This is a genomic window from Rarobacter incanus (genome assembly GCF_006715765.1).
In the GTDB taxonomy this organism is placed as follows: Bacteria; Actinomycetota; Actinomycetes; order Actinomycetales; family Cellulomonadaceae; genus Rarobacter; species Rarobacter incanus.
Window position 1 is genome coordinate 1614176 of sequence record NZ_VFNV01000001.1, and the last position, 115343, is coordinate 1729518.

General features: G+C 65.8%; 85 protein-coding genes and 1 tRNA gene (1 of these 86 cut by a window edge). 47 read left to right on the forward strand and 39 right to left on the reverse strand.

Features of this window, described 5'->3' with window-relative positions:
* From FB389_RS06745 to rplI, 5 genes are all read left to right on the forward strand, one after another.
* Positions 1-1139 carry the 3' portion of a penicillin-binding protein gene (locus FB389_RS06745; protein WP_211344971.1) on the forward strand. 1567 nt of this gene lie to the left of the window's left edge, so 1139 of the gene's 2706 nt are visible here — the last part of the coding sequence; the start codon falls outside the window, past its left edge; it ends in the stop codon at positions 1137-1139.
* 226 nt (positions 1140-1365) lie between these two features.
* Positions 1366-1659 (forward strand): 30S ribosomal protein S6, encoded by a 294-nt coding sequence (gene rpsF / locus FB389_RS06750; RefSeq protein WP_142112153.1) that lies wholly within the window; start codon positions 1366-1368, stop codon positions 1657-1659.
* Positions 1660-1717: 58 nt separating this feature from the next.
* Complete coding sequence (locus tag FB389_RS06755; RefSeq protein ID WP_142112155.1) at positions 1718-2236, forward strand: single-stranded DNA-binding protein; 519 nt, start codon at positions 1718-1720, stop codon at positions 2234-2236.
* Positions 2237-2327: 91 nt separating this feature from the next.
* Positions 2328-2564: a 30S ribosomal protein S18 gene (gene rpsR / locus FB389_RS06760; RefSeq protein WP_142112157.1), complete on the forward strand. Its 237-nt coding sequence runs from the start codon at positions 2328-2330 to the stop codon at positions 2562-2564.
* Positions 2565-2588: 24 nt separating this feature from the next.
* Positions 2589-3038: a 50S ribosomal protein L9 gene (gene rplI, locus FB389_RS06765; RefSeq protein ID WP_142112159.1), complete on the forward strand. Its 450-nt coding sequence runs from the start codon at positions 2589-2591 to the stop codon at positions 3036-3038.
* 190 nt (positions 3039-3228) lie between these two features.
* Here the strand turns inward: rplI and FB389_RS06770 are convergent, their stop codons facing one another.
* Together FB389_RS06770 and FB389_RS06775 are read right to left on the reverse strand one after the other, a co-directional pair.
* Positions 3229-3561: a YnfA family protein gene (locus tag FB389_RS06770; RefSeq protein WP_142112161.1), complete on the reverse strand. Its 333-nt coding sequence runs from the start codon at positions 3559-3561 to the stop codon at positions 3229-3231.
* Positions 3562-3759: 198 nt separating this feature from the next.
* Positions 3760-5112: an MATE family efflux transporter gene (locus tag FB389_RS06775; RefSeq protein WP_142112163.1), complete on the reverse strand. Its 1353-nt coding sequence runs from the start codon at positions 5110-5112 to the stop codon at positions 3760-3762.
* 399 nt (positions 5113-5511) lie between these two features.
* Here FB389_RS06775 and dnaB point away from each other — a divergent pair, with 399 nt between their 5' ends.
* From dnaB to FB389_RS06790, 3 genes are read left to right on the forward strand one after another with little or no spacing between them, the layout of a single operon-like run.
* A complete protein-coding gene (gene dnaB, locus FB389_RS06780) occupies positions 5512-6897 on the forward strand; it encodes a replicative DNA helicase (protein ID WP_142112165.1) in 1386 nt (461 codons plus the stop codon).
* A 47-nt stretch (positions 6898-6944) separates the two neighbouring features.
* A complete protein-coding gene (locus FB389_RS06785) occupies positions 6945-7607 on the forward strand; it encodes a DsbA family oxidoreductase (protein ID WP_142112167.1) in 663 nt (220 codons plus the stop codon).
* 32 nt (positions 7608-7639) lie between these two features.
* Positions 7640-8671, forward strand: a complete 1032-nt coding sequence (locus tag FB389_RS06790) for a Gfo/Idh/MocA family protein (RefSeq protein WP_142112169.1) — start codon at positions 7640-7642, stop codon at positions 8669-8671.
* 99 nt (positions 8672-8770) lie between these two features.
* On the opposite strand, the gene FB389_RS06795 is transcribed toward FB389_RS06790, so the two are convergent.
* Complete coding sequence (locus tag FB389_RS06795; protein ID WP_142112171.1) at positions 8771-9706, reverse strand: LysR family transcriptional regulator; 936 nt, start codon at positions 9704-9706, stop codon at positions 8771-8773.
* Between the two features lie 108 nt (positions 9707-9814).
* Here FB389_RS06795 and FB389_RS06800 point away from each other — a divergent pair, with 108 nt between their 5' ends.
* Complete coding sequence (locus FB389_RS06800) at positions 9815-10750, forward strand: EamA family transporter (protein WP_142112173.1); 936 nt, start codon at positions 9815-9817, stop codon at positions 10748-10750.
* A gap of 171 nt (positions 10751-10921) precedes the next feature.
* Here the strand turns inward: FB389_RS06800 and FB389_RS06805 are convergent, their stop codons facing one another.
* Entirely contained in the window at positions 10922-12598 is a 1677-nt protein-coding gene (locus FB389_RS06805; RefSeq protein WP_142112175.1) for a phosphoenolpyruvate--protein phosphotransferase, read from the reverse strand.
* Between the two features lie 204 nt (positions 12599-12802).
* Between FB389_RS06805 and FB389_RS06810 the strand changes: the two genes are divergently transcribed.
* The 7 genes from FB389_RS06810 (at position 12803) to cycA (ending at position 21964) form a co-directional block, all read left to right on the forward strand.
* On the forward strand, positions 12803-13564 hold the full coding sequence (locus tag FB389_RS06810; protein WP_142112177.1) for a DeoR/GlpR family DNA-binding transcription regulator: 762 nt from the start codon (positions 12803-12805) through the stop codon (positions 13562-13564).
* Positions 13561-14538, forward strand: a complete 978-nt coding sequence (locus FB389_RS06815; RefSeq protein ID WP_142112179.1) for a 1-phosphofructokinase family hexose kinase — start codon at positions 13561-13563, stop codon at positions 14536-14538. Before FB389_RS06810 ends, FB389_RS06815 begins: the two co-directional genes overlap by 4 nt.
* Before the next feature lie 53 nt (positions 14539-14591).
* Complete coding sequence (locus FB389_RS06820) at positions 14592-16736, forward strand: PTS fructose transporter subunit IIABC (protein WP_142112181.1); 2145 nt, start codon at positions 14592-14594, stop codon at positions 16734-16736.
* Positions 16737-16850: 114 nt separating this feature from the next.
* Positions 16851-17111 (forward strand): HPr family phosphocarrier protein, encoded by a 261-nt coding sequence (locus FB389_RS06825; protein WP_142112183.1) that lies wholly within the window; start codon positions 16851-16853, stop codon positions 17109-17111.
* Between the two features lie 390 nt (positions 17112-17501).
* On the forward strand, positions 17502-19535 hold the full coding sequence (locus FB389_RS06830) for an anthranilate synthase family protein (protein WP_142112185.1): 2034 nt from the start codon (positions 17502-17504) through the stop codon (positions 19533-19535).
* A 2-nt stretch (positions 19536-19537) separates the two neighbouring features.
* Entirely contained in the window at positions 19538-20506 is a 969-nt protein-coding gene (locus FB389_RS06835; RefSeq protein WP_170207911.1) for a glycoside hydrolase family 6 protein, read from the forward strand.
* A 72-nt stretch (positions 20507-20578) separates the two neighbouring features.
* Positions 20579-21964: a D-serine/D-alanine/glycine transporter gene (gene cycA / locus FB389_RS06840; protein ID WP_142112188.1), complete on the forward strand. Its 1386-nt coding sequence runs from the start codon at positions 20579-20581 to the stop codon at positions 21962-21964.
* 126 nt (positions 21965-22090) lie between these two features.
* On the opposite strand, the gene FB389_RS06845 is transcribed toward cycA, so the two are convergent.
* Complete coding sequence (locus FB389_RS06845; RefSeq protein ID WP_142112190.1) at positions 22091-23536, reverse strand: amino acid permease; 1446 nt, start codon at positions 23534-23536, stop codon at positions 22091-22093.
* Between the two features lie 77 nt (positions 23537-23613).
* On the opposite strand from FB389_RS06845, the gene FB389_RS06850 reads away from it, so the two are divergent.
* On the forward strand, positions 23614-24930 hold the full coding sequence (locus FB389_RS06850; RefSeq protein ID WP_142112192.1) for a hemolysin family protein: 1317 nt from the start codon (positions 23614-23616) through the stop codon (positions 24928-24930).
* Positions 24931-24985: 55 nt separating this feature from the next.
* On the opposite strand, the gene FB389_RS06855 is transcribed toward FB389_RS06850, so the two are convergent.
* The 4 genes from FB389_RS06855 to FB389_RS06870 form a co-directional block, all read right to left on the reverse strand.
* Positions 24986-25501, reverse strand: a complete 516-nt coding sequence (locus FB389_RS06855; protein ID WP_142112194.1) for an SNARE-associated domain-containing protein — start codon at positions 25499-25501, stop codon at positions 24986-24988.
* Positions 25502-25589: 88 nt separating this feature from the next.
* Positions 25590-30371, reverse strand: a complete 4782-nt coding sequence (locus FB389_RS06860) for a GH92 family glycosyl hydrolase (RefSeq protein ID WP_142112196.1) — start codon at positions 30369-30371, stop codon at positions 25590-25592.
* Position 30372: 1 nt separating this feature from the next.
* Positions 30373-32379, reverse strand: a complete 2007-nt coding sequence (locus FB389_RS06865) for a hypothetical protein (RefSeq protein ID WP_142112198.1) — start codon at positions 32377-32379, stop codon at positions 30373-30375.
* A 298-nt stretch (positions 32380-32677) separates the two neighbouring features.
* A complete protein-coding gene (locus tag FB389_RS06870) occupies positions 32678-37150 on the reverse strand; it encodes a GH92 family glycosyl hydrolase (RefSeq protein ID WP_142112200.1) in 4473 nt (1490 codons plus the stop codon).
* A gap of 421 nt (positions 37151-37571) precedes the next feature.
* On the opposite strand from FB389_RS06870, the gene FB389_RS06875 reads away from it, so the two are divergent.
* The 9 genes from FB389_RS06875 (at position 37572) to FB389_RS06915 (ending at position 58479) form a co-directional block, all read left to right on the forward strand.
* The gene (locus FB389_RS06875; RefSeq protein WP_142112202.1) at positions 37572-43586 is read left to right on the forward strand and encodes a GH92 family glycosyl hydrolase; all 6015 of its coding nucleotides are present in this window, start codon (positions 37572-37574) and stop codon (positions 43584-43586) included.
* Positions 43587-43817: 231 nt separating this feature from the next.
* Positions 43818-49871 carry a GH92 family glycosyl hydrolase gene (locus FB389_RS06880; protein ID WP_142112204.1) on the forward strand — a complete coding sequence of 2018 codons (6054 nt, stop codon included), beginning with the start codon at positions 43818-43820 and terminating at the stop codon, positions 49869-49871.
* A gap of 162 nt (positions 49872-50033) precedes the next feature.
* Positions 50034-51089 (forward strand): LacI family DNA-binding transcriptional regulator, encoded by a 1056-nt coding sequence (locus FB389_RS06885; RefSeq protein ID WP_142112206.1) that lies wholly within the window; start codon positions 50034-50036, stop codon positions 51087-51089.
* Positions 51090-51136: 47 nt separating this feature from the next.
* Positions 51137-52246: a magnesium transporter CorA family protein gene (locus FB389_RS06890; RefSeq protein ID WP_211344972.1), complete on the forward strand. Its 1110-nt coding sequence runs from the start codon at positions 51137-51139 to the stop codon at positions 52244-52246.
* Between the two features lie 185 nt (positions 52247-52431).
* A complete protein-coding gene (locus tag FB389_RS06895; protein WP_425467248.1) occupies positions 52432-55131 on the forward strand; it encodes a phosphoenolpyruvate carboxylase in 2700 nt (899 codons plus the stop codon).
* Between the two features lie 3 nt (positions 55132-55134).
* Positions 55135-56253 (forward strand): MalY/PatB family protein, encoded by a 1119-nt coding sequence (locus tag FB389_RS06900; RefSeq protein WP_142112212.1) that lies wholly within the window; start codon positions 55135-55137, stop codon positions 56251-56253.
* A gap of 67 nt (positions 56254-56320) precedes the next feature.
* The gene (locus FB389_RS06905; RefSeq protein WP_142112214.1) at positions 56321-56824 is read left to right on the forward strand and encodes a nucleoside/nucleotide kinase family protein; all 504 of its coding nucleotides are present in this window, start codon (positions 56321-56323) and stop codon (positions 56822-56824) included.
* Positions 56825-56855: 31 nt separating this feature from the next.
* Positions 56856-57470: a TetR/AcrR family transcriptional regulator gene (locus tag FB389_RS06910; RefSeq protein WP_170207912.1), complete on the forward strand. Its 615-nt coding sequence runs from the start codon at positions 56856-56858 to the stop codon at positions 57468-57470.
* Positions 57463-58479, forward strand: coding sequence for a hypothetical protein (locus FB389_RS06915; RefSeq protein WP_142112218.1), 1017 nt, complete (start codon positions 57463-57465; stop codon positions 58477-58479). The genes FB389_RS06910 and FB389_RS06915 overlap by 8 nt, the downstream gene beginning before the upstream one ends.
* Positions 58480-58530: 51 nt before the next feature.
* Here FB389_RS06915 and FB389_RS06920 read toward each other — a convergent pair whose 3' ends face one another.
* Together FB389_RS06920 and FB389_RS06925 are read right to left on the reverse strand one after the other, a co-directional pair.
* Positions 58531-59346: an HAD-IIB family hydrolase gene (locus FB389_RS06920; protein WP_142112220.1), complete on the reverse strand. Its 816-nt coding sequence runs from the start codon at positions 59344-59346 to the stop codon at positions 58531-58533.
* Positions 59347-59355: 9 nt separating this feature from the next.
* On the reverse strand, positions 59356-60732 hold the full coding sequence (locus FB389_RS06925; RefSeq protein ID WP_170207913.1) for a class I SAM-dependent methyltransferase: 1377 nt from the start codon (positions 60730-60732) through the stop codon (positions 59356-59358).
* 197 nt (positions 60733-60929) lie between these two features.
* Here FB389_RS06925 and FB389_RS06930 point away from each other — a divergent pair, with 197 nt between their 5' ends.
* The gene (locus FB389_RS06930; protein ID WP_142112224.1) at positions 60930-61211 is read left to right on the forward strand and encodes an HU family DNA-binding protein; all 282 of its coding nucleotides are present in this window, start codon (positions 60930-60932) and stop codon (positions 61209-61211) included.
* A 119-nt stretch (positions 61212-61330) separates the two neighbouring features.
* Here the strand turns inward: FB389_RS06930 and FB389_RS06935 are convergent, their stop codons facing one another.
* Positions 61331-63871, reverse strand: a complete 2541-nt coding sequence (locus FB389_RS06935) for a lysylphosphatidylglycerol synthase transmembrane domain-containing protein (protein WP_142112226.1) — start codon at positions 63869-63871, stop codon at positions 61331-61333.
* Positions 63872-63919: 48 nt separating this feature from the next.
* The gene (locus FB389_RS06940; RefSeq protein WP_142112228.1) at positions 63920-64693 is read right to left on the reverse strand and encodes a CPBP family intramembrane glutamic endopeptidase; all 774 of its coding nucleotides are present in this window, start codon (positions 64691-64693) and stop codon (positions 63920-63922) included.
* Between the two features lie 106 nt (positions 64694-64799).
* On the opposite strand from FB389_RS06940, the gene FB389_RS06945 reads away from it, so the two are divergent.
* Positions 64800-65168 (forward strand): SseB family protein, encoded by a 369-nt coding sequence (locus FB389_RS06945; RefSeq protein ID WP_170207914.1) that lies wholly within the window; start codon positions 64800-64802, stop codon positions 65166-65168.
* 62 nt (positions 65169-65230) lie between these two features.
* On the opposite strand, the gene FB389_RS06950 is transcribed toward FB389_RS06945, so the two are convergent.
* Both FB389_RS06950 and purB read right to left on the reverse strand, forming a co-directional pair.
* Positions 65231-65548, reverse strand: coding sequence for a heavy-metal-associated domain-containing protein (locus FB389_RS06950; protein ID WP_142112231.1), 318 nt, complete (start codon positions 65546-65548; stop codon positions 65231-65233).
* A 35-nt stretch (positions 65549-65583) separates the two neighbouring features.
* Positions 65584-67059, reverse strand: coding sequence for an adenylosuccinate lyase (gene purB, locus FB389_RS06955; protein WP_142112233.1), 1476 nt, complete (start codon positions 67057-67059; stop codon positions 65584-65586).
* Positions 67060-67259: 200 nt separating this feature from the next.
* Between purB and FB389_RS06960 the strand changes: the two genes are divergently transcribed.
* From FB389_RS06960 to FB389_RS06990, 7 genes are all read left to right on the forward strand, one after another.
* A complete protein-coding gene (locus FB389_RS06960) occupies positions 67260-67922 on the forward strand; it encodes an FMN-binding protein (protein ID WP_170207915.1) in 663 nt (220 codons plus the stop codon).
* Positions 67915-68787: an FAD:protein FMN transferase gene (locus FB389_RS06965; RefSeq protein ID WP_142112237.1), complete on the forward strand. Its 873-nt coding sequence runs from the start codon at positions 67915-67917 to the stop codon at positions 68785-68787. Before FB389_RS06960 ends, FB389_RS06965 begins: the two co-directional genes overlap by 8 nt.
* Positions 68784-70265: an FAD-dependent oxidoreductase gene (locus FB389_RS06970; RefSeq protein WP_142112239.1), complete on the forward strand. Its 1482-nt coding sequence runs from the start codon at positions 68784-68786 to the stop codon at positions 70263-70265. Before FB389_RS06965 ends, FB389_RS06970 begins: the two co-directional genes overlap by 4 nt.
* A 79-nt stretch (positions 70266-70344) precedes the next feature.
* Positions 70345-71049 (forward strand): VTT domain-containing protein, encoded by a 705-nt coding sequence (locus tag FB389_RS06975; RefSeq protein WP_211344973.1) that lies wholly within the window; start codon positions 70345-70347, stop codon positions 71047-71049.
* 66 nt (positions 71050-71115) lie between these two features.
* A complete protein-coding gene (locus FB389_RS06980; RefSeq protein ID WP_142112240.1) occupies positions 71116-73404 on the forward strand; it encodes a heavy metal translocating P-type ATPase in 2289 nt (762 codons plus the stop codon).
* 25 nt (positions 73405-73429) lie between these two features.
* Positions 73430-75613: a heavy metal translocating P-type ATPase gene (locus FB389_RS06985; protein WP_425467250.1), complete on the forward strand. Its 2184-nt coding sequence runs from the start codon at positions 73430-73432 to the stop codon at positions 75611-75613.
* Positions 75613-75957: a metal-sensitive transcriptional regulator gene (locus FB389_RS06990; protein WP_142112242.1), complete on the forward strand. Its 345-nt coding sequence runs from the start codon at positions 75613-75615 to the stop codon at positions 75955-75957. The genes FB389_RS06985 and FB389_RS06990 overlap by 1 nt, the downstream gene beginning before the upstream one ends.
* Positions 75958-75982: 25 nt before the next feature.
* Here FB389_RS06990 and FB389_RS06995 read toward each other — a convergent pair whose 3' ends face one another.
* On the reverse strand, positions 75983-76573 hold the full coding sequence (locus tag FB389_RS06995) for a winged helix-turn-helix domain-containing protein (protein ID WP_142112244.1): 591 nt from the start codon (positions 76571-76573) through the stop codon (positions 75983-75985).
* 153 nt (positions 76574-76726) lie between these two features.
* Between FB389_RS06995 and FB389_RS07000 the strand changes: the two genes are divergently transcribed.
* The 5 genes from FB389_RS07000 to FB389_RS07015 all read left to right on the forward strand — a co-directional run bounded on the left by FB389_RS07000 (position 76727) and on the right by FB389_RS07015 (position 81050).
* Positions 76727-78208: an MFS transporter gene (locus FB389_RS07000; RefSeq protein WP_170207916.1), complete on the forward strand. Its 1482-nt coding sequence runs from the start codon at positions 76727-76729 to the stop codon at positions 78206-78208.
* Positions 78148-79071: a cation diffusion facilitator family transporter gene (locus tag FB389_RS07005; RefSeq protein ID WP_142112248.1), complete on the forward strand. Its 924-nt coding sequence runs from the start codon at positions 78148-78150 to the stop codon at positions 79069-79071. Before FB389_RS07000 ends, FB389_RS07005 begins: the two co-directional genes overlap by 61 nt.
* Before the next feature lie 312 nt (positions 79072-79383).
* Positions 79384-79527 (forward strand): hypothetical protein, encoded by a 144-nt coding sequence (locus FB389_RS10495; protein WP_170207917.1) that lies wholly within the window; start codon positions 79384-79386, stop codon positions 79525-79527.
* Between the two features lie 30 nt (positions 79528-79557).
* Entirely contained in the window at positions 79558-80589 is a 1032-nt protein-coding gene (locus FB389_RS07010; RefSeq protein ID WP_142112250.1) for a hypothetical protein, read from the forward strand.
* A gap of 152 nt (positions 80590-80741) precedes the next feature.
* Positions 80742-81050, forward strand: a complete 309-nt coding sequence (locus FB389_RS07015; protein ID WP_246043570.1) for a DUF4342 domain-containing protein — start codon at positions 80742-80744, stop codon at positions 81048-81050.
* Here the strand turns inward: FB389_RS07015 and nhaA are convergent.
* The 3 genes from nhaA to FB389_RS07030 all read right to left on the reverse strand — a co-directional run bounded on the left by nhaA (position 81047) and on the right by FB389_RS07030 (position 85052).
* Positions 81047-82324 (reverse strand): Na+/H+ antiporter NhaA, encoded by a 1278-nt coding sequence (nhaA, locus tag FB389_RS07020; protein ID WP_246043571.1) that lies wholly within the window; start codon positions 82322-82324, stop codon positions 81047-81049. The genes FB389_RS07015 and nhaA overlap by 4 nt on opposite strands.
* A 101-nt stretch (positions 82325-82425) precedes the next feature.
* Positions 82426-83076 carry a DUF4125 family protein gene (locus FB389_RS07025; RefSeq protein ID WP_142112253.1) on the reverse strand — a complete coding sequence of 217 codons (651 nt, stop codon included), beginning with the start codon at positions 83074-83076 and terminating at the stop codon, positions 82426-82428.
* 8 nt (positions 83077-83084) lie between these two features.
* On the reverse strand, positions 83085-85052 hold the full coding sequence (locus FB389_RS07030; RefSeq protein WP_211344975.1) for a DUF4037 domain-containing protein: 1968 nt from the start codon (positions 85050-85052) through the stop codon (positions 83085-83087).
* 135 nt (positions 85053-85187) lie between these two features.
* Between FB389_RS07030 and FB389_RS07035 the strand changes: the two genes are divergently transcribed.
* Positions 85188-86582 (forward strand): MFS transporter, encoded by a 1395-nt coding sequence (locus FB389_RS07035; protein ID WP_246043572.1) that lies wholly within the window; start codon positions 85188-85190, stop codon positions 86580-86582.
* Between the two features lie 32 nt (positions 86583-86614).
* Positions 86615-87472 (forward strand): alpha/beta fold hydrolase, encoded by an 858-nt coding sequence (locus FB389_RS07040; RefSeq protein WP_170207918.1) that lies wholly within the window; start codon positions 86615-86617, stop codon positions 87470-87472.
* 31 nt (positions 87473-87503) lie between these two features.
* On the opposite strand, the gene FB389_RS07045 is transcribed toward FB389_RS07040, so the two are convergent.
* From FB389_RS07045 to FB389_RS07060, 4 genes are all read right to left on the reverse strand, one after another.
* The gene (locus FB389_RS07045; RefSeq protein WP_142112257.1) at positions 87504-88439 is read right to left on the reverse strand and encodes an aldo/keto reductase; all 936 of its coding nucleotides are present in this window, start codon (positions 88437-88439) and stop codon (positions 87504-87506) included.
* A gap of 80 nt (positions 88440-88519) precedes the next feature.
* The gene (locus FB389_RS07050; protein ID WP_142112259.1) at positions 88520-88924 is read right to left on the reverse strand and encodes a DUF202 domain-containing protein; all 405 of its coding nucleotides are present in this window, start codon (positions 88922-88924) and stop codon (positions 88520-88522) included.
* Complete coding sequence (locus tag FB389_RS07055) at positions 88921-89283, reverse strand: YidH family protein (RefSeq protein WP_142112261.1); 363 nt, start codon at positions 89281-89283, stop codon at positions 88921-88923. Before FB389_RS07055 ends, FB389_RS07050 begins: the two co-directional genes overlap by 4 nt.
* Before the next feature lie 74 nt (positions 89284-89357).
* Positions 89358-89915, reverse strand: a complete 558-nt coding sequence (locus tag FB389_RS07060) for a GNAT family N-acetyltransferase (RefSeq protein ID WP_246043573.1) — start codon at positions 89913-89915, stop codon at positions 89358-89360.
* Between the two features lie 103 nt (positions 89916-90018).
* Here FB389_RS07060 and FB389_RS07065 point away from each other — a divergent pair, with 103 nt between their 5' ends.
* Entirely contained in the window at positions 90019-90285 is a 267-nt protein-coding gene (locus tag FB389_RS07065) for a hypothetical protein (protein ID WP_142112264.1), read from the forward strand.
* Between the two features lie 69 nt (positions 90286-90354).
* On the forward strand, positions 90355-92055 hold the full coding sequence (locus tag FB389_RS07070) for an HNH endonuclease signature motif containing protein (protein WP_142112266.1): 1701 nt from the start codon (positions 90355-90357) through the stop codon (positions 92053-92055).
* A 362-nt stretch (positions 92056-92417) separates the two neighbouring features.
* Here FB389_RS07070 and FB389_RS07075 read toward each other — a convergent pair whose 3' ends face one another.
* Positions 92418-92825 carry a phage holin family protein gene (locus tag FB389_RS07075; RefSeq protein WP_142112268.1) on the reverse strand — a complete coding sequence of 136 codons (408 nt, stop codon included), beginning with the start codon at positions 92823-92825 and terminating at the stop codon, positions 92418-92420.
* A gap of 176 nt (positions 92826-93001) precedes the next feature.
* Between FB389_RS07075 and hisC the strand changes: the two genes are divergently transcribed.
* Positions 93002-94177, forward strand: a complete 1176-nt coding sequence (gene hisC / locus FB389_RS07080; protein ID WP_342776028.1) for a histidinol-phosphate transaminase — start codon at positions 93002-93004, stop codon at positions 94175-94177.
* Between the two features lie 133 nt (positions 94178-94310).
* Here the strand turns inward: hisC and FB389_RS07085 are convergent, their stop codons facing one another.
* The 5 genes from FB389_RS07085 to pdhA all read right to left on the reverse strand — a co-directional run bounded on the left by FB389_RS07085 (position 94311) and on the right by pdhA (position 100003).
* Positions 94311-95183, reverse strand: coding sequence for an NAD-dependent deacylase (locus tag FB389_RS07085; protein WP_142112270.1), 873 nt, complete (start codon positions 95181-95183; stop codon positions 94311-94313).
* The gene (locus tag FB389_RS07090; protein WP_142112272.1) at positions 95176-96207 is read right to left on the reverse strand and encodes an alpha/beta fold hydrolase; all 1032 of its coding nucleotides are present in this window, start codon (positions 96205-96207) and stop codon (positions 95176-95178) included. The genes FB389_RS07085 and FB389_RS07090 overlap by 8 nt, the downstream gene beginning before the upstream one ends.
* Positions 96208-96365: 158 nt before the next feature.
* Positions 96366-97811, reverse strand: a complete 1446-nt coding sequence (locus tag FB389_RS07095) for a dihydrolipoamide acetyltransferase family protein (protein WP_142112274.1) — start codon at positions 97809-97811, stop codon at positions 96366-96368.
* An 18-nt stretch (positions 97812-97829) separates the two neighbouring features.
* Complete coding sequence (locus FB389_RS07100) at positions 97830-98858, reverse strand: alpha-ketoacid dehydrogenase subunit beta (RefSeq protein WP_142112276.1); 1029 nt, start codon at positions 98856-98858, stop codon at positions 97830-97832.
* Entirely contained in the window at positions 98855-100003 is a 1149-nt protein-coding gene (pdhA, locus tag FB389_RS07105) for a pyruvate dehydrogenase (acetyl-transferring) E1 component subunit alpha (RefSeq protein WP_142112278.1), read from the reverse strand. Before pdhA ends, FB389_RS07100 begins: the two co-directional genes overlap by 4 nt.
* Before the next feature lie 227 nt (positions 100004-100230).
* Between pdhA and FB389_RS07110 the strand changes: the two genes are divergently transcribed.
* On the forward strand, positions 100231-101190 hold the full coding sequence (locus FB389_RS07110) for a hypothetical protein (RefSeq protein WP_142112279.1): 960 nt from the start codon (positions 100231-100233) through the stop codon (positions 101188-101190).
* A gap of 124 nt (positions 101191-101314) precedes the next feature.
* Here the strand turns inward: FB389_RS07110 and FB389_RS07115 are convergent, their stop codons facing one another.
* From FB389_RS07115 to FB389_RS07145, 7 genes are all read right to left on the reverse strand, one after another.
* Positions 101315-102316: a hypothetical protein gene (locus FB389_RS07115; protein ID WP_142112281.1), complete on the reverse strand. Its 1002-nt coding sequence runs from the start codon at positions 102314-102316 to the stop codon at positions 101315-101317.
* Positions 102309-103364: a VWA domain-containing protein gene (locus tag FB389_RS07120; protein ID WP_170207919.1), complete on the reverse strand. Its 1056-nt coding sequence runs from the start codon at positions 103362-103364 to the stop codon at positions 102309-102311. The genes FB389_RS07115 and FB389_RS07120 overlap by 8 nt, the downstream gene beginning before the upstream one ends.
* Positions 103361-104563 (reverse strand): vWA domain-containing protein, encoded by a 1203-nt coding sequence (locus tag FB389_RS07125; RefSeq protein WP_142112285.1) that lies wholly within the window; start codon positions 104561-104563, stop codon positions 103361-103363. Before FB389_RS07125 ends, FB389_RS07120 begins: the two co-directional genes overlap by 4 nt.
* Positions 104560-105036: a hypothetical protein gene (locus tag FB389_RS07130; RefSeq protein WP_142112286.1), complete on the reverse strand. Its 477-nt coding sequence runs from the start codon at positions 105034-105036 to the stop codon at positions 104560-104562. Before FB389_RS07130 ends, FB389_RS07125 begins: the two co-directional genes overlap by 4 nt.
* Positions 105026-105925 (reverse strand): DUF58 domain-containing protein, encoded by a 900-nt coding sequence (locus FB389_RS07135; protein ID WP_142112288.1) that lies wholly within the window; start codon positions 105923-105925, stop codon positions 105026-105028. Before FB389_RS07135 ends, FB389_RS07130 begins: the two co-directional genes overlap by 11 nt.
* Positions 105926-105934: 9 nt before the next feature.
* On the reverse strand, positions 105935-106897 hold the full coding sequence (locus FB389_RS07140; RefSeq protein WP_211345016.1) for an AAA family ATPase: 963 nt from the start codon (positions 106895-106897) through the stop codon (positions 105935-105937).
* Positions 106898-107154: 257 nt separating this feature from the next.
* Positions 107155-110823 (reverse strand): hypothetical protein, encoded by a 3669-nt coding sequence (locus FB389_RS07145; RefSeq protein WP_142112292.1) that lies wholly within the window; start codon positions 110821-110823, stop codon positions 107155-107157.
* Between the two features lie 287 nt (positions 110824-111110).
* On the opposite strand from FB389_RS07145, the gene FB389_RS07150 reads away from it, so the two are divergent.
* On the forward strand, positions 111111-113096 hold the full coding sequence (locus FB389_RS07150) for a bifunctional copper resistance protein CopD/cytochrome c oxidase assembly protein (protein WP_246043574.1): 1986 nt from the start codon (positions 111111-111113) through the stop codon (positions 113094-113096).
* A gap of 20 nt (positions 113097-113116) precedes the next feature.
* Here the strand turns inward: FB389_RS07150 and FB389_RS07155 are convergent, their stop codons facing one another.
* From FB389_RS07155 to FB389_RS07165, 3 genes are all read right to left on the reverse strand, one after another.
* The gene (locus tag FB389_RS07155) at positions 113117-113773 is read right to left on the reverse strand and encodes a biliverdin-producing heme oxygenase (protein WP_246043575.1); all 657 of its coding nucleotides are present in this window, start codon (positions 113771-113773) and stop codon (positions 113117-113119) included.
* 104 nt (positions 113774-113877) lie between these two features.
* A complete protein-coding gene (locus FB389_RS07160; RefSeq protein WP_142112294.1) occupies positions 113878-114468 on the reverse strand; it encodes a TetR/AcrR family transcriptional regulator in 591 nt (196 codons plus the stop codon).
* A gap of 756 nt (positions 114469-115224) precedes the next feature.
* Positions 115225-115298: transfer RNA gene (locus FB389_RS07165), tRNA-Gly, on the reverse strand.
* Positions 115299-115343: the final 45 nt, after the last annotated feature.

Sequence of the window (115343 nt, forward strand, 5' to 3'; positions counted from 1 at the left end):
TCGAAATCGGTCCGGAAAAAACGATGCAGGCCGCCATCGACGCGGGGATACCGAAGGCGACGACCGGACTCAACGATCTGCCCAGCAACGTCCTAGGTACCGCCTCGGTACACCCGGTTGACCTGGCCAACGCCTACGCCACGATTGCAGCCGGTGGCATCTACCGCAAGGCGCACATCGTTGCGAGCGTGAAGCAAAACTCCACCGATGAAGTCGAATACAAGGTCGCGACCAAGGGTAAGCGAGTCTTTGACGAGGACGTCACCTCAACCGTTGCGAACGCCATGGCCGGCGTCGTCGAATGGGGAAGCGGGAAGACCGCTAGCGAGGTTGGGAGGCCGATCGCGGGGAAGACGGGGACCTCGTCCGATAATAAGTCCGCCTGGTTTGCGGGGTTTGCGCCCAACCTCGCCACCGTCGTTGGGCTCTATCAGGTCGGCAAGGACGGCAGCGAAGTCTCGATCGACCCGTTCGGCGGGTATTCCGAGATCACCGGTGGATCGGTGCCGGTCGATATGTGGACGGCGTACATGAAGGAAGCGCTTGCGGACCTGCCCGTGGTCGACCTTCCGGAAATGCCGACCAGCGCCGGTCACAAAGCGGATGACGATTCGCAGGAGCAAGACACTGAGACGGATACCAAGGTCGAGGTGCCGTCCGTTGCTGGGGACAGCGCGTCGGCGGCCAAATCCGCGCTGCGCAAGGCCGGCTTCGCCGTGTCGGTTTCCCATGCGTATTCGGATTCGGTACCCAAGGGAAGCGTCATTTCCACGAGCCCGGGCGGCGGCAAGGCCCTCGCACCGGGCGCGACGGTGAGCATCGTCGTGTCCAAGGGACCGAAAAAGTCGAGTTCGGATTCCGGAGGCGGCAACGATGGTTCCGCCGGTAACGACAATGCCGGTGGGTCCAATGACGGCGGCTCCGATGCAGGCACCGGAAAGGGATCCGATGGCGGCGAAGGCGCGGGCGATGGCGGTCAGGGATCCGGCGCGGGACAGGATGGCGGAAGCGGTGCGGGTGACGCGGGATCCGGATCCGGCACGGGCGGCAACTCCGGTTCCGGGAACGGCGCCGGTGGCTCGGCCGGATCCGGCGCCGGCGCCGGTGGTTCGGATAGCGGTGCGGGTGCCAATCCCTAAAGGCGCGGCTACTCCAAACCGGTCGAGGCGGTCACCGGCCTCGCGGTGCGGGTGCCAACCCCTCCAGACGCGATTGCGTGGAGCGAAAGCGCCGTGGTGATGATAAAATGAACGACTGTCGTGTGTCTGTTTCGCGCCAAAAGGGCTCGAGGCAGACCACGGCGACGCGTCAATACCCTCCTGTCACGGAAATACCGTGGCCGTAGAGTCCATAGGAGGTGGGTTAGTGAGCCTGCGTCAATACGAAATCATGCTGATCCTCGACCCCAGTGTCGAGGAGCGCACCGTTGCTCCATCGCTCGACAAGTACCTGTCAGTGGTTCCGAAGGAAGGTGGCACCGTCGACGCGATCGACATCTGGGGCCGCCGTCGTTTGGCATTCGACATCAAGAAGAAGTCCGAGGGCATCTACGCCGTCATCGACTTCACCGCAACCCCCGCAACGGCCAAGGAGTTGGACCGCCAGCTCGGACTCAACGAGTCCGTTCTGCGCACAAAGATCCTTCGCCGCGAGGCCTGATTCCGCTAGTTCCCCCGAGTAGCGCGATCGAGCGCTGCCGCATCCTCAAGGAGGATTCATGGCCGGTGACACGATCATCACGGTCGTTGGCAACCTGACCGCCGACCCGGAGTTGCGTTTTACGCCATCCGGCGCGGCCGTTGCCAATTTCACCATCGCGTCGACCCCGCGAGTTTTCGACCGTCAAAACAACGAATGGCGTGATGGGGAAACCCTGTTTCTACGCTGCTCGCTGTGGCGCGAGGCTGCCGAAAATGCAGCCGAATCGCTGAGCAAGGGAGCCCGGGTCATCGCTCAGGGCCGCCTGACGCAGCGGAGCTTCGAGACCCGGGAGGGTGAGAAGCGCACGGTTGTGGAATTGCAGGTGGATGAGATCGGGCCGTCGCTGCGCAATGCGACGGCCAAGGTCACCCGCGCCCAGCGCGGTGGTGGCGGTGGCGGCTACTCGTCCGGTGGCGGGTTCGGTGGTTCTGCGGGTGGCGGGTTCGGCGGCAGCGCCGCACCGGCCGACGACCCGTGGGGTTCCGCCAGCCCGGCCTCGTCCACCAGCGGAATTGATGACGAGCCGCCTTTCTAGGCAGCTCAGCTAGGACGCCCCCGGGACGTTCACCCTCACTTTTGTTGCCGGCTCGCCGGCAACTCCATCTTGATTTGAAGGAGCATTAACGATGGCAAAGCCCGTCGTGCGTAAGCCGAAGAAGAAGTCCAACCCGCTCAAGAGCGCCAAGGTCGACGTCGTCGACTACAAGGACACCGTCTTGCTGCGGAAATTCATCTCCGACCGCGGAAAGATCCGCGCTCGTCGCGTCACTGGCGTCACCGTCCAGGAGCAGCGTCAAATTGCCCGTGCCGTCAAGAACGCCCGCGAGATGGCCCTGCTGCCGTACTCGTCCTCGGCGCGCTGATTCTAAGGACTAGGAGATAGCACCATGGCAAAGTTGATTCTTACTCATGAGGTGACCGGCCTGGGCGAGCCCGGAGACGTCGTCGACGTCAAGGACGGTTACGCCCGTAACTTCCTGATCCCGCGCAAGCTCGCGACGCCCTGGACCAAGGGAGCGGAATCGCAGGTTTCAGCGATCCGTAAGGCCCGCAAGGCCCGTGAGATCGCGAGCCTTGAGGACGCGCGCGCCGCTCGCGACTCGCTCCAGGCGAAGTCGTTCGTTCTGACCGTCAAGGCCGGTCCGAGCGGCCGCCTGTTCGGTGCCGTTACGACCGCCGAGATCGCTCAGGCCATTGCGGCAAATGGTCCGCAGGTCGACAAGCGGAAGATCGAGGTCTCGCAGCCGATCCGCAATGTGGGCGACCACGCCGTTTCGGTTCGCTTGCACCCCGAGGTAGCAGCCAAGGTCAACGTCAAGGTTGTTGCTGCAAAGTAGCATCCGAGTTGAAACGGGGGGCCGGTCCGCTGGGCGGACCGGCCCCCCGTTTGCGTTGGTCACGGAATGCTTGCGGTGCGCCGGTGGTTCCGCAGTGAGGCGGTCCGGGCGGTGCAAAGCGGACGCTGCGTTTTGCGCGTGGTGGGATTCGGTCACCGGGCCGGAGCGTTCGGGGCCGATTCGCGATCGCTCAGGTGCGCGCGCCGAACATGATGACCGCCACGCCAATCAGGCACACTGCCGCGCCGATCACGTCCCAGCGATCCGGACGGAAACCGTCGATCGCCATCGCCCACACCAACGAACCGATGACAAAGACCCCGCCGTAGGCGGCCAACACTCGCCCGAAATTGGCGTCGGGCTGCAAGGTCGCTACGAACCCGTAGATTCCCAGCGCGATGACCCCCAGGCCCGCAACCCACCACGGCCTGCCCTGGCGCACCGACTGCCACACCAGCCAAGCGCCACCGATTTCACACAGCGCGGCGATGACGAACAGCAAGACAGTCTTGGCTACAACCATGCGTCCATAGTCGCAGACTCCGCCCGCCGCGTCGTGCGGCGGGGTGTGGTTCGGTGTCCGTGGTTCCGTGGTTCCGTGGTTTCGTGGGTGGCGGGGCGCGGTGCGGGTTCGGTGTCCGTGGTCCCGTGGTTCCGTGGGTGGCGGGGGCGCGGTGCGGGTTCGGTGTCCGTGGTCCCGTGGACGGCGGGGCGCGTGCGGTTAGATCCCCGCCCTCAGCCACGCATCCGTGCGCGCCCGCAGGCCCGTGGTGAGCGCACGTGTTGCCATGAACCACCCACCGAAGGCGACCCAAAGCCACACGAGAGCATGCGCGTGCGCCGCAGTTAGGGCGCCGACGGCCAGGACCGCGGGCACGTATGCCGCCAGCGTCAGCAGACCCACCCAGGCCAGGTACCTCCCGTCACCGGCGCCGATCAGCACCCCATCGAGGACAAAGACCCAGCCGGCCATCGGCAGGAACACCGCGGCGGCAATCAGGGCGGGTGACGTGGCGGCGGCGACGGCGGCCTCGTCCGTGAAAATCCACGGAATGAAGGCCGACGTAGCGGCGATAGCCACGCCGCAAACCGCCCCCGTGACCACACCCCAGCGGAGCATGATGCGAAGGAGGCGGCGGGCCTCGCGGATGCGGCCGGCGCCGAGTGCGTGGCCGATCAGAGCCTGCGCGGCGATCGCCAGCGCGTCGAGGGCGTAGGCGATCAGGTTCCATACCGCGGTGACGATCTGGTGGCCGGCCAAAGGGGCTTCGCCCAGCCGCGTCGCGACCGCGACCGTAACGATGATGGCCGCCCGCAAGGAGAGCGTGCGAATAAAGAGCGGAACTCCGGAGCGGGCTGCGCCGAGCAGCCCCTGCGGCCGCGGGCGCAAGGAGACCGCGTGGGCGCGCGAGCGGCGCATGACGATCGCCGCGGCGACCGCGCCCATACCGAGCTGACACGCGGCCGTTCCCAATCCGGACCCGACGATCCCGAGCCCGACCCAAAAGACCAACACCACATTGAGCAGCGCGTTTGCCGACGCGCCGACCACCGTCAGGTACAGGGGCGTGCGCGTGTCCTGGAAGCCGCGCAGCACGCCGGTGGCGGCCAGAACCGCGAGCATGCCGGGGATACCGGCGGCGGAGGCTCGCAGATAGGCCGTGCCGAGCGCCAGGACGCTACCGTGCGCGCCCAGCGCTCTTAGCAGGTCGGTGGCGGCAAACCCGAGGGCTATTGCGAGCGCGATCCCGAGCGCGAACGACAGCCACAGGCCGTCCACCCCTGCGCGCAACGCGGCACGTGGATCGCCCGCCCCGATCCGGCGGGCAACCAGCGAGGTCGTGGCGTAGGCGAGAAACACGCACAGCCCGACCACGGTCATGAGGGCGGTCGAAGCCACCGATAGCGCGGCGAGGGCGTCGGCACCGAGGCGGCCGACGATGGCGGTATCGGCGAGGATGAACAGCGGCTCGGCGACGAGCGCCCCCAGGGCCGGGACCGCCAACGCGAGGATGCGGCGGGAATCCGCGGGGGTGGTGCGCGGGCCCGCGCCGGGTGAATTCTTGCTCTGCACAGAATTGATTTTCGTCCACAGGCGACGTTGGCGTCATTTCCGGCGAGTCGACGGCGCGTCGGATGCGATCGGGCGGAAAGAACGCTACTTATCCCCATTTCTATCCACAGGTTGGATGCGTGCGACGTGCATGTATCGGTCAAGTTTCCCCAGGTCTGTTGATAGTGCTGTGGAAAACCTCGTTGCCGTCGCGTGGCGTAGGGTATATGTTTAGCCTCGGCGCGGGAACTGGGCGATTATCCGGCACCGTGATTCTTGGCGTTTATGCAGGTGGGAGCCGTGATTCACCCGCAATGACCGCGGCGCCCGGGGCGGGCGTAAGCGTGGTGCGGTGGGACTGGAAACGCGTCGGCGTACCGCATTTTAGACTGTGAGTGCACTGTGGGTAACGGAGGATTCGTGGCGGATTCGGAGTTTGACGGCGGGTTCGGCGGGCAAGAAGGCGCTGGTCCGGGGCGTGTTCCTCCACAGGACGTAGCGGCCGAACAGTCCGTCCTGGGGTCCATGCTTATCTCCAAGGACGCCATCGCGGACGTAGTCGAGGAATTGCGGGCCAATGATTTCTACCGGCCGTCTCACGAGACCATCTACGACGCGGTCACCACGCTGTACGGCCGCGGGGAGCCGGCAGACGCCGTCACGGTCGTCAACGAACTCAACAAGCGCGGCGAACTTGGGCGCGTAGGCGGGGCAACCTACATTCACGACGTGATCTCGTCGGTGCCGACGGCGGCCAATGCTGGCTACTACGCGCGCATCGTGCGCGAACGAGCGGTGCTGCGCCGTCTGATCGAGGCGGGTACGCGCATTGTTCAACTGGGATACGCCGCCGAGGGCGGCGACGTGGAGGATCTGGTCAACAACGCGCAGGCCGAGGTCTACCAGGTGTCGGAGTCGCGCTCCAGCGAGGACTACGCGCCGATTGGCGAGATCATCGGCCCGACCTTCGATGAAATCGAGCACAATGCGGCGCGCGGCGAGGGCATGGCGGGAGTTCCGACGGGCTTCGACGATCTGGATATCCTAACGAACGGCCTGCATCCGGGACAGATGATTGTGGTCGCGGCCCGGCCCGCCATCGGTAAGTCCACGCTCGGAATCGATATCGCCCGCTCCGCCGCGATCAAGCATGGGCAAGCGGCCGTTGTCTTTTCGCTGGAAATGAGCCGCAACGAAATCGTCATGCGCCTCCTGGCCGCGGAGACGGAGATATCGCTGCAAAAACTGCGCACCGGGCGCGTTGACGCCAACGAATGGAACCGGCTGGCGGCCACGGAGCGGCGGATAGCCGACGCGCCGCTATTCATCGACGATTCGCCGAACATGTCGCTGATGGAGATCCGCGCCAAGTGCCGCAGGCTCAAGCAGCGTCACGACCTACGCCTGGTCGTCATCGACTATCTGCAGTTGATGACGTCGGGCAAGCGCGTCGAATCACGGCAGCAAGAGGTTTCGGAGTTTTCCCGCGCGCTCAAGCTGCTCGCGAAGGAACTTGAGGTCCCGGTCATCGCCATTTCGCAGTTGAACCGCGGGCCGGAGCAACGCACCGATAAGAAACCGCAGATGAGTGACCTGCGCGAATCCGGGTCCATCGAGCAGGATGCGGACATGGTGATCCTGCTTCACCGCGAGGACGCCTACGAACCGGAGTCACCGCGCGCGGGTGAGGCGGATCTGATCGTGGCGAAGCACCGCAACGGTCCGACGGCAACGATTGCCGTCGCGTTCCAGGGCCGGTACTCGCGCTTCGCCAACATGGCACGCGATGCCGCGTTCGGGGGCTAGGCACCCCGCAGGGAATCATTTGGGGCCGCTCGGCGTTACGCACCTGCATGAGCCAAAGTCAGCCGGTAGTCATCGACGTCTGGTCCGATATCGCATGCCCATGGTGCTACGTGGGCAAGCGGCGCCTGGAGGAAGCGATAGCGCAAACAGCAGCGCCGGTCGAGGTCCGCTACCACGCGTTCATCCTCGACCCGTACGCGGGACCGGCCGACGGGCGCACTGAGGCGGATGTGCTGGCGCTCAAGCTCGGGGGCAAGGACCGCGCGGTGCAGGCGTTGCGGCACATGACGGAGTTGGCGGCGAGCGAGGGCCTCGACTTCGATTTCGATCGGGTGGTGCCGACGGCCACGGCGCCGACCCACCGGTTCCTGGCCCTGGTTCAGGATCGCTACGGTTGGGAAGCTAAAGCGAGGGTCGTGGGCGAGCTGTTCGCAGCGCACTTTACGGCGGGCCGCGACGTCGGCGATGAACAGGTAATGCAGCGAGCGGCCGACGCGGCCGGCTACGGGGATCTCGCGCCTGCGGATATCGCGGCGGCACTGCGGGCGGATTCGGCGCAGGCGGGCGCCGTCGAGCGGGACATTGCGGCGGCCGAATCCCACGGTGCCCGCGCCGTACCCTTCTACATTCTGGGAAACAAATACAGCGCCGCGGGGGCGCAAAACGTGACAACCTTCGCAGATGCCCTGCGCGATCTGACCGAAATGTGACTTGGGCACACGTTGTGGGGACAATGGATCGCATGAGCCTCCCCGCACGGTTTGCAATCATCGGTTACGGCAGCGCCGGCCGCGGCATTCACTCGCGCCTGATACGCGAAGCCGGTTTCTTGGTTACCGCAATAGTGACAAGGGACGAGGGCCGAAAGCGGGCCGCTACTGAGGATTGGCCGGCCGCGGCGGTGTACGACGAGATCAGCGAGTTGATCGCCCACCCGGACGACTTTGACGTGATCGTCATCGCCTCCCCGTCGGGGCGTCACGTCGCGCATGCGGAGCAGGTCATCGATGCGGGGCTGGCGTTCGTGATCGAGAAGCCGCTGGCGCCGACGGCGTTGCAGGCTTCCGACATTGTGGACCGGGCCGCCAAGGCGCGCGTTCCGTTCACCGTCTTCCAGAACCGGCGTTGGGATGCCGAACAGCTCACCGCCCGCCGGCTGATCGAATCCGGCGAGCTGGGACGGGTCCACACCTTCGAGCGACGCTGGGAGCGGTGGCGCCCGACGCCGCAGCAACGGTGGAAAGAGAACGACCCGATCGCGGGCGGCTTGTTGCTTGACCTTGGCAGCCACCTGGTGGATTCGGCAACCGATCTGTTTGGGCGGGTCGAATCGGTCTACGCGGAGATTCGCAGCCTGACGACCCCCACCGAGGACGACGTCTTTATGACGCTCTATCACAGTCCGCGTGCGGATGGGTCGGCCGTTATTTCGAGGCTTTGGGGCGGATCGTTGGTGGGTGCGCCGGGCCCGCGCACGCGCATCCTGGGTGACAAGGCCGCCTATCTAGTCACTCAATTCGAGGCGGAGCCGACGCCATACTCGCGCTTGGACGAGGCCGTAGAGGCCGAGCACCAGGGGTGGATCGCGCGCGGCGACGAACTCACCGCCGTCGAGCCCCCCAGCGGCGGTCACGTGGACTTTTACCATGCGGTCAACGATTGGTTGCGCGACCGCGGGCCCGTGCCGGTGGATCCGCGGGATGCCGTGCGCACCATCAACGTTTTGGACGCCGCCCGGATCAGCGCGCGCGAGGGGCGTCGGGTTTCGGTATAACGTGCTGCCGGCCGGTCGGCGTGCTGCCCGCTGCCCGCCGGGCCACCGGGATGCTGGCAATCTACCTGTCAGCGGCGGCGCAGCCCGGTGGTGCGGCCTTCAGCCGCGCCCGGTTACGGGCACCCCCGCCTTGCGCCGCAGGTCCGCGGTGACATCGCGCAGCGCCTGCCGGAATGCCACAACCGCGGGGTGCGTGCGGCCGCCTTCTCGCACTCCGGTCAGGATGCTCCGCGCCGGGGACCCCGGCAGGTCGGCGAGCCGGACCCGCGGGGTCTGGCTGAGCCACAACAGGTCGGGGACGATGGCCAGTGCGTGCCCCGTTTCCACCAGGTGCAGGTGCAAGAGGATGTCCGTGGACACGAACGGCACGTTCGGCGTGAACCCGGCTTCGCGCATCATTGCGACGGCCCAGCGGCCGAAGGCGGCGTGCTCGTCCTCCAAAACCCACGGCGCCAAAGCAAGATCGTGCAGTTGCAGGCCGGGGTCGGACCAGGGACCTTCGAGCGGGAGCGCAATGCGCAGCGGATCGCGCGCCAGTTCCTCCCACTGGATCCCGGCGACGGTGCCGCGGATGGGTTGGCCGGGGTATTCCTCGCCGAGGATGAGGTCAAAGTCGTGCGTGAGCAGCCCGTCCATCGCGTCGGGGTCATCGTATTGCGTGATTTCGACCCGCAAGCGGGGGTGACGCTCCGTGAGAAGGGTGAGGGTGTCCGGGACCAGCGTGAGCAAAACAGATTGGAACGAGGCCACCCGCAGCCGGCCCGCCACCCCCTTGAGGGACGCGGCGAGATCGGCCTGCGCCTCTTCCAGCTGGGCGATTATTCTCTGCGCGTGATCGGCGAGGATGTCCCCCTGCGTTGTCAATCGCAGACCGCGACCGACCTTGACGGTCAGAGGCACTGCGACTTCGGCCTCGAGCGCCGAGAGCTGTTGCGAGAGCGCCGAGGGCGTGTAGTTGAGGATCTGCGCCGCCCGCGCTAGCGTGCCGTGTTGGCGCAGTTCGAGCAGGATTTGCAGGCGTGCTGGTGACAGCATGTGGCCTCCGAGAGGGGTGCGGCGGAACGTAAAGCATTAGCCTAGCTACATTATTTCATGCAGAAACATTCGCTGGACTAATGGTAACGCGGGCCGCAGAATTGTCTGGTGACTCGGAAGTACTACCTTGCAATCGCCATGATGTTTGGCTCGACCTTCGCGACCCAGTTCGGCGCCGTGACGGCCTCGAAGCTGTTCCCGGACCTGGGCGTGGTGGGAACGGCCACCCTACGGTTATTGATCGCGGGGGCCATTATTGTCGCCCTGGCACGTCCGCGCGTGCAGCGCTGGGACCGGCGCACGTGGATCACCGTTATTGCGCTTGGCGCATCCATGGCGGGCATGAACGCGAGTTTCTATGCGGCGATTGACCGGATCCCGCTGGGCATCGCCGTCTCCGTTGAACTGCTGGGTCCGCTCACCTACGCCGCGATACTTTCACGGCGCGCGTCTCATTTCGCGTGGACCGGTATCGCAATGGCGGGGGTTGTCGCGTTGGGGATCAGCGACAGCGCGTCCGGCGTGCCGCTGGACACCATCGGGTTGTTGTTTGCCGCTTCTTCGGGCATGTGCTGGGCCATATACATCCCGCTGCTCGCGAAGGTCGCCGCCGTGGATCCCGGTGTGGGCCCCCTTGGCGTCGCGATGGGAGCCGGGGGTATGCTGTTGACGCCACTGGGCGGTGCCGGCGCCGTTGTCGCGTTCAGCGACGCCCGGCTCGCCCTACTGGCCATCGTCACCGCGCTCTTGGGTGCGTTGCTGCCCTATGGCCTGGAACTGATGGCATCGCGGCACGTGCCGCAGCGGGTGTTCGGGGTGCTTGCCAGCCGCGAGCCCGTCATCGCGGCGGGGGTGGGCCTGCTGCTGATGGGCCAGGTGCTTCCCCTCGCGGCTGTCGTCGCGATCGGCGCCGTTGTCGTGGCGGCGATAGCCACGGCGCTGGGTGGGCACGCCGAATCGACAGAGACGGAACCGCTCGTGGTCCCCGACCTGCCGTCCGCAGCGGAAGACGACTCCCTGGCCCCGGTGCCCGCCGCCGCGTGATCTAGTCGCGCGTGGCCTGGTTTCCGCGGCTGTGTGGCCTGGCGGCCGCGGATGCGTGATCCGGTGCCCGCTGCCGCGTGGTTTAGTGCCCGCGTGGTCTGGTTTCCGCGGCCGTGTGGCCTGGCGGCCGCGGATGTTTGATTCCGCGGCGCCGGTGGGCTCGTTCCCCTCTTAGGTGAGCAGATCGCGCGCGATCGCGCGAGCCTCCTGGTCGTCACGGGCCGTCAGCACCGAGGCGGCCGCATCCTTGCATTGCGCATCGGTAACGTGCGCCAGTTGCGCGCCAACCGCGGGGATCGACGATGGCGCCATGGACAGCGAGGTGATGCCCATGCCGTGCAGGACGCACGCCAACAGTGGATCAGCCGCGGCCTCGCCGCACACTCCGACCGGCTTCGATGCGCGCTGACCGCCGGCGCCCGCCTGCGCGATGAGGCGCAGTACGGCGGGTTGCCACGGGGTGGTCAGGCCCGCCAACTGCGGTGAGAGTCGGTCGGCGGCCATGGTGTACTGCGTGAGGTCGTTTGTTCCGATCGACGCGAAGTCGACCTCCTGCAAGAACGCGTCGATCAGAAGTACGGTGGATGGCACCTCGATCATGATTCCGGCTTTGAGGCCGCGAGCGCGGACCTGGCTGGCGAAGTCTCGCGCTTCTGCGACCGTCGCGATCATCGGCGCCATCACCCACAGGTCGCATTCCGGGTTCGCGGCCGCAGCGCGCTGCGCCGCATCCAACTGGTGCGTGATCAACGCGGGATTGTCCACTGCCAGGCGTATGCCGCGAACTCCAAGGGCGGGGTTTTCTTCGTCTGCCATGGTGGCGAAGGGGACAGGTTTATCCGAGCCCGCATCGAGAGTGCGCAGGACAACTTTGCCGCGGGGAAACGCCTCGCACACCTTGCCGTACTCGGCCGCCTGGTCCGCCACCGAGGGCTCCGTGGGCGTGGAGAGAAAAAGCAACTCGGTGCGAAACAGTCCTACGCCCTGCGCATCGCCAGCGGCGGCCGCCCGGGCGCTTGCCCCGTCCTTGACGTTTGCCAGAAGGGACACTGCGACACCGTCCGCGGTCCGTCCGGGTCCCTGCCAGGCGGCGATCCTGGCGCGGCGTTCGGAATCGGCCGCCACGGCGGCCAGCGCGGCGCTCGGATCCGCGTCGAGAGTCACCTCACCGGCGGTCCCATCGACGAGGACTGGTGCGCCGTCGGCGATCGCCGGGGCTTCTTTCAGCGCGACGATGCAAGGAATCCCCAACTGACGAGCGATGATTGCGGTGTGTGAGGTGGGCCCGCCCAGTTGAGTCACAATCGCGACGAACACAGCAGCGTCGAGCGTGGCGGTGTCCGCAGGCGACAGATCGTCCGCGACCAGCACGACCGGGGTCGACGGCGCCGGAATGCCCGGCTCGGGATCGCCCTGCAGCGCCGCGACGACGCGGTCACGCACATCGCGCAGATCGGTTGTCCGCTCGGCCATGAGGCCGCCGGCGCGTTCAAACATTTCCACGAACTTATTGGTCGCGCCCCACGTCGCCTGGACGGGCGGCGTTCCGGCCGCAATTCGCTTGAGCGCTTCCTTTTGCCAGCCGCGATCGGTGGCCAAACCCGCAGTCATGGAGAGTACCTCCGCGGCGTGGCCCGATGCCTGTTCGGCCCTGGCCGCGAGCCGTTCGTGTACCAGCGAACACGCGTTACTGAATTCCTCGGCAGCCTGACCGCGCCGCTCGGGCGGGAGTTCGGGGGCGTGTGTGGGGGGAGCGAGCGGGCGGTGCACCAGTGCCGCCGGGGCGTACGCCATGCCGCCCACGACCGGCGTGCCGGACAAAACAGTCGAGGTCCTTCGAGGTTCCATGGCCAACTCCTCTGCGCTGAGGTCCCGATTACCAAGGCGGTAGGTCGGTTGGGTGCGCGGTGCGAGGTCTCGATGCGCTCCCCATTTGAAAGTAACACAAAAACGCTGTGGCGTCATGTGGGAGTGTGTTGTATTGTGATGATGTCGGTGGGGAACTGCCGACGATGAACGCAGCAACGGGGCTCGCCTAGATGGGATCGGTTCATGTACGCGAAGGAACGTCGCAGAGTCATCATTGACCTGCTCTACTCCGAAGGACGGGTGGCGGTATCGGATTTAGCCATCCGATTCGATGTCGCCTCGGAGACCATCCGGCGCGACCTCGACGCGCTTGCCTCCGCGGATATGCTCAGTCGCGTACACGGCGGCGCAATACCTCGCTCCACGGATCCGGTCGAGGCAGATTTGCCGACGCGACTCATGACCCACACCGCCACGAAGCGGCGGATCGCTGCTGTCGCTGCGCGCTACCTTCCCTCCGCCCCGGGCGGATCCGTCCTGCTGGATGCCGGCTCCACGACGGTCGAGTTGGCTTCCTACTTGCACGGACACGGCTTGCGGGTAATCACCAACGGCCTGCCGGTGGCCGAGGCCCTGGTTCAATTGGAGGCGCCGGGCCTGCACATCCTTCCCGGCAACGTTCGCGGAATCACGCATGCCGCGGTCGGATCCGAAACCGTTGCGGCCCTCGGGAGGCTGCATGCAGACGTCGTCTTTATTGGCTGCAACGGGTTCGGGGAGTATGGGCTCAGCACCCAAGACCCGGACGAGGCGGCTACTAAATCGGCGCTCGTCGCCGCCGCAGAGTTGCGCGTGGTAGTGGCGGACTCGTCCAAATTTGCCAAGCGGCAACTCGTCACGTTCGCTCAACTCAGCGACATCGATGTCCTCGTGACGGACACGGACCTTCCCGACGATCGCGGCAGTGAACTCGAACGGGCCGGCATAGAGGTGGTGCGCGCATGATAGTTACCGCAACAATCAACCCGTCGCTCGATCGGACGGTGACGATTCAGGGGCCTCTGGTTCCCGGCGCCGTCCATCGAATTACCAGTGATCGGACGGATCCGGGCGGCAAGGGCATCAACGTCGCATTCGGTACGCAGCGCGCAGGCCTGGAAACCGTTGCCGTTCTGGCGGCGCGCAGCGACGATCCGCTCCTTGCATTGCTGAGCGCGGCGGGGCTTACCCATGTTGCCGCACCCGCGCGCGGGGCTGTCCGCACAAACCTGGCGATGGTTTCGGAACCCAACGTAACCACCAAGGTCAATGAGCCGGGCACGCCGCTGACCGCAAGTGATGTGGACGAGTTCACGCGGGCTCTGTTGGCGACCGTCCACCACGGGGACTACGTGGTGTTGTGCGGTTCCTTGGCTCCGGGGGTTCCCGTTGATTTCTACGCGACAGTTCTGCGATCGCTCAAGGACCGGGGTGCCTACGTCGGAATCGACACCTCCGATGGCCCGCTGCTCGCGCTCGCGGAACACTTCCCGCAGGTGGCGCCCGATTTTATGAAGCCGAACGCCGAGGAGCTCGGGCAGATTGTCGGTGTTGATGGCGGCGAGATAGAAGATCGGGCAGCGACCGGCGATATCGTTCCGGCCGTGCACGCCACCCGCCGTTTGGTGGACATGGGCGTTCGCGAAGTTTTGGTGACCCTTGGAGGGGCCGGCGCGATGCTGGCAACCCGCGAGGGGATGTGGTTTTCGCGCGCGCCGCGCGTGCCGGTTGTTTCGACAGTCGGCGCAGGCGACTCCGCGGTGGCGGGGTATCTGATTGCCACGGCGCAGGGGGCTAACGCCGCCGACCGATTGGCGCTTTCGGTGGCTTACGGTGCAGCGGCGGTGTCGCTGCCCGGAACCACTATCCCGGCACGGGATGACGTCGTAGTCGATCCGCGCCTTATCACTCGCATCGACCGCGCACAACGGGCGCTCTAGCCCGCGTGCGCATGAGAGGCCGCGAAGCAATTCCGGCCCCGAGAGGATCGAACATGTCATCCAATCTCATGACTGCCGACCTGGTGCAGCTGGACGTGGCACCTGCCGGTGACAAATCGGCGGTGATCGGCCAGCTGGCGGATCTGATATCGAAATCAGGGCGCGCCGATCGTGACGGACTGATCGCGGCATTTGAAGCGCGCGAAGCGAAGTTCGCGACTGGAATGCCCGGTGGAATCGCAATACCCCACTGCCGTGCCGACGCAGTAAAAGAACCCGCCCTCGCCATGCTGAGGCTGGCCACGCCGGTCGATTTCGGCGCCAAGGACGGCCCCGCGGATCTCATATTTGCGATTGCGGCACCCGACGAATCGGGTTCCGCGCATATGAAGTTGCTTGCCAAGTTGTCGCGGGCCCTGGTCAAGCCCGAATTCCTCGCTTCGCTGCGCGCGGCCGCAACCCCGGCCGATGCGGCAGCGCTCGTCACCGCTGTGATCGAACCCGCCGCCCAACCGCCGTCACCTGTCGCAGACGGTAACGGGCAAAGCTCCAGCGCGGGTGCTGGCCCCGCGCAATCCGCAGGCACGGGAGAGCTTGGCGAGGGGAGTGCGGGGCGCTCGTCCGCGAATGAACCCGCAAAACCGGTACTCCTGGCGATCACGTCGTGCCCAACCGGCATTGCACACACCTACATGGCCGCGGAATCGCTTGAGGAGGCGGCCAAGGCCGCGGGCGTCGAGCTTCACGTCGAGACGCAGGGTTCGGGCGGTATTGACCCATTCACCACCGCGGACATACGCCGTGCGCAGGCGATTATCATCGCCGCCGACGTGAACGTGACGGGCCGCGATCGCTTCGTTGGGATGCCACTGGTCGAATCGGGCGTCAAGCGAGCGATCTCGGATGGCCCCGCGATGATTGCGCAAGCGGTGGCCGCGATCGACGATCCCAATACCCCGCGGGTTGCCGGAGGCAGCGGCGCGCGGGAGCAAACTACGAACACAGAAGGCACGGTTTCCGTAGCGAAGCGGTTGCAGCAGGCGGTACTAACGGGTGTGTCGTACATGATTCCGTTTGTCGCTGCCGGGGGTCTGCTCATCGCCCTCGGATTCCTGATCGGCGGATACGACGTGGCGTTCGTCGCGGGCGATGTGGCGAAGAACTTCTCGCTGTGGAACCTGCCCGACGCGCAGACCTACATGCAAAACGGGGCAGAATTGCTCACCGACCGTTCCGGAATGGCCCTGTACCTCGGTGCAGTTCTCACCGCGATCGGGCAGGCCGGCATGGGTTTCCTGGTCGCCGCACTATCCGGATACATCGCGTTCGGGCTGGCCGGGCGCCCGGGAATCGCTCCGGGCTTCATCGGCGGTGCCATTTCTGTGGCAGTCGGAGCAGGCTTCCTGGGTGGCCTGGTGACCGGCCTGATCGCGGGCGGGGTGGCCATGTGGTTGGCGCACTTCCGCCCGCCGCGCTGGCTTGCGGGGTTGATGCCAGTAGTGATCATCCCCCTGCTTGCAACCCTTGTCACGGCGGGGTTGATGTACGTGGCGCTGGGGCGCCCGCTCGCATCATTGATGAACGCGATGGAGACCGGGCTGGGGTCGATGACCGGTGCGTCGGCAGTCGGACTCGGCGCATTGCTGGGGTTGATGATGTGCTTCGATCTGGGCGGACCGGTGAACAAGGCGGCGTACCTGTTCGCGAGCGCCGGGCTATCCGCGGGTACCCCCGAGGCGTATCACATCATGGCGGCGGTCATGGCGGGTGGAATGGTGCCGCCGCTCGCGATGGCCCTGTCGACCGCCATCCGGCCGCGGCTCTACTCGGAGGCTGAGCGTGAGAACGGCAAGGCTGCCTGGTTGCTTGGCGCCGCGTTCATCTCGGAGGGGGCCATCCCGTTCGCGGCGGCCGATCCGCTGCGCGTCATCCCATCGATGATGGCCGGCGGAGCCGTCACGGGTGCGTTGACAATGCTCTTCGAAGTCGGTTCGCGGGCGCCGCACGGCGGCATCTTCGTGATCTTTGCCATAACCCCGGTGTGGGGATACGTAGCCGCCATCGTTGCCGGGACGCTTGTTTCCGCGGTCTGCGTCACCGTGCTAAAGGCGCGCAGAAAGGATCGCGGGGCCGCCGCTCGTGAGGCGAGCGCAACTGTTCTGGCCGGCGCAACTGTTTCCGCCGGCGCGGCGGCGTAACAAGGAGGCCGGGCCAGGATCGTGCGCCGCTCGTGCAGCGACCCGGGCGGTCGGTCCAATCACGTAGGGCAGTACACATCGAACACGAAAATAACGAGGTGAAAGGAATCAATCATGGCAAGTCGCACAGTCAAAGTCGGTTCGGCGGTAGGTTTGCACGCCCGACCCGCTGCCATCATCGCCGAGAAGGCGGATGAGTTGGGGGTCGACGTCTACCTATCGACCCAAGGGGAGGAGCCAGTCGACGCCGCTTCGGCGATGCTGATCATGACGCTCGGCGCCGAACACGGTGTCGAGGTCACGGTCGAATCGGAAGATCAGCAGGCGGTCGACGCGATCGCGGATCTGGTAGCCGCGGATCTGGACGCCGAATAGGCGCGATCTTGTCTCGCGCAGTGGTCCGGCACTTCTTACGGGCAGTGTCGGGCCACCTTGCCGCGCGCTGGGTGGGGACGGGTCGCCTTGCCGCGCGCTGGGTGGGGACGGGTCACCTTGCCGCGCGCTGGGTGGGCGCAGTGTCGGGCCACCTTGCCGCGCGCTGGGCGGGGACGGGCCACCCTGTTACGGAACCGGGGGGCGGAAGCGCGAACCGCCTGGCCTGATACGATGACCCTATGAATTCGATGCTCGCAACACGTGGTGCGTGGTGGCTCGCCTGATCGGCGGCCTTGCATTGGAAACTTCAGTAACCACAACGACCGCCCCACGGCGGTCGTTTTTTCGTATTCGCCCGGGGCTAGTCCTAACCGGAAGGATCACACTGCGGTGAAAGACAACCTACTCGAAAGAGTGCTGGGGCCGACCCCACCTCCCGCATACGCGCTGCTATACCGGCAGGGCCACGACCAGGCCGAGATCATCGAGGGCGATGTCGTTGACGTGGACAACCTGGCAGACATCCCCCTGCACGACGCGGATGGGACGGTCCGCGAGGTGCTGGCGCTGGTGCCCTTCAGGCAGGTGCGCGAACGCGGTTACCAGGCGATCGATGACGGCGCGCCCCTGCGCTGCTTGCGCGTGACCGCGCGCCAAGAGGTGCCGGTTCAGATGCTGCGAGAGGCCCTTCCGGCCACCCTGCCGGCGATAGAGGGGCGCGGCTTCGACGTGCCCGATCAGGACTACATAGCCACGGTCTCCGCTGTCATAGGGGACGAGATTGGCCGCGGGGAGGGCGCGAACTTTGTCATTCGGCGCGATTTCCTGGCTCAGGCGGATGCCGACGGTGCGCGGGTCGCGACCTCGCTGCTGCGGCGCCTGCTGGAGCGCGAGCGTGGTGCCTACTGGACCTTTGCGGTCGTCACACCCGACATAATACTCGCGGGGGCCTCCCCCGAGCGGCACGTGTCGGTGAATAACGGGGTTGCCACCATGAACCCGATTTCGGGCACGTATCGCCACCCGCAGGGGGGCGTGGACCCGGCCTCGTTCAGCCGCTTCTTGCTGGACACCAAGGAGGTCGAGGAACTGTTCATGGTGGTCGATGAGGAACTCAAGATGATGTCGCAGGTGTGCGCCGACGGCGGGCAGGTCCTGGGGCCATTCCTCAAGCAAATGTCGAAAGTCACCCACACCGAGTACCTCCTCAAGGGGCACACCTCGCTGGACGTGCGCGATGTTTTACGTGAAACGATGTTCGCCCCAACTGTCACTGGCTCGCCGATGCAGAACGCGTGCGCGGTCATCGCCCGGCACGAAACCAAGGGTCGCGGGTACTACTCCGGGGTCGCCGCGCTGATGACGCCGGAGGCAAGCGGAGGGTTTTCCCTCGACGCTCCGATCCTGATCCGGACCGCGCAGATCACTCCGGGCGGCGAAGTGCGCGTGAGCGCGGGAGCGACCCTGGTCCGGCATTCTTCGCCACAGGGTGAGGTCGCCGAAACCGCCGGCAAGGCGGCCGGCTTGCTCGGAGCGCTGGGCCTGGAGGCCGCCTATGGGGCAGGGTTCGGGGCGGGCGCGGGATCGGGCGCGGGATCCTTGCAGATGGCGCCGGAAGATATCGACGAGCTCACCTCGTCCGCCAGCCGCGTCGTTCCGCAACCGCAGGGCACGCCGCAGCCGGTTCCTGGCGCGCAGACCGCGACCGAGCTGGCCAACGACCCGCACATTCGCGCCGCGCTGGTCGCCCGCAACCGGATGCTTGCGCCGTTCTGGCTCGCGGAACAGCACGACGCGCGCAGCGCCGGCCTGACGGGGCGCCACGCGGTTGTCATCGACGCGGAGGACCGGTTCACGACCATGCTCGCGCACCAACTGCGGCATCTGGGGATGACCGTCTCGGTGGTGCCGTGGGCGCAGGTCGCCGCCGACGGCGAAATCCCGCTGCCGCCGGACGCGGAATACTTGGACCTGGTGATCGCGGGGCCCGGCCCCGGTGACCCCACGGACCGGTCCGACCCGCGCATGGCGCGCCTGCGGGCGGCGGTGCAGCGGCGCCTGCGCGACCAGGCGCCGCTGGTCGCGGTGTGCCTGAGTCACCAGGTCGTCGCCACCGAACTAGGCCTGGCGCTGGCGCGCCTCGACTCGCCGCGGCAGGGGGTCCAGCTCACCATCGACTACTTCGGGACGCCCGCAAGGATCGGGTTCTACAACACGTTCACTGCGCGGGTGGAGGCGGGGAACTCGTCCCCCGTTCGCCTTTCGGGCGGCGTTGAGGCGTCCATCGACCCGGCAACCGGCGACGTGTTCGCGCTGCGCGGGCGCGGTCTTGCCACGCTCCAGGGGCACGCGGAATCCATCTTGTCCATCGATGGCATCGATGTGCTGGAGCGGATGGTGCGTCACGCGCTAGGAAACGTGTAGTCGTGGCGGCCCGGTCACGCGGCGCCGCCGCGGTCGTGGCGCTGTGGCTCGCGATTGTCGCGTGCGCCGGTCCGGCGCTGACACCGGCCGCGGCGGCGCTGCCCGCGCGCGTGTCGAAGCAGTTGTACGTCGACCCGGATTCGCAGGCCGCCGCGGCGGCCCGTACGGCGACCGGCGTGACGGGTAGGGCGGTCCGTTACATCGCGAAGACGCCGCAGGCGCGCTGGGTAGGCGATTGGAATCCCATCGCTAGCGTGCGGGCACAGGTGCGGGCCTACCTGCGCGGGGCGCACCGGGCGGGGGCGACGGGTGTGCTCGTTCTCTATGCCATACCTGGGCGCGATTGCGGGTCGTATTCGGCGGGCGGGTTCGCGGCCAGCGACTACAAGCGGTGGGTCAGGCAGGTCGCCAAGGCGGTTCGCGGGTATCGGCCGATCGTCGTGGTCGAACCGGACGCCCTCATGCAAGATTGCGCGACCGCAAAGACCACGCGGCTCGTTGCCTGGGCCGCCAAGACGCTGTCGCGGGCCGGGGCGTGGGTGTACCTCGATGGCGGGCACTCGCAGTGGCGTAGCCCCGCCGATACCGCCAGGCGACTGCGGGCGGCCGGGATCAAACACGCGCGCGGGTTCTTTACGAACGTCTCCAACTTCAACGCGACAGCACGCGAGCGGCGATACGCGCGCCTGGTGGCGCGCCAACTCAAGGCCAAGGGCGTGACCGCCGCGCATCGCCACGCGATCATCGACGTCTCCCGCAACGGTCGCGGCGCGGCACCCGGTAATCAATGGTGCAATCCCGCGGGGCGCGGATTGGGCGAGCGACCGCGCCTGGTCACCGGCTCGGGCTATCTCGACGCGCTGCTGTGGATCAAGGCACCCGGCGAATCAGACGGGACATGCCAAGGTTGGCCGGCCGCCGGCACCTTTTCACCGGCCCTCGCGCGCGGCCTCTACAAGAACCGACGGTGACGGTCGCCACACTGGCAACGTTTACGGGCAAAGGACCCACGCGCACACCGATCGGTAGTGAAAAATGGACAAATGCCTGATCCAACGACGGAACGCGAACTCGAGCGCGGCCTCAGCAACCGCCACCTACAACTAATCGCCATCGGCGGCGCCATCGGCACCGGTCTGTTCATGGGCTCCGGAAAGACGATTTCCCTGGCCGGACCCTCGGTGCTCATCGTGTACACCGTCATCGGGTTCATGCTCTTCTTCGTCATGCGCGCCATGGGCGAACTGCTGCTCTCGAACCTGGGATACAGGTCGTTCCGCGACATCGCCAGCGACGTGCTCGGTCCGTGGGCGGGCTTCTTCACGGGCTGGACGTACTGGTTCTGTTGGATCGTCACGGGCATCGCCGACATCGTCGCGGTGGCTGGATACGTCGCGTTCTGGTTCCCGAACCTGCCCAAGTGGATACCCGCGATCTCGATGATCGTGCTGTTGCTGGCGCTCAACCTGGTCGCCGTCCGCCTGTTTGGGGAACTCGAATTCTGGTTCGCGCTGATCAAGATCGTCGCGATCGTTGCACTCATCGTCACCGGCATCGTCATGGTTGCGATAGCGTTCCAGGCCCCCAACGGCGCGCAGGCATCGCTTGCGAACCTATACAACGACGGCGGGATATTCCCGAACGGATTCATGGGCTTCTTGGGCGGATTCCAGATCGCGCTGTTCGCCTTCGTCGGAATCGAGTTGGTCGGGACCGCGGCCGCCGAAACCAAGGATCCGGAAAAGAACCTTCCGAAGGCGATCAATTCGATACCAGTGCGAGTCGTGTTGTTCTATGTGGGGGCGCTAGCGGTGATCATGATGGTCACCCCGTGGCGGGAGATGGCCGCCGACAAATCGCCGTTCGTGGCGATGTTTGCGCTCGCGGGCCTGCCGGCCGCGGCGTCCCTGATCAACTTCGTGGTGCTAACGTCGGCGGCGTCCTCCGCGAACTCCGGCATATTCTCAACCTCCCGGATGCTCTACGGGTTGGGTTACGAGGGGGATGCGCCCCGCCGCTTCAAGCGACTATCGGGCCGCAACGTGCCGGCGAGCGCGCTGCTGTTTTCGTGCCTGTGCCTGGTGCCGGGGGCCGCGCTGCTCTACGGGTCGAACTCGATCATCGAAGCGTTTACCCTGGTCACTACGGTATCCGCCCTGCTTTTCATGTTCGTCTGGTCGATCATTTTGGTGTCGTACATCGTCTATCGCCGCCGCCGCCCCGCCGCCCATGAAAAGTCCGCGTTCAAAATGCCCGGCGGGGTCTTCATGGCCTGGGTCGTGCTGGGATTCTTCGCGGCGATGGTGGCGGTCCTGGCGCTGTTCGCAGATACCCGCGCGGCGTTGATCGTGACGCCTTTGTGGTTCGCGATCCTGGCCGTGGCCTGGGCGATCTTGAAGCGTCGGCGCAAACGCGTGCCGGTCGCCTAGGGCGTTTTCAAGGACGAGGCCACCCACCACCCCCGCGTGCGTCCTCGCATCGGCCTGCGTGCGCGGCGATGGGCCTGCCCCGCGTGCGCGGCGCCACCCACCGGGCGGGCGCCGGCCGCCCCGCGGCTAGCGCCGCGCGACCACCCGCCGGTGCAAGCCATACGCTGCGACGATCGCCGCGGTCAGGACGACGGTTGAAAGCAGTTGCGACCTGGTCGAGGCCGCCGTCATCATCAGCAACGCGACACCGATCAGCAGCGCCAGCGTGGCGTAGGTGACGTAGGGGAAGCCGCGCGTGCGCAGGTGCAGCTTTCCCTCACGCTCCAGCCGGGGCCGCAGCCGCAGGTGGGACACGGCGATGAATATCCACAGGACAAGCAGCGACGATCCGACCGCGTTGAGCAGAACACCCAGTATCTTCTCCGGTAGCCACCAGTTGAGGAACACCGAGATCAGGGCGAAGAAAACCGACGTCCACACGGCGTTGACGGGTACACCGCGGGACGATACCGCAAGCAGGCGCCGCGAGCCGTCGCCGCGCTGCGAAAGCGAATACGCCATCCGCGAGGTCCCGTACACGTTCGCGTTGAATGCCGAAAGCAGCGCAATCACCACCACCGCGGCCATGACAGCGGCCGCCCCCCGCAGCCCGGCGGCGGTCAGCACCGCGACGAACGGGCCGTCCAACAACTGGGGTGAGTTCCAGGGCAGCACCAGCACCATGATGAAGACCGACCCGATGTAGAAGAGCAAAATGCGCCACACTATGTTGCGCGCGGCTCGCACGATGGATCGGTGGGGATCGTGGGCCTCGGCGGCAGCAATGGTGATGATCTCAATGCCACCGAACGCGAAGATTACGACAAGCAGGGCGCTCGTGATTCCTGCAATGCCCGTGGGGGCGAATCCGCCGTGGCCCAACATCACGTCCAACCCCAACGCGGGGCGCCCCGGCAGCCATCCGCACGCCAGCGCAACCCCGACGGCCAAGAACCCGATGATCGCGGTGATTTTGATGGCAGCGAACCAGAACTCGAACTCGCCGAAGTTGCGCACCCCGATCAGATTCACGACCGCAAAGAACGTCACCAGCACCAGGGCAATCACCCACTGCGGCACCGCGGTCAACCAACCGTGCAGGATTTGTGACGCCCCGGTGATCTCGACCCCCAGCACCATGATGAGCGTGAACCAGTACAGCCACCCGACCGTGAACCCGGCCCAACGCCCGATGCCCAGTTCCGCGTAGGTCGAGAAGGACCCCGACGATGGTATCGCCGACGCCATTTCCGCGAGCATCCACATCAGGAGGATGACGATGACCCCGGCGACCAGGTACGAGACGATTACGGCCGGGCCGGCCAGCGCAATGCCCTGCCCGGTGCCAAGAAACAGCCCCGCGCCGATAGCCGAGCCCAGGCCCATCATGGTCAGGTGCCGCGCCTTGAGCCCCGTGCCCAGGCTCGCGGTGCGCAGCTCGGGTTGCGCGGGGCCGGTTGGCGATTGCCTGGAGGACGGGGAGCTTGCAGGATCCGGACGGGCGGCGTCGCCCCGGGATGCGTGATCAGACATGCATCCAACCCTAAGTCGCCAATCGGCCGACAACATGGGACCGCGCGCCGGTATGGTGCGCCTGCGACAATGGGGGCATGAACCCCGAATTGTGGCGAAGCATCGTCCTGGTCCTGGTATTCATCATCGTCGGCGGAGTGTTCTCGGGCACGGAGACGGCATTGGTTTCGCTGCGCGCGAGCCAACTAAATCAGCTGGCGCGCAAGGGCAAGCGCGGCCAGAAGGCCGCGAACCTGGCCCGCGATCCGAACCGTTTTCTGGCTGCCGTGCAAATCGGCGTGACCGTCGCGGGCTTCCTGTCGGCGGCATACGGCGCTTCCGCGATTTCCCCCTTCGTGACCCCCCTGCTGGTGGGTTGGGGGATGCCGCAGGGTGCCGCCGCCTCGACGACGCTGATCGTCCTGACGCTCGTCATCGCATACCTGTCATTGGTATTGGGGGAGCTGGTACCCAAGCGCTTTGCGCTGCAACGACAGTCGACCATCGCGCTCGCGGTTGGACCGCCGTTGGACAAATTCGCGCGCCTCATGCGTCCGGCGATCTGGGTGCTGTCCGTATCGACGGACGCCGTGGTACGGCTGCTGGGCGGGGACCCGCGAGCGAAATCGGAGGACATCTCCGACGACGAACTGCGCGACATGGTTTCCCAGCACAAGGGATTCGGAAAGGACGAAAGGACGATCCTCGAAGACGTCCTCGATTCGGGAACGCGCACCGTTTCGGAGGTGATGCGCCCGCGCGCGGATGTCTCGTTCATAAAAGGCACTCTTACGGTGGCCGAAGCCATCGAGGTCGTGCGCGCGTTGCCGTATTCTCGCTACCCGGTCACCGGAGAGACCTTCGATGAGATCGTGGGGTTCTTGCACATCAGGGACCTTTTGGCGGCAGCGCTGAACCCCGCAGACACGCACGACACGGTCGCGGGTCTAGCGCGCGCCGTGCTGGAGTTGCCGGGGACAAACCCCGTCCTGCCCACCCTGTCGCTGATGCGGCGCGAGCGCAGGCACATGGCGATCGTCGTCGATGAATACGGGGGGACCGACGGAATCGTCACGCTGGAAGACTTGGTCGAGGAACTGGTCGGAGACATCTGGGACGAGTTCGATTCACCCACCGTGATCCGGGAAGCCGGCCCTGCGGCGAATCCCTTGGCCGGGGTGGACGCGCGGGTGTCCATTGAGGACTTTACCGATCGGACCGGCCTGCCGGTGCCCGAGGGGCCGTACGAGACGATCGCCGGATACGTCCTGGCGAAACTGGGAGCCTTGGCGAAGGTGGGCGATTCGGTGCCGCTGGGGGCTTATCGCATCGTGGTGACCAAGGTCGAGGGGCGACGCATCGCGCGCCTCGACGTCGTCGAGGCCGGGGGCACCGACGCACCGCGGGACAGCTGATGGCCCGGCGGCCGCCGGGCCCCGATCGGTTCGCGCCCCCGGCCGCGCGCACTTCCTAGTCCCGTCGGCGCCGCCGCGCGACTATCACCGCGACGACGACAATAGCGCAGCCGATCCCCACCGCAGCGATCGCCGCGGGCTGCCCCATTCCGGCCCGCACCGCACCCCAGAACACGGCGAATCCGATCGTTCCCCAAATGGCCGCCCACGCGGCGGCGCCGGGCAGCGACGCGAGCGTAAATCTGCCGTACGGCATCCGCACCAGCCCGGCTGCAACGAGTATTGCCGTCTGAAATCCAACGGTGATGTACGCGGCGGTCACGGCCGGGGGCCCGAACCGGTGGATGAGAGTCATCGCGCGGGCCGTCGAAGGCGCGTCGATCAGGGCGCGAAACCGCGCAAATCTGCCGCTCCGTGTGGAATGGACGGCCGCGTCCGTGCCCTTTGATGCGGCCCGTGCAATCCAGTAGGTCGCGTGGGACCTGGCCAGCACGATGAGAAAAAGCGCCCCCAGCGTCACCCACAGCGGAGCTGCATCGGGGACGCCGGGAACGCTGACAGCTTGGTGCACGGTCCGAGCATACTGACGAATCATGGACGAGCGCCCCGCCCCTCCCCGCTGCCGTGAGCGGGAGGGGCGGGGCGCCGCCTTGCCAGTGCTACTTCTTGGCCTTGATGACCTTGGCGCTGGACGCAGCGCCGATGACGTTCACCGAGTCCGACGGCGTGAAGACCGCGCGGACCTTCAGCTTCTTCTTCTTGGTGAACTTCTTGGCAATTTTGACCTGGATGCGGCCCTTGTTCGCGGGTGCCAGCGAAACTGTCTTGACCCGCTTCTTGCCCACGTATACGGAAACCTTGCCTGCGGGTGCAGTCCCGTTGGTGAGGTAGCCGACCTTTACGGTGACGCGTGCGGCCTTCTTGCGCTTGTACTTCTTTGCGGAGACCGTCACCTTCCCGGCAGCCGCCTTGACCACTGAGATAGTGACGATGGTCGACGTGGCCGACGTGCCGCGCAGGCGCGCGCTGATGGCGTGCGCACCGGATTTCAGCCCGGATACCTTGGTGACGGCCCGCGAGTCGACGATCTTTGCGGAGCCGATGACTTTGGATCCCTCGACGAACTCAATGGTTCCGGTTGTGCCGGATCCGACCTGGGCGGTCAGCGCTGCGGGCTTTCCGAAAACCACAATCGGTGTCGTCGAGGACAGAGTCACGGTCGGCACAGTCGTTCCGCCGCCGTTGTCGCCGCCGCCGTTGTCGCCGCCGCCCGGGTCGGTCGGAATCGGTGTGATAGTCACGCTGTGCGAAGCGGATACACCCGAGGACTCACCAACGGCCTTGATTTTCAGCGTTGCGGGCGCGGTGCTGCCGGCCGGCACGGACCAAGTGACTTTGCCGGCCGCGGACGCGTAGATGGTTGCGCTGTATGATCCCGCCGTCAGGGCCACCTTCTCCGATGGCGCAAAACCGGTGCCGGAACCAACGATCTGGGACCCGGCTACGGCGGTGTCCGGGCCTGCCAGACTGGCGGACCAGGTCTTTGCGGTGACGGTGATCTCGGCGGATTCACTTCCACCCGATGCCGCTCCCACCAATCGCAGTTGGTAGGTGCCGGCCGCCGTGAGCGCGTCGATCTGTGCGCCTACCGTCACCTTGCCATTCGCATCGGCGGTGCCGGTTCCGATGAGTTCGGAACCGAGGTACAGCGCGACCGATTCCTGCGCTGCAAATCCGGTGCCGGTGAAGTCGGTCGTCTGACCGGCCTCGATCGGTGCGGAGGGGGCCTGCGTCACGGGAGCCGCTGTGGCCGCTTGTGGCTCGGTGTCTTGCGCGATGGCAAACACTCGTCGCTTGTCGTTGGAGTCGTTCGTAAACGTCACCGACTTGATGGTCTTGCCAGAAGGCGCCGTGTACGGGTCGGTGGCGAACAGGTACGCACCCGGGTGATCATTCTGCCCGAACCGGACGGCGGTCCACGCGAGTTTCTTGGACCCGCTAATGGGCGCTAGGTTTCCGGTCGCCTCGGTGCCATTGGTGGAAGGGATTACCCAGTCGCCCAGATTCATGCTGGTCTGTACGGAAGCTGACCCATCCGTGAAGTTCACGGTGACCGTCCCGCTCGACCCGCTGTTGAGCCCGGTTCCCACGATTGATATCTTCGTGGGGTTGCCGCTGAGCTCCACGGTCTGTCCGGCCGGCTTAATCGCGTCCGACAATCCTTCCGTTGCATTCAACAGCGTGGCCTTGAGGCCCGACAGCGAAGAGTCATTGCTCACGGTCCCCAGGTCGAATTGCTGCCCGAGTGTGATGCCTGCCTGCTTCAACTGCTCGCTAATGAACCCGTTAGTGCCGTCGAAGCTGATGTAGTGCGCGTTCTCGCTGGATACCGCGTTGACGTTCGTCGCGGCGACGAACCCGTTTGCGCGGGCGACCCGAACGGTCAGGTCCGTGCTCGCCGCCTCGCCGTCGCTGGTGATGACGGTGAGCGGCAACGAGTAGTCGCCGTCGGCCACACTTGCACCGGCCGTCACGTTGACATTGGCGCTGCCCTTACCCGTCGAATCGAACGAACCGCTGCCGGTGGCGCTGAAGCCGTTCGGTAGCGAGGCCGCATCGACGGTAAACGACTGAGCGGTGGAGGATACCCGCTGCACGTCCAGCTCCGCCGTGACGGCGGTGCCGGGGTTGGTGACCGTGATCGGGTACGCATACGCTATCAATTTGGCCGCTCCATCGTCGAACGACGGCGGCGCATCGCTGGTTGCGGATCCCCACGAGGTGGCGGTCGCGGACATCGTCACGTCGATAGTGGTGTCCTGCTTCCACCAGCCCTGCGGGATGTACGTCTTGGACTGCGAAGTGCCGTTGACGGAAACTCCCGCGATGTAGCGCTTGGTGGTTGCGCTGTCGGCGTTGATCGTGAGCTTCTTACCGTTGCCCAAGGACACTTCAGCACGCGTGAAGGTCGGCGAGTTGAACGTCATGATCGACGTTCCTGGGGTGGCGGGGTAGACGCCCAGCGCGGCCCAAACATACCAGGAGGCCTGCGCCCCCAGATCGTCATTGCCCGGTTCGGCGCCGTGGGGTTGGTCGCCAAACAGTGTCGTGCGGATGTCTTCGACGACCTTTTGTGTGCGCCAAGGCCGTCCAAGGTAGTTGTATACCCAGGGGGTAGCGAAGCTCGGCTCGTTACCGATCCACATGCGCGGGTCGTTGGCTCCCACGTTGTAGCCGCCGGTCATGAACGTGTCCAGGCGTTCGGCGGTCTGTGCGCGACCACCCAATACTTGGGCCAGGCCCAAGATGTTTTGCGGCACCATCCACAGGTACTGCTCCGAGCGGGCCTCGTCGAATCCGATCTGGCCAAATCCGGTCGTGCTTCCCTTGTACCCGAGCGTTGGATCGTTTTCGTTGCAACCGTGATCTTTCGCGGAGAACAGCCCCGTCGTGTCGCGTGGGGTCAGGCATTGCGTGGACGGGTTGATTAGGTTGAGCCAGTTGTTTGAACGCTCCGCGAATAGCTCGGCGACATTGGCAGGCACGCCCGACTTGGTCGCCTGGGCCTTTGTTAGCTCATCGGCCGAAAGCAAGGAAGCGAATCGGCTGATTGCAAAGTCGTCGATCGACCACTCTTGGGTGACCGAAGCGCCCGTGACCGCATGGTCGGTCTGGTGTGCGGGTATCTGCGCCGCATATCCCTTCTCGGAGTATTCGTGTGCCGCCGGGCGGTTGATTTGCGTCCGCGACCAGTTCGTGTCGAAACCACTCTTGGCGAGCGCCTGCGTCACCGCGTTGGTGATGTTCTGGCCGCCGGTCTCCTTGCCGGCATCTTCGCCCATCGCCCCGTCGTACATGTAGTACAGCGCGGTGGCGCGGTCGAATTCGTCTGCGCCGAACACATTGAATTGCGCCAGTTGGGCGGATGCGTTGTCGCCGGACATCTGGGTGGTTGACGAGTTGGCCATGGACCAGCGCGGGTAGGAGCCGGACTGGGTAGCCTGGTTGACGTAGGTTTGTGCCATATCCGAGGCAATCTTTGGTTCTAGCAAGGCGATTAGCGGCGCCCAGGACCGGTAGGTATCCCAATCGGAATAGTTCGCGTAGACGTGATCGACGTCTGTGCCGTTAGCGGCGTTGTCGGTGGCGATGTTGTGGATGGTCGCGCCTTTGGTGTTCGACCCGAGGAAGTTGAAGTACTCGAATCCCACGTAGTCGCCGGTTACGTCGTCGAATACGTTGGGGTGCAGCAGCGACCGATAGTAGGCGTGATAGAAGGTCCCCAGGTCGCGAGCTGACGAATCGTTGGACACGCGAATCTTGCTGAGGACGTCGTTCCACTCCCCGTAGGTCTTGGCGCGAATCGCATCGAATGCTTCCGAGTAGCTGCTGTACGGCGTCTTACCCGTTGCCGCATAGTCAGTGGTCGGGATCTCGGTGGCGAGGTTGAGAGAGGATCCGCCGTGGTTGTACGACGCCGTATCCGCTTGCCCAAGGGCCAGGTCACCCGTCTTGACGTATGACAGGGCCACCTTCATGTGCACTGAGGTGGTGCCGGGAGCGAACCGGACGTATCCGCCCGCCTTCTTGACGTTCGTCACCTCGGCGTCGCCGTCGCTGCCGGTCTTGTTGACGAACGTGTTTGCCTCTTGGTTCCACGCGCCGTAGGCGGTGAAGGCCTCTTCGAATTTGGCCGTGAAGTAGACCTTGAATTGGTTGTTCGGCGTCGAACTGCAGAATCCGCGCACGACCGCCCAACCGGTGATGGTCTTGTTGTTGGGGTTGACGTTGATCGAGCTGAGTTGAATCTTGTCGCCGTTCGAGGCGCCCGCGTTGAACGTTACCGCCGGGGTTACGCCCGACGGGTACGTGAAGTTCGCCATGCCCGACCGGGTGGTGGCGGTCAGTTCGGTGGTGATCTTCTTGTTGTTCCGGTCGGTCGAGGTCAGCCGGTAGTAGCCGGGCTCGCCCTCTTCGTCGCTGTGGTCGAATTTGTTGTATTTGTCCCACGGCGAATTCGAGGTCGGGTCGATGGTCGTGGGCAGGATCGGGAAATTCCCGAAGGCACCGCAACCCTGCGACGCGTGGTTCAGCGAGAATCCCTTGAGATCGGATGTGCCCGAGTTGTAGTAGTAACCCGCGCCGTTGCCGGGCAGATCGGGCGAGAATTGCATCATCCCGAAGGGGGCGGCCGGACCGGGGAAGTTGTTGATGCTTCCGACCGAGGTGCCGCCCGATCCGGTTCCCGCAAGAGTATTGACGTACTGCGCCGGATCCGAAATGAGCGCGGTTGCCGCCTGCGCGCCCGTCGCCCCGAGCATGGAACCAACCAACGCCCCAACGGCAATCGCGGCCGGCAGCATCTTGCTCGCGCGGGGACCGTGCCCCTTGGCATCTTTATTCACGGACGAGCGCCCCGTCCGCCAAATCAAACCTCGCACTTTACTTCGCCACCTTTCGGGTTTTGGCGGATGTGATGGACGTTGTCGTGTAGCCCTTGGCCTTGATGGTTACGATCACGCGGATCTTCTTTCCTGCAAACTTCTTCTTGACGGTGAGCGTCGATTTCTTCCCGGCCTTGCCCGCAACCTTCTTGGAGCCGACGTACCAGCGGTACGACTTCTTCGCGGTGGCGCCGGGGGTGGCAATCGCAGCAACCTTGACGCGGATCTTGCTTCCCACGCGGATCTTCTTCTTCGAAGTAATCGTTGGGCGGCCGACCTTGATGGTGCCGGGGCCGACTGATCCGGCCGACACGAGCTGCGTTACCGGCTGGTATCCCGTCGCGGATGCGATGACCTGGACCGACAGCACTGATCCGAGGTCGGCGGTCGCTGGCGTGTATTGCGCGCCGTTGGCGCCGGCAATGACGGTCGAGCCGCGAAGCCAGCGATACGAAACGGTCGCCGCGTGGGCGAACGTGCCCGCCGAGACCGCCAGAGCCTTCCCGACGCTGGGTTGCCCCGGTGTGCTGATGGCGGCGCGCTTTGTGACCGGCAACTGTGTCGGCAGTGGTTGCGGCGTAGGTGTGCCGTTGTCGCCGCCGCCGTTGTCGCCGCCGCCGTTGTCGCCGCCGCCGTTGTCGCCGCCGCTGCCGTTGTCGCCGCCGCTGCCGTTGTCGCCGCCGCCGCCGTTGTCGTCATCCGAACCGGGGAACGGATTTGCGTCGGCCGAGATCACTGGGGACGTTGCTTCCGTCGTTACAGTCAGGGTTTCGTAGCCCGCCTTGGTGAGCGTCAGACGTGCGGAGATGGCCTTGCCAACGGTGTCGTCGGTGGGGACGTATTTGGTTGCGGTGGCGCCAGGGATCGCGGTTCCGTCGGCCAGCCATTGGATCGATCGAGCCACCGTTGTCGGGGATTCGTCGACCGAAGCGTACGCACCCGGGTCGAGGACCAGAGTGTCTCCGGATCGGGCAATGCCAGCGATCTGTGGGGCTGACAGCACCGTTAGCTCGGCTCCGGCGATGGTTACCGCGCTCGACGTGGCGGCTGTCGGTATGAATCCTGCCTTATGGGCAACCGATGCTATCGATAGTGCCTTGCCCTGCCAGGAGAGTGCAATGGTGTTGGATGCGTTCGACTGCAACGCGCCATCCAAGTACCAGAACAGTTCCGAGCGAACCGCCGAGTCGCTCCAATCGGCGCTTGGGAACACGGTCTGCCCGACGTGGATGTTTGCGGGCAGCGATACGGTTCCGGTCGCCGCAAGGGTCGCCGCTGAGGTGTCCGCATCCGATGCGATAGCGAAGATGCGGATACGGGATTCGTTGGGCAGCGTGATCTTGTCGAGCTTCTTTCCGCCGAGGGAGACGGGGGAGGTGGCGAAAATGGTGCACTTGGCGTTGTCGCCGTAGCGTGAATCGCGCGTCGCCACGGGCACGTTTTCCGTGTCGCTAGCGTCGTTGTCGGCGGCGCGGCACCAGTCCGGCGCGGTCCGCGAGAGCTCACCTGTGGTCCCATCCGAGTACGTCAGCTTGAAGGTCACCGGACCGCCAATGTCGCCCGCGTTTCTGGCGGTCCACACGATCGAGATTTTGCTTGCGGGCGAGGCAGCCAATGAACCGATAGCGTGCGACGAATCGATGGACTGGCCAGCCGGGACGATGCTGTCCGCAGCGGATCCGGCAGCAACGCTGCCCATGTAGTACTTCACGGAAGAATCGCCGGGCACGGAGTTCTGGGCGTCAAACTTGAGGCCGCCGGCCACCAGGTTGGTTCGGTGAAAACCCTTGCCGGAGTCGAAATCGGGCGCGTCACCGGCGCTGTCTCCGCCGATCGATTTGGCATCGAAGTAGTAGTCGAGCCAGCTTTGTGTCGTCTTGATGGTGGGCGCTTCGGCCGCCATCGCTTGCGGTGCGGCGGTCGCCAAGAGCCCGGCCATGCCGATGGCCGTGGCCGAGGCCATGGCCAGGGCCCGGCGAGAGATTCTGGTGAAAGGTCTATTCACAGGAGTGCTCCATCCACGTCGGTGTGGGGTTTGGGAGCCGTCTGTGGCTCCCTGACATCGTTGTCATAGACAATAGCATGCAAGCGGCAGGGTCGAAAGGGACCCCGACATGCGCATCGATTGGACCGTCTCGGCATGCGGATGTGCAGATGCGGCGGTTAATTGTGAGCAGTAGTTCCGCGTGCCGAGCATATTGAGCAGGCGCGATTGCTGTGCCCCAATACGGCGACGGGGTGCACCAATCCTGTGCCGGACTGATACACCCCGTCGAATCGAATCGAATCGAATTGGTAGCTGGCTACCGCTTGGTCTTCACTTTGACGACCTTCGACTTAGCGCCCGTAATGTTCGGGCTCTGCGCCGGAGTAAACGTCGCGCGCACCTTCAGTGTCTTGGCCTTGGTGTACTTCTTCTTGATGCTCACCTTGATGGTGGTGCCTGAGAAGTTGCGCGTAGCGACCTTCTTCTTGCCGACCCGCACCGTAATCGTGCCGGTGGCGGCGCTTCCATTGGATGACTTTCCGACCGCAATCCTGACCGTGAACTTCTTGCCGCGCTTGATGCGCTTCTTCGAAGTGACGGTCACCTTACCGGACTTCGCCCGGGTGATCGTGAGCGATGCGGCTTCGCTAGATGCGGAGCGCGCCGTCGACGAACCCACGAAGATCGCGACGGGCCTATACGAGCCGACCGGGAGCTTGACTGCCAGCGAGGCCTTGCCAGCGGTCAACACTGCCTGCCCGAGGTATGTATCGCCGGAGAGAAAGACCACGGTCCCGGTCACGCTGGGCGTCACCGCGGCAGTGAGAGTGACGCGGCTTCCGTACTGCGCGGTCGCCACCGATGACTTCACGGTAACCTGCGGACTGATCGCGCCGGTGTCGCCTCCGCCGGGGTTATCCCCGCCGCCGGGGTTGTCGCCTCCGCCGGGGTTATCCCCTCCGCCGGGGTTGTCGCCGCCGCCGGGGTTGCTATCGGCCGGCTTCACGGTGAGGTCCTTGGTGATCGTGGCTCCCGAGATCGCCCCGACGGCTTTGAACTGCACCGTGCCGGATTGATCGCCGACGTTGATAGTGCCACCGATTTCACCTTGCGCGTTCGCCGTGACCGTCACGGTCACTGACCCCAGGGACACCGAGACGGTCTCGTCCGGCGCGAAGCCCTGTCCGGCAAAGGCGTAGTCCTTACCGGCCGTTGCCTCAGCCGGGCTGTCGGAGGTGGGTTGGTATGTCACCTCCACGGATCCGACCTGTTCACTTTGCACAACGGTGCCCGCCACGGTCACGGTGACGGTCACGGGCTGCGCCCCGCCTGCCAGCACTCCGATGGCAGTCGTTGCGGTAACCGTTCCGTGAGCGGATGCGCTTGCGGATGGGCCGCTTGGCCCGTCGATGCCGACCCTGACGGTGACCTTGGCGTCCGCGGGCAATCCCGAGCCCGTCACCGTCACTTGCTCCCCCACGTGCCCGGAGGCAGTCTCGAGGTTGAAGGTCGCGGCTCCGTACGAACCCGAATCCGCCGGTTCGCCGGTGCCCGGCGTCGCGACTGGCGAACTAATGGCCCCCGCGCTCGTGCCCACGGAGAAGATGTGCATCATTCCGGAGGTGACGTCCTTGGGAAGCGTCACGGTTGCGATCGTCTTCGATGAATCCAGCTCGGCGGGCTTTGAGCTGTAGACCCGCCAGGTGGTGCCGTCTAATGTGCCGTCGCTCTTGAGGCGGTTTGAGCCGGTCAAACGCGACTTATTGGTGTCAGTATCGGTCCAGCTACCGGGCGTCCAATCCGGGAATGATACGGGGATCGCGACGCTCGTGCCATCCGTGTATGTGACCGTAGCCGTGCCGCTTGAGGGGCCGTTCGTTGCGGTGCCGAGGAAGGAGATGGAGGATGCCTTTATGCCATCACCGCTGAGTTGCTGGCCGTTGGGGAGCCAGTTGTCGGGCTCCTTTGCCGCGGCGGAGGGCCACTTGTATGTGATCCCGTCGTAGGAAAGCGACGCCCCGGGCGTTGCCCCGGCGGATGCCAGCTGTGAGCGCGGGAACGTCGTGCCGCCCACGTCCAATGAACCGGCATTCTTTGTTCCCACGTCACCCGTTCCCACCGCATTCATCGCGTTGGAGTTGTCCCCGAATGAGGGCGGAACATCGTCGGCGGCGGTTCCCCAAGCGTTCGACGTCGAGGAGTTCATGGTGAAATCGAGTGTGCCCCCATCGCGGGTGAACCATTCGGGCAGGTACGACTTGGTCCAGTTCTGGCCGCGCACCTTCAGCGCGGAAATGTAACGGTTGGACGACTGGCCCGCGGCTTTGATCGAAATGGTCCGGCCGCCGTTTGCCTTCGCCAGGACCGAGCCGTCGAGGCTCTTGGACTGAATGACCACGGAGTCGAAGCTGGGCGACGTGACCAGCAACTCCGCGCGACCGAAAATCGCCGGATACAGGCCGATCGAGGACCAGACGTACCAGGACGACAACGACCCCAGGTCGTCATTGCCGGGCAGACCCACGCCGGTAGAACCGGAGAAGCCCGGGTTGGCGCACGCCGCATCGACCGCGTTTGCGCAGTACATGGTTGCGCGCGCCTTGTCCAGAACCTGCGTGGCCTTGGCTGGCTTGCCTAGCCAGTTGTACACCCAGGGGGTGTGCATGGAGGGCTGGTTTGACATGTACATGCCGGTCGACGACGAGCCCGACACATCGAGTCGGTTAAGGGTCGGGTAGTTGAACAGGGAGTCCAGGTACGATTCTGCGGCGCTGGCGCCGCCCAGCGCGCTGATGACCCCCGCCATGTTCTGCGTCATGTACCACTGGTACTGGTTCGCTGTCGATTGGTCGAATTGGTCCTTGCCTTGGGCGTTTGAATCGGGGGCGCCCGAACTATTCGACCGTTTGGTCAGGTCAAACGCCGCCCAGAACCCCTTGCGGTCGCGCGGTACGATGCGGTTCGCGTTCGCCGACGAGTTTTGATTGACCAGGTTCCGCCAGCTATTCGAACGCACCATGTACTTGTTGTAGGTCGAGGTGTTCGCGAGGCGCTGCGCTAGCTGCGCGACCCCGAAGTCGGCCGTCGCGTAGTCCATCGTGGTCGACGTCGCCACGGAGTTCCGGTCCTCGATGAACCCGGTGCCCGCGTACTGGACAAAGTTCGACCTGAAGTAGCTGTCCTTACCTAGCGACGTGGCATCGACCATCGAGGTCAGCGCCCCCTGCGCGTCGAAATCGGTGGATCCGAATGCGTAGAGGGAGGCGACGATGGACTGCATGCCGTCGCCCTCCATCTTCTTCTGCGCCGCCCCGAGGTGCGGCCAGTTGTACCAGGTGCCGACCTGCTTGCTCATGTTGTAGATCGACGAGGCCATGTCGGATCCGACCTGCGGGAACAGCATGGCGATCAGTTGCATTTGCCCGCGCAGCGAGTCCCACGAGGAGTAGGTGACATATTCGTGCTCTTGCCCCGCGGCGAGTTGCTTGATCGCATCACCAGATGTGGGCCAGTCGTTCTTGGCCTTGGAGTCCTTGTAGTAGCCGCGGTACTGCCCGTTGACGTCCTCATAGACGTTCGGGTGCAGCAGCGAGTGATACACCGCGGTGTAGAACTTGGTGCGCTCCGCATCCGTGCCGCCGGTGGCTTTCACGGTGCTGAGCGCGTTTTCCCAGGCGGTGCGGGCGCCGGCGCGCAGGGCATCAAAGCTCTTGGATGCGGGGGCCTCCGCGGTGCGGTTCAGCGCGGCGTTCGCGTCGGAAACGTAGCTGATTCCGGTGCGCATTTCCACATCCGCCCCATCGGCGAATTTGAGCACGACGCCGAACTTGTTGCGACCGTTCTTCGATCCGTCCGTCGTGGTATTGACGGACGAGTCCGCCGTCTGCGCGGAGGACGTGGTCACGGCGGTGCTGGTGCCGTCCTGCCACGTGCTGACGGCCGTGAAGGGTTGGTCAAATGTGGTGGAGAAGAAGATCCGGTAGGAACCTTCGTTGCAGACGGTCTTTGCGGTGGCGAAGCCCGAGATGGTGCGGTTTGCGGCGTCGACCTTGACCTCGGAGAGCCCGTTGGAGTTGTTCGAGCCGGAGACGTTGAAGAGGACGGCCGCATCCTTGCCAGCCGGGAACGCGATCTTCGCGGCACCCGTGCGAGTGGTTGCGGTTAGCTCCACGGTCGTGTCTTTGGCGCCGGAATTGTCTTGCGCGGATGAGCCGCCGTCGGTGTCGAGCTTGACCTTGTAGTACCCGGGCGAGCCCTGCTCGTCAGCGTGCAGGAAGCGGCTCGCGAAATTGTCGCGGAAGTTACCGTCGCTGGTCCCGGGGGTGCCGGAACTTGCCGGAAGGGTTCCGTCGTCGTTGACGGTCCCGGTGTAGGGCAGGAACGGAATGTCGAACCCGGAGAAGCGATCGTTGCAGCCGGTGCCCGACAGGCGGGTCATGCCGAATCCGCGAATGAAGATGTCGGAGTACGACGTCATGTACGCGCCGTCGTTCCCGTACTCGTTCTGCCAGTTCGTATTGGTGTAGGCGGTTGTGGTCGGGGAAAACTGGACCATACCGAACGGAGTGGTTGCCCCGGGCCAGGTGTTACCGAAGGCGTCGTTGGCCTTGACCTGGCTGTTGTCCTTGGCCGTGCCGATCCACATGTTTACTGCGTCATAGGCGCTCAGTTCGGCTGCCTGGGCGGGCGCCGCGGTGGCGAACGCTCCGGCGACCAGAGCGGTAGCCGCCGCAAGGGCCACCGATACGCGGCGGGCGCGGCCGCCACCCACTAACTTATATGTCTTCACTCTTGTCCTGCCTGTCCTGCGAATATGCGAGGCGATGGTCCCGTGACCTGTGTTTCGCCCGTCGAAATGGGGTTTGACCTGCGCGTTCAGGCTCTCACCGCAGATTGAACTGTCCGCGAAATACTGGTGAAGATGGCCCGAATTGTTGAACCGGTTTGGGAGAGATTTCCTCGCTTTGCTGACAACGGTGTCATGTAGTCACCTACGAGCGTACGAACGACGCGTTGTCATGTCAAACATTTCCGGTTCGCTTCCGACAGCTATCGCCGCCCCGCGCAGCGGTTGACGTGAGACCTAAAGTCGGATAACGTCCAAGTGCTGACAACGTTGTCGCCACATTTCGTTGCGCTTGCCCAATCTTGCGCGCGGCGCATCGTTGCCCGGCTCGAACAACAATCGTGAGTGACGAAGGGTAGCCGCCATGCTGCACACACCGAACCAACCCCGCAAGTTTGCGCGCCGGCCGCACCGAATCGCCGCTGCCGCCCTGACCTGCGCCGGTGCGCTCGTTCTGGCGCCGTTGGTCAGTGCGCCCGCGGCGTTGGCCGCGGCCACCTGGTCCACCTCGTTCGAGTCCGGGGACCCGCAGCCCGTTGCTTCGAACAACGCTGGGTCCGCCAACGTGGGGTCGACCTATTTGGCGGGCTCGCTGGCGCAATCGGTTTCGGGCATCGCGGCGACGTCAGAAAACTCGCCAAGCGAGACGGCCGCCAAACTCGTGGACGGCGACGCTGCGACGAAGTGGTTGGCCTTTGCGCAACCAAGCACGTCAAGTCCGTTGGAAATAACGGTCACGCTGAGTTCGGCAAAAGTGGTGAAGAAGTACCAACTGATTTCGGGGGGCGACGCCGCCGAACGCGACCCGAAGGCGTGGAAGCTCATGGCCCGCGCCGGCAGCGGTAGTTGGCAGGAACTAAGTGACAAGTCCGGCCAGACTTTTGAATCGCGCGGAGCCGCCAAGGTGTACGACGTAACGAACACGACCGCGTACGACCAGTACAAGCTCGTGATCCGCGAAAATGCGGGGGGCACCATCACGCAGCTGGCCGACCTCGACCTGTCGGATGGATCCTCGACCCAGGTTGGCGGCGGAATGACGATCACGGCGGGCGGCGGCCCGACCAGCGGCTCGAACATCAAGTCCGGCGCGGGCTGGACCGGGATGAAGGCGCTGAAATACGCCGGCACAATCTCCGCGAGCGGATCGGCGAATGCGGCTTCGGTGTTGTTCGACAACCTGAACATCGCCGTTGGCTCCGACACCGAACTCGCGTACATGATCCTGCCCCAGATGAACAGCAACGACAGCAGGTATTCGGCGTCGGACGACTCGAGCAAAAAGTACCCCGCGACCTACGCCGCCCTCGACGTCGAGTTCACCGACGGGACGCGGGCCTCGTCCCTCAACCTCACCGACCAATACGGATACGGGTTCACCGCCCGTGGGCAGGGCGTAGGGAAGGTCCTGTACGGGAACCAATGGAACAGCGTACGCGTGAGCCTGGGGGCGGGTGCCGCAGGCAAGACGGTCAAGAAGATCTTGATGACGTACGAGAACCCGGTCGGGGTCAGGGCCACGTCGTTCAGCGGCTATGTCGACGACATCAAGGTGCGGCAGGCCCAGCCCATCAACAGCTCATCGCTGACGAACTACGTTGACACGCGCCGCGGATCGAATTCCTCCGGGTCGTTCTCGCGCGGGAACAACATCCCCGCGACGGCCATGCCCAACGGTTTCAACTTCGTCACCCCCGTGACCCGGGCGGATCAGGATTCGTGGATCCACAATTGGCAGGGCAACAACGATGACGACAACAAGAGTCGCCTGCAGGCCATCATGATTTCCCACGAAACCAGCCCGTGGATGGGCGACCGCGCGCAGATCGCCGTCATGCCGGACAAGGACGGCGGCAGGCCGTCGGGCGATCTGAACGCCCGCTCCATGTCGTTCAGCCGCGACAATGAGGTTGCCCAACCGGATTATTACAAAGTCGCGTTCGACTCGAAGATCACCACCGAGGTCACGATGACCAACCACGGCGGGATCTACCGATTCACGAACGACAACGACGAGTCGGGGATACGCGTCGTGCTCGACCGCACGTTCAGCGGCGAACAGGGTCAGCTCAACATCGACGCCTCCGGCAACGTGACCGGGTGGGTCGAGGGCGGTTCGGGGCTTTCGACGGGCAACTCGCGCATGTTCATCTCCGGGAAGTTCTCGAAGAACCCCACCGCGCGTGACTCCGCGTCGGACCGCGCCGGCAGCGCCTACGGCCGATTCGCGATCTCCGGTAGCGACCGCACCGTCGAACTGCGGTGGGCGACATCCTTCATTTCCCAGGACCAGGCCGCGAAGAACCTGGCGCGGGAGGTGACCGGAAAGTCCTTCGACCAGATCCGCAACCTGGCGAAGGCGGCGTGGAACGAGCGCCTGGGCGTCATCGATCTCACCGGCTCCAACGCCACGGACGTCGAAAAGGTCAACATCTATTCGGATCTATACCGCCTCAACATCTACCCGAACATCCTGCACGAGGACGTCTCGGCGCTGGGATCTGCCACGCCCGAATGGAAGTACGCGAGCCCGCTGGCGCAAAAGAGCGGCAACGCGACGGCCACGTCGACCAATGCGCAGGTCAAGAGCGGGAAAATGTACGTCAACAACGGGTTCTGGGACACGTATCGGACCGCGTGGCCGCTCTACGCCTTCCTGTACCCGGATCTGTCGGAGGAACTGGTCGACGGATTTGTCCAGCAATACCGGGATTCCGGCTGGATATCGCGGTGGAGTTCACCCGGATACGCGGATCTTATGACAGGGACGAGTTCCGACGCCGCCTTCGCGGAGGCCTACACATCGGGGGCCATCAGCACGAAACTCGCGGAGGAGGCCTACACGGCGGGCGTCAAGAATGCCACGGTGGTGCCGTCGGGCAACACGCCAGCAGGCACCGGATCGAACCAGGTCGGGCGCAAGTCAATCGATAATTCTCAGTTCCTGGGGTACACCCCGGTCCTGCAACCCGAGTCGGTATCGTGGGGCCTGGAGGGCTACATCAACGACTACGCGCTGGGCAAGATGGCCCAGAAGCTGTCGCAGGACACCAGCCTTAGTGCAGCCAAGCGGAAGCGTTACACAGGCGAGGCGCAGTACTTCCTGACCCGTTCCGAGGACTACTCCAACATCTTCGACTCGTCCATCGGGGGCAACTCGAAGGGATTCTTCCAGGGGAAGTACGTCGATGGTTCATGGGTATACAAGGCCGGCCAGTATTCGGACTCAACCGCGCGCAGCGAGGGCATCTACAACCCCGAGGATTGGGATCTGGGCAAGGATTACAACTACAACGGCAACCACCTCTACACCGAAACCGACGGCTGGAACTTCGCCTTCCACGCGCCCTTCGATGTGGATGGCTTGGCGGCCCTGTACGGCGGCAAGCAGGGGCTGGTCAACAAGCTCAAGACCTTCTATTCGACCCCGGAGCGGGCCTGGAGCCGCAGCATTCACGAGACATTCGAGGCCCGGGACGTCCGCATGGGCCAGTTCGGGATGAGCAACCAGGTTTCGCACCACATCCCGTACATCTCGGCGGCGGCGGGTGACCCGACAACGACCCAAGAGGTAGTTTCCGAGGTCATGCAGCGACTGTTCGTCGGATCGGAAATCGGCCAGGGGTACCCCGGCGACGAGGACAACGGGGAGATGAGTTCCTGGTACATCTTCTCCGCGATGGGGTTCTACCCCTTGGCGCTGGGTTCCGGTAACTACACGATCGGCACGCCGCTACTCGACAAGATGGTCATCAAGCGCACCCCAGCGCGCGGTGGCGATCTTACGATCACCGCGCCGGGCAAGACCTGGGCCAAAAAGTACGTGTCCGGGGTCTCGCTCACCACGGGCGGATCCACCAAGCAACTGACCACGACGAGCCTGTCGCAAAGCGACCTGCGCGCCGCCTCCGCGTTGAACTTCACCGTTTCTGAGACGGCGTCTTCGTGGGGTTCGCAGGACCTGGACGCCGACTCGCCGCAGGTGCATCGAGACGTTCTCGGCGGGTCAACGGGCACGACGTCGGTGACGAGCGGAACCAACACCGGATCGCTGTACGACAACTCATCGCTCTCGGACGGGTCCTTCGGCTCCGCGACCGGAAACATCACCTGGACGGCGAACAGCGGTACCGTGACGGTGGACTCGTACACCATTACTAGCGGAACCGACAAGAACAACGGTTCGCCAAAGTCGTGGCAGTTCCAGGGATTCGATGCCGATACCGGCTGGAAGACGCTCGATTCCCACCAGAACGAGAGCTTCGATTGGAACCGGCAGACCCGCCCATTTGCAATTTCGGACCCCGGGGATTACTCCGCCTACCGCTTGCTCATCACCGGCACGAATAGCGGTAACGTTTCGATGGCCGAAGTCGAGTTCTTGGTCTCCGGCGTGCCGGTCGGGGATACGCTCGGCGTGAGCGCCACGGATCAAAGCGGCGTGCGCGCGGGGCAACCGCTGAGCGCAACCGTGGGAGCCGTGAGCGGTGTCACCTCGACCGCCGGGCTGACCGCGAGCGTCGACTACGGGGACGGAACCGCGCAACGAACCCTCGGCCTGGAAAGCGATGGTCTTACCGGAGTCCGGATGCGAGCAAACCACACCTACTCGCTGCCGGGCACCTACACGATGACCGTCAAGGTCACCAAGGGTGGGTCGACGGTGACGGACACGGCGACGGTGACGGTGGTGCGCGACGCCGCGCTCACGGCCTACTTCAACAGCGCGTGCACGACGACGCTCGGAACGGCCGCCGACTGCGACGGCAACGGGTATGCATTTGATCGCACCCAGTTGGCTGCCAGTGGCTGGACTAGCGGGGCGACGGTGAAGCACCCCAGCGACTCGTCGGTAAAGTTAGTCGTGCCCAGCACGTCAGCGGGTGAGCCAGATAACGTCGTGGCGCTCGGGCAGACCATTGCGCTCAACCTCGGTTCGGGGGCCACGAAGCTCGCGGTGTACGGTACGGCCAACGAGGGGGCGCACAGCGGCAAGGCGCGGATTCACTACGCCAACGGCGAGTCGACCGAATTCGACCTGAGCTTCGGCGACTGGGTCGGCGGCGTGAGTTCCGGCACCGTAGTCGGTTCCTCGAATCGGCGGCTGCTGAACGCCGGCACCGGCGACGATCTGAAGGTCGGTATCTTCGCCTCGCAGGTGATTTCGCTGAAATCGGGGACCACGCCGATCTCGATCACCCTTCCCGCGATCGCGACGGGCATTTCGAAGGGCCAGATTCACGTTTTCGGCATTGCAAGCGACGGCACGACCAGTTCCGTTCCGGCGCTCATTTTCACCGCCGGATCGAGCGTTTCCGGCGTCGCCGGGACGGAGACGGAGTACGTGCTGGGAACCGCCGCCGGAGGCGCCGGCGCGGGGCAGTATTCGGCGTCGATTGCGTGGGGCGATGGCGGTCCCGTTACCCTTGCCACCGTCCGCGACGGCAAGATTGTGGGGAAGCACACCTACGCGAAGGCCGGCACCTATAACGTGGTGGTGACCCTCGACGACGGGCAGCAGTCGGTTTCCGGGGCGGTAGGCGTGACCGCGACCGAGCCATCCGGTGGTGGTGATGGTGGTAACACCGGCGGTGGCGATGGTGGTAACACCGGTGGTGGTGATGGCGGTAACACTGGCGGTGGGAACACCGGTGGTGGTGATGGCGGTAACACTGGCGGTGGGAACACCGGCGGTGGTGACGGTGGTAACACTGGCGGTGGGAACACCGGTGGTGGCGATGGTGGGAACACCGGCGGTAGTGATGGGACGGGGACAGACCCGACAACCGTTCGCGTGTGGGCGCCGACCGCCTCGAAGGCCTCGCAGCCTTACGGTGCGATTGCCAAGCGCCGCGTCACAGTTTCGGCCGTGGTCGCAGGAATGACCCAGGGGACGGTGACGTTCAAGTCCGGGGCGAAGGTTTTGGCTACAGCGAAGATTCGTCGGCAGGGGAGTGTTTATGTTGCTTCGGCTGTTTTGCCGGCGAAGTTGCGGGTTGGTTCGTATGGTCGGGTGACGGCGTCGGTGGTTGTTGGTGGGCGTGTTGTGAGTTCGCCGGTGTCTGGTCAGGTCGTGCGGGTGGTCAAGGCTAGCTTGAAGAAGGTGAAGGTGAAGCAGGTTGCTGGTTCGCGTGTGAAGGTGCGCGTGAAGTTGGGCAAGTTGTCGTCGGGCGTGTGGCCTTCTGGTTCGGTGCGTGTTGTTGTTGGTAAGCGCGTGTTGGCGAAGAAGAAGGTGAAGGTTTCGGCGAAGGGGAAGGTGACGGTGCGGTTGAAGAAGGCCGTGTCGAAGGGTGTGAAGGTGCGGGTGAAGTTCGTGCCGAAGGTGAAGGCGAAGTCGGTTGTGAAGGGTAAGTCTTCGAAGAAGATGCGCATGCGCTAGGCGCGGGTGTGGGTGTGGGGCCGGTGTGGTTTTGTGTGTTGGTTGCTTGCGGGCGCGGCGCACAACCCACCGGCCCCTCCCGCATCTGAGCAGTTGCCCAGCGGGGCGTTGCGGTGCCGCAGGCGGGGGCGTACTATGAAGGTTGGTTGACAACGTTGTCACGGCGCATGCCTAGGTCGGGCCGTTACTGCGGAGTCACATTGAGCAACCCGCCCGATTTCAGGAGTCCCCGTGAAGGTTTTTGATCAAGCGCCCCGCGCAAGGCGCCGATCAGTAGTCGTATTTGCCGCCGCAGCCGCTATGGCCGCGACCGGCGCGCTGGCGCAGGCGCCAGCCGCGCTCGCAGTGGCGTCGTGGTCCACATCGTTCGAATCCGGCGATTCGCAGGTGGTGGGAACCGCCTTGGGTGCCGTTCCCACCACTTTCACGGGGATCACGGGAAGGCCGCTCACCGTGTCGGTGACGCCCTCGAACGTGGCAAATAGCGGGTCCAGCGAGAGCGTGGGCAACCTGTCCGACGGGTCCGGCGACACCAAGTGGTACACCGGAAATAAGCCGAGCGGCTCCACCCCGTTTGAGGTCGTCTACGCGATGGGGGTCAAGACGCCCATAAGTGGATACTCGCTTACCTCAGGCGCAGATGCGGCCGACTGGTCGGGTCGTAACCCGAAGTCGTGGGCCGTGTACGGATCGAATGATGGCAGTGCATGGACGCCGCTCGACAACCAAAGCGGCCAGAGCTTCGCGGGCAGCAAGTCGGTTAACAACTACGCCACCTCGGGGAGCCCCGAGTACTCGTACTACAAGCTGGCCATCACGGAAAACAACGGGGCCAACGACTTCCAGCTTGCCGATTGGACGCTCAAGCTCGGCACCGTGCAGGCGGGTTCGTTGGCCGTGGCGCAGGCCACCGGCCCGACCGGCGGATGGACCCAGAAGGAGGGCGCCGGATTCACCGGCAAGGCTTCCCTGATGTATGCGGGCAAGCATATCGGCGCGGGCGCGGTCACCTCGAAGGTCGAGATTCGCTCCAACGTTAACGCGTCGGTAGCCACAAACACCCAGTTCAGCTACAAGATCTACCCGGTGCTGAACTCGGACTGGGAGTATTCGGCCACCTACGTTGCGCTTGACGTGCAGTTCGATGACGGGACGTGGCTGTCGGCGAACGCCGACCAACGCGACACCAACGGATTCCACGTTCAGGCCCGCAAGCAGGGTTCGGAAAAGGCCCTGTACGCAAACCAATGGAACTCGGTGGCGGTGGACCTGAGTGCCTACAAGGGTAGGACGATCAAGAACATTGCGATCACCTACGACAACGACACCGCGGCAAGCGGCACATCGATTGTCGGCTACGTCGATGACATTGCGATCAAGACCGTGGCGCCCATCGATGCCAGCCAGCTTGTGAACTACGTGGATACGCGCCGCGGAACGAACGCGAACGACAAGTTCTCGCGCGGGTCGAACATCCCCGCAACGGCCGTCCCGAACGGCTTCAACTTCTGGACCCCGTTCACCAACACGGACGACAACAAGCTCTACCAGTACGCGCGGCAGAACAACTCCGATAACCTCACGACACTGCAGGGCGTCGGGATTTCGCACGAAACCAGCCCGTGGATGGGTGACTCCGACTCAATGTCGATCATGCCGTCGACGAGCGCGACCACCACCAACGCCGATCGCAGCGCGCGCGCGGCCGCGTTCAGCCACGATGATGAAATTGCTCGCCCCGATTACTACAGCGTCAAGACGACCAATGGCCTGCAGGTCGAGGTGGCTCCGACAATGCACGCGGGCATCATGAAGTTCACGTTCCCGGCCGGGCAGAACACGGGCACTCTGCTGATCGACGGCGCACTTTCGCAGGATTCCAGCTTCCAGGTTTCCGGCAACAAGCTCACGGGTTGGGTCTCCGGCAACGCCAAGGGCGGTTCTGGATCAGGTTCGACCCGCATGTACATCTACGGCGAATTCGATTCCGCCGCCACCGCCCAGGGCAGCGCGAACGGTGGTCGCAGCGGCTACTACGCCCGCTTTGACACGGCGGCCAACAAGACGGTCACCCTGCGCATCGCGACGTCGTTCATCGGCGACGACCAAGCGCAGTCCAACTTCGCGCAAGAGGTTGCGAACAAGTCGTTCAGCGACATTCAAACGGCGGCGGCGCTCACCTGGCAGGAAAGGCTCAGCGTCATCGACATGAGCCAGTCCACCACCGCAACCGACGCCGACAAGGTCAAGGTCTACTCGAGCCTGTACCGCCTCAACATGTACCCGAACGCTCGCTGGGAGAAAGTCGGAACCGAGTACAAGTACGCGTCGGCGGTTGGCGGGACCTCGGCTGACAAGACCGATCAGAACGTGCCGGTCATGACCGGCAAGAACTACGTCAACAACGGGTTCTGGGACACCTACCGCACGGCGTGGCCCCTGTACTCGTTGCTATACCCGGAATTCGCAACCGAATTGGTCGACGGGTTCTTGGACCAGTACGACGACGGCGGCTGGGTTTCGCGGTGGAGCTCGCCGGGATATTCGAACATCATGACAGGGACGAGTTCCGACGTCGCCTTCGCTGACGTTTACATTTCGACGAACTCGATGTCGACGGCGCAGGCGGAACACGCCTTTGCGGCCGCGGTCAAGAACGCGACAGTCTCCGCGCCAAGCGAATACTGGAACAACAACAACCGCGATGAAGCACGCGTCGGCCGCAAGGGGTTGCAGACGTCGACCTTCCTCGGGTATTCGGATTCGAACCTGCACGAGTCCGTGTCCTGGGGTCTGGAGGGCAACATCAACGATGCCGGCATCGCGGCCATGGCCGAGAAGCTAGCGGCGGATACCTCCCTGTCCGCAGCGAAGCGAGCCCGGTACGCCGAGCAGGCAACCTACTACCGTGACCGCGCCAAGAACTACGTCAACATGTTCAACACCGAGGCAGGCGGCTTCTTTACCACCCGCAATGCCGATGGAACGTTCAGTTCGAATTCGTCGAACTACAACCCGAAGACGTGGTGGGGTCCCTACACGGAGACCAACGGGTGGAACTTCGCCTTCCACGCGCCTTTCGACACCGACGGCCTGGCGGGCCTGTACGGTTCGACAACGGCGGGCATCAAGGCGAAGCTGGACCAGTTCTACGCAACGCCCGAAAAGACGACCGGGACGATCCACGAGGAACTGGAAGCCTCCGCGGTGCGCATCGGGCAACTCGGCATGAGCAACCAGGTATCGCACCACATTCCGTACATCTCCGCCGCAACCGGCGATGCGACCCGCACGCAAGAGGTTGTGCGCGAATCGCTCCAGCGCCTCTTCGTCGGATCCGACATCGGGCAGGGCTACCCCGGCGATGAGGACAACGGCGAAATGAGCGCCTGGTACCTGTTCTCGGCGATGGGCTTCTACCCGCTGTCGCTCGCATCCGGCGAGTACACCGTGGGGTCGCCCGCCTTCGACAAGATGATCATCAACAGGTCCGCATCGCAGGGCGGAAAGCTGACGATCACGGCGCAGAACAACTCGTACGACAACGTCTACGTTTCGGGCGTGAAGGTTGGCGACAAGGCGCTGTCGACCCCGAGCCTGAGCGTGTCGGATCTGCGTGCCGCCAGCACGCTGGACTTCACGATGCAGTCCACCCCCTCTACCTGGGGCAACGACCAGACCCGCGCGGTTTCGGCGCCGGCCGCGCTGCAGGACCTGACCAAGTCTGGCAACGCCCAGGTGAGCGCCACTGGTATCAGCGACACCGCGAAGCTTGTCGATGACACGTCCGACACGAAGTCGGCAATGACTGTCGCCGGCTCGACGTTGAAGGCGGTTTCAACGCAGGGCCCGGTCAAGGTCAAGACCTACACGCTCACCAGCGCAACGAAGGCGGCAGCCCCGACATCCTGGAAGCTACAGGGATCCAACTCCGGCACGGACTGGACGGACCTTGACTCGCGCAGCGGATCATTCTTCGATTACCCGCTGCAGACTGTTCCGTTCCAGGTTGAAGATCCCGGGTCATATTCGCAGTACCGCATCGTGTTCGGTAACGGGTCGGAATTGGCTGAAGTCGAGCTTCTGGTGGACCCGGATGCAACGGGTGCTACCGGCGAGGTCGAGGCAGCGGTGCCGAGTGACATCTCGGTGGCGGCGGGCGAACAAACGCCATCCGTCATCGCGACCGTCTCAGGGATCGCGGACGTGAGCGCGGCGAGCGCGACCGTCGATTTCGGTGATGGCTCCGATGCCCAGGCGGCGACGGTCGCAGCGGGCGGCATCGCCGGCAGCGTCGTTAAGGCCACGCACTCGTACGACCGGGCCGGTGAGTACCCGGTGACCGTTAAGGTCACATACGACGGGGTCACCACGGTGTCGACGGGTGTCATAACGGTTACGCGTGACGCCAGGTTCGAATCGAACTTCGACAACGCGTGCCTGACAAATGCGGGTACCGCGGTCGCCTGCGATGGTGCCTCGAACGCCAACGGCTACCGCAAGGAGTCGCTGGCTGAGGCAAAGTCCATCACGGATGGATCGCGAAGCGTCAGCGTTCCAGCAGTGGTGCAGGGTACGCAGTATTCGGTGCCGGGGGACTCGTCCCTGAAATTCACTCTCCCGCAGATCGCATCTGGCGAAAAGGACAACCTGACCGGCGAAACCACGCGCAAAGTGCGGGTCTATGTGCCAGCTGACGCCACCAAGGTGTCGTTCATCGGTATGGCAACGGAGACGAGCCTTTCCAAAGCGGCGAAGCTCATCTTCGATGACGGGACGACCAAGCCCTTCAACCTGGAGTTCAATAACTGGGACTCGGCGACCGGTGCAGACGGTATTGGCGCGGGCAACGTCGTGGTCGGCGCCAGCATGGGCCGTTGGAAGGGAACGTCGACGACGGTCGACGCACCAAATAACGCATTCAAGCTATGGGCAACTGCTTCGGTGACGCTGGAGCAGGGTCACGGTGGCGGCTTCTGGCTCGAGATGCCGGCCGTTGATAGTTCAACGAAGGCGCGGCAGCACGTGTTTGCTATCGCGAGCGACGGCAGCGGGACGCTTACCGAGCCGGTTTCGATCGCGGCCGGACAGGCCGCTAGCGCAAAATCGGGTGCTGCAACCACGTTCGATCTGGCCACGGTCTCCGCAGGTGACCAAAGCGGTGAGCGCACGGCGGTCGTCAACTGGGGCGACGGCAGCGAGGCCGTAGAGGTTTCGCTGGCCGAATCCGGTGCGGTCACGGGTCAGCACACCTACGCCAAGGCCGGGATCTACCGGGTCAGCATCGTCGCGGATGACTCTGTGACGTCTGCGCAGACCAGCACGACCATCACGGTGACCGACAGCGAGAAGACGGACGCCGCCGTGACCCTGACGGCGTTGCCTGCCGCGCCCGTGGCGGGCGACAGCATCGCTCTGACGGCCACCGTGCCCAGCGATGCCACGGGCACGGTGAGCTTCAAGTCGTCGGGCGAGGTCATCGGGACCGCAGCGATTGCCGATGGCAAGGCCAGCTACACCGTGTCTTCCGTCGAGGCGGGGGTCTACACGTTCGCAGCGGAATTCGCCGGTGATGCCAAGTACAACGCGGCCGCATCGCAAACAGTCACAGTGACCGTCAAGACCAAGGACGACGGTGGGAACACCGGTGGTGGCGATGGTGGGAACACCGGCGGCACCGACTCCGGTAAGGCGGCTAGCCTGTCCGCGCCGCGGTTCAGCAAGCTGAAGCAGTCCTACGGTGCGATTGCCAAGCGCCGGGCCACCGTCGCGGTCGTTGTGACGAACGCGACCCAGGGGACGGTGACGTTCAAGTCCGGGGCGAAGGTTTTGGCTACAGCGAAGATTCGTCGGCAGGGGAGTGTTTATGTTGCTTCGGCTGTTTTGCCGGCGAAGTTGCGGGTTGGTTCGTATGGTCGGGTGACGGCGTCGGTGGTTGTTGGTGGGCGTGTTGTGAGTTCGCCGGTGTCTGGTCAGGTCGTGCGGGTGGTCAAGGCTAGCTTGAAGAAGGTGAAGGTGAAGCAGGTTGCTGGTTCGCGTGTGAAGGTGCGCGTGAAGTTGGGCAAGTTGTCGTCGGGCGTGTGGCCTTCTGGTTCGGTGCGTGTTGTTGTTGGTAAGCGCGTGTTGGCGAAGAAGAAGGTGAAGGTTTCGGCGAAGGGGAAGGTGACGGTGCGGTTGAAGAAGGCCGTGTCGAAGGGTGTGAAGGTGCGGGTGAAGTTCGTGCCGAAGGCGAAGGCGAAGTCGGTTGTGAAGGGTAAGTCTTCGAAGAAGATGCGCATGCGCTAGGCGCGGGTGTGGGTGTGGGGCCGGTGTGGTTTTGTGTGTTGGTTGCTTGCGGGCGCGGCGCACAACCCACCGGCCCCTCCCGCATCTCATCGCTGTCGCGGCGGGACCTGGGACCACAGGTACAGTAGAATCTTTTCGAACACCACGGAAGGATAGACATTAATGGTTGAAAGCAAGGTCCTACCTTCCGGCAGCGAAAGCGGAACCTACGACATCGAACAGACCGCTCCGACGTTGGCGATGGTGGCGCAATTGGCCGGGGTCAGCCTGAAGACCGCGTCGCGCGCCATCAACGGCGAAAAGCACGTCGCGAAGGAGACCCGCGAACGGGTCCTCAGCGTCGCGGAGAACGTCGGATTCCGCATCAACGCAATGGCGAGTCTGCTCAAACGAGGCGTCACGACACCTGTGGTGAGCCTCATTACCGGCGACCTTTCCAACCCGTTCTACTCAATGGTGGCCAAGGGCGTCGAACACGAGATTCGCAGCCACGGCATCCGGCTGACCATCGCCAGTTCGGATGAGGAACCGGAGGCAGAGAGGGAACTCGTCCGCGATTTTATCGACCAACGCGTCTATGGTTTATTGGTTGTATCGACGCTGGACAGTCACGGGGAGTACGAGGCCTACCAGAACCGCGGCGTTCCGCTGGTCTTTCTCGACAGGCCGGCCGTCGGCCTGGCCGCGGACTCGTTTGTGTTGGACAACTACGCCGGCGCGTACGAGGGAACGGCGCATCTGATATCACACGGGCACACAAAAATCGGCTACCTCGGCGACTATCCGCGTCTGCGCACGCGGCAGCTGCGGTTCGAGGGGTACCAGGCGGCTATGGTTGAGGCGGGAATACCCGACCCCCTGCGTTGGGCGAGCAACAGCGCGCACGACGTCGATTCCGCGTTCGCGGCCACCAAGGCGCTGCTGACGCTGCCCGAGCCGCCCACCGCGGTCTTCGCCGGGAACAACCAGATCACGATCGGGGCGTTGCAGGCGATCACGCAGTTCGCTCCGGAAACTGCGCTGGTCGGCTTCGACGACTTTGCGCTCTCGGACCTGCTTGGGGTGACGACGATCAGCCACGACCCCACCGAGATGGGGAGATTGGCGGCCAAGCGAGTGCTGGCGCGGTCGGGTGTACGCGCGCAGTCGTGTGAGGAGACCGTGTTGCCGACCGCGTTGCGCAAGCGCGGTTCCGGGGAACGCCCGCCGGTGCGATGACCGGCACGCCGGGGACCGCAAAACCGCCCGCGGATGCGCCGCCGCGGATGCGGACACTGTCATACCGGGCGGGCGCGCGAGATAGGGCGGACTTCCCCCTGACGGAAGTCCCCGCGCTCTTGGCGGACCCCGAAGTGATCGTGTGGATTGACCTGGTGGATCCCGACCGGCCGACGCTGGCTCACCTGCAAGAACTATTCAACTTGCACCCGCTTGCCGTTGAGGACGTCTTGGAACAGCATCAGCGTCCCAAGCTGGACCGATACGACGATCAGCTATTCCTGACCGCCTACGAGTTGGGCCCCGCCCCGGCCGGGTCCAATGAGCTGGTGCGCAAGGAGATAGACGCGTTCGTGACCGCGCAGAGCCTGGTCACGGTGCGCCCCGGGGGCCGGTTCGACATCGCGGGCGTTATGCGCGCCTGGGATGCGCATCCCGGGCTCATCCGGCACGGTGTTGGCGGGATGGTGTGGGGCCTGCTGGACGCGGTTGTCGATTCCCACTTCGATACGGTGCAGGCCATGGACGAATCCGTCGACGACCTGGAGGAATCGGTCTTCAAGGAGGACGTCAACACCCAGCAGGTCCAGCGCGCCGCCTACCGCGCGCACAAGCAGATCGTCACCCTGCGCAGGTTGGCGCTGCCGATGCGCGAGGTCGTGGGCGAGCTGCTGCGCCGCAGCGAGTTTGTCGGTGGCGCAGCCGACCGGCAACCCCCCGCGGCCCCCAGTGCGCACAAGGGGCTCGGCGGTGCGGAAATGGCGAGCCCGCGCGCGGCGTTTCGGCGGCTGCTGGGCGTGCGGCAACACGGCGGGGCGCTGCCCGCGAGCGAGGCGGAACCATTGGCGCCCTACTTCCAGGACGTCTACGACCACACGCTGCGCGTGGCTGACTGGGCCGACTCCCTGCGGGACATGGTTTCCACCATCATCGACACCAATATGACCGCCCAGGGGAACCGCCTCAACCTCGTCATGAAGAAAGTCACGAGTTGGGCGGCCATCATCGCAGTGCCGACCATGATTACCGGCGCCTACGGCATGAACGTGAACTACCCGAGTTTCGGCACCTCCGGCGGATTCTGGATCGCGGTCGCGCTGATCGTTGCGTCGTCCGTTGCGCTCTACCTGCAATTCAAGCACCGGGACTGGTTGTAGGGGGCCTCGTCCCAAAAATCATCGCGGCCGGGTGCGCCCCATGCCCCGAGCCGCGCCAACCCGCAGGTCAGGACCCCTTTATGCGCTGCGGTGTGGCGGATACGCGGCGGCGCGAGGCGGGTGGGGACTTAGGCCCATCGCGAAAGCGCATTACGCGTGAAACAATTTCCCTTTACCCTAGTGGGGTGACTGTTTCTGAATCCGCGGATGCCGCGGGCACCCCGGCCGCATCAAATGTGCGCCGTTCGTTCGCCCGCCACGAGGTCCCCGAACCGCTGCGTGAAGACGTTCGGATGCTCGGAAGGCTGCTGGGCACGGTGCTCGAAGAATCGGGCGGCAAGGAGCTGCTCGAATCGGTTGAGCACCTGCGCGAGCTGAGCATCCTCGCCTACGATGACCCGGAGTCCGACGCGCTGGCGCAGGCCAGGGAGCTGGTCGAGACCTACTCGATGCAGCAGGCTGAGCAGGTGGCGCGGGCGTTCACGTGCTATTTTCACCTGGCCAATCTGGCCGAGGAATACCACCGCGTGCGGGTGCTGCGCCAGCGCGAGGCCAACGTGGACGCGCATGCGATTACGCAGGATGACACGCTGCCCGATGCGTTTGCGCAGCTTTCCGCCGAGGTCGGGCACGAGGAAGCGGTGCGCAGGCTCACCGAACTCGAATTCCGGCCGGTCCTGACCGCGCACCCGACCGAGGCGCGCAGGCGCGCGGTTACCGGGGCGATTCGCCGTATTTCCGAACTGTTGGCGGAGCGGGATTCGCTGCGGTTGGGCGGCACGTCCCTGGCGGAAAACGAGCGTTCCATGCTCGCCGAAATCGACGGGCTGTGGCGCACGGCCCTGATTCGCACGTCGAAGCCAACCGTGTTGGACGAGGTGCGCCAGATCATGGCGGTGTTCGAATCGACGCTGTTCAACGTGATCCCGGCGGTCTACCGCCGCTTCGACGATTGGCTACTCGGGGAGCGCGCGGGACGGATCGAACCGATCGTCACCCCGTTCGTGTCGCTCGGGTCCTGGATCGGCGGGGACCGGGACGGCAACCCGAACGTGACCGCGGAAATCACCCGCGAGGCCACGCAGATCGCCTCCGAGAAAATCCTGACCGCCCTGGAGCGTTCGACCCACGACATTGCGCGTCGGCTCACCGTCGATGACGACACCACCAAGCCGTCCGCGGCACTCAACGGACTGTGGACCCGGCAGCGCCAACTATCGCGCCGCCTCACCGAACTTGCGGACGCAAAGTCCGCGAACGAGCGCCACCGAGCCGTTCTGCTGGTCATTTCGGAGAGGATAGCCGCCACCAGGCGCCGGGATGCGGACCTGGCCTACGCGTCCGCGGAGCAACTCGAGGCCGACCTGCGCGTCGTGCAGGACTCCCTGATCGCGGCGGGGGCGCCGCGCGCGGCCTACGGCGGGTTGCAGAACCTGATCTGGCAGGTGCAGACGTTCGGGTTCCACCTGGTGGAGCTGGAGGTGCGCCAGCATTCGCAGGTGCACGAGGAGGCGCTGGCGGATATCGCTGAGAACGGCCTGGACGGCGATCTGAAGGAGCGCACGGTAGAGGTGCTGGACACCTACCGGGCGATCGGCGCCATACAGAAGCGATACGGCGTGCGGGCCGTGCGCCGGTACATCGTGTCGTTCACGCAGAAGCCGGAGCACCTGGCGGCCGTCTATCAGCTCGCGAATCTTGCTTTCGAAGGATCGGATGACGCCCCGATCATCGACGCGATCCCGCTGTTTGAGACGTTTGCCGACCTAGAGCACAGCGTGGACATCCTCGAAGCCATGTTGCTGTTGGAGCCCGTTCAGCGGCGCCTTGAAGCAAACGGTCGGCGCGTCGAGGTCATGCTCGGATACTCCGATTCGTCCAAGGACGTCGGTCCCGTATCGGCCACCTTGGCCCTGCACTCCGCGCAGGAACGAATCGCGCAGTGGGCGCAGCGGCACAACATCACGCTCACGCTGTTCCACGGGCGCGGCGGGGCGTTGGGCCGCGGCGGCGGCCCCGCCAACCGCGCGGTGCTCGCGCAGCCGCCGCATTCGGTCGATGGTCGGTTCAAGCTCACCGAGCAGGGCGAGGTCATTTTGGCGCGGTACGGCGATCCGACGATCGCCGTGCAGCACATCGAGCACGTCGCGGCGGCGACCCTGCTCGCGTCGGCGCCCTCGGTTGAGGAACGCAACGAAGCGGGCGTGCAGCGCTTCAAGGAACTGGGCGCGCGGCTGGACGAGGCGTCCCGCCTGGCCTTCCACGAACTGGTGAAGGCCGACGGGTTCCCGCAGTGGTTTGCCGAGGTCACCCCGCTTGAAGAGGTCGGGCTGCTGCCGATCGGATCGCGCCCCGCCCGGCGCGGCCTGTCAGTATCGTCCCTGGACGACCTGCGGGCGATCCCGTGGGTGTTCTCGTGGTCGCAGGCACGGCTGAACCTGGCCGGATGGTACGGGCTAGGCAGCGCGTTGGAGGCCGTGGGGGACGTGGACGAGTTGCGCGCGGCCTACCGGGAGTGGCCCGTATTCGCGACGATGATCGACAACGTGGACATGTCGTTGGCGAAGTCGGACGACCGCATTGCGCAGCAGTACCTGGCGCTGGGTGATCGCGATGATCTGGCGGAGCGGGTGCTGGCGGAGTACCGGCGCACGGTTGAGTGGGTACTGAAGGTGATTGACGCTCCGTGGCCGCTCGCGAATCGCCGTGTGCTGGGCCGCGCGGTGCAGCTGCGCAGCCCCTACGTGGGTGCGCTCTCGCTCATTCAGGTCCGCGCCCTGCGGGCGCTGCGCACCGGCGACCACCAGTCCAGCAAGGAAGAACTACAACACCTGTTGCTGCTCACCGTCAACGGCGTTGCGGCTGGCCTGCAAAACACGGGGTGATGCGTGGACCCGCTCGATGTGCCCCTGCGACTGCTGCGGCAGCGCACCAGCGTCAAATGGTCGACATACGGGCCCGACGTTCTGCCGCTGTGGGTCGCGGAGATGGATTGCGACCTGGCCGAGCCGATTGTCGGCGCCGTCACGCGGGCCGTGCAGCGCGGGGACACCGGCTACTGGGCGGGTAAGCACCTGCGCGACGCGTTCGGCGAGGTGGCGGCGGCCCGGTGGGGTTGGGACGTCGGCGCGCTGAGCAGCGTGGCCGTCCCGAACGTCATGTCCGGGGTCGTGGCGTGCCTCGATGCGGTGGTGGAACCGGGCACCCCCGTGCTCGTGGCAAGCCCCGTCTATCCGCCGCTGGCGCAGTACCCGCGTCAGGCCGGGTACCCGGTGCATCGCGTCGCGCTCACGGCGGCCGGGCGGCTGGACCTGGCGGCGCTCGCAGAAGCATTCGGGCACCTGCCCTCCCGGGGCGCGGCGCCGCGGGGCGCCTTCTTGCTTTGCAACCCGCACAACCCCACCGGCGTCGTCCACACGCGCGCGGAATTGGAGGAGCTGGGCCGCATCGCGCGGGAATGCGCGGTGGTCGTGATCGCGGACGAGATTCACGCGCTGGTTTCCTACGAACCCTTCACCCCCGCGCTCAGTGCGATCCGCGAGGCGTACGCGCTGCATTCCGCGTCCAAGGCCTTCAACCTGGTCGGGATGAACATAGCACTGCTCTGGTCCGCCGATCCGGTGCCCATTTCGCCCGCGATAGCGCACGGCGATCAGATCAGCGCCATCGCGCACACCGCCGCCCTTCGCGAATGCGGGCCGTGGCTGGACCAGGCGCTGTCGGCCCTCACGAATCGCCGCCGCCTGCTGACCGATTTCATTCGCCGCGAAGCGCCGATTATCGGATTCGCGCCACCGCAAGCGACGTACCTGGCCTGGCTTGATCTTGCGGCCGCCAGCGGCGCGCGGGGAGAGCGAATATCGGCGACCGTCCTGCGCGAGCGGGCGGGTCTGGCCCTGACCTCCGGCACGGCCTTCGGGTCGGCTAACCACGTGCGACTAAATTTTGCGACGAGTCCCGCCATCCTCCTTTCGGCACTGGAACGTCTTGCGAGCGTCGTCGCGTAGCTCGGTGCGCCCGCTGGCTCGATCCATGGGAGATACTGGCTCGGTGCGCGCCCCACATACCATCACGATGACACAATTGGCCGAGCTGGCCTCGCGCGAACCGCACCCGCTGGTCGCGATCGACGGGCGCTCGGGGGCGGGCAAGACGGTGGCCGCGGCGCACCTGGGCGCCGCGCTGCGGCTACCGGTGGTGCACCTGGACGACTTTGTCCCCGGGTGGGACGGTTTGCGGCAGGGGGTGGAGGCGGTCCGCCACGGAATCGCGTTGCCCGCGGCGCGCGGGCAACGCGCGGGATGCGAGTCGTGGGACTGGAACGCCGGGGGGGCCGGACCGTTTGTGCGGATTGATGCCGCTGCGGGGTTGATCATCGAGGGATGCGGCGCCGCGGCCGCGGTGCGGGGACTGACGGACCTGGCGGTGTGGATCGCGGCACCGACGAAGGTGCGCATGGCCAGACTCGAGGGGCGCAGCGACTGGGACGCCTATGCGCCGCATGCGGCGATGTGGGCCCTGCAAGAAAGCGCGTTGGTCAAGGAGTTTGGGTGGCCTCGTCGGAAATTGGTCCTATAAAAACGAACGTTCGTTCTGTATAGTCGGACGCATGCCGAAGGTTTCCGAGGAGCATCGAGTCGAACGCCGCGATCACGTCATCGAGGCGACGCTGCGGCTCATCGTCGATCAGGGAGTCCACCGGCTTTCGATGGCGGACATCATTCACGAATCGGGGCTGTCGGCGGGGTCCATCTACAGTCATTTTGCCAGCAAGGACGAGATTCTGGGAGCCGTCGTCGAGCTGTCACTCATGACCGCCACCGCGAACCTGCGCGAACTGCTTGCGCGCGAGCCGCTTCCCGATCCCGCCGAGGTGATTGAGCGTCTGCTTCCAAAATTCGCCGGGGCGAGCGGGTCGGTCGCGCTCATTCAGGTGTGGGGGCAGGCCGTCGTTGAGCGACAACTCGGCAGCATCGCCACCACCCACGTCGCGCAACTGCGCGAGGCCTTTGACCAGTATGCAGAATACTGGCTTGCTGAACAGGGCATTGCACGCCCGGGCGCCGGGCGCGAGCTGGGGGCCCTGCTCCTCGCCCTGAGCCAGGCCTTCACGGTGCAGACCGCGTTCGGTGAGCCGTTCGAGGTGGACGAACTCAAGGCGAGCATCGTGCGCGCCGCGGAACTCTTCGCGGCCGCCGAGCGAGTCGGCGGCCACCGTGGCTAACGCCCCACAAGCCGGTGGCGGGACCGGGACCGTCCCGCCACCACATTCCGCTCGAAGCGACGAGTACGACGCGTTCGGCCCGTGGATCGACGAGGTGCGGACCGCCGACCAGATCCCCCGGCTGTACCGGGACTACCTGGTGGATTTCGCCGCGGCGCGCACCATCCTGAAAATACCGCGAGACATAGAACGCCGCAAAGCCAATCCCGGCATGGATCTGTACGACAACCTCGTCATCCTGACCGCAGAGGAGCTGACGATCCTCACCCGCGCCGAAGCGGCGTACACCGCGGTCACCCTGGCGCTGGGTGACATCGTTGCGATGCGAACGAGCGTGAATCTCCTGGCCGGGAGGCTGGATCTCCACAGCCGGTCGGCAGGCCCGGTAGTTGTGCGCTTCAACAGTTCCTCGCGCGAGCGCATCGATGCCCTGGTCGACCAGATCCGCGACCGCGCCTGGCGGGGCGAGCGCTCGGCGGGGTGCGCGCAGGGAGGGGACCCGGGGTGGCGGGGCGAGCGCCCGGGTCGTGGCTGCGACCGCGCGGCCGACCCCGACCGCACAGAGGCGGCACTGGCTCCTCTGGCCGAAAGCGATTTGGTACTGGTAAACCAAACGAGGCGCGACCTCCAGGCGGACCCGGCGGCGCGGGTGGTTGCCGCGCAGGCTCGCCGCAACATCTCGGTGAAGGCGGGCGCCAGGGCGAAGTTCATGAGCTGGCTTCGCCCCCTGCGCCTGACCGCGCTGGCCGTCGTGGAATCAGGCGAGCAGGTGATCATTCGCTCGCGTGCGAGCGGGATAGCGCAACGGCGGATGGCCGACTACTCGCTGGCCGAAACGTTCATATTTGCCCCCGCCGCGACGGGTGTGACCGCGGACCCGCTCGTGACGTACCACGACGTTACCCGGGTTTCGATCACATTCGCGTCGTCGGCGATCACCTTCGAGACGGTTTCCGGTTGCGGGGTGCAGCGCGCGCTCGCGGAGCGATTGGGGCCCCGCCGGGCGTGATCAGCTCCAGCCCGCGGGGCGCCCGGATGCGGCGTGCGGGCGGCCGCGCCCCTATCCGAGCGCGCGAACAATAGCGACCGCCAGGCCCGAATCTTCGTTGGTGGGCACGACCTCGCCCGCAGCGCCCTGCACGATGGGGGATGCGTTGCCCATCGCGAACGAGCGCGCGGCCAGCCTGAACATGCCGATATCGTTTTGGCCGTCGCCCGCCGCAGCGATCTGCTCCGACCCGACCCCCAGCTGGTCCGCCACGAGTGCGATTCCGTGCGACTTGTCGGCCGCACGGGCCGTAATCTCCAGGTAGTTTTCGCCGGTCAACTGCCCGTGCAAGGTCGCAGGCAGCGCCTCCAAGACCTGCCTGCCGCTGTCCGGCATCGCCGGGTTGGGCGGGACCATGATCTTCAGCGGAGCAGTCACCGCCAGATCCGCGTCAAACTGGCCGGAGGCCGCGATGCCGGTCACGCGGGCCTCGTAGTCGACCACCGCGGCGGGGCGGCTGTAGAACCAATCGGTTTCGGTGAACCAGCTCATGGGCGTTCCGATGCGTTCGCACTGTTCGTAAACGGCCAGCGCCGCCGACAAATCGATGGGATGCCGGGCAAACGCGGTCAGCGAACCCGTGGCACTGACCGTGCCAACCCAGGCGCCCTGCAACGCGACCACCGGTTCGCCCACCAGGTCCAACTGCGCCTGAATGCGCGCGAGGGCCAGCGCGCTGCGCGCCGACGCCAGCACGACGTGGACGCCAGCGGATCGCGCCCGAGATATGGCAGCGCGCACCTCGCCGGTGAGGCGATGGTTAGAGGTCAGCAGGGTGCCATCGACATCAGAGGCGAACAAACGAACGGCGGGCGAGGTTGTAGCCATGACTCGAGCCTACCGGGCGGAGCGGCTCGAAAGCGTCACAACGAATTTAGGGGACGAGGCCACCAGGGTCGTCGGCCCCACGCGCGCCCGCAGGGCGGACGCGTACCGCAGGTGCCGATTGGCGACCACCACCAGGCGGCCGCCGGGGGCGAGTATGCGGCCCGCGGAGGCGAACATGGCGTGAGCGCCGCTGGTATCGATGCCCGCACCCTGGTGGAACGGCGGATTGCACACGATGAGGTCCACGCTGGCAGCGCGGATGCCCGCGGCCGCGTCCGCCCACCAAGTCGCGATGCCCGGTTCGGGGGCGGTGGCGCAGGCCTGCTGGCCGGACGCGTTCGGCGCATCGTGCGGGCGGCACGCGATTCCCGCGGCCAGCGCGGTGCGCCCGGCGGAGGCGACCGCCAGCGCGGAGTCATCCGTAGCAATGACGGTGGCCCCGGGGCAGCGCGAAGCGATCCACGCGGCCAAGATCCCGGTCCCGCAGCCCAGGTCCACCGCCGTGCGCGGGGGCGGACCCTGGTCCAAGACGGCGGGCAGGGCCGCCAGCAATGCGCGCGTGCCGATGTCCACGCGGGTGCCGGCAAAGACCCCTGGCAGGGCTACGACATCCAGGTCGAGGCCGAGCTCTGGCTCCGAAACTCGAAGGGACGAGGCGGGATCGTATGCGGGCGTGGGCGTGGGGAGACGGGGAACTCGTCCCACCAAACCACGTGCCTTATGGGCGCCGCGCGTTGCGTGCACGTCTTCCAGGTGGCGTTCGAGCACCTGGTTCATCGAGCGGTGCAGATGCTTGACCCGCTGCACCCAGACCACCTGGGCGCCCGGAGCCGCGTTGGCGGCAGCGATCCGGCTGAAGTAGGAAAGGCGGTCCAGCGCCTTGGGGGCTGCGCCGAGCACGAGGTTGGCGCCGGCCATGGCCGCGGCGAGCGAGGCGGTGGGATCGGGCACGGGCAATGGCGCGCCCGGTGGCGGGGCGGGGGCGGTGCCCGGTGGCGGGGCGGGGGCGGTGCCCGGTGGCAGCGGGCGCGCGGTCGCTGCCCCAGGGGCGGCCTCGTCAGCGGCGAAAGCGCGGGCATACGCACTCGCGCACTGCGCGGCGACGCGATCACGCGCCGAACGCGAGTCGTTCCACGTGGTGACGGCCGCGCCCGTCGCGACGGCGTGGGCCACCAGCGCGCCGTCATCGTCATCGATAATGCAGATGCGCGGGCGGGTCGGGTCGTCGCGCCAGGCGTCAAGGAGCCACTGGTCGATGAGTTCCGCGGCGAGGCGCGATGCCCCCGCCGGCGGCGGCCCGCTCGTTGCCAGCGCGGTCGGCGGGACGCCTTGTGCGCCGAGCGGGGTGTGTGCCCACGGGGGCACCGGGGGGCCGGATGAGGTCATCAATCCAGTGTGCCGCAATGGTGAGCGTGTTACTAATGGTGAATGTGTGGTGAAAATGACCACGAAAACGCCTAAAACGTGCGGATGCCAAGGCATGTTTGCGTTGGATAACGTATCGTGGTGGACGCAATGCGGCCGCGCCGCAAACCAAGTCATGCCGGGCACGCGTACAGATGCGGGCCCAAGAAGGGATTCTTATGTCGCTCAACCGTTCGGACGTTGTTTCCGCGATTGCTGGCAAGTCGGGTCTGACCAAGGCTCAGGCCGATGAGGCGCTTTCGGCGCTGCAAGAAGTTCTGCTCGAGTCTGTCGCGAGCGGCGAGGGCGTCAAGCTCACCGGCTTGCTGGCGGTCGAGCGCGTCGAGCGCGCCGCTCGCACCGGCCGCAACCCGCGCACGGGCGAAGAAATCGCCATCCCCGCCGGGTTCGGCGTCAAGCTCACCGCGGGCAGCCTGCTGAAGAAGGCCGCTTCCAAGTGACCCGATGAGGTTTAGCGCCTGACCGCAAGGTCGAGGCAGGGGCCCGAGTCAGCTGATCGCTGGCGCGGGCCCCGTTTCGTTGTAGGGGCCAGGCAGCGGCCCCGCGCGGGCCGCGAGGCCTAAACCAGGTTCGTGCGCTGGAGGCGCTGCATCGCGAGCCATCCGAAAGGGATCCGTCCCCAATACGTCACGACCCGGAACAGCACCACGATCGAGGTCGCAATCGGTGCGGCGACCCCGGCCGTCGTGGTCAACCCGGTGATCAGGGCGAATTCGACGGCCCCGACGCCCCCGGGGGTGGGGACCGCGGCGCCGATGGTGTTGCCGATGAGGTAGACGACGGTGACGTCCAGCAGGGAGACGGACTGGCCGAATGCGCGCAGGGACGCGTCGAAAGCGAGCACAAACCCGAAGGTCATCAGCAGGTTGCCGACCAGCGCGATAGCGACGCGGTGCGGTTGCATCAGCACCTCGCTCAGGCGCGGCCAGATTTTGCGCGCCAACGGAACCGTCTTCGCCGCCGCCCATTTGCGCACCCGCGGCACCAGCAAGAGCACGACGACCGCCAGCACCACCCCGACGACCGCCGCGACCACGGTCGTGGAGGGAAGCGCCCGGAACACGGCGACATCGCCGGTCACCAAAATCAGCACGAGCAGCATGATGATAGTGACCACTACCTGCGAAAACTGCACCAGCGTGACCGTTGCCATGGCGAGTGAGGTCGCGACCCCGCGGGTCGTCAGAAGGCGCAGGTTTAGCACCGCGGGACCGATGCCAGCGGGGGCGGCAAGCGTCACGAAGGACGAGGCCACCTGGACCATGAAGGCGTCCTTGACCGGGACGCGAACGGGCGAAAGCGCGACCAACGCCACCGCCGCCCCGAGCCAGGTCGCCACCCCCAGAACGAAGGCGATGGCGAACCACCACGGGTTGGCTTCGCTCACGGCCGACTTGATGTCATCGAACCCGACCGAGGTAATTATCACGGTCAATGCGATGACCGTCAGCGTGGTCATGACGATGCGGCGGGGGCTGAAGCGCGCCACCTGCAGCGGTTCCACGTCGGCGTCGGGAATCTGGGCGGCCAGTTCGGCGCGCAATCGCTTGAGGACCTGGCGATCCGCGCGCACGCGCGCCCGCGTCGAGGTCGGCAGCGTCGGAGGTTGAATCAGCGGCCCGATGCTCGCCGCATCGACCCCGGCGGACATCGCAGATCGAACGGCGCGCTGCGGCCCGACGCTGAGGGTCATGAGCGCCAGCGCCTGGGCGAGGTCGAGGCGGCGGGAGAATTCGGAGGAGGCGACCACCCCGGATTCCCATCCGGTGAGCCACACGGTTGGGGCGCCTTGCGCGGAACGGACGAGTATCGTGTCGCTGGTCAGTTGGCGGTGCGACAGCCCGTGGCTGTGCGCCAGGAGGAGCTGATGCCACACCTCCGCGAGCAACTCGTCGGATATCTCGGCGCAGTCCAGGTCCCGCCACGGCACGGCGCCGTGCGTGTGCTCCTGGATGAGCATCATCGAATCGTCCGCCGCCGCCACCCCGCGCAGGCGCGGGGTGTTCACTCCCGCCGCCTCCGCCGCATAGGCGGTCAGCGCCGCGCGCTCCGCAACCGCGCGCAGGGATGAGCCGGATCCGCCTTCGATTCCGCGCAAGCGGATGGATTCCCACAGCCGCGACAGGAACCCGATCACCTGCCGGTCACCGTCCAAGACGACGACGTCGAGTCGCGGGCCGTCGGGGGTCGTGAGCGCGTACACCCGCTGGCGCGATTGGCGCACGATGGCCCGCGAGGCGGGATCCGTTGCCGTGCGCGCGATCGCGGTGGTTGTGGGCAGCGGTTCGTTGAGCGCGACGGCACTAACCGGGGGACCATCGCTGCGCGCCGACCGCGAGAGCACCGCTTCGGTGTCGGTCACATCCCGCACCCGCGCGAGCGCGATCGGGTCGAAACCCACCCTTCGCAGCGCCTGCACCAGGTCATCGCCGTAGGCGCGTTCGTTATCGACCCCCGCGGCGTAGCGCACCGCCAGGCCGCCGATGCGGCCGACCAGGATCGCCAGCGCCGCGCCCGGAATCGTGACCTGCCCGGCGATGAGGACCAACGCCAACCCCACCCACAGCAGGTTCCATGTCACGCGAACAGACTTGCGCCGCGTGCGCGGTCCCGCCATCGTGAGCAGCGCGCTGAGCGCCGCCACATAGACCGGCACGGTGAGGGTCAGGGATCCGTGGGACCACACCGAAAGCCCGATGAGCATGTTGCGGCTGGCGAAGGAGTCGAGCAGAAACACCGTGCCGATCCCCAGCGCGGAGCCGGCGAGGCTGGCGACTAGCGTGAATGCCGCCTGCCGAAATGCGCGCCCGATCATCAACTCGATCAGCACCGCTATCGGTGCGGCAACGATCAAGAAGAACTCCATGACGCGCACCGGGATCGACAGCACCTGGGTGAAGACCGTCGAAACCTGGCGCACGTCGTCGGCTATACCCGCCGCTGTTTCGTGGGCGAACACCGCAAGCATCAGAACGAGCGCCGAGCCGAGCACGGCGAGCACTATCGCCACCAGGTCGCGCGGGTGCCGGACGCGACGGGGGATCTCGTCATCGAGAATTCGCACCCGCGGGCGCAACTGTTCATCCCCCGAATGTGCCATAGAGGCGATTCTAGGCGAGCGGGTCGGGAATTGGGCGGCCAGTCGCGGTTAGGTGATTCCGAACGCGGCCAAGACCGAGTGGGGAATGTACTGATACCCGACGAAAGCGACCACGTCGAGCACGCTATGCGCGATGACCAGGGGTAACGTTCGCCCGCCGCCGCGCCAGCGATAGTAGGCGGCGAAGACAATTCCCATCGCCACGTTCCCCACGAAGGGGCCTATCCCCTGATACAGGTGGTAGGTGCCGCGCAGCAGGGCGCTCGCGGCAACGATCGCCCACGGCTTGCACCGCAGGTCGCCGGCGCGCACCGAGAGGTAACCGACCACGATGACCTCTTCGAGCACCGCGTTCATGATCGCGCGCAAGATCAAGATGGCGGGCGCCCACCACAGCGGGGAGAGATCGGCGGCGGACACGGAAACGGTAATGCCCAGCGCGCGACCGGCGATGTAGAGAGCTATGCCGGGCAGGCCGATCGCGGCGGCAAGAACCAACCCGTGCAGGGTGTCGCGAGCCGGATACGTGCGCGTAAGACCCAGCAAACGCAGCGGTTGCGGGTGATCCCGCGCGAGCAGAAAGACCGCCAAACCGGCCGGCACCAGGGTGAACGCGATCGCGAGCAACTGGTAGGTGAGGTCCAGTAGGGGGCGATCCGAAAGGGCCGAATTCAGGGACGTGCTTTGCTGCCCGAGGGAGGTACCGGCAGTGAGGCGAGCGACGATCGTGACAACCGAGTAGACGGCGCTTTGCCCCAGGCTCAGGGCGAGCACAAGCAGAATCTCAACGCGCACTAGGCGCGGGTCGCGAATAAAACTCACCCGACCGCCTCCCGGTGGAATGCCGATTGATTGTTGGACACGCTACCCGGACGGGCTATCCTGTGACTACATACGCGCGTGGAATGCAACGAGGAGCGACGAGGCCATGACTTTTCCAGCGAACGACCTTGAGAAGATGCTCGAGGACGCTTCAGAAGACCGGCTCGACATCGGCACGTTCTTGCGCACACTGGTGCGATCAACCGCCTGGGTTCCGGTGTCCGCGGGCGAGGCGGGGGAAGGCCCGCAGATCCGCACGGTGCGCATTGAATCCCAGCCCTACGTGCGGGTCTTCACCTCGGAAGAGCAGGCGCGCAGCGTGCTTCCCGAAAAAAACTACATCAATCCCGTGCTGGGAACGGTTCTGCGGAACCTGCCCGGAGACTGGGGGCTGGTGATCAACCCCAACGCGGCATTTGGGTTCACGATCAACGCGCAGACCATACGCACGATCCTCGCCGACGAGGGCCTCTAAGTCGAAACCGAGGCGCTGGGGCCGTTGTCCAATGAAGTGCAACGGCCCCGCCTAGCCCGCCCCTACTTACAGCCGCATCCGCCGCATCCGCATCCGCCCGCCGACTGCGCGTCGGCGGCCACGAGCGAGATCAGGTCGGGCGCCGCGGCGACCGAAGTGGGCGGCCCGGCCAATTCGTAGCCGGCCTCGTCGATCGCGGCCGCGATCTGCTCAGCGGGAAGCGAGCCGCTCGAGGTTATGGTCACGGTCGATGCCGCGCCCGGCGTCAGGTCGACGTCGACGCCGTCGACCCCGGCCAACTCGCTCAGCTCCGCGGTAACTGCCTTGACGCAGTGCCCGCACGTCATGCCGTTGACCTTGATGGTTGTGGTCGTGCTCATTGCCAAGCTCCTCATGGTTCGTAGTGGATGGTGGGTCAGTCGAGGTAGGTGTTGACCAACGATTCGGCCAAACCGACGTAGGTTGCCGGAGTCAGGGCGGCCAGCCGCTTGGCAACGTCGGCCGGCAGCCCCAGCGTCGCGATGAAGTTCCGCATGTCGTCCGCGGTGATCCGGTGACCGCGCGTCAATTCCTTCAACCGCTCGTAGGGGTTTTCCATTCCGGGGACCCCCGCGATCGCCGCCGCCCGCATCGCCGATTGGATCGGTTCGCCAAGCACCTCCCAGTTGTGGTCGAGCGCATTAGCTGTCACCTCAGTGTCGACCGCGAGCCTGGAAAGTCCCTTGGACACGTTGTCGATTGCGAGCAGTGAGTGACCGAACGCCGGGCCGATGTTGCGTTGCGTGGTGGAATCGGTCAGGTCGCGTTGCAACCGCGAGGTGACCAAGGTGGCGGCGAGCGTGTCGAGAAGCGAGGACGAGATTTCCAAATTCGCCTCCGCGTTTTCGAAGCGGATCGGGTTGACCTTGTGCGGCATGGTCGAGGACCCCGTTGCGCCGGGCACCGGTATCTGCTTGAAAACGCCGAGCGAAATGTAGGTCCACACGTCCGTGGACAGGTTGTGCAGGATGCGGTTGAACCGGGCCACGTCGCTGTAGAGTTCCGCCTGCCAATCGTGGGATTCGATCTGCGTGGTCAGCGGATTCCAGGTCAGCCCCAGGTGTTCGACGAATGCGCGCGATATGGCGGGCCAGTCAGCGCCGGGGACCGCGGCGGTGTGCGCCCCGAACGTGCCCGTCGCCCCGTTGATCTTTCCCAGGTATTCGGCCGCGTCAATGCGGCGCAACTGGCGGCGCAGCCGGTGGGCCAGCACGCCCAGTTCCTTGCCGAGGGTCGTGGGCGTGGCGGGCTGCCCGTGGGTGAGCGCCAGCAGCGGCACCGCCGCGTGTTCGTGGGCCATGGCGGCCAGCTGGTCCACGAGGTCGTGCGCGCTCGGCGCCCACACCTGCGTCACCGCGCCGCGCACCATGAGTGCGTACGACAGGTTGTTGATGTCTTCGGAGGTGCAGGCGAAATGCACCAATTCGGAGATGCGGCCCAGGTTTGTGTCGGGACCCAGTGCCGCGGGTGCCGCCGCGATGCGCCGCTTAATGAAGTATTCGACCGCCTTGACGTCGTGCACAGTTTCTTGCTCGATCGCCGCGAGTTCCGCAACCTCCGCGCTGCCGAAGGTGGCCGGAATCGCGCGCAGGTAGTCGACTTCGGCTGGGGTGAGCCGCGCGGCCCCCGGAACGACGGGGTCGGCAATGCCTGCGATCCCGCCGGTCAACGCGATGACCCATTCAACCTCCACGTTGATGCGCTCGCGGTTGAGCGCCGCCTCGGAAACGTAGTCGACCAGGGGGGCAACCGCGCCACGGTAGCGGCCGTCGAGCGGGCCCAGCGCGATGGGCGGGTCGATCTCGGCGAGGCGGACGCGGGCAGAGGTGGGTACGGCACTGTTGTTCGGCATGCCTGTATTCTCCCATGCGCCGCCCGCGCGAAGCGAGTACTGCGAGCCCGGTCGCGAGCGCCCGCGCCGGCTCCCCCGCGCGGATTCGGCGCATTGAATACGCACAGAGAACATTCAAGAAACGCTCCGGAACGGCCAGTAACGTACAACGTACCGGCGGGGAACCCACCCCGCCCCGAACCCACCAGCGAGGTCACGCCATGGATGCACGATCACAGCGAACATTCGACCGCACGACCGGTGCAGGCACCAGCGTCACGGACATCACTCGCGCAATTCCCAGCGACGCCGCGGGCATCTCCGCGACGGTCATCCCTGCGGCGCCGGGCCACCAGGCGGCGTCCGCGGTGACCTCGACCCGTGGCCGCGCGGTAGCCGCGGCGCGCGCAACGGCGGTGGCGGCGCTCGTTCTTACCGCCCTGTCAGCATGCTCCCAGTCCGCCTCGACCACCTCGGCGAGCGCGGCAGCGACCGGCACCCAGTCGGCCACGCAGGACTCCACGCAGGATGCGGAGGCAACCCAGGACGCCGATGCCGCGCAAACCGACACCGGCAGCGCCGGCGGGGCGGTCGCGGACGGCTCGTATTCCGCGAGCGGGACCTACCAGAGCCCCGGCGGCACCCAGCAGATCGAGGTCGCCGTCACGATCAAGTCCGGCGTGATCTCCGACGTGACCGTGACGCCCGCGGGTGCGGACGCGACATCGACGGCGTACCAGAAGGACTTCGCGTCGCACATCGCCGATGAGGTCGTGGGCAAGTCCCTCGCGGACGCCAAGGTCACCAAGGTTTCGGGATCGTCGTTGACGTCGCAGGGATTCAACGCCGCACTGGAGCAGATCGCGTCGCAGGCCGGTGCCTGAGTACGAATTTGACGCGATCGGCACCCGCTGGCAAATAACGACCGCGCACCCGCTCCCGGCCGCCGTCCGCGCCGCCGTCCACGCGCAGATCGAGGAATACGACCGGGCGCTGTCGCGGTTCCGCGGCGATTCGGCCGTCAGCGAGCTGGCGCGCAACGGGGGGAGCGCGGCGCTGCCCGCCTACGTTGGCGACCTGGTGGCGCTGTACCGAACGCTCGAAACGCTGACGAATGGCGCGGTGAACCCACTCGTTGGCCGGTCGATGGAGGCGCTTGGATACGACGCCGCATACACGCTGCGGCCAACGGGCGCGACCGTGGCGGCGCCCGCAATGGGGGACGCCGTGACCTATGCGGATGGAGTTTTGCGCGTCACGGAGCCGGTTTTGATCGACGTTGGGGCAATCGGCAAGGGGCAGCTGGTTGATTTGGTGGCGCAGATTTTGGGACGAGCCCGCCTCGCACCCTTCATCGTCGACGCGGGCGGCGACCTGTTCGTTTCGAGCGGCCACGACGAACCCGTCCGCGTGGGCCTGGAAGACCCCGCCGACGCCGGGCGCGTCATCGGGGCCCTGCCCGTGGACGGTCGCGCGGTGTGCGGATCCGCCCCCAACCGGCGCCAGTGGGGCAAAGGCCTGCACCACATCATCGACGCGCGCAGCGGTGCGCCCCTTTTCATGGGGCGCGGCGCAATAGCCACCTGGGGCATCGCCGATAGCGCCGCGGTCGCCGATGCGGCGGCGTCCGCACTGTTCTTCGCGGCCCCCGAGGCCGTTTCGGCGGCACTCGACTGTCAGTGTTTGACCCTGGACGGCGGCGGCCGCGCGGTGTGGAGTCACGACCTACCCGTGGAGGTGTACGCATGAAGGCCGGAACCCGCACCCTGCGCGAAACCGTGGATACTCGCCTGTCGCGCGTATCGATGCACGGGGTGACCCTCATCGCGCTTGCGGCGCTCGCCGCGCTGGCGATCGTGCTCGGCGCTTGCGGCGCGTTGCCATTTTCGCCCGCGGCCATGGCCGCCACCCTGGCGGTGACCGTCGTCGCGTCGGCGGGGGTGACCCTGGTCGGTTCCGCAATCGTGCGCCGCCGCCCGATGCCGGAATCGGCCGCCATCACGGGATTGCTGCTTTTCTTCCTGGTATGGCCGTCAACCGATCCCGCGACGCTGGCCTGGTACGCGGCCGCGGCGGGGGCGGCGGCCGCCGCGAAGTACCTGCTGGTGTTCCGCGGGGCGCACCTTGTCAACCCCGCCGCCTTCGGCGCCGCGGCCCTGGCCGTATCCGGCAAGGGGGCAGTGAGCTGGTGGATCGGATCCACCGCGATGTTCGCGGCGGTGGTAGTGGCGGGGGTCCTCGTGACGCGCCGCACCGGCACGATGCGCTTCGCTTGGGGCGTTGCGGCGGGCGCCTACGTTGTGACGGCGGCGACACTGCTGGTAAACGGCTCGGGTGTGGCCTCCGCGCTGTCGACGGCAGCGCTTTCCAACCCGTGGGTGTTCTGGGCCGTATTCATGGTCACGGAACCGATGACGGCACCGCAGCGGGCGCGCGATCGGTGGCTGGTGGGCGCGCTGATGGTGCTTCTGATAGCCGTTCCGGTGCATTTCGCCGTGGGGTCGGCCCACGTTGCGACATCCCCGGAACTGGTGCTCCTAGTTGCCAATGTCGTGACCGCGCTGGTTCAGCGCCCCCGCCCCCAATGGGCGCGGGTCACGGCCGTGGAGCGAGTCGGCGCCGATGGGCTCAGCGTCGTATTCGAGGTGCCGCGGGCCCTCGGGATTCGCGCCGGGCAATGGGTCGAGGTGCAGGCGCCGAGGGGTGGATTCGATAGGCGGGGCGCTCGTCGGGTCTTCACGCCCATCGGCACGGGACGGCAGTTTTCGATCGTCACGCGGGTGCCGGCGGATGCCAGCAGCTTCAAGCGGGAATGGGCGCGCCTGCGCGTCGGCGAGAGGGTGCGGGTGACGCGCAAGGGCGGGTCGTTCCTGTTGCCGCGCGACCCGGATCTGCCGCTGTTGTTGGTCGCAGGCGGGGTCGGCGTCACGCCGGTCCTGGCGTTCTTGGACGAATTGGGCCCCGGGCTTGGCGGGCGGGACGTGACCGTCATCTACCGGGCGGGCGCGGGCGGCGAAATAGGCCGCGACGCATTGGAAGCCAGCGGCGCCGAGGTACACGTGATCGATGGCCGCATAACGGCCCCCGTGGTGACCAAGCTGGTGCCCGACGTCGTTTGGCGGATGGCATACGTAGCGGGGCCGCCCGTCATGGTGGGCAATGTGTCGCGGGTACTGCACAAGGTCGGGGCGCGCGCAGTTGCCGTGGACGAGTTCTTCGGCGCCTAGCATCCGCATTCCGCGGCGCTGAGCGTTCACTTTGTGCGACTAGGATGGCGGCACATCCCACCGACGACTGGATTCGCCTGTGCACTTCCTTGCTGACCCCACCGTATTGACCGTTGCTCTCGGGCCGGATTGGCTCAATGCCGACTCCCTGATTCGTTCGTTCGGGCCGTATGCGCTGATCGGAATCGTGGTCGTCGTCTTCATCGAGACGGGGTTGCTTTTTCCGTTTCTGCCGGGGGATTCCTTGCTGTTCACGGCCGGGATGCTGGTTGCGCAGGACGTGCTCGACTTTCCGCTGTGGCTGCTGTGCCTGCTGCTGGTCGCCGCGGCCTTCGGCGGCGATCAGGTGGCCTACCTGATCGGGGACAAGGTCGGGCCCAAGATCTTCAATCGACCCGATTCGCGCTTCTTCAAGAAGGAACACATCGACAAGACCCAGGCATACTTCGAACGCTACGGGGGGCGGACGATCGTCCTGGCGCGGTTCGTTCCGTTCGTGCGGACCTACGCCCCCGTCGCCGCGGGGACCGCGCGCATGAGCTACCGTTGGTTCGTTAGCTATAACCTGCTCGGCGCGGTGCTGTGGGGCGTCGGGATCACCGTCTTGGGTTACTTCCTGGGGCAGATCAGCTTCGTGCACAACAACATCGAACTGATCATCGTGCTGATTGTCGTCGCCTCGATCATCCCGATGGCTGTGGAGGCCCTATTGCAGCGGCGCACCGCGAAGCGGGAGGCGGCGGCCGCTGCCGCCGCGGAGGCAGGTCCCGCGCCGAGCGAATAGCGCGCGGGGAATACCCCGTGGGGGTATGGTGGTTGGAGTCAGGGAAACCCGGCGAAAGAAGGCACCATGACGTCCACACCCGCGACGAGCTTCCCGCAGGCGGCGCCGCAGCAGATCACGCTCGACCTCGGCGGCATGACCTGTTCCTCGTGCGCCAACCGAATCGAGAAGAAACTCAATCGCGTCCCGGGCGTGGCCGCGACGGTCAACTTCGCGACCGAGCAGGCGATCATCGCGGCGCCCGCAGGCGTCAGTGCCGATGACCTGATCGCCGTCGTGGTGAACACGGGATACACCGCGCACGTGCCCGCCGCGGCGGAACCAACGCCGCAGGAGCGGGAGGCGGGCGCGGGGGAGTCGGCGCGCAACGACGCCGGGGACGAGGATCCTGAGCTCAGCGACTTGCGGCAGCGCCTGACAGTGTCGGCGATCCTGAGCGCGCCGGTCATCGTGCTCGCGATGGTTCCCGCCCTGCAATTCGTGAACTGGCAGTGGCTGTCGCTGACGCTTGCGGCGCCGGTCGTGGTGTGGGGCGCGTGGCCGATGCATCGCGCGACTTTCAAGAACCTGCGGCACGGCGCCGCGACGATGGACACGTTGATCACCCTCGGCACGGCGGCAGCGTTCCTCTGGTCGATTTACGCGTTGTTCTGGGGCCATGCGGGGGAACCCGGGATGCGACACGGCTTTGAACTGACGGCGCGCCAGGGCGATGGATCCGCGAACATCTATCTCGAGGTGGCGGCCGGGGTGACCACGTTCATCCTGCTGGGCCGGTACCTGGAACGACGCGCGAAGCGGCAGGCCGGGCAGGCGCTGCGCGCGTTGCTGGATCTGGGCGCCAAACAGGTTGCCGTCGTGCGCGGTGGCGCAGAAACCCTCATCCCGGTGCACGAATTGGCGGTGGGGGACCAGTTCGTGGTGCGGCCGGGGGAAAAAATCGCCTCCGATGGGGTCGTTGTGAGCGGGGCGTCCGCGGTGGACGCATCCATGCTCACCGGCGAACCCGTGCCGGTTGAAGTCGGTGCGGGCGATCCCGTGATCGGGGCGACGGTGAACGTGTCCGGACGGTTGGTGGTGCGAGCCACCAAGGTCGGGGCGGACACCCAGTTGGCGCAGATGGCGCGGATGGTGGCGACCGCGCAATCCGGCAAGGCTGACGTGCAGCGGCTGGCCGATCGCGTGTCCGCGATCTTCGTGCCCGTGGTGATCGGTATCGCCGCCGTGACGTTAGCGGCCTGGCTGGCAACCGGACATCCCGCAAGCTCGGCGTTTACGGCGGCCGTGGCCGTCCTGATCATCGCCTGCCCGTGCGCGCTCGGCCTGGCGACGCCCACCGCCTTGCTGGTGGGCACGGGACGCGGTGCGCAAATGGGCATTCTGATCAAGGGTCCGCAGGTGCTCGAGTCCACGCGGCGCGTCGACACGATCGTTCTGGACAAGACCGGAACCGTGACGAGCGGGAAAATGTCCGTTACGGAGGTGTTGATCGGGGCAGGCCAGGCGCGCGATGGGGTTATTCGGTTCGCGGGTGGTCTCGAATCCGCCTCGGAGCATCCGATCGCCGAGGCGATCGCGCTGTATGCGCGCGATGAGGCGGCCGAGTTGCCCGCCGTGAGCGGATTTACCAACACCCAGGGCCTGGGAGTTGCGGGTGTGGTCGACGGTCACGAGGGCGCGGCCGGACGCCCATCCTGGCTGGTTGAAAGCGGCTATGCCATGCCGGCGGAGCTGGCACGCGACTTCGCACGCGCCGAGGGTGGGGGTGCGACGGTCGTGGCCGTCGCCTATGACGGGCGGGTGCGCGCGGGATTCGCGGTGTCCGACACGATCAAGGACACGAGCGTGCAAGCCGTGCGGGATCTGGCGGACTTGGGGCTACGGCCCATCCTGTTGACCGGAGACAACGAGGTGGTGGCGCGCAAGGTCGGCGAGCAGGTGGGCATAGATACCGTGATTGCCGGCGTCCTTCCGGGCGGCAAGGTCGGGGTCGTTTCCGACCTCCAGGCCGCGGGCGCGGTGGTCGCCATGGTCGGAGACGGCATCAACGACGCTCCCGCCCTGGCGACGGCCGACCTCGGAATGGCAATGGGAACCGGGACCGACGCGGCGATCGAGGCTGCCGACATCACGCTGGTGCGCGGCGACCCCCGGATCGCCGCAGACGCGATTCGGCTGTCCCGCGCGACCCTGCGCACGATCAAGGGAAACCTGGTGTGGGCGTTCGGGTACAACGTTGCGGCGATACCGCTTGCGGCGCTGGGGCTGCTGAATCCGATGTTCGCGGGGGCCGCAATGGCATTTTCGTCCGTTTTCGTCGTCGGCAACTCGCTGCGACTGCGGCGGTTCAAGTAGGCAAAGGCGGGGCCAACGGATGGGCATGGGCAACGATCGGGAGATGGACATGAGCGGGCACGGTGCTGGGCACGGCGACATGGACATGAGCGGGCACGGCTCGATGCGTGCGCAGGACCATCAATCGATGGACATGAGTGGGCACGCTGGAATGGCCCACGACTCGATGGGCGGCATGTCGATGGGCTCCATGCACGGCATGTCGATGTCCGATCACGCGGCGATGTTCCGCAAGCTGCTGTTGATAATGTGCGCGATTGCGATACCCGTTGTTGCGCTATCGCCCATGTTTGCCGAGCTCATCGGCTACTCGGTCCCCTCCGCCGGGATCCTCGCTTGGGTGCCACCCATCGGCGGCACCGTGATGTACCTGTGGGGAGGCAAGCCGTTTCTGACGGGAGCCGTCGGTGAAATTCGGGCCCGCAAGCCGGGGATGATGCTGCTGGTAGCCATGGCGATTACGGTCGCTTTTTCGGCCTCGTGGATGTCGACGCTCGGCCTGATCGACCACTCGCTTGAATTCTGGTGGGAACTAGCGCTGCTGATCGTGGTCATGCTGGCGGGTCATTGGATCGAGATGCGATCGTTGGCGCAGACGGGGGAGGCGCTCGATTCGCTGGCCGCCCTGCTCCCGGACGAAGCGGAACGCGTCACGCCAGCGGGAACGGAACGAGTGGCGCCGCGCGACCTCGCCATTGGTGACGTGGTCGTTGTGCGCCCGGGCGGTCGGATTCCTGCCGACGGCGTGGTGACGCAGGGAACGGCCGCCGTCGACGAATCGATGATCACGGGTGAATCGGCGCCGGTGGAACGCGCCGTCGGCTCGCGGGTAGTCGCGGGCACGGTCGCCACCGATTCGGGGCTGCGCGTCGAGGTGCGCGCCGTTGGCGACGATACGACCTTGGCGGGAATCGGTCGGCTGGTGCGAGAGGCACAGAACTCGTCCTCAAAAACACAGCGGCTTGCGGATCGCGCAGCGGGGTGGCTCTTTTGGTTCGCGCTGGGGGCCGCGGCGGTTACTGCCGTGGTGTGGCTCCTTGCCGGCGAGCCGCAGCAGGCGGTCGTGCGGGTGATTACGGTCCTGGTCATCGCCTGCCCGCACGCCCTGGGCCTGGCGATTCCGCTGGTTGTGTCCATTTCCACCGCGCGGGCGGCGAAGGCGGGGATCCTAATCGCCAATCGCGTGGCCCTTGAACGGGCCCGCCTCGTTTCGGTGGTTGCCTTCGACAAGACGGGCACTTTGACCAAGGGGGTCCCGGAGGTTACCGGTGTGGCGGCTGCCGAGGCGTCCCCGTCCGGCCCCGGCGCGGCGGCGGTGCGGGCGCAGAACGCGGTGCTGGCGTTGGCGGCGGCCGTGGAGGCGGAAAGCGAGCACCCGCTGGCCAAGGCGATCGTGGCGCGCGCTGCCGATGCGGGCGTCGACCTGCCGCAGGCAACGGGGCATGCTTCGACGCCAGCTATTGGCGTCAGCGCGCAGGTCGCCGGGAAGCGGGTGGAGGTCGGAGGGCCCGCGCTCCTGCGAAGCCACAACCTGTCGCCGCTGGCGCTGTCGGCGCCATGGGAGGCTCGGGGCTCCACGGTGGTGCACGTCGTGTGCGACGGCGCTGTCAGCGGCGCGATCGCCCTGGACGACCAGGTGCGGCCGGAGGCCGTGGAGGCGGTGCGTTCCCTGCACGCCCGGGGTGTGCGCGTCGTGATGATGACCGGGGACGCCGCCGGGGTAGCTAAACGGGTGGCCGGGGTGGTCGGCGTGGATTCGTGGCACGCCGCCATGAGCCCGCAGGACAAGGCGGACAGGGTTGGCGCCCTGCGAAGCGGCGGCGATGTCGTGGCGATGGTGGGGGACGGCGTCAATGATGCGCCCGCGCTAGCGGCGGCGGATGTGGGCGTGGCGATCGGTGCCGGAACCGATGTCGCCATCGCTTCCGCCGGGGTCATCCTCGCCAGCGACGACCCGCGGGGCGTGGTCTCGGTCGTGGAACTATCGAAAATCGCGTACCGAAAGATGCAGCAGAATTTGTGGTGGGCGGCCGGATACAACCTGGTCGCGGTGCCGCTCGCGGCCGGCGTGCTGGCGCCGATCGGATTCGTGATGCCAATGTCGGTGGGGGCAATTTTGATGTCGCTTTCGACCGTGGTGGTCGCGGTCAACGCGCAATTGATGCGCCGGGTCGATCTTGGATCTCGGCAAAACGACGGGGGAAAGTGATGGGTGACGTGGATCTGGAGTTTCCCGCCCAGGGGGCGCGCTGCGAGTGCGACGAGGCCGTCGGTCACGGGTACATCGTCGATAAGGACCGGTACTTGGCACGGCTCAAGCGCATCGAGGGGCAGGCGCGCGGAATCTACCGAATGGTGGACGAGGAGAAGTATTGCATCGACATCCTCACGCAGGTTTCGGCGCTCACGAGCGCGTTGCGCTCGGTCGCGCTTGGGCTCTTGGATGATCACCTGCGCCACTGCGTCGCTGACGCCGCGCGGGCTGGCGGGGCCGAGGCGGACCAAAAGTTCCAGGAAGCCACCGATGCGATCGCGCGCCTCATGCGGGCGTAGCGGAAGGGGCACCGCGATTGCGCGGCTAGGCTTCCGCGTCGGGATGGATGGCGGTGAAAATCGATAGCGGCTTGCCGTCGGGGTCGGGGCCGCGGTCGCGAAACTCGTTGATGAGCGCGTACAGGCGCGCTTCGAGTTCGGCCCGATGCGCGTCGCTGAGCTGCAAACCCAACCATGCGACGTGCAGGTCTTCGGGCGCGAGCCCGCGAACCTGCTGCAAGAACGTCTCGATGAGGACATGCGATACGGCGGCAGTGGGGCGCTGCCAGGCCAGCCCGGTGGAGCGGTAAGGGACCTCGCGCGCGCCCTGCGTCCCGGTGCGTTCCGGGCCCGCCGCGAGGAAGCCGGTTTTCACCAGCGTGCGGACATGGTGAAGGACCGTGCCGGGGTTCAGGCCCAGCAGCAGGGCCAATTCCTTGTTGGTGCGGGCCTCGAAGCGACACAGCCGGATGATCCGGAGGCGGATCGGGGAGCTGAGCGCGCGCGCCCGCGCCTGCGCGGCGGCCGCGGTTTCGGCGTTCTCTGTGTCGGCGGCCGCGGCCGCGGTGTCGGTAGCCTCGTCCCCGGTGGCCTCGTCCCCGGTCGGCGAGGGATCGGCTGGCTGCGACTGTGTCATTCCGTGATTTTACCGAGTGCTGCTGTGGGGGTCGCGCCCGCGCTGGCGCGGCTTGACATCGAGCCCACACTTCGCCACAGTGATTGGTAAACATCAATCAGTGGTTCGAAGGTGAGTAGTAGCGTGCAGCGCAACGGTCGCATGGCCCCGCCCATGCCCCGGACAGTGGCCCATGTAGGACTTCCCACGCGAACGGCGTCGACCGTTCGGGGGGCCCGCAACGGGGGAGGGCGGGCCTCGTCCCCAAAGAGACGCAGGAGCGGGACGCTGTGGGCCGATCGGAATTTCCTGACCCTGTGGGGCGGTCAGGCCCTGAGCCAAATCGGCGCGCAGATCGCGCAGGTCGCCATGCCCGTCGTCGCTGTTCTGCTGCTGCGGGCCACCGACTTCCAGGTGGGCGTGCTGTCCGCGGCGTCGGTCGCGGCCTTCCTGGTGATCGGGCTGCCCGCCGGCGCCTGGATCGACCGATTGCGTAAACGCCGCGTCATGATCGCGGCCGATGCGGTGCGCGCGGGTGCCTTGGCGGCAATTCCCATCCTGTGGGCGTCCGGCTCGCTGCACATCTGGCACCTTTACGTCATCGCGACGATCATGGGCGTGGCGACGGTGTTTTTCGACGTCTCCTACCAGTCGCTGATCCCGGCGCTGGTCGGCCCCGCGCACATCAGCGAAGCAAACTCGAAACTGGAATCCACCCAGCAGATAGCGCGCCTGGTGGGCCCCGCCGCTAGCGGGGGCCTCATCGGGCTCTTCAGCGCCCCGCTGGTGATCGTCATCACCGTGGCCACCTACCTGGGTTCGTTTGGGGCGCTGGTTCGCACGCGCTCGAACGAGCCCAAACACACGCGGGTCGGCGCCAAGCCCCTGGGCCGCGAGATCGCTGAGGGGCTGCAATGGGTATTCGGCAACCCGCTGCTACGCCGAATCGTCGTCGCAATCGCGCTCTCGAACATCTTTTCGCAGATCGCCTTCACCCTCCAGCCGATTCTCATCTTGAGAATCCTCGGGATGTCGGCAACGACGATGGGAGCCATCTTGTCGATCGCGGCCTGCGGCGGCCTGGCGGGCGCGCTGACGGCCACGCGGCTCAGCCGCCGGTTCGGGGACTCTCGTCTCATCCCCTGCGCCGCGATCCTGTGGTGCGTCGCGGGACTCCTCATGCCCGTCGCCGCCGCGTTCCCTGCCGCCGCCTTCGCCATACTCGCGATCGAGGGCGCCCTGATGAGCTACGGCATCTTGGTCTTTAACGTGATCCAGGTGTCATTTCGGCAGCGCGTGACGCCACCGCATTTGCTGGGTCGCATGAATGCGTCGGTGCGATTCATGTTCTGGGGTGCGATGCCGATCGGATCCATGCTGGCGGGAGCCCTGGGCAGCCATCTGGGGACCGTTGCGGCGATCTGGATCGGGGCGATCGGGCAGATAGCGGGGCTCTCGTTGCTGATCTGCGGGCCGTTTTGGTCGCGCGGAACGCTGCCGGCAACCGCGCAGGAAATGATGGACGAGGCCACCTCCCGCACCCGCGCTCGGGTAGTCTCAAAGGGAACCATTCACGCGGTGCAAGATGAGGAACCATGGGTGCTGGACACGACCACGGAGCAACGACAGACGCCGTTAGTAACCGCAGTCGACTAGCGGTCGCCCTCGGCATTACGCTCGCGATTCTGTTGGCGCAGGCGGTCGGCGCGCTGTGGACCGGGTCGCTGGCGCTCCTGACCGACACCGCCCACATGCTCACCGATGCGTTGGGGCTGGGCACGGCACTGTTCGCGGCGCACCTAATGTCGCGACCTGCCACCTCCAAGCGCACATGGGGCTACCGCCGGGTCGAGGTGCTCGCGGCGTTGGGGCAGGCTGCCGTGCTGCTCGCCGTGGGGTTTTTTGTGGCCGTCGACGGGGTGCGGCGGCTAATGTCGCCCCCCGAGGTTCCCTCCACCGAACTGCTGATTTTCGGGGTGCTGGGCCTCGTCGGAAATATCGCTTCCATGCTGGTCATATCGTCGCGGCGCAGCGCCAATTTCAACATGCGAGCGGCGTTCCTTGAGGTCGTCAACGACGCGCTTGGGTCGGTGGGCGTGATCGTTGCAGCCATCGTCATCGCGACGACGGGCTGGCAGCGCGCGGACTCCGTGGCGGGTTTGTTCATCGCCGCGCTGATCGTGCCCCGCGCCCTGGTGCTGTTGCGCGACACGGGCAACGTGCTGCTGGAGGCCACGCCCGAGGAATTGGATTTGGACGAGGTCCGCCGTCACATGCTCAAGCTCGACCATGTGCGGCAGGTCCACGACTTGCATGCTTCGACGGTCGCTACCGGGCTGCCCGTCATTTCCGCGCACGTCGTGGTTGACGACGAGTGCTTCAAGACCGGGCACGCGCCGCAGATCCTGGCGGCCCTGAAGAACTGCGTGGAGCAGCACTTTCCGGTGCCGGTCGAGCACTCGACCTTTCAGCTGGAGACGGCCTCGGTCGCTGCCTCGGAGAAGCATAATCACGCCTAGCCTGCGCGGGTCGGGTGACTGCCTCGGCGCTTAGCCGATTCGGTTGGGCCCCCTGATCGGCATTGATTGGGCCCTCTGGAGGGGTTCCTTGAGCGCATCTGCCCAGGTCCGTTACGCCTTTTGGCCGTTGTGTGACATCGCTGACAAGGCACCCAATGCAATCGTGTCAGACCCTAGAGTTATCTTGCGGTTTGTACATGGGGTTTCGAGGATTCCGTAGCGGTTTAGGGAAATACGTCTGAAACGAGGTCTGCGAATCGCGGGAAATATTCCCGCTGTCCTGTGTGCTCTTCGGAAAATACGCGAGCGCTTGTGTTGAGTGCCGAGGAGGCGTCGGCGGGGCACGTTCCCGGCGTCGAAGTGAGCGCGGACGCCATGAAGGCCCGCGCGACTGACCGCTTCTGCTTCACGTGCGGACGGCGGCGCCTGGCGCTGGACGGCGCGGAGGATTGGTAGTGGCTGATCCGCCCGAAGGGGCCAGTGGCTGTGGCGGTCACCGAGTTCGCAAAGCAGATCGGCGCGGTCCGGGATGGGATGCGCGGTGCCAGCGCGATTGCTTCACCGTTTGCGCTGTGGGTTCACCTTTCGCGTGCGGCGGCGTTTGGGCGGGGCAACGTGCGGCGCGATGCCGAACGCGCGCTCGGCATGCAGGTGGGGTGGTCGCGGCGGCACGCCGAATGGCTCCTGGAAGCACCGCACGGCGCGTTTTCCGTGGAAGTTGCGTCATGGCTGGGCCGCGGAAGCTGCCTCGAGGGCCTCGATGACCTTGTTGATGGCATCTGCGGAACAACTGCGGATCTGGACCGCTGGGTTGCCCACGCGACCGGCAATGCGCAAGGGGCATGCCTGCCGGTTCCGGACCAGAACACCGAGGTGGTGGTCGCGGGGGCGATGAACCTTCGCGCCGCTTGGAACTCGCCGCTGGCGCAGCAACCCGACGGCATGCTCGCGATGCGCGATGGCGTGATGGGGGTGGTCCACACGCAGGCCGCGGGGTGGGTTGCCGTTGCGAAGCCATTTAGTCGATCCGGGCTGGATGTCATTAGCGTGAGAGCCGACCCCGCCGTTGCAACAAGCGAGGTGTGGGCCGCCACCGATGAGGTCGTCGCGATGCTCAACAGCGCAGCGATCGAGATTGACTCCCTCGGGGCTTCGCCGGTCGGCGGCCCCCTTCTGCTGTCGGGGCACGCGCGGTCCGTCGCCTCCGACCCCGCGGACTTCGACGACGGGTTGGGACGCGGCTGGGTGGCGCTCATGCCGCGGTGGGACCTGCGGTCGAAGCTGACGCCGTCGTACCGCGACGAAACCGACGCCGTGCTAGACGCGCTCGCGTCACGCCGCTGCCTGGGCGGGGGCTTCATCATGCGGATCCACGCCTTGCGGGCTGTATACGCAAGCGACAGCTTTGGCGGTGCCCCCGATACCCCGCGGCAGGCGGCGGCGAAACCTGCGGACCTCCCGCCGGCGCGCCCCGGATACGCTTCACGCCTTAGCGTCCGGCTCTGCTTCACGCCTTAGCGTCCGGCTCCGCTTCGATCGCCCGCACGCCGTGGTCGGGATCACGCGCGGGGGCAGCTGGGAAGGCATCCGCGTGTTCGAAGCATGGGTCGATCCCAGCCAATTGACGGATAATGACAGGCCAGGTTCTTAGGCGCGTCGAGGAGGCTGCTGTGGCAGAAGGCACGTGGTACGAGGAATTCAAGGTCAGCGGCGAAAACGTCACGGGCCGGGTCAAGGAACTGATCCGCGAGGGCAACGTCCGCAGGGTCTTTATCAAGAACGAGAAGGGCGAGACCGTGTTGGTCGTCCCCTTGAATACGGGGTTGGCGGTGACGGCGGCGACCGCCCTGTTTGCTCCGGGGCTGGTTGCCATCGGTGCGGTGGCCGCACTACTGACCCAGGTCACCATCGGGGTGGAACGGGAAGCCAACCCAGGTGACGGTCACATCGTCGACGGCGAGGTGGTCCCCAAGGACTAGACCTGGCGTGTGGCCTTGTGGCGTTGGCCGCGCATAACGAGCAGAACAGTTCCGATAATCCCTGCTGCGGCCGAACCCAGCAGAACGCCCAGCTTCGCTTGGGTGTCGGCAAGCGACCCGGCGCCGAAGGCAAGATCGCCGATCAGCAGCGAGATGGTGAACCCGATACCTGCGGTCATTCCCATGGCCACGAGGTCGCTCCAGGTCAGGGCCGGATCCACGGTAAAGGTGCGCAACCGCGTGGCCAGGTATGTTGCGCCGACGATGCCGAGCGGCTTGCCGATCACAAGCCCGGCAACGACCCCGAGCGTGACGGGGTTGAAAATTGATCCCGCCCCGCCGTCACCTCGAAGATCAATCCCCGCCGCGAAGAACGCAAATACGGGCAAGACGAACAGCGTGGAGATTGGCGATAGCCGTTCGAGCATGCGGGTCGAAACCGCGATGTAGCGATTCCCACCGCCGGTCGCCGGAGTCGCGACGTGGGCTGCGGTGGTGGGCACCGCCGGTACGGTGCAGGCCAACGCAACGGCGGCGATCGTGGGGTGGATACCGCCGGCGTGCACCAGCGCCCAGGTCGTGACAGCCAAGGGAACCAGGATCCACGGGGTGCGGACTCCTCGTCGGACCAACGCCGCGAAGGCGCCCAGCGCGATGACCGCGCCTACCAGCGGCCCGAAATGTAGCGATGGCGAAAGCGTCAACGCGATGATGACGATTGCGATCAGATCGTCGGCGATAGCCAATGTCAGCAAGAAGACGCGCAATGCGGCGGGAAGGTACCTGCCAGCAACTGCCAGGATGGCCGCTGAGAACGCAATATCGGTCGCGGTGGGTACCGCCCATCCAGTTGTATGCCCGCCCGGCGCGAAGGTGTTGATTGCAACGAAAATGAGGGCGGGGGCGATCGCGCCGCCGCAGGCGGCAAGGACAGGGACGGCGGCCTGGCGCGGATCGCGCAGCCGTCCCGTGACGAATTCCTGCTTGAGCTCGAGCCCGACGACGAAGAAGAAAATCGCGAGCAAACCGTCTCGAATCCAATCCCCGATGCTGAGGTTCAGGTGCAGTCCGGCGGGGCCGATGGTGTAGTCGCGAACGGCCGTGTAGGCGTAGGCTGCCGCAGAGTTCGAGATGACGAGCGCGGCGCCGGTTGCGAGGAGCAGAAGCGCGCCGCCCACAACATCGGAGGCGAGCCGAGTTCGTAATTCGATCCATGTCGGCCGGTGGGCGCGCAGGGATGCGGGCATCCACAAAGAGATGGGCCGGTGAGGCATGCGGGGCTCCTTGCCGAGGGTCGACGATCACATCGTCGACCAGGCTTCCCGACACACCGCCGTTAATTATACAAACGGCGGGGCGGGGAGCGGCGGGCCCGCTATGCGCGCTGGGTGGCCTCGGCCTGATCAAGGGTTTCGTCGCCGCCGAGGCGGACCGCCCACTGCACGGTGACCTGCGTGAGGTTGAGGCCGTTCGCCCGCATGAGGTCGACAAATTCCGCGTACGCCGCGAGCGTCGGCTCGGAGTACGTGCAGAGCTCACCGCGCAAGTACGTTTCGAATGAGGTGTCCCCGATGACGTCCTGTGCCGTGCGCAATTTCCGCATCGCTGCGCCGAGCTTCGGAAAGTGGGCGCGGAACTCGTCGGCCCAAGCAACCTGGATTGCGATGATCCGTTCCTGCAGCGCTATCCGCTCATCGTTCAACGCCGGGAGGTACGGTGCGAGTTCGCGGGCGTAGCGTTCGGGTTCGGTGGTGACCATCATGCGCGCATACTTCTCCATGACCAGGTTCCGCCCGACGGATCTTGCCCGCAGCAGATCGGAGCCGTACGCGGCGATCAGTTCGGCCGGCCAGGTGAGGAACTGCGCGAGCCGCATCTGGTCGAACACGGGCCAGTTTCCCTGACATTCCGCGCGCCCCCCGTCGCTATTGACCTTCTGGAATTGTTCCCATTCCAGCTCGGCTAGGTCGCTGCATGCACCATAACGTTCCGGCGTCGGAAACTCATCCGGATCAGGAATCTCCATAAACCACCTCACACACTCTTCAGCCACGGGTCGCTGATCGCTAACTCCACGAAGGGCCGCTGCCATTCGAGGAACTTTTCATCGGACGAGGTCAGCCCCGACTTTCTGAGCTCGCTGACGATTGAGTCGCAAATTCGATCGATAGCCTCCATTACCTGTGTGCGTGCGAGGCTGGAGCCTTTCCCGCCCTCCCCGAATTGTGCGCCTCCGCTGCATGCGGCGGAAGCCAGGCGGACGATTGTGGATAACTCGTCTACAATGTGCGGCAGCCGCGACACCTTTTGGGACGCTAACCGGCGCAGGGCCGCGAACTGCCACTTGTAGTACGGCAGGTATCCGCGGGCGGCAGGCCGGTTGAGCAAGAACACGAGCGAAGCCGTCGCTTGCACGAACTCGGAAACGGCCAACCACGCCCCCTCGGCCTGGCCGCGGTCGAGCATGCGGGGAACGTTGTACTGGCCCGCCTGCGAGATCATGCCGAGCCTGCGCGATATCAGCGCCAGCCAGACGTCCTCGGGCATCCGCTTAAAGCCCATGCGGATCGCGGTGAACTCCCCCAGCGGATCGCGGAACACCTCGCCGTTGGTGGCCGCCGCCAGGGTCGATTCCTCCAGCAAGAGCCACTGGTGCGGCTTGTCGGCGGCAGGGGCCTGCGGGTAGCCGGTGATCTGCTCGAAGAACGCGTCGATGCTGAAGACACCGACCCGCTTCCCGGCGCCGCCCTCGCTGGCGCGCGGCGTCCGCACGCGCGGACCGAAACCTCGAAACTGCTTCGGCAACTCGTCGTAGGCGTGCTGCACCTCGGCGCCGATGCGGCGATAGTCGTCGCGGGTGAGCCACATGCAAAAGCCCGGCCCGAAGTCGTGGTCACGCGAGAGGCGATCGTCGAATCCGTAACACTCCGATCCGTGACCCACCAGGCCAACGGCCATGCGGTCGATGTGGGACGGGAAGCGGTCCCGCATGAGCGGCAGTCCGAGCTCTTCCCAAAACGCGCGAGATAGTTGCAGGCCGGTCAGCGGCGAGCCCGCAGATGGCGCGGGGCTTTGCGCGTGCGCGACCGGAACTGCGATGAGCGAGGAATCCGGTTCGGCCGTCCGCCGGGACGTGTCGGGGCCGGCCGTAGGGGCGTCGAGATCGCGGGCGGCCAGGCGCCCCTCGGCTGTGGCGAGGTTGTCAGAGGTGATGGCGTAGGCGTCGCTGCCCACTCCGTAGCACTGCTCGATGATGACGAGCGCACGGCGGTACGCCTGCACGGCGAGCTCGGGGTGCCCCCCTTCGAGGCATCCCTGCGCGTAAGCCGCAAGGGCGGCGGCAACATGCGGATTCGATTGGTTATCCACGGATTCGAAAATCGCCATCGCGCGCGAGACCGCGCGGTTAGCGTTCGCGGAATCCCCCAGTTTGAAATCGACAAGGGCCAGGTTGGACAGGGTGGACGCGATGTCCACGTCGGCGTCGGGGTCGGTGGAGGCCGCCTCCGCTATTGCGAGCGCCTCCAGCAGGTGTTCTCGCGCTTGCCCGTACTCACCCTGCTGCGAATACGCCATCGAAGCGTTATTGTGCAGCGCTGCTATGCGCCGGTCATTGGGCGCCATCGTCCGCTCGCAGATCTCGAGTGCCCTGTTGTACCGGGCGAGTGCGTCGGCGTTTCGCCCGGCGGCCCGCAGGGCGGTGGCCGAATTGATCAGGGTCGTCGCCTCGGCGTCCGAGCCGGCAAGGCCCATAGCAGCGATGAGGTCGAGCGCGTCATCACCGCACGCGATCGCGTCGTCGTGGCGCGATACAGAACGATAGAATCCCGCCAATTCGTTGAGAACGGTCAGCTGCGCGGCCATATCGGTGGCCGCGCGGGCCCGCGCGAGCCCGTCGAACAGGTAGTCCTCGATGGCCTGGGGCGGGGTGTGCGCCGCAAATGCCCGGTCGAGCCCCTGCAAGAACCCGGTGGTGTCAAAGATCTGTCCAGATGCGCTCACTCCTCCATCATTGCAGCGTTGCGGGTGGCCGGGGTGAGACATAGGGGCCATAGCGAAACGATGCGCGGACCACGCGCGTTGGAGAGACAATGGGAAGCCTATGAAACAAAAACCGAGTGTCCGCGCGAAATCGATATGAAGTCAAGCCGCAACGCAGCTGCACCCGGTACCGGCGAACGCAAAGATCCGATTTTCCCGCTGCGGACCGTTGTCTTGGGGGCCTTTGTTCCGACGCTGCTGTTCGAGGTGGGGCTCGGGGCGCTCATTCCCATCATTCCCGCATTGACCACAATCGCGGGCGGGAACCTCACGCATGCCGCGCTCATCGCGGCCCTGATCCCCGTCGGCAAAATCCTCTTCGATCTACCCGCCGGCGCCCTATCGGCGCGAGTCGGTGACCGCGTTGCGATGATGGTTGCCGGGACCATGGCAGTCGGGTCCTACCTGGTTGCGGTCCTGGCAGGAAACCTCGTCGGACTGGCCGGGGGCGTGTTCGCGGTCGGGGCCGCGTCCGCCGTGTATAACCTGGCGCGCCAGGCGTATTTGACCGAGGTGACACCCCCGCTTCAGCGAGCACGGGTGATGTCGACGCTGGGAGGGTTTCACCGCATTGGGCTGTTCATCGGGCCATTCGCGGGGGCCGGGCTCATCGCCCTGTTCGGGGTGGGGTCGGTGCTGTGGCTCGGCATCGGTTCAGCGGGAGCCACGGTGCTGCTTCTCAGCCTGCTTGGCGCAGATACCGCCGGGGTTCCGCGCCGCTCCCGCGGCGCCGGTGCTGGTTCCGCTCGCGGGCGGGCAACGGCGCCGGGGCAATTATCGGCGTGGCGCTTGGCGCTGCTGCATAGGGGCCTGTTTGCGCGCATGGGCACGGCGATACTCCTTGTCTCCGCCGTGCGCGGCGCCAGGCAGAACGTGATACCGCTGTGGGCGGAGCACATCGGCCTGCACGAATCGACCACCTCGCTCATCGTGGGGATCGCCGGTGGGCTAGACATGGTGTTGTTCTATCCGGCGGGGAAGGTCATGGATAGGTTCGGTCGGCTGTGGGTCGCGGTTCCCTCAATGGCGCTCATGGCGCTCGGCACGGCGCTAGTTCCTTTGACCGGAACCGCCGCGGGTTTGGGCTGCGTGGCGGGCATTTTGGGGGTGGCGAACGGAGTTGGATCCGGCATCGTCATGACGCTGGGGGCCGACATGGCGCCCCCGGATCAGCGGTCCAGGTTCCTGTCCGTGTGGCGGCTCTTCCAGGACACCGGCGACGCGGCGGGGCCGCTGCTCCTGTCGGCGGGCGCCGCCGCCGGATCTCTCGCGGCCGGAATCATCGCGGCGGCGTGTACCGGGGCCTGGCGGCGGGGGCGTTGGCGAAGTGGGTTCCCAGGTACTCGCCCCTTGCCAACTTGCGCACGGCCCCTCGTTCGCCGGACGAGGTTTGCGGGGGCTGACGTCCGGGCCGCCAGCGTTGCGCGCACGACCCGGGCGTGGACGCGGGGCCCCGTATGCCCGAAGATGGTCAGGGCGCGCCGCGCCTAGCGACGAGGGGAGAAACACGATTGCGGCACATCTTGAGCGACGACGGTCCACGGGCCGCGGCCGTTGGCGTGGCCGCGGCGGGCATCGGCGCAGCGTCCGGCGGCGCCGCGAATCCTGGTCCGCAATCGTTTGCGGAGCCGACAGTGCACTCGTACCACCATCGACTTGCGGAGATGGAGTATTCGGAATTCGACTACTGTGGCCCGGACTCGTCCGTCCCCACCTTCGTGGTCGTGCACGGGATTGGCATGGGCAGGCGCGCCATGGAGCCGTTGGCCGGCGAACTTCAACGCGCCGGAAACGTGTATGCGCTGGACCTGCCCGGGTTCGGTGATTCGCCCGAGCCGCGGCACAACGGAACCATGGCAGCGATGGGGGAACTCGTCGCTCATTTCATCGATGATCTGGCGCTGAAGAAAGTCATCCTCGTCGGGCACTCGATGGGCACGCAGGTTGCCACGGAGACCGCGATCGCGCACCCGGCCGACTGCGTTGGGCTGGTCCTCATCGCCCCAACAATCAATAGGTACGAGCGCTCCGCATGGCAGCAAACCCGCCGCCTGCTTCAGGATCTGGCAGGCGAGAAGCCGCAGGTCCTCGCCGCTGGGCTCGAGACCTACGTGCGCGCCGGCCCGTGGTGGTTCCTCGGCAAGGTGCGACGGATGCTCGAACACGACGTGGAACACCGCTATCCGCTCATCCGCGTCCCGACGCTCGTGCTGCGGGGCAGCCAGGATCGGGTGGTGCCGCGACGGTGGGCGCTGGAGGTGGCCGCCGCCATTCCGGGAGCCCAATACAACGAGATTCGCGGGCACCGGCACGAGGCTATGGTCCACCGCCCCCAGCAGGCCGCGCGCGAGATTCGCCAATTCGCGTCCGCAGTGATGTAAATCCGCTGTTTCGCCGACCACCGGCTGCGCCCTAGGGCACGATGTGTCCCGCGGCGCGCAGCAGCGCGTACCACTCGGCACGGGTCAGCGGAATCTCCGAACCGGCGGCGGCCTGGATCACGCGGCGCGGCGTAGTCGTGCCCAGCACCACCTGCATCCCGGCGGGGTGGCGCGTGATCCAGGCCGTCGCGATCGCGGTGGGCGTTACGTTGTAACGCGCGGCTAGCCCGTCGAGCAACTGATTGAGCTCCGCGAACTCCGGATTGTCGATGAATGGGCCGGTGAAGAACCCCGCTTGATAGGGGGACCACGCCTGGATGGTTATGTCATGCAGGCGGCAATAGTCCACGATCCCGCCCCCGTCCTGCGTCGTCGACTGCGTCTCGGTGTCCATGTTGGCCGCGATGCCCTGGGCGATGATGGGCGAATGCGTGATCGAGAGTTGCAACTGATTGGCCACGATCGGTTGGCGCACGCAGGCGCGCAGCAAATCAATCTGGCGGGGAGTGTGGTTCGACACTCCGAAATGGCGGACCTTCCCCGCAGCGGCCAGGTCGTCAAAAGCGCGGGCGACCTCGTCCGGCTCGACGAGTGCATCGGGCCTGTGCAGTAGCAGTATGTCGATGTAGTCCGTTCGCAGGGCCCGGAGCGAGCCGTTGACGGATTCCACCAGATGGTCGTACGAAAAATCGTAATAGGGCCCGTCGGTGACGATGCCGGCCTTGGTTTGCAGGGTGATCTGGTCGCGCTGGGACGCGGTCAACTGCATCGCCTGCGCAAATCGACGCTCGCATTCATGCAGTTCGGGTCCGTAGATATCTGCGTGATCGAAGAAATCGATGCCCGCGTCGCGGGCGGATCCCACCAATTGCCTGATCTGATCGTCGGATCTGGAGGCGATACGCATCATTCCCAACACGACGTTGGGGGCCGTGATATCCGTGCCCGGAAGGGTTATGGTGCGCATGGGATCCGCCTTTCGATTGAGCGTCGCACGGTCGTTGCGACTCAACTATACGTTAGCGCGGGCCACCGACACGCGCCCCCTCAGCGGGCGATGACGACCAGAATCAACCCGGCGATCCCGGCCGCAAAGGCGGTTGCCGCCAGTGAAAACAGTGCCAGGGAGCCGGGGAGCGCTCGTCCCTGAGCAACCGCCTTATCGATGCGGTTCGCGCGCCGGGAAGCCGCCACCCACAGCGCCGCGAGTCCGAGCAGGGCGATGGCCGGGAGCACTATCCCCGCCCCGCCGATCGCGTTCGGTAGCAGCCGCAGCGAGGCGAGCGACACCACCGCCGCGGACAGGAGCGTGCGCCGCCAGGCCATGCGCGTGCGCTCCGCAAACAGCAGCAGCGAGGGGGGACGCGCGGCGGGTGGGGCGGCCGCCGCCCGCGCGGCATCGCGCCGCTTTGGGATCGGCGACGAGGCCACCCGGCGCGGCTTGACCGTCACCGCAAAACGACTGCCAGAAGGACCAACACTCCGGCCACCGCAACGCCCGCCACCAGCACGATCAGCGCGATCGAGGCGGGTAGTTCCGTGCCGCGGCGCATCGCCTTTTCGGCGCGCGCCCACCCGGCGTACGAGGCGATGGTCACCGCCAGGCCCAGCACGATCAGGACTACGGATGCCGCCAGACGAAGACTGGGCTGCAACGGCAACGCCAGCGCTTCGAGTGCGACGCCGGCGGCAATGAGCGCGACCGCCGTGCGAACCCATGCCAAGAAGGTGCGCTCATTTGCGAGGCTGAACCGCGCGTCCGGTTCTTTGCCTGCGCCGTATACCGATCTGGGAAACCTGGTGGCCACCATCCGAACATACCAAGTACTGGATTCGGCGGCTGGCCGGGTTATTCGGAATTCCCCACCGGCACCCGTGGTGGGGCCTATGGCGCGGTGGTGGTGGGTTTGCCGGGGCTGGAGGCGAACTCGTGCAGTCTCTCGCCGTCCAAGACGTAGGTGGTCCAATCGGTCTGGCCATGCCCGCCGATCGCGTCGTAGAGGTCGATCGAGGGTTTGTTCCAGTTCAATACCGCCCAATTGAGGCGGGTGTACCCCCGCTCGACGCAGATCCGCGCCAGGTTTTGGAGCAATGCGAGCCCGTAGCCGCGACCGCGGTAGGCGGGCGAAACGTAGAGGTCTTCGAGGTAAATCCCCTGTCGCCCGGTCCACGTCGAGTAGTTGATGAACCACACCGTCATGCCGATGATGCGCCCGTCCGCCTCGATGACGTGCGCAAACACCGACGGTGAGGCGCCAAAGAGGGTTTCGCGGAGCATTTGGGAATTGTTCTTCACCGCGGCTGGTTCGCGTTCATACTCGGCGAGTTCCTGGATGAGGCCGATGATCTCGTCCTCGTCTCCGCGGCGGGCTTCGCGGAGCGTGGCGCCGCCGGGTAAGTTGCGGGGCAAAACAGGGACGAGGCTCGCGTTCGCGTTTGTCACCGTCCCATCATAGGGGCGGGGCCGTGCCGGGATCGGGGGGCCGGGCGGGGCCGTGCCGGGATCGGGGCGACGTGCCGGGAATCCGCCACGGTACGGTGGTGCGATGGAACCGGAACTGGACCTGGAAAGCGTCGAGGACGGACTCATGGTGCTTGCGGCGGCGCAATTGATGCAGCGCAACATCGAGTTCTCGGTCGGCAAGGCGGGTGATCGCGGGTATGTGTTTGTCGGCGAGGGGGACTCGTTCGAGCTTTGGCTGACAAATCTGACCGCATGGGCGCGGGCGAATCCGCGCGATCAATGGCCTGCCAAGGTTGCCGAATGGGGGGAGTTTGTGGTCGCAAGGCTGCCTGGTGGCAACGAGAAATAGCGCCTAGGCAGGTTGTGTCGATGGGTGCTTGCGCGCGGCAATGTCAGACGGTCGTGAAACGCTTGTTTCATGGATGCGAAGATTGTGGTTGTCAGCGCCGGGGCGCCATCGGCTCCTGCCGTCGAGCAGGCGCTCGATGGCTCGCTCGCCGCCGACCCCGGTGATGCGGCTGTCGCCGCCTTGGACAGCATTTATGCCCGGATCCGTGCCCTGGAATCCGCCGCAGTCGCACAAGTGGCATGCATTATGGCCGAGTGCCAGGTGCCGGATATCGACCAAAATGTCGCTCGCCGGCACGGGTATCGGAATGCAACGGCGCTTGTCGAGGGCGTGACCCGGCTGAGCGGGCGGTCCGCGCGGATGATTGTCGGCCTCGCGAATGCAACCGCGCAGCGGGTGACACTTACTGGCGAGGTGCTGGAGCCGCAGTTTAGGAATCTGGCCGATGCGGTTGGCTGCGGCGCGCTCAACGTCGAGACGGCCAGCGCCATTGTGGCAGGCCTGGGGGACACGTGGCAGCGCGCGGATTTAGACGATTTTGCGGCGGCGGAGCACGCGCTGATCGACATGGCCACTGGCCGTATCGTGGACGGTCCCGGAGCCGGTTTGGCGCACTCGTGCGACCTGGTTGCCAGCGCCGCACGATTGTGGAAGGACAGGATCGACCCGGACGGCGTTGAGCCTCGCGCTGACGTCGCCGCTAAGAATCGCCAGCTGTGGATATCGAAGCGGGCCGTCCGGGGCCTGCACAAAGTCCGTGGCGAGGTGCCGACCGATGTCGCGGCGCGGTTCCATGCGCTCATTGACGCGCAGACGGATCGGATGCGGGAAGCCAGTGAGGGTGGCGTTGGCGGTGGCGGTGGCGGTGATGGCATTGCGGGGGGCACCTGTGCGGGCGGCGCGCGAGGCGGTGCCCTTCCCGACAACGCCTTAGTGCGCGCTTGCGATGACCGCAGAACGCTGCAACAGCTTGGCGCGGATTTGCTTGCAACGCTCCTGGCGGACTATGGCTCGACGCAACGGTTTGGTGGCGCGGCGGCAGTGCTGGTGACGATTGCAGCTGATCCGGACAATGACGAACTCGCCCGGACAGGCGATATCGCGGGTGTGGCGGTGCCCCGGTCTATGGTCGAGCAGTGGGCCTGCAACGCTGGCGTGCAACGTGTGTGGACGGCCCCTTCTGGGCGCGTCGCTGTCCTGGAAACGCCATCCCGCGCCTTTAGCGGGCATCAGCGGCGAGCGATCGCGGCCCGTGATGGAAATACGTGCCTCGTTCCGCACTGCGCGGTACCCGCTGCCGCGTGCGAGGCGCACCATGTGACGCCGTGGGCGCTGGGCGGAAAGACCGTCGTCGACAACGGGGTACTTCTGTGCTGGTCGCACCACCGGACGATCGAACGCGGCTACTGGGCCGTCTCGATGTGGCAGGGGCGGCCGGTCGTCACGCACGCGACAAGGCCCCCCCACCCGATGGGACGCGGCGACGAAAACAAGACACCGCGGGGGGCCCACGCGCCGCCGGGGCCCATGTCGCGGTCGCGATTCCAGTCGCTGTCACAGTCGCGGTCCCAGTCGCGGTCGCGATTCCAGTCGCTGTCACAGTCGCGGTCCCAGTCGCGGTCGCGATTCCAGTCGCTGTCCCAGTCGCGGTCCCAGTCGCGGTCGCGATTCCAGTCGCTGTCGCGGCTGGATCACGTGTCCGGTGCTTGCGATGGCCAAGTCATCGAATCGGACCCGACTCGCAACAGGAATCCGCCCTTGCGGACGTGAGTCAGCGTGAGAGCTATGCACCGATGCGACGGCATATACGGAATTGGTTGGCGATAGTGTTCCGGGGGCTTCTCTTCGCGTGTCGCTCCAGGCCTGTCGGCTGCGGGCGTGGCATCCTGTCCACGATCGGTTCCTTGCCGCAAGCCCCTTGGCGCGCGGAGGTCGTGGCGGCGAAGTCTGCCTTTCGCCCACGGGTTGGACGCACGTGTGTCATTTGCAGCCATTCGCTCCGGCGAATCGGGCGGGTCGGGCGCGGCGAGCCTTTGGGACGGTCGATATGTGTCGTGCCCGCTGCCGTCGGTGTTACGGAGACCGACGGCGCGGGCGGGCACTGGTTTGCGGGGCTGGGCTTCGTCCCAAAACTATCGGCGGGCCAGCCCTGATCCCGATTTATTTCCTATGTCGAATAGTCCCATCAGCACAGCATTCACGATTGCGACGATCAGGCCCGCCAGGACCGCCCACCAGAAACCTCCGATTTGCAGTCCCCACGAGCGACCCGACGTCACTGCATCCACAGCTAAGAGGACGAGTGCGTTGACGACCAGGCCGAATAGGCCGAGCGTGAGTACGTAGAAGATGAACGTGAAGAACTTCAGGATCGGCTTCACTATCGCGTTCGCGATGGCGAAAATCAGTGCCACTGCGAGGTATACCGCAATCGTTCCGAGGAGCGAGTTTCCGCCGTGCACGACGAAATTGCTGCCGAGCAGCAGCGTTGTGACCCAGATCGCGATGGCATTGACAACGATGCGCGCAAGGAAGTTCATATCTCTATGGTTGCACGCTGTGGCTGCTTGCGCGTGGCGGTCGGCGGGTGCGGTCAGCGGGTGCGGCAACGGTCGGCGGGTGCGGTCGGCGGGTGCGGTTACGGCCGTGAGGGAGCGTGTAGGAGCTTCGGGCGTACGACAAGGCGCGGCGAGTCCGCCGATAGGACAGTGAGACAATGTCAGTCATGGCACCGGAAACGAATCCAATTCGAAATGTCGCTCTACGGCCGCAGGTGGCCTCGTTGCCGAAATATGTTCCTGGGGCCAGGCCCGACAAGGACGCGCGCGTCCACCGGCTGGCATCGAACGAGAACCCCTACCCGCCCCTCGCCTCCGTGGCCGCGGAACTGGAACGGGAATTGCGCGGCATCAACCGCTACCCGGACATGGGGACTGTCGATCTCCTGGGCGAGTTAGCCGACTATCTCGACCGGCAAGCCGCCGCGGCACATGCGGCGAACAGCGCCGATCCGGCGGATCCGAAAGTAGCCGTCTCAATCGCCCCGGACAATTTGGTCGTAGGTACCGGCTCCGTCGGCGTCTTTGGCCACATTTTGCAAGCGTTCGTGGGGCCCGACGATGAAGTCGTATACCCGTGGCGTTCGTTCGAGGCGTACCCGATCATCGTCGACATCGTCGGCGGGCGAAGCGTCAAAGTGCCGCTGAATGCGGCGTACCAGATTGACCTGCCCGCCATGGCCGCAGCAGTGACAGAAAAAACCAAAGTCGTAGTCGTGTGCACACCGAACAACCCGACCGGCACGGCTCTCGGGCACAGCGCCCTGCGGGAGTTCATCGCGCAGATTCCGTCAAACGTGCTGGTTATTGTCGACGAGGCATACCTGGAGTTCGTGCGCGGAGAAGACCCCGTACGCGGGTTGGAGCTGGTCGCGGAGTTCCCCAACGTGATGCTGCTGCGGACCTTTTCGAAGGCCTATGGTCTGGCCGGGCTCCGCGTGGGCTACGCGGTGGGGGCGCCCGACCTCATCGCCGGGGTGCGCGCGACGGTGATCCCGTTCGGGGTTTCGACTATGGCGCAAAGGGCGGCGATACTCTCGCTTCGCGCTCATGATGAGCTGATGCAGCGAGTCGATGCGTTGGTCGCCGAACGCGCGCGGGTCGTTGCGGCGCTCGCAGCCCAAGGCTGGGAAGTACCGGTGACTCAGGCCAACTTCGTGTGGTTCCCGCTCGCGGATCGCGCCGCGCAATTCGCGACGGACGCGACGGACGCCGGGATTTTGGTGCGACCGTTCGTGGGCGACGGCGTTCGCATCAGCATTGGGGACCGGGACGACAACGATGCGCTATTGACATTCACACAGAATTGGATCGACGAGCACCCCGTCCACTGACATTCCCTATTCGAAATAGGGCGGTGGGCGTGCGCGGGGCGTCGGCGGTGGGCCGGTGCCGGCACAGGGCGCGGGCGCAAGCGCAAGAGGCGGTTACAAGGCCCGCGCAAACGGCGCAAGCGCAAGAAGACGATTACAAGGCCCGCGCAAACGGCGCAAGCGCCTGCCCGATTGGCTCGTGGAGAACTAGGTCGGCCATCTGGTCCGCCGGGGTCTTTGTGAGGTTGATGAGCACCAGGTTGTCGCCTCGAAATAATTGGACTAGTCCTGCTGCGGGGTAGACGGCAAGCGAGGTCCCGCCGATTATCAGCGTGTCGCAGTTGCGTACCGAGCGCGCGGCGCCGTCGAGGGTTTCGCTATCGAGGCCCTCGCCGTACAGCACGACATCGGGCCGGATGATGCCACCGCATGCGCAGCGGGGTACGCGGACGCCATGCGGTTGCGGGCTGTGCGGTTGCTGACCGTCGTGGGGTTGCTGGCTGTGCGGTTCTTGGCCGTCGTGGGGTTGCTGCTTTGCTTCGTGCGTGCGGGACCCTCCCAGGTCCGCGGCGGACACGCCCGCCGCGTTCATGACGTCGGCGAGCGAATAGGGGCGGTGACACTGAACGCAGTAATTGCGGTGCACGGACCCGTGTAGCTCCCACACCGCCTTCGATCCGGCCGCCTGGTGGAGTCCGTCGATATTTTGCGTCACGACCGCCAGCAGGCGCCCACGGCGTTCGAGCGAAGCAAGTGCCCGGTGCGCAGCGTTGGGCCGAGCATTCGGGTAGATCAGGTTTTCGAAGTAGTAGCGGAAGAACGTCTCGGGCTGGGCCGCGAAGAAGTCCGCAGACAGAATCACTTCGGGCCGGTAGCCGTATTCTCGCTGCGCCTTGTAGAGGCCTGCTTCGGAACGGAAATCGGGAATGCCCGACTCGGTGGAAACACCCGCTCCTCCGAAGAACACGATGCGCTGGCTCGCGTCGATGACGGCCGCCAGGCGGCGTTGATCATTCCTATCAGTCATGGTTTGCATCCCGCTCCCTGGCCCGGTCAAGTGATCCGGTCTCTGCCGCGGTCGCTTCGGCCACGGGCGCCTTGGTCACGGTCTCCGCCGCAGTCGCTTCGGCCACGGGCGCCTTGGCCACGGTCTCCGCCGCGGTTGCTTCGGCCACGGGTTTAGCAGACAACTGCGCGGCGACGCCAAGCATGACCGTGTTGAACGCCCGCGGCGCATCCGTGTTGACGTCGTGTCCGGCCCCAGCGATCGTGACCGCTTGCGCGTCAGGGCGCGCCCGCATGAACCGGCGCAACTCGAACCGCAGATGGCAGTGCTGCCCGTTGACGAGCCAGACCGGGCAGTCAACGGCTCGCAGACTATCTATCGCGGAGGTTCCCGCCAATGCGGTGAGCATGTCGGTCACCACCTGCCAGTCGGGTCGGGGCGCGGTGGCCGGGAGTCGGCCGGGCGCGGTGGCTGGGAGTCGGGCGGGCGCGGTGGCTGGGAGTCGGGCGGGCGCTGTGGACGGGAGTCGGGCGGGCGCGGTGGCTGGGAGTCGGGCGGGCGCTGTGGACGGGAGTCGGGCGGGCGCTGTGGACGGGAGTCGGTCGGGCGCTGTGGGCCGCCGCAGGGAGCGTCGGACTTGGCGTAGGTGGGGCCCTATTCGTTTGCCTGCGCGGTCGATTGCGCTCGCCACGTCGCGATAGGCGCGCAGCGGCTTATCCGAAGTTTCGGCAGCGCAGCCTGCGGCAAGCACCCCCGCCAACCGCGCCGGGTGGCGTTGGGCGGCATAGGCAAGTGCGATATATCCGCCCAAGGAGAGCCCTACCAGCAGGATGGGAGTTTGCGGCGAAAACGAGGCGAATGCCTGGTCTAGCCGCGCAAAAGCGGAATCAAGCGTGAACCTGGAGGTGACGTCGGTCCCGTGGCCCGGCAGATCGATGGCCAGGCTGTCCAACCCGGCCGCCGCTAGGGCGCTTCGCTGGCTATCCCAGATCCCCGACGACGTTCTGGTGCCGTGCACAAACACAACCGCGAGAGGTTCAGGCATGGCTTCCTTTCATTGCGCACCGTCCACTGTGCCACTCGAACCTGGAAGAGCCGCAAAGCCCCGCGATAGGTAACAAGGCGAACGTTGCGCGGGAAGGGCGGGCCTCGTCGGAAATAATGCCGGCCCCACACGCCTTGCGCCACACCCTACGCGGCCCGCTAGCCCCAGATCAGCGCGCGGGCGGGTTCCTCGAGCACCTTCGCGACGTCCGCGAGCACGCGCGAGCCGAGCTCGCCGTCCACGAGGCGGTGGTCGAAACTCAGCGCGAGTTGCGTCACGTGCCGCGCCTTGATCTTCCCCTTGTGCACCCACGGCTGCTGGCGAATAGCGCCGAACGCCAGGATCGCGGCCTCGCCCGGATTCAGAATGGGCGTCCCCGTGTCGATGCCGAACACGCCGACGTTGGTGATGGTAATCGTGCCGTCGCTCATATCCGCGGGGCGAGTCTTGCCCGCGCGCGCATTCGCGGTGAGCTCACCGAGCGAGCGAGCGAGCGAGAACAGCCCGAGCCGGTGAGCATCCTTGATGTTCGGGACGATCAGGCCGCGCGGCGTGGCTGCCGCGATGCCCAGGTTCACGTAGTGCTTGTAGACGATCTGCTGCCGGGCCTCATCCCAGGACGCGTTGATCTCGGGGTGGCGGTCGATCGCGATGAGCAGCGCCTTCATGGCGATCAGTAACGGGGTGACGCGGACCTCCGCGAAATCGCGGTCCTCGCGCAGCATCGACACGAGCTTCATCGTGCGAGTGACATCGACCGTGTGGAACACCGTCACGTGCGGCGCCGAGAACGCGCTCGAGACCATCGCCTCCGCCGTGCGCTTGCGTACCGACCGCACCGGGACCCGCGTCTGCCTGCCGTCCGGCGAAACTTCGCCGTCCGCCAGCCACGGCTGGTCGTCGCCCTCGTAGGTCGCGAGTTCCCGCGCCTGCACCTGCACCTGGTGAGCCAGCACGTCCTCACGCGTGACGATCCCGCCCGGCCCGGAGGGCGTCACGGTCGCCAGATCGATGCCGAGGTCGCGTGCCAGCCGTCGCACGGGTGGCTTGGCCAGCACGCGCAACAGCGCAGAGTCACCCCGACCGGCAGCAGGTCTGCGGCGGCGTGATTCCTGTTCGCCCGCCGTGCCGTAGCCGACGAGCACCGCCCCGCCGCCCGCAGCCGGCTCGCTCGCAGCCGGCGAACCCCCAGCCGGCGAACCCGCGGCGGCAGAGGAGGACGAGCTTCCCGCCGCAGTCGCCGACCGGTTCGCGATGGGTTCTGCCGGCGAATTGGGTGCGGCCGGCGGGTTTCCCTGCGCCGATGCGCCGGGCCCGTCCGATGTGCCGGGCCCGTCCGATGTGCCAGGCTCGCCGTCGGGGTCGACGTCGATCACGATGATCGGATCGCCCACGGCGGCAGTCTGCCCGGCGGGCACCAGCACCTCGGCCACGATTCCGCTCCACGGCGACGGCAGCTCGACCAGCGATTTCGCGGTCTCGATCTCGACAATGATCTGATTCACCTCAACCCGATCGCCCGGCGCGACGCGCCACTCGACGATATCCGCCTCGGTGAGGCCCTCGCCCGCATCGGGCAGTTCAAAGTGCTGGTAGGTCGGCATCGGATGCTCCTCGGGTTACTAGAAGGACAAGGACCGGTCAACGGCGTCGAGGACGCGGTCGAGCCCAGGAAGATACTCGTGCTCGATTTTGGCGGGCGGGTAGGGGGCGTGGAACCCACCGACTCGCAGGACGGGTGCCTCTAGTTCATAGAAGCACTCCTCCGTGATCCTCGCAGCGAGCTCCCCACCCGCCCCGAAGAACACGGGGGCCTCGTGCACGACGATCGCCCGCCCGGTTTTGGCCACGGACGAGTTCACAGTCGCCATATCGAACGGCGAGATCGCGCGCAGGTCCACCACCTCGATGCTCGTGCCCTCCGTCTCGGCAGCTGCGGCGGCCTTGAGCGCCGTTGCGACCGATGGCCCGTACGCGATGAGTGTCACGTCGTCCCCCTCGCGGGCGATGCGGGCCTTGTTCAGGGTGTCGAAGCGTTGCGTGACGGCGGGACCGGCCACGGCGGCCGAACCGTACGGGCCAGCCGCGAGATCGACGTCGCCTTTGGTCCAGTACTGGCCCTTGGGCTCGAGGAAGATGACCGGATCGTCCGAGCTGATGGCCTCTTGCAGCATGACGTAGGCGTCGGCGGGGTTTGCCGGGCTGACGACCCGCAGGCCCGCGGTGTGGGCGAACAGGGCCTCGGGGGATTCGCTGTGGTGCTCCACTGCGCCGATGCCGCCGCCGAAGGGGATGCGGATGACCACCGGCACTCGCAGCCGCCCGCGCGAGCGCGAGTGGAGCTTGGCGAGTTGCGTGGTGATCTGGTCGAACGCCGGGAAGACGAAGCCGTCGAACTGGATCTCCACCACCGGGCGGTAGCCGCGCAGCGCGAGTCCGATGGCCGTTCCCACGATGCCCGATTCCGCCAGTGGGGTGTCGACGACGCGGTCGGTTCCGAACTCGGCCTGCAGGCCGTCGGTGACCCGGAAGACGCCGCCGAGCGGACCGATGTCCTCGCCCATCAGCACGACCTTCTCATCGGCTGCGAGTGCGGCGCGCATCGCCTGGCCCAGGGCCTTGGCCAGCACCATCTGGCTCGGCTGGTTCATCGCGATCCCCCCTTCTTGAAGCTGGCGTCGTACTGGCGCATCCATTCGCGTTCCGCCTCGTTTATAGCGTGCGGGGTCGTGTAGACGTTGTCGAACATGGTCATCGGGTCGGGTCGCCCCAGGCTCCGGACGTAGGTTCGAAGTTCGTCGGCGAACTCGTCCCCCTCCGCCTGAACCCGCGCGGCGAACGAGTCGCTCCACGCGCCCTCCGCCTTCAGCAGCGCGACGATGCGGTCGATGGGGTCGCGTTCCGCCCAGTACTTCTCCTCGGTCTCGGAGCGGTAGCGCGTCGGGTCGTCGGATGTCGTGTGGGCGCCGCGGCGGAAGGTGACGGCCTCGATGAGGGTCGGGCCACCGCCCGCGCGGGCCTTGTCGAGAGCCGTCTTCGTGACCGCGTACACGGCGAGTGCGTCGTTGCCGTCCACGCGCACGCCGGGAACCCCGAAGCCCTCGCCGCGCCTGGACAACGGTCCGCGGTACTGCAGTTCGCCGGGGACCGAGATGGCCCACTGGTTGTTTTGGCAGAAAAAGACGATCGGGGCCTGGTTAACCGCGGCGAAGTTGAATGCCTCGCTCACGTCGCCTTGCGAGGTTGCGCCGTCGCCAAAATAGACGACGGTGGCCTCGTCCTTCGTCGGATCCCCCGTGCCGACGAGCCCATCGCGGCTCATCCCCATGGCGTACCCGGTGGCGTGCAGGGCGTGCGAGCCGATCACTAGGGTGTTGAGGTGAACGCGGTGCTGCTCGGTGTCCCACCCGCCGTGGTCGATGCCGCGGAAGAGGTGGAGTTCCTGGCGCAACGGGACGCCGCGCACCAGCAGGACCCCGTGCTCCCGATAGGCGGGGAACGCCCAGTCCTGCGGTCGCATGGCGTGGGCGGAGCCGATCTGTGCGGCCTCCTGGCCTTTGGACTGGGTGAAGAGGGCGAGTTCGCCCTGGCGCTGAAGCGAGGTCGATTCCTCGTCGAAGCGCCTGGTCAGGGTCATGTCCCGGTAGAACGTGCGCAACGCGTCGGCGTCGAGGGCGCGCGCCAGCGGCTCGTATGGTGCCGACACGTCGTCGACGCGTCGCTGTCCCGCGTGATCCACAAGTTGGACGAGTGGCTCAGCGGTCAGCGCGCTGGGTTGCCAGGGGGCTGCTGGCATGGGTTTCCTCCAGTGTCCGGGTGACGGTTCCGTAACTTACGCTAGCGTAACCTACGGTTGCGTAGGTTTCCAGGGTTGCGGGCGAATGAGGGCGCCACGGGCGCAAGGCCTCTGCCACTGCCCCGTGCCGAAGCGAGCATTTGACGCCAGCGGTGACGCGACCTAGTTTTGGACACGAAGCCCTTAGTGCGGACGGGCTCGACACGTCATCAGGACACGACGATCAGGTGAACAAGGGGGAACACACGATGCGTAGTGGAATGATGCGATCGAATCGGCGGGCAGGATTGCTGGGACTTCTTCTAGCCCTTGTCGTGACGCTAAGTTCCTGCGCCAAACATTCGCCGAGCACCGATCTCGACGAGGAGACCGGATCAGTAGTTGCGGTCAGAAGCGATATTCTCGACGATGACTACGCGATACATTTCCCAGAGGCAGCGGCCACTAAGACGCTTAACTTGGTTAGCGACGGTCGAGGTTGCGTATACGGAGTACTTGACGGCCACCTTCACCCCCTGCTACTTCCTTCTAACGGTCACAACTCATCTATCGGCACGTTCGTCAAAGACAAGAACGGCAATCGTGTTGCTGTTCCGGAAGCTACCTCGGGAAAGCCTGATTCAGCCCCGCGCATAGAGGCTGCTGTCACGCAGATGGGCGAGGCTCCCTTAGACCAGTCCTCGCGTCTCTCGCAACTCGTTGGATTTTGCCCGACAGGTCTCCCTGTCCTAGCGGTTGAAGACATCGCCTACAACGACAGTCGCGATACGATTACCGTCGACTTCCCTCATCGCACTTTACAGAAATCGGACTTACTAGCTTCCGAAGTCTCAACGTACTTCTCGGGAGTGCCCCGTGATTTCAGCCTCTCGCTTCGCGTTTCGCCTGAAGGATGCCTCTACGGAAAGAGTGAGGGCGCTGAACATCCACTGATCCTCCCCGGGGGAAGCGCCACGACAGAATCTGATTCCGGAGATTTGACAATCACCCTCCCTGACGGTGGACAGATCAATGCCGCATTCTCAGAAATCTTCAACAACAATTCGGGCCCAACCGTCGATGCGCTTGCTGTTGAAATGCAATCGGGCAAGGATCTGAGCATATTTTCACTTCTCAACAGAGTTGCCATCGATTGCTCAACAGGGGCCACACCACTTCTCTTGGATCAAGTGGTCGCACTCGAATAGCCGACACCGCACAGTGAGCTCGCTGCTCTCCACGGGCGATGCGTGATCGGCGGGAAACCGGCCGCGTGCATCGTCGCCGGGCCGAGTCCATCATGCACTGACCCTTGCGAATCAACCCGCGCGGCTACCAGCCCTTGGTCGGTTCCCCGCCGTCCTCGCCGGACTGCCCATCGAGCTGATCGGCCCGCTCCTTTGCCTGCTTTTGGCGTTCCTGAAGCTGCTCTTGGCGTTCCTGCTCCTGCTGCGATTCCTGAGATTGCTGTGACTGGTCCTGGTCGTCCTGCCCGTCTTGGCTTTCGTCGCCCTGCTGGTCGGAATTGTCCTGGTTGTCGCCCTGCTGGCTGGAGTCGTCCTGATTCTCGTCTTGTTTATCGCCGGGTTCGGCGTCGTTCGAATCGGATTGCGTCGAATCGTCGGGTGAGGTCGACTCGTCTCCTGGCGGCTGATCGGAATCGTTGCTGTCCCCGTCCGACTGGTCCTGGTTGTCGCTGGGGTTTTGCAGATCCTCTAGGGCGGAATTTGCTTCCTGGCGCTTCTGCTCCTCGCGCTGGTGGGCGTCTTTATCGTCAGTGCATCCGTCCTGCGTGCGCACCGACATGGCCGTCTGGTACGCGTCCACCGCCTGCTGGTACAGGTCTATCGCCTCGTTGAGAGCCGATGTGGGGTCATCGGCACCATTGGCGTCCTGCGCCTTCGCCTGCGCCTCGGTGACAAGGGTATCGGCCAGCCCCTCGTGGCCGAGCGCCAGGTTGTGCGTGACCTGACAGCGCGGGTATTGCGCGGATTCGTCCGTGGAAACGACGGCGGACGGCAGTTCCGCGGTGCGCTGATACGCCCGCCCCAGTTCCGCGATGGCCCCCGCGTAGTCGCCCGCCGCCAGCGATGACGTTCCTTGCCCGAACGGCGCCTTCCAGGATTCGATGAGGGTTTGCGCGTCGGCGTAGCCCCAGTACCGATGTGCCTGGGAATAATTGCCCGCCGAATAGGCGCGCTGCGCCAGCAACCCCATCGACGTCGTTGCAACGGCCAGGCCCCCCGATCCAAGGCCTATCAGGGCCAGTGGCAGGGTAGACCCGAAGGCGATCCACCGGATCTTCGTCCGGGACATGCGCTTTCCCCTACTCATGGCTTACTACTCCCACTCTGCGCGCGGCGCGGCGCGTCGAAATGACGATTTCCCACACCAGCAGGCCGGCGGCGGCCAAGGCGAAGGGCCACAACAGGGGCTGGTAGGCGCGGACGGTGCGGCTGGTGGCGGAGGCGTCCGCACCGGCCTCGATTGCCGGCACCTGCTGGGTCACCGCGACATCCGCGGTGCGGTGGACGTAGTCGAGGTTCATCTCGCCGGCCAACGACTTCAGCGATGATTCGTCGATGCGAGACACGGCCGCGGTGGAGCCTGACTGCGTCGGATCCTGGATGTATCCCGAATCGTTTCCGGCCGGGTCGTTGATTCGCATCTTTCCCCCGGCCTCGGTCCCGTACCCCAGCACCGCCCCGCCGTCGATCATGGACGCAAGCGGGGCGAAGGACCGCGGCGTTCCGCTCGCCGTATTTTCCCCGTCCGACATGAAGTAGACGATGCGCTTGTTCCCCGGCGAGTTTTGGTACGAATCGGTCAGCGCACTGGTCAACGAATCGAGCGGGCGGTCAATGAGCGAACCCGTCGAATACTGCGTCTGCTCCTGCGTGAGCGTGGCCGCCCACGACGCGACGGCGCGCGCATCGGTGGTCAACGGCAACTGCTGGGAGGCAACGGAATCGAAGCTGATGATCGAAAATTGCGCCCCGGGATTCTGCTTGGCAATCGCCTCCATATCGGTGCGCACGCCGTCCAACCTGGTCTCTATCGACGAGGCCCCCTCACCCCCATCCGCCCCTCCCGCAGTCGCGGCGTCGCCCCAATCCTCGGCGGCCATGGAGCCGGTGCGATCGACCACGAAGTAGATTTCCACCCCCGAGGCGTACGTCTCGACGCGGTCGTTGGCCACGGCCGGCCCGGCCGCCATGACGACCACGATCACCGCCAGGGCGCTGCGCCGCGCCCAGTCCCACCCGGCGGCGCGCCCGCCGCTCGCGCGCCGCGCGGCCCGCCACCCCAGCGCGCATCCGGCGGCCAGGGCAAGCGCCACGATCGCCAAGACCGCGACGGGAAGTATCGGTTGCAGGGTCATTCGCGCAACCTCCACTGCGCCGCGACCAAGATCGCAACTCCAAGCAGGGTGACAATGATCCATCCCCACGGTCGTTCCGACTCGGTGATTTCGGGGGTTGCACCCAGATCCACGGCCTGCTGGTCCTGGACGCGCTGCACAATTTCGCGCACCGCGTCGGCGTCATCGACCCTGTAGTAGTGCCCGCCGGCATTCGTGATCGACGTCCGGTAGGAGCTTTCCACGGAGGGGTCCTGCACCCAACTGGAGGCGCCGTACAGGCCGCTGACCTCAATGTCGCGCTCGCTGGTGAGCGCCAATGCCTGGTCGAGCGTGTACACGGGGGTGCCGCGCAGGTCGTTGTCCGTGGCCAGGATGATCGAGCGCGCCCGCCCGGACGCCGCCGAATCGTCGAAGAGCATCGCGCAATTGGCAAGACCGTCGCCGATGAGCGAAGACTGCGTGCCAGTCAGCGTCGTCCCGTTGGTGAAGTCGAGATACCGGTTGACCGCGTCGGGCGACGCGTAGTCGATGACGGAGGGATCGAGCGCCTGGTAGGCCGTCGAGAGCTGCTCCGAGACCAGCTGGTAGTCGTTGGTGAGCGGGAAAACGGTCCGGGAGGTCTCGTTGAATACCGACAGGGCTATGCGTTCGCCGTCGAAGTTTTTTACAAGGGACGAGAACACCTCAACCACTTGCCGGTCATATTCGAGCATGGAACCGGATATGTCGAGGCACAGCACGATGTCGCGGGTCCCGAGGGTTGTTTGTTTGACTTCCGTCGTGACCGGGCGCGCGGCGACGGTCGCCGCGCCGATCAGTCCGGTGCAGGCCGCGGCAATCCCGAGCCACTGCCACAGGCGGTAGCGCCGCAGCCAGGTGCGCAGGGCGGGGTTGTCCTGAAAGCGGCGCGAATTGGCGACCCAGACGGTTCCCGGCTGGGATGCCCCGGCAGCGGCGATGCGGGGGGAGGCGTGCGCGGCCGCCTCGGTGGCCGCAGTTTCTGGGGGCGCTGCGTGCGCTGGGGGGGCCGGGGGCGCTGCGGGGGACTGCCGGCCGCGGCGCGGCCGCCTCCCTAGCCACACGCCGAGGGCAATCGCCGCGAGGAGTGCCAGCGCGCCCACCCCCACGAGCCACGGCCACGTCAGCGAGTGGGTGATCTGGGAGGTCGTCGCGGCGGCGAGCCGCAGGCCGCCGGTCGCAGCCAGGGGAACGGTCACCACGTGGCCACCAGCTCACGCGCGCGCGCCGCGGCCGCGGCGACGCTCAGCTGCTCGCTTACCGCGAACTCGGGTCCGTACAGTCCGTCGATGAGATCCGCTGCGGGCCGCAACTGGGGACGCGTGCGCAGTTCGCTGAGCGTCAGCGATGCCGCGGGCGTCTGTGTGCGGATGGAGGCGAACGTGCGCAGCACCGCGGCGAGTTCCTGGTGCGCGAGCCGTTCGGATATCGACCCGTCGCGCCAGTTTGCCTCGATGTCGTCGATCTTGGATCGCGCGGCGGCGCGCGCCGCATCCCAGCGGGCCGCATTATCTGCGGCTGGCGCCTGCGCGACACGATCATCGCGGGCGTCCGGGCGGGTGCGCAGGAACAGGATCACCCAGCCGATCACGATCGCCGCGATGACGATCACGCCCGCGATCAGCCACCACAGCGCGTAGCCGGTGGGCGACACGATCTCGTCAACTGACATAGCGGTACCTCCCCAGCAGGGTCACCAGGTCGGCGAGGGCGTTGTCGCTTCCGGCCGTGATCATCATGTCCGCCTTCGCGGCCCTTGCCGTCTCGAAGGCCCGGTGGCGGGCTTGCGCGGCGGCCTGCCCCGCCGCCTGCGCCAGCGTGGTGCGCCCGCGCAAAAATGGCGGCAGCACTAGCGTCCCGGCCACATCCTGTATCGGGGTGTCGGTGGTCGCGATTTCGGGGGAAAACGGGTTCGCGTCGCCGACGGCAATGATCAAAATGGTGTGCCGCATCCGTAGCCTGCGTAAGACGGGCAGCAAATCGGGGTGCGGTTGCGACTCGTCGGTGACCAGGACGACCAGTGCCCTGCGGTGAAACGCATCCTCGACGCGGCGCAGAACTCGTTCTAAATCACGCGGCCGAGCGGACACGTCGAACATGCGGGAAACCTGCTCCAGCAGGATTTCCAGGTCCTGCGTGCTGGCGCGCGGGGGGCGCTGCTGGATGCGGCCGCTGTCGCCCGCGACCAGCGCAACCCTGTCGCCGCGGTCGCGTGAAACGTAGGCGATGATCGATGCGAGGAACACCGCGACCTCGCCCTTCGTCTCCGCTCCCGAGGCCGCTGTCGCCCCCATTTCGCTGCCCGTATCGACGGCCAGGACGGTGGTGAGGTTGGATTGGCGCACGAACCGGCGGATGATCGGGATGCCCGCGCGCGCCGATGATTTCCAATCGATATCGCCGATGTCGTCGCCGGGGTTATAGAGCGAAAGGTCGTCGAAGTCCTGCCCGTGGCCCTTGAAAATGGACCGGTGGCGCCCCTCCAGCAGCCCCGCCGCGCGGCGCAGCATGGGCAGTTCGAGCCGCGCGCGAACCTGCGCCAGCCGCTGTTGATCAGTCACGGCGCCCGCCTAGGGGGCCGGGACGTAGTCGAAGATGACGTCAATGATCTGTTCGGGCGCGACGCCGTTGGCCAGCGCGTCGAAGGTCCGCACCAGGCGGTGGCGCAGGACCGCGTGGCGGGCCGCCTTCACGTCGTCGGGGACCACGAACGTGCGTCCGGCCTGCAACGCCATCGCCTGACCGACGCGCATGAGCGCGATGGCCCCGCGCGGGCTGGCGCCCACGCGCAACTGATCCGCCAGCCCCGGAACTGGGCGCGGCCCCGAAAAGCGCGAGGTGTTGATGATGTCGACGATGTAGCGCTTGATCGCGCTGTCGACGTAGATGCCGTCCACCAACTCCTGGAGGAACTTGACATCCGCGATGGTGACGGGGGCCTGCGGCAACGCCGCGACCTGCCGACCGGAGGAAACCCTATCGAGGATCTCGACCTCGTCTTGCGGGTTCGGGTACGTCAGCACCTCCTTGACCAAGAAGCGGTCCATTTGCGCTTCGGGCAGGACGTAGGTGCCCTCTTCCTCGATGGGGTTCTGGGTGGCCAGAACCATGAAGGGGTCCGGCAGGCGGTACACCTCGCCGCCGATCGAGGTCTGCCGCTCCTGCATGGCCTCAAGCATTGCCGATTGGGTCTTGGCGCTGGAGCGGTTGATTTCGTCAAGCAGCACCAGATTGGCGTGCACCGGACCGAGCTGGGTGGTGAACGAGCCCGTCCCATAGTTGTAGATCTGCGTGCCGACAATGTCGTTGGGCATCAGGTCGGGGGTGCACTGGATGCGGTGGAACGTGCCGCTCACCGCCGCCGCCAGCGTCTCCGCGGCGGTTGTCTTCGCCAGGCCGGGGACCGATTCGAGCAGGATGTGGCCGCCCGCAATCAGGGTCGCCACCAGTGAACTGCGCAGCTTCTCCTGCCCCACGACCCGCTGCGAGAAGAAGGCAGAGATGTCGGTCAGGTGTTGGGCAGCGCGTTCCATGTCGGCGGGTGGGATCGCGCCCGTTCCGGGTGCCACCCTCGTGCGCGTGGGTGTTGCCGTCGTCGCCGTGTCGCCGCTGGTCGTCACTCGAGGCTCCTTGGATGTGCGCATGGGGCCGAGTCCCGAATCGACCCAGCCCGGTCTGCGACAAGTATCGCAAAGGCCGCGGAGCGTTTGCTGGAAGATTGATGGACGAGTCCTGGTATCCCGCGCCCGCCCCCACCAAAGGGTGCGCGGGCGCGGGGCGCACGGCTGATCTACCTCACGCGCATCGTCCGCGAGGCCTGCGCGCTCTTGAGCGTGGGCGTCCCGCGATACGCCACCCGCACCCTCTGCTTTCCGCGCTTCTTCGCTTTCATCGTTATCTTGCCTGTGCCCTTCGCGTTGATCCTGACGGTGCGCTTCTTCGATTTCCCGATCTTGACGGTGGCTTTGCCGCCAATCCGCTTCGCCGCGGGCGCAATGACGCGCACCGTGACTCGCACCTTGCGGGTCCGCTTGATCTGTTTGACCGCGATCTTCACTCGCGGTTTTATTCGTTTCACCGCGGGCTTCGTGGAGGATGCCCCGCCTGTGCTACCGCCGTCGCCGGGTGTTGTGCCGCCGTTGCCGCCGTCGCCTCCGCCGTCGCCGGGTGTTGTGCCGCCGTTGCCGCCGTCGCCTCCGCCGTCGCCGGGTGTTGTGCCGCCGTTGCCGCCGTCACCTCCGCCGTCGCCGGGATCAGCGGGCTCCGGGTCCGGCAGAGTTGCGGGGAGACCGGCGGATTGCCCCACGCCAAGGGGGATCGCGATGGGTCGCGTCGAATCAACAGCATCACCCGTCAATTCAATGCCGGATTCGGTGAGGGCAAGCGCGTAGCTCTTGCCGCCCATGGTCAGGCCATCGATGCCGCCGCGGCGGTCTTGCGTGAGCCGGATGTATGTCGGTTCGCCACTTGACAGGCGGTACCCATTGGAGGCCCACACGGAGTCAATAAACTCGGCGATGCCGAATAGGGAGGGCCGCACGCCATCTACCAGGGGCTTATCGCTGGTGCCGTTGCCGTCGCCCTGATACACCTCTGCAAACCAACCCGATCGCACGACATCGCGGATAATTGCCTCGGTGAACGCCGTTGCCTTCGTGGCTCCGCCTAAGACATTGCTCGTGTCGAGCAACGCGCGAACTATGTAGTTGGCGTTCGGTCCCTTCAGGTTGTCGCCCAGCCCGGCCCACTGATAGTCACCGCCGTTGTAAGCGCCTTCGAATCGATCGAGAAGCGCCGCCCGCGTTGCGGCAGACAACCCGGGCAGGGCCAGGGACGTGGCAGCGACCGACGCGTTTCCCGCGGACACAACCTGCTGCACGGCGTCGTCGTCCGAATTCCCTGCGAGCTTTACCTTTTGCACAAACGAGCCGCTTTGCATGAACCAGTCGTCGAGTTTTCGATACAGGTACTGCTGGTCGGATTGCCACTGGGCCTCGTCGGCAGACTTGCCCAACAGGGCCGATATCTTTTGCGCATAGTCCAAGTCGATGATCAGCGAAGTGACGAATTCCGAATCGCGCTGGTCGTAGTTGTAGATACCGCGGTCCTTGACCGTCCAGTGCAGGTTAGTCTTCGCGAAGCGAAGGACGCGGGTCAGCGCCGGATAGATTTCTTCCAATGTGGCCCGGTCCCCGGTGGCGTTGTAAAGCACCCACGCGGTCTGCGCCTTGCGGCTCGGAAGTACCTCGCCGCCCTGGGTGGGATCATTCGTGATCTCGCCCGCATACGCGCTGCCTTCAGGCTGCACAAAGTTCATGATCCCGGTGAAAGACTCCCACGCGGCCTGCGGATCGGCATACACCAACGCCTGCAAGCCGACCAGCGTGTCCCACGTTGCCACGTTCTTGGCTCCCGGTATGCCCGACATCCATCCGGATGCCTTGCCCGTTCCGAGTTGACGGCTCAGCGAGTTCGTTTCGGGGGTGGCAGGCAAAATGTTTTGTTCAAGGTTGATCCAGGCGCGGTAGTACGCGGCGCGAACGCTATCGGCGGTGACGCCATAGGCCTTGGTTTCGTGGAGCGAAAAGTCTGCCGGGGCGGGAACCCGCGCGAGGAAGTCGTCCCAGGCCCCGTCCAGGTCCGCGATGCGACCCGCGACATCGATCGCGGCCGCGGCCGCGGACCGTTGAGCCGCGGTTTCGCGCGCGCTCGATGCGGTCATGTTCGACGCGTAAGTCTGCGAGCGGCTGATCGGGCTCAGCGCGATCCCGACCTGAAATACGGTACCGGGGTCCATGGTGACGGCCCAGGCACGGTCGGAGGCGACCGGTTGTTCGGCCGTCGCGCCCGCTATCGAATTCCCAAAGCCGACGGTGGCGCCCGGCGGGATCGTGATTGCCTGCGCGTAATCGGCGGTGCCGGTGATGATCTGGCGCGTGGATGGGTTCCACGTCATAGATCCTTGTGTGATGCCACCCACCAGAATCCGGTCCGCGGCGCCCGTAGCATCAATGCGGCGCGTCACAGCGTCCAAGTCCGCGAACACGTCGGTGCCCGTGAGCGCCTGGCCACCTTCATAGGAGGCGGTGAACCGTTCGGCGCTGGGGCTCCAGGTGGGCGCGGTTTCCGTCGCGACCACCAGCGAATGATCGGGCGTCCACTCGCTCGCAACTGCGTCGTCCCAGATCACCGCGTCTCCCAGCGCAACCGCCGAGGGCCTCGCACCCGTTGTGAAGAGCCGCAGGTCCAACTTCTTTTGCCCGGTTCCCACCACCTGGGCAAGGTCGATGGTGACCCAACCGGTGTCCGTCCGGTCGCCTCCGACCAGATTGGGGGCGTTCGACGATCCGTTGATATACGAGGTCAGCGACCACTTGTGCGTCACCGCGTCAACGCGCAGCGCCATCTTAGTGGTAGCGGTGACGGCCACGTTGATCTCGGTCGTGACTGAACCATAGGTTTTGCCGGAATCCTTGATAGCCACGATCGCCTGGCCGCCATTGCCGGAGATGGTCGCCTGCTGGCTGGCGCTCTGCCACGCATCGGTCGAAGCAAACCGGTCCCTCCACAGCACGGCCCTGCCGTAGGCGGGATTGGTCGTCTGGTCGTCGGCCATGAGCTTGAGGGTGCGGACCGTTACGGATTTGCCGGCGCCGCCAGCGGCCCAAATCTTGAATTCGAGTGCTTGCTTGCCGGTCAGACCCGTGAGCGCGCGCAGATCGTAGGTGTGCTTGCCCGTAACCGTCGAGTCTGTTGGCATGAGCTTCTTGCCGTCGACCTCGAAGGCCCACGATGCGCCATCGGAAAGCGCAGCAATATCGACCGCGAGTAGGGCAGTCGCATCCAGGTCGACCGTGATGCTGCGAATCAGGCTTCCGTAGTTCTGCCCGGAATTGACGGTGACGATGGTGTCGGAGCCGCTGGCGGAAGCGGTGACCTTGCCGTTGGTGGTCCACCCCTGTTCTGCGGTGAAAGGCGAAGGGAGGGTGACCGATTGTGCGGTTGTCGCACCGTCATTTGCGGGCGCCAGGTACGTCGCGATCATTCCGGGCAATTTCAGCGCGCTGTCGTTCGCATAGAACATTCCCGATGCGGGCAGGTTCGCGCCCCACGTCTGATCCAGTTCGGTGTCGCGCTTGGTGAGATTCGTGTCGCCCTTGGCGTATCGGTCAAAAGAGTTGAGGACGAGGCGCGAGCCAGCCAAAGACTGCCATCGTTGCTGGGAATCTCCCGCCATTGCCAGGTCCGCGGCGCGGGGCCGCGGGGCGGCCGTCGCGGTGCCCTCGCGCAGGGGCGCCGCCACGGCCTTGACGCCTGGTTCCGCGGGAGATACCGATGCGATCCCGCTGGCTCCCGTCGGCGCCACCAGCGCCAGGCCCGAGAAGAGGGCTGCTAGTGCCACGAGCGCGCGGGGCGCTTGGTTGAACGGGCGGCTGCCCCTCGTGGTCGCGAAGGTCATGAGGTCGAAACTCCTTGGATTGTGAGGCGCAGCGGCATTGCTGCACGCCGGCAACAGGTCACCACAAGTCGCCCGTCTTTGTGGGGCCGTGGCGGCGCTTGGGCAAGCTTGGCTAGACCCCGTCGGTGGACTTTTGCGGGTGCCCTGATCACCGGTGTCACCCACGATACTGAACCGGTTTAGCAACCGCGAGTTAAGGCCGGTCGACGGGCGGGTGAATTTCGCGTGGCACTGTGGCGAATCCCGCGCGGGCGCCGCCGGCCGCACGTTACCACTACCCTGGAGGCGTGAGAGATAGAACCGCCCCATCGCGCCACCTGCCAATAGTGCTAGGCGTGCTCCTCGCGCTGCCGATCGCCCTGGTGGCCGCGGCATGGACCGGGGCGTTGCAGCCGGCGGCGCTGCTGGACGCGGGCCCGATCACCCGGTTCGGTTTGCCCATAGTTGATGTCCTCGATGACATCGCCGCGGCAGCCGCCGTTGGCGGGCTGCTACTTGCCGCCGGCTTGGTCCCCACCCGTTCGACGCAACGGATGGCGCTCGTCGTGGCGAGCTGCGCCGGGGTCGCGTGGACTATCGCAGCCACGGCGAAACTGATCCTCACGGCGTCGAACACCATGGGATTGCCGCTTTCGGACCCGGGGTTCGCGGCCGGCATCGAGAAGTTCGTCACCCAGCTGGAGGGCGGCGTGGCGCTCAGCGTTGTACCGATCGCCGCGGCAATCGTGGTTTTGGTGGCGTTGGCCTCGTCCACCCCAACGGGAGCGGGATGGGGACTCGCGCTGTCCTCGGTTGCGCTCGCGGCCGCGGCGACGCTCGGTCATTCGGCCTCGGCGACGGGCCACCACACGGCCGTGGTTGCCATGTTTGTGCACCTTGTCGGCGCCTGCGCTTGGATCGGTCCGCTGATCGGCATGGTCGCGCTGTGGGCGCTGCGGGCGATTGACGGCCGGCAACTCGCGGTGACGCTGCGGCGGTATTCGACCGTGGCGCTGTGGGCCTGCGTGGCGGTCGCCATTTCCGGCGTCGCGAACGGGATCCTGCGATTGAATTCGGTCAGCGACTTGGGCACCAAGTACGGCCTACTGCTCCTGGCAAAGACAATCGGCTTCGCCGTACTCATAGGTTGCGGCGCGGCCCACCGGCGCTGGGTGCTGCGCGGGCCCATCCGTTCCGTGGGCGCGGTCTTTTGGCGGCTCGCTGCCGTCGAAATCGCGATGATGGGAGCCGTGTCGGGCCTCGCGGTTGCCCTGGCATCGAGCGCGCCGCCGAACCAGGGCCTACCCCCGGCGAACATCACGGCTGCCTGGCTCATCACCGGCTACGAACTCCCGCCGGCACCGAACCTCGCTAACTACTTCACCCAGTGGTGGCCGGACGTCTTGTTCGGCACCCTGGCGCTTGCCGGGCTGGTAGTTTACTGGGCCTGGTACCTGCGGCTGCGCCGCCGCGGCGACCACTGGCCCGCCCTGCGCCTGGCCAGCTGGACGACGGCGATGGTGGTCTTTGCCTGGGTGACGTCCGGCGGGCCCGCGGTGTACGGGCACATCCTCTTTAGCGGTCACATGCTCCAGCACATGCTCCTGGCCATGGTGATACCGCTGTTCCTGGTCGCAAGCGCGCCGATCACGCTGGCCCTGCGGGCGCTACCCACCCGGCACGATCAGTCCCGCGGGCCGCGCGAGTGGATCCTCACGCTCGTGCATTCGCGGTGGGCGCAATTCTTCGCGAATCCGATCGTTGCCGCCTGCAACTTCGCCGGATCAATGATCGTTTTCTACTACACACCCGCGTTCGAATACTCCCTGCGCACCTCGGTCGGGCACGCCGCCATGGTCATCCACTTCACGCTGGCGGGGTACCTGTTCGCCAACGCGCTGGTGGGGATCGACCCGGGCGTCAAGCGCCCCACCTACCCGCTGCGATTGGTGCTGCTCCTTGCGACCATGGCTTTCCACGCGTTCTTCGGTGTGACGATCATGAGTTCAGACAACCTCTTCGTCGCCGACTGGTTCGGGTGGATGGGGCGGCCGTGGGGCGCCAGCGCGCTCGACGACCAGATCCAAGGCGGTGAGATAGCGTGGGGAATCGGCGAGATTCCAACATTCTTGCTGGCCGTCTTCGTGGCGTACGGGTGGGCAAAATCCGACGAGCGCTCCGCCCGCCGGCGGGATCGGCAGGCCGACCGTGCGGGGGACCGTGAACTCCAGGATTACAACGCGATGCTGGCCAAGCTCGCCGACACGGATGAGGGAAAGCCGGCCTCGCGCTAGCGTCCTAGCCCGGTCGGCGCCTAGTGCCGGGCGCCCAGCGCCGCAAACATCGCGGTGTTCAGATCGAAGGCGCGCTGCGCTTGCGCCCCGGCGCGATCCAGCTCGGCGGCGCTGAGGTCAAGGCCGTCCAGGCGCTCGCGGTAGATGTCCTTGAACGGCTTTGCCTTGGGGATTTGGTCAAACGTGTAGAAGGCCAGCCCGTCTTCGTGCATGCCATAGTGCCGCTGCATCATGCGCTTGATGATCTGCCCGCCGGAGAGGTCGCCGAGGTAGCGCGTGTAGGCATGGGCCGCGTAGGAGGCAACGTCGTCACCGATCTCTTCGATGGCGGCAACGTACTCGCGCGTCTGGCCTAGGATGTCCAGATTCGCTTCCCATTGGGGCCCATACAGGAACGCGAGGTCGAGGCGGATCGCCGGTGTGCGCTCAAGCTCCGCGAATACCAGAGCGCTTCCGCGCTCGTTGCCTAGCATGGCTTGGGAGGCGGCTTCCAGGGCCGCGTATATCGGATACTGCTGGGCGGCCAGGTCCGCGTAGGCGTCGATGCCCAGCTCGCCGCCCATCAGGCGGGTAATGAAGCCCGTGTTCTCCGCGGTCTCGTGTGCGGATCGGGTGCTGGCGCGCAGGTATGCCGACAACGGCATCGAGAGGGTCGGGGCAGGAACGGTCGGGTGCACTGGATCACCTCAGGGCAGGGCGTCGGGTCGGGAAGATGGTGACACAATGTCGCCATCGAGATGACATGATGTCACGAAACCCTGGGATCGTCCAGAGGGTGGTGTCAGCTGGTGCCCACCGCGCGGAGCACGAAGTCCTCGGTGGCCTTGATCGCCGCGGTTCGTTCGGGATCCCGCTCCGGGATCTGTTTTCCTTGCAGGCAGCCGGATACCAGTGAGACGGTTGTTGGCACGTCCTGCGCGGGGAAAACTCCTTGCTCGACGCCGGTGGCGATGATGTTCGTCAGGATTCCTTCCACCTGCACCACGTGATCGCGCAGGCGCTGCTGCGACGAGCGGGACAACACGGTGCGCAGGTCGGCCCCGGGGGCCAGGTGGAACACGCGCTTGAGGCCCAGTTGCGCGCGAACGTAGGTCTGAAGCTGACTCACGGGGTCATCGACATCGCGCAGGGCTCGCTGCAAGGAACCGAGGTATTGCTCGGTTTCGTGCCCAATGAAGCCGATGAGAAGGGCCTCCTTGTCCGGGAAGTGGTTGTAAACCGCCGTGCGTCCCACGCCCGCGGCCGCGGCGATGTCGGCGAATGAGATGGCGTCGAAGCCGCGTTCGGTCATCAGCGTCGAAAGCGCGGCGAAGAGACGGTTGCGGGTTTGCTCGCGGTGCTCGCGCAGGGACCCCCCAATGATCTTCGGCATGGTGACATCATCCCACCGATTGTCATGTTCCGTGGAATCGAGAGAACTCGTCCGAAATTTGTCCACAGATGTTATCCACACCTGTGTGGGTATCTACGCGCGGATGCCGAATCTCCTGTGGAATTGTGTGGACGGCGTGCGTTTTGATTGCGGCGGGACCAACGCCCGGTTGCAGATGGGTGCCGGTGGGGGATAAAACTATGGGGGTAGTCCCTCTTCGAGTGCCACCGCGGTGCCTTTCGCTTGGCGAATCGGTGCGGCGGTGCGAAAGGGGCTCGATCAATCGGAGAACGGCTCGCCGTCATCGCAAGGTGCCGCGGGTGACGCTACGGAGGCGCGCCGCGTCCGGGAGATCGCATCGCAAGTTCGGGACGCCCGTCTCGGAGCCACTCGTCACAGAGGTGTTGTCAGCGCTGCTACGGCAGCCGGACCAAGCGGTGTTCGCAGGGCCCCTCGAAACCGTGATTCGAGGGGCCCTCGCGGTTTCTTGTGCCCCGCGCTCGCGCGTCCGGCACTCCCCGGTGTGGCCCGATCTCAGGTGCGGCACTCGCAATGGTTAATCCCGCACGCGGCTCGCACACCCGGTTGGCCTGGTTGAGCGGTGGGGCCAACGCCAAAGCCCGCAACTAAAGTGAAGGGGGCGATGTTCCTGACGGGCCTGAGCGCGCCGGCGTTCAACCCGGATCTGCATGATGTCCCGGACGAGGCGATTCGCGATGCGATTCGCGAAGTAGGCATGGCGCCGATTGGCCTAACTGGAGCGGATGACGGGAATCGAACCCGCGCTGTCAGCTTGGGAAGCTGAAGTTCTACCATTGAACTACATCCGCGCGGCCCGGCAAACGCACCGAGCATCCACGAGTATAGCAAGGCCC

Bases quoted from the DNA above. Each gene is read 5' to 3' on its own strand.
- FB389_RS06885 (WP_142112206.1), top strand. From the start codon at position 50,034: ATGGTTGAAAGCAAGGTCCTACCTTCCGGCAGCGAAAGCGGAACCTAC.
- FB389_RS06890 (WP_211344972.1), top strand. From the start codon at position 51,137: ATGCGGACACTGTCATACCGGGCGGGCGCGCGAGATAGGGCGGACTTC.
- FB389_RS06990 (WP_142112242.1), top strand. From the start codon at position 75,613: ATGGGTGACGTGGATCTGGAGTTTCCCGCCCAGGGGGCGCGCTGCGAG.
- FB389_RS07065 (WP_142112264.1), top strand. From the start codon at position 90,019: ATGGAACCGGAACTGGACCTGGAAAGCGTCGAGGACGGACTCATGGTG.
- FB389_RS06825 (WP_142112183.1), top strand. From the start codon at position 16,851: ATGGCAAGTCGCACAGTCAAAGTCGGTTCGGCGGTAGGTTTGCACGCC.
- FB389_RS06935 (WP_142112226.1), bottom strand. From the start codon at position 63,871: ATGGCACATTCGGGGGATGAACAGTTGCGCCCGCGGGTGCGAATTCTC.
- FB389_RS06925 (WP_170207913.1), bottom strand. From the start codon at position 60,732: ATGACCTCATCCGGCCCCCCGGTGCCCCCGTGGGCACACACCCCGCTC.
- FB389_RS06795 (WP_142112171.1), bottom strand. From the start codon at position 9,706: ATGCTGTCACCAGCACGCCTGCAAATCCTGCTCGAACTGCGCCAACAC.
- FB389_RS06995 (WP_142112244.1), bottom strand. From the start codon at position 76,573: ATGACACAGTCGCAGCCAGCCGATCCCTCGCCGACCGGGGACGAGGCC.
- FB389_RS07140 (WP_211345016.1), bottom strand. From the start codon at position 106,897: ATGGAACGCGCTGCCCAACACCTGACCGACATCTCTGCCTTCTTCTCG.
- nhaA (WP_246043571.1), bottom strand. From the start codon at position 82,324: ATGCCTCACCGGCCCATCTCTTTGTGGATGCCCGCATCCCTGCGCGCC.
- FB389_RS07025 (WP_142112253.1), bottom strand. From the start codon at position 83,076: ATGGAGATTCCTGATCCGGATGAGTTTCCGACGCCGGAACGTTATGGT.
- rpsR (WP_142112157.1), top strand. From the start codon at position 2,328: ATGGCAAAGCCCGTCGTGCGTAAGCCGAAGAAGAAGTCCAACCCGCTC.
- FB389_RS06770 (WP_142112161.1), bottom strand. From the start codon at position 3,561: ATGGTTGTAGCCAAGACTGTCTTGCTGTTCGTCATCGCCGCGCTGTGT.
- FB389_RS06945 (WP_170207914.1), top strand. From the start codon at position 64,800: ATGACTTTTCCAGCGAACGACCTTGAGAAGATGCTCGAGGACGCTTCA.
- FB389_RS07145 (WP_142112292.1), bottom strand. From the start codon at position 110,823: ATGACCTTCGCGACCACGAGGGGCAGCCGCCCGTTCAACCAAGCGCCC.
- FB389_RS07070 (WP_142112266.1), top strand. From the start codon at position 90,355: ATGGATGCGAAGATTGTGGTTGTCAGCGCCGGGGCGCCATCGGCTCCT.
- rplI (WP_142112159.1), top strand. From the start codon at position 2,589: ATGGCAAAGTTGATTCTTACTCATGAGGTGACCGGCCTGGGCGAGCCC.
- FB389_RS07100 (WP_142112276.1), bottom strand. From the start codon at position 98,858: ATGAACCAGCCGAGCCAGATGGTGCTGGCCAAGGCCCTGGGCCAGGCG.
- FB389_RS07115 (WP_142112281.1), bottom strand. From the start codon at position 102,316: ATGAGTAGGGGAAAGCGCATGTCCCGGACGAAGATCCGGTGGATCGCC.
- FB389_RS06960 (WP_170207915.1), top strand. From the start codon at position 67,260: ATGGATGCACGATCACAGCGAACATTCGACCGCACGACCGGTGCAGGC.
- FB389_RS06805 (WP_142112175.1), bottom strand. From the start codon at position 12,598: ATGGAACCTCGAAGGACCTCGACTGTTTTGTCCGGCACGCCGGTCGTG.
- FB389_RS07055 (WP_142112261.1), bottom strand. From the start codon at position 89,283: ATGGTGGCCACCAGGTTTCCCAGATCGGTATACGGCGCAGGCAAAGAA.
- hisC (WP_342776028.1), top strand. From the start codon at position 93,002: ATGTCAGTCATGGCACCGGAAACGAATCCAATTCGAAATGTCGCTCTA.
- FB389_RS06910 (WP_170207912.1), top strand. From the start codon at position 56,856: ATGCCGAAGGTTTCCGAGGAGCATCGAGTCGAACGCCGCGATCACGTC.
- FB389_RS07160 (WP_142112294.1), bottom strand. From the start codon at position 114,468: ATGCCGAAGATCATTGGGGGGTCCCTGCGCGAGCACCGCGAGCAAACC.
- FB389_RS06755 (WP_142112155.1), top strand. From the start codon at position 1,718: ATGGCCGGTGACACGATCATCACGGTCGTTGGCAACCTGACCGCCGAC.
- FB389_RS07130 (WP_142112286.1), bottom strand. From the start codon at position 105,036: ATGTCAGTTGACGAGATCGTGTCGCCCACCGGCTACGCGCTGTGGTGG.
- FB389_RS07120 (WP_170207919.1), bottom strand. From the start codon at position 103,364: ATGACCCTGCAACCGATACTTCCCGTCGCGGTCTTGGCGATCGTGGCG.
- FB389_RS06850 (WP_142112192.1), top strand. From the start codon at position 23,614: ATGAACCCCGAATTGTGGCGAAGCATCGTCCTGGTCCTGGTATTCATC.
- cycA (WP_142112188.1), top strand. From the start codon at position 20,579: ATGCCTGATCCAACGACGGAACGCGAACTCGAGCGCGGCCTCAGCAAC.
- FB389_RS06820 (WP_142112181.1), top strand. From the start codon at position 14,592: ATGTCATCCAATCTCATGACTGCCGACCTGGTGCAGCTGGACGTGGCA.
- FB389_RS07075 (WP_142112268.1), bottom strand. From the start codon at position 92,825: ATGAACTTCCTTGCGCGCATCGTTGTCAATGCCATCGCGATCTGGGTC.
- FB389_RS06905 (WP_142112214.1), top strand. From the start codon at position 56,321: ATGACACAATTGGCCGAGCTGGCCTCGCGCGAACCGCACCCGCTGGTC.
- FB389_RS06970 (WP_142112239.1), top strand. From the start codon at position 68,784: ATGAAGGCCGGAACCCGCACCCTGCGCGAAACCGTGGATACTCGCCTG.
- FB389_RS06790 (WP_142112169.1), top strand. From the start codon at position 7,640: ATGAGCCTCCCCGCACGGTTTGCAATCATCGGTTACGGCAGCGCCGGC.
- FB389_RS06980 (WP_142112240.1), top strand. From the start codon at position 71,116: ATGACGTCCACACCCGCGACGAGCTTCCCGCAGGCGGCGCCGCAGCAG.
- FB389_RS06815 (WP_142112179.1), top strand. From the start codon at position 13,561: ATGATAGTTACCGCAACAATCAACCCGTCGCTCGATCGGACGGTGACG.
- FB389_RS06785 (WP_142112167.1), top strand. From the start codon at position 6,945: ATGAGCCAAAGTCAGCCGGTAGTCATCGACGTCTGGTCCGATATCGCA.
- FB389_RS06920 (WP_142112220.1), bottom strand. From the start codon at position 59,346: ATGGCTACAACCTCGCCCGCCGTTCGTTTGTTCGCCTCTGATGTCGAT.
- FB389_RS06810 (WP_142112177.1), top strand. From the start codon at position 12,803: ATGTACGCGAAGGAACGTCGCAGAGTCATCATTGACCTGCTCTACTCC.
- FB389_RS07005 (WP_142112248.1), top strand. From the start codon at position 78,148: ATGGGTGCTGGACACGACCACGGAGCAACGACAGACGCCGTTAGTAAC.
- FB389_RS06845 (WP_142112190.1), bottom strand. From the start codon at position 23,536: ATGTCTGATCACGCATCCCGGGGCGACGCCGCCCGTCCGGATCCTGCA.
- FB389_RS06985 (WP_425467250.1), top strand. From the start codon at position 73,430: ATGGGCAACGATCGGGAGATGGACATGAGCGGGCACGGTGCTGGGCAC.
- FB389_RS06950 (WP_142112231.1), bottom strand. From the start codon at position 65,548: ATGAGCACGACCACAACCATCAAGGTCAACGGCATGACGTGCGGGCAC.
- FB389_RS07045 (WP_142112257.1), bottom strand. From the start codon at position 88,439: ATGCGCACCATAACCCTTCCGGGCACGGATATCACGGCCCCCAACGTC.
- FB389_RS07090 (WP_142112272.1), bottom strand. From the start codon at position 96,207: ATGCCTGAACCTCTCGCGGTTGTGTTTGTGCACGGCACCAGAACGTCG.
- pdhA (WP_142112278.1), bottom strand. From the start codon at position 100,003: ATGCCAGCAGCCCCCTGGCAACCCAGCGCGCTGACCGCTGAGCCACTC.
- FB389_RS06875 (WP_142112202.1), top strand. From the start codon at position 37,572: ATGCTGCACACACCGAACCAACCCCGCAAGTTTGCGCGCCGGCCGCAC.
- purB (WP_142112233.1), bottom strand. From the start codon at position 67,059: ATGCCGAACAACAGTGCCGTACCCACCTCTGCCCGCGTCCGCCTCGCC.
- FB389_RS06930 (WP_142112224.1), top strand. From the start codon at position 60,930: ATGTCGCTCAACCGTTCGGACGTTGTTTCCGCGATTGCTGGCAAGTCG.
- FB389_RS07035 (WP_246043572.1), top strand. From the start codon at position 85,188: ATGAAGTCAAGCCGCAACGCAGCTGCACCCGGTACCGGCGAACGCAAA.
- FB389_RS07095 (WP_142112274.1), bottom strand. From the start codon at position 97,811: ATGCCGACCTACCAGCACTTTGAACTGCCCGATGCGGGCGAGGGCCTC.
- FB389_RS07085 (WP_142112270.1), bottom strand. From the start codon at position 95,183: ATGACTGATAGGAATGATCAACGCCGCCTGGCGGCCGTCATCGACGCG.
- FB389_RS07000 (WP_170207916.1), top strand. From the start codon at position 76,727: ATGCCCCGGACAGTGGCCCATGTAGGACTTCCCACGCGAACGGCGTCG.